The sequence below is a fragment of the Actinomadura napierensis genome (assembly GCF_039529375.1).
Lineage (GTDB): Bacteria > Actinomycetota > Actinomycetes > Streptosporangiales > Streptosporangiaceae > Spirillospora > Spirillospora napierensis.
Window position 1 is genome coordinate 1 of sequence record NZ_BAAAMR010000007.1, and the last position, 112,859, is coordinate 112,859.

The 112,859-nt window shown below is 70.3% G+C and carries 105 protein-coding genes and 3 pseudogenes; 67 read left to right on the plus strand and 41 right to left on the minus strand.

Features of this window, described 5'->3' with window-relative positions:
- Window positions 1–307: 307 nt before the first annotated feature.
- On the minus strand, window positions 308–919 hold the full coding sequence (locus ABD296_RS06070) for a TetR/AcrR family transcriptional regulator (protein ID WP_344262355.1): 612 nt from the start codon (window positions 917–919) through the stop codon (window positions 308–310).
- 118 nt (window positions 920–1,037) lie between these two features.
- On the opposite strand from ABD296_RS06070, the gene ABD296_RS06075 reads away from it, so the two are divergent.
- Window positions 1,038–2,507, plus strand: coding sequence for a flavin-containing monooxygenase (locus ABD296_RS06075; RefSeq protein WP_344262357.1), 1,470 nt, complete (start codon window positions 1,038–1,040; stop codon window positions 2,505–2,507).
- Window positions 2,508–2,823: 316 nt separating this feature from the next.
- Window positions 2,824–4,164 (plus strand): oxygenase MpaB family protein, encoded by a 1,341-nt coding sequence (locus ABD296_RS06080; protein WP_344262359.1) that lies wholly within the window; start codon window positions 2,824–2,826, stop codon window positions 4,162–4,164.
- 105 nt (window positions 4,165–4,269) lie between these two features.
- On the opposite strand, the gene ABD296_RS06085 is transcribed toward ABD296_RS06080, so the two are convergent.
- Window positions 4,270–4,890, minus strand: coding sequence for a TetR/AcrR family transcriptional regulator (locus ABD296_RS06085; protein ID WP_344262361.1), 621 nt, complete (start codon window positions 4,888–4,890; stop codon window positions 4,270–4,272).
- Between the two features lie 178 nt (window positions 4,891–5,068).
- On the opposite strand from ABD296_RS06085, the gene ABD296_RS06090 reads away from it, so the two are divergent.
- Window positions 5,069–5,443, plus strand: coding sequence for a CU044_2847 family protein (locus tag ABD296_RS06090; protein ID WP_344262363.1), 375 nt, complete (start codon window positions 5,069–5,071; stop codon window positions 5,441–5,443).
- Between the two features lie 36 nt (window positions 5,444–5,479).
- Here the strand turns inward: ABD296_RS06090 and ABD296_RS06095 are convergent, their stop codons facing one another.
- The 4 genes from ABD296_RS06095 to ABD296_RS06110 form a co-directional block, all read right to left on the minus strand.
- Window positions 5,480–9,571, minus strand: coding sequence for a trypsin-like peptidase domain-containing protein (locus ABD296_RS06095; RefSeq protein WP_344262365.1), 4,092 nt, complete (start codon window positions 9,569–9,571; stop codon window positions 5,480–5,482).
- Between the two features lie 255 nt (window positions 9,572–9,826).
- Window positions 9,827–10,669, minus strand: a complete 843-nt coding sequence (locus ABD296_RS06100) for an alpha/beta fold hydrolase (protein WP_344262367.1) — start codon at window positions 10,667–10,669, stop codon at window positions 9,827–9,829.
- A gap of 606 nt (window positions 10,670–11,275) precedes the next feature.
- Window positions 11,276–12,004, minus strand: coding sequence for a TMEM175 family protein (locus ABD296_RS06105; RefSeq protein WP_344262369.1), 729 nt, complete (start codon window positions 12,002–12,004; stop codon window positions 11,276–11,278).
- 273 nt (window positions 12,005–12,277) lie between these two features.
- On the minus strand, window positions 12,278–12,712 hold the full coding sequence (locus ABD296_RS06110) for a MarR family winged helix-turn-helix transcriptional regulator (protein ID WP_344262371.1): 435 nt from the start codon (window positions 12,710–12,712) through the stop codon (window positions 12,278–12,280).
- Between the two features lie 113 nt (window positions 12,713–12,825).
- Between ABD296_RS06110 and ABD296_RS06115 the strand changes: the two genes are divergently transcribed.
- The 5 genes from ABD296_RS06115 to ABD296_RS06135 all read left to right on the plus strand — a co-directional run bounded on the left by ABD296_RS06115 (window position 12,826) and on the right by ABD296_RS06135 (window position 17,238).
- Window positions 12,826–13,629, plus strand: coding sequence for an alpha/beta fold hydrolase (locus ABD296_RS06115; RefSeq protein ID WP_344262373.1), 804 nt, complete (start codon window positions 12,826–12,828; stop codon window positions 13,627–13,629).
- A gap of 577 nt (window positions 13,630–14,206) precedes the next feature.
- Window positions 14,207–14,848: a response regulator transcription factor gene (locus tag ABD296_RS06120; RefSeq protein WP_344262375.1), complete on the plus strand. Its 642-nt coding sequence runs from the start codon at window positions 14,207–14,209 to the stop codon at window positions 14,846–14,848.
- A gap of 99 nt (window positions 14,849–14,947) precedes the next feature.
- Complete coding sequence (locus ABD296_RS06125; RefSeq protein WP_344262377.1) at window positions 14,948–15,433, plus strand: flavin reductase family protein; 486 nt, start codon at window positions 14,948–14,950, stop codon at window positions 15,431–15,433.
- A 1-nt stretch (window position 15,434) separates the two neighbouring features.
- Complete coding sequence (locus tag ABD296_RS06130) at window positions 15,435–16,979, plus strand: acyl-CoA carboxylase subunit beta (protein WP_407061445.1); 1,545 nt, start codon at window positions 15,435–15,437, stop codon at window positions 16,977–16,979.
- Between the two features lie 46 nt (window positions 16,980–17,025).
- Window positions 17,026–17,238, plus strand: a complete 213-nt coding sequence (locus ABD296_RS06135; protein ID WP_344262379.1) for a hypothetical protein — start codon at window positions 17,026–17,028, stop codon at window positions 17,236–17,238.
- Here the strand turns inward: ABD296_RS06135 and ABD296_RS06140 are convergent.
- Window positions 17,189–18,232 (minus strand): ketoacyl-ACP synthase III family protein, encoded by a 1,044-nt coding sequence (locus ABD296_RS06140; RefSeq protein WP_344262381.1) that lies wholly within the window; start codon window positions 18,230–18,232, stop codon window positions 17,189–17,191. The genes ABD296_RS06135 and ABD296_RS06140 overlap by 50 nt on opposite strands.
- 122 nt (window positions 18,233–18,354) lie before the next feature.
- Here ABD296_RS06140 and ABD296_RS06145 point away from each other — a divergent pair, with 122 nt between their 5' ends.
- The 5 genes from ABD296_RS06145 to ABD296_RS06165 all read left to right on the plus strand — a co-directional run bounded on the left by ABD296_RS06145 (window position 18,355) and on the right by ABD296_RS06165 (window position 30,217).
- On the plus strand, window positions 18,355–19,359 hold the full coding sequence (locus tag ABD296_RS06145) for an acyltransferase domain-containing protein (RefSeq protein ID WP_344262384.1): 1,005 nt from the start codon (window positions 18,355–18,357) through the stop codon (window positions 19,357–19,359).
- Between the two features lie 67 nt (window positions 19,360–19,426).
- Entirely contained in the window at window positions 19,427–28,210 is an 8,784-nt protein-coding gene (locus tag ABD296_RS06150) for a type I polyketide synthase (RefSeq protein WP_344262386.1), read from the plus strand.
- A complete protein-coding gene (locus ABD296_RS06155) occupies window positions 28,207–28,986 on the plus strand; it encodes an SDR family NAD(P)-dependent oxidoreductase (RefSeq protein ID WP_344262388.1) in 780 nt (259 codons plus the stop codon). Before ABD296_RS06150 ends, ABD296_RS06155 begins: the two co-directional genes overlap by 4 nt.
- Before the next feature lie 8 nt (window positions 28,987–28,994).
- Window positions 28,995–29,960 (plus strand): aromatase/cyclase, encoded by a 966-nt coding sequence (locus ABD296_RS06160; protein ID WP_344262391.1) that lies wholly within the window; start codon window positions 28,995–28,997, stop codon window positions 29,958–29,960.
- Window positions 29,957–30,217, plus strand: coding sequence for an acyl carrier protein (locus ABD296_RS06165; protein ID WP_344262393.1), 261 nt, complete (start codon window positions 29,957–29,959; stop codon window positions 30,215–30,217). The genes ABD296_RS06160 and ABD296_RS06165 overlap by 4 nt, the downstream gene beginning before the upstream one ends.
- Window positions 30,218–30,318: 101 nt before the next feature.
- Here the strand turns inward: ABD296_RS06165 and ABD296_RS06170 are convergent, their stop codons facing one another.
- Window positions 30,319–30,744, minus strand: coding sequence for a nuclear transport factor 2 family protein (locus tag ABD296_RS06170; RefSeq protein ID WP_344262395.1), 426 nt, complete (start codon window positions 30,742–30,744; stop codon window positions 30,319–30,321).
- 31 nt (window positions 30,745–30,775) lie between these two features.
- Window positions 30,776–31,657, minus strand: coding sequence for an AfsR/SARP family transcriptional regulator (locus ABD296_RS06175; RefSeq protein ID WP_344262397.1), 882 nt, complete (start codon window positions 31,655–31,657; stop codon window positions 30,776–30,778).
- Between the two features lie 263 nt (window positions 31,658–31,920).
- On the opposite strand from ABD296_RS06175, the gene ABD296_RS06180 reads away from it, so the two are divergent.
- From ABD296_RS06180 to ABD296_RS06230, 11 genes are all read left to right on the plus strand, one after another.
- On the plus strand, window positions 31,921–33,369 hold the full coding sequence (locus ABD296_RS06180) for an MFS transporter (RefSeq protein WP_344262399.1): 1,449 nt from the start codon (window positions 31,921–31,923) through the stop codon (window positions 33,367–33,369).
- Window positions 33,370–33,424: 55 nt separating this feature from the next.
- A complete protein-coding gene (locus ABD296_RS06185; RefSeq protein ID WP_344262401.1) occupies window positions 33,425–33,928 on the plus strand; it encodes an SRPBCC family protein in 504 nt (167 codons plus the stop codon).
- A complete protein-coding gene (locus ABD296_RS06190) occupies window positions 33,921–35,135 on the plus strand; it encodes a cytochrome P450 (RefSeq protein ID WP_344262403.1) in 1,215 nt (404 codons plus the stop codon). Before ABD296_RS06185 ends, ABD296_RS06190 begins: the two co-directional genes overlap by 8 nt.
- 13 nt (window positions 35,136–35,148) lie before the next feature.
- Window positions 35,149–36,291 (plus strand): acyl-CoA dehydrogenase family protein, encoded by a 1,143-nt coding sequence (locus ABD296_RS06195; RefSeq protein WP_344262405.1) that lies wholly within the window; start codon window positions 35,149–35,151, stop codon window positions 36,289–36,291.
- 18 nt (window positions 36,292–36,309) lie between these two features.
- On the plus strand, window positions 36,310–37,161 hold the full coding sequence (locus ABD296_RS06200) for an LLM class flavin-dependent oxidoreductase (protein ID WP_344262407.1): 852 nt from the start codon (window positions 36,310–36,312) through the stop codon (window positions 37,159–37,161).
- On the plus strand, window positions 37,161–38,444 hold the full coding sequence (locus tag ABD296_RS06205) for a beta-ketoacyl-[acyl-carrier-protein] synthase family protein (RefSeq protein WP_344262409.1): 1,284 nt from the start codon (window positions 37,161–37,163) through the stop codon (window positions 38,442–38,444). The genes ABD296_RS06200 and ABD296_RS06205 overlap by 1 nt, the downstream gene beginning before the upstream one ends.
- Window positions 38,441–39,652, plus strand: coding sequence for a ketosynthase chain-length factor (locus tag ABD296_RS06210; protein ID WP_344262411.1), 1,212 nt, complete (start codon window positions 38,441–38,443; stop codon window positions 39,650–39,652). Before ABD296_RS06205 ends, ABD296_RS06210 begins: the two co-directional genes overlap by 4 nt.
- A 27-nt stretch (window positions 39,653–39,679) precedes the next feature.
- Window positions 39,680–40,807 carry an epoxide hydrolase family protein gene (locus ABD296_RS06215; protein ID WP_344262413.1) on the plus strand — a complete coding sequence of 376 codons (1,128 nt, stop codon included), beginning with the start codon at window positions 39,680–39,682 and terminating at the stop codon, window positions 40,805–40,807.
- The gene (locus ABD296_RS06220) at window positions 40,804–41,700 is read left to right on the plus strand and encodes an MBL fold metallo-hydrolase (protein ID WP_344262415.1); all 897 of its coding nucleotides are present in this window, start codon (window positions 40,804–40,806) and stop codon (window positions 41,698–41,700) included. The genes ABD296_RS06215 and ABD296_RS06220 overlap by 4 nt, the downstream gene beginning before the upstream one ends.
- 13 nt (window positions 41,701–41,713) lie before the next feature.
- Entirely contained in the window at window positions 41,714–43,450 is a 1,737-nt protein-coding gene (locus ABD296_RS06225; RefSeq protein ID WP_344262417.1) for an acetyl/propionyl/methylcrotonyl-CoA carboxylase subunit alpha, read from the plus strand.
- Window positions 43,451–43,837: 387 nt separating this feature from the next.
- The gene (locus tag ABD296_RS06230) at window positions 43,838–44,875 is read left to right on the plus strand and encodes a cobalamin-independent methionine synthase II family protein (RefSeq protein WP_344262419.1); all 1,038 of its coding nucleotides are present in this window, start codon (window positions 43,838–43,840) and stop codon (window positions 44,873–44,875) included.
- Window positions 44,876–45,356: 481 nt separating this feature from the next.
- Here the strand turns inward: ABD296_RS06230 and ABD296_RS06235 are convergent, their stop codons facing one another.
- Window positions 45,357–45,761 carry a spore-associated protein A gene (locus ABD296_RS06235; RefSeq protein ID WP_344262421.1) on the minus strand — a complete coding sequence of 135 codons (405 nt, stop codon included), beginning with the start codon at window positions 45,759–45,761 and terminating at the stop codon, window positions 45,357–45,359.
- A 525-nt stretch (window positions 45,762–46,286) separates the two neighbouring features.
- The gene (locus ABD296_RS06240) at window positions 46,287–46,712 is read right to left on the minus strand and encodes an ML domain-containing protein (protein WP_344262423.1); all 426 of its coding nucleotides are present in this window, start codon (window positions 46,710–46,712) and stop codon (window positions 46,287–46,289) included.
- 265 nt (window positions 46,713–46,977) lie between these two features.
- Between ABD296_RS06240 and ABD296_RS06245 the strand changes: the two genes are divergently transcribed.
- Both ABD296_RS06245 and ABD296_RS06250 read left to right on the plus strand, forming a co-directional pair.
- The gene (locus tag ABD296_RS06245; protein WP_344262425.1) at window positions 46,978–47,199 is read left to right on the plus strand and encodes a Tn3 family transposase; all 222 of its coding nucleotides are present in this window, start codon (window positions 46,978–46,980) and stop codon (window positions 47,197–47,199) included.
- Between the two features lie 94 nt (window positions 47,200–47,293).
- On the plus strand, window positions 47,294–47,578 hold the full coding sequence (locus tag ABD296_RS06250) for a Tn3 family transposase (protein WP_344262641.1): 285 nt from the start codon (window positions 47,294–47,296) through the stop codon (window positions 47,576–47,578).
- Between the two features lie 271 nt (window positions 47,579–47,849).
- Here ABD296_RS06250 and ABD296_RS06255 read toward each other — a convergent pair whose 3' ends face one another.
- From ABD296_RS06255 to ABD296_RS06265, 3 genes are all read right to left on the minus strand, one after another.
- Window positions 47,850–48,338, minus strand: a complete 489-nt coding sequence (locus ABD296_RS06255) for a pyridoxamine 5'-phosphate oxidase family protein (RefSeq protein WP_344262427.1) — start codon at window positions 48,336–48,338, stop codon at window positions 47,850–47,852.
- Between the two features lie 391 nt (window positions 48,339–48,729).
- Complete coding sequence (locus ABD296_RS06260; protein ID WP_344262429.1) at window positions 48,730–49,335, minus strand: hypothetical protein; 606 nt, start codon at window positions 49,333–49,335, stop codon at window positions 48,730–48,732.
- A gap of 5 nt (window positions 49,336–49,340) precedes the next feature.
- A complete protein-coding gene (locus ABD296_RS06265) occupies window positions 49,341–50,384 on the minus strand; it encodes an RNA polymerase subunit sigma-70 (protein WP_344262431.1) in 1,044 nt (347 codons plus the stop codon).
- 185 nt (window positions 50,385–50,569) lie between these two features.
- Here ABD296_RS06265 and ABD296_RS06270 point away from each other — a divergent pair, with 185 nt between their 5' ends.
- Genes ABD296_RS06270 through ABD296_RS06280 form a run of 3 tightly spaced genes read left to right on the plus strand, consistent with a single transcriptional unit; the run spans window position 50,570 to window position 51,676 of the window.
- On the plus strand, window positions 50,570–50,869 hold the full coding sequence (locus ABD296_RS06270; RefSeq protein WP_344262433.1) for a hypothetical protein: 300 nt from the start codon (window positions 50,570–50,572) through the stop codon (window positions 50,867–50,869).
- Window positions 50,866–51,036: a hypothetical protein gene (locus ABD296_RS06275; RefSeq protein WP_344262435.1), complete on the plus strand. Its 171-nt coding sequence runs from the start codon at window positions 50,866–50,868 to the stop codon at window positions 51,034–51,036. Before ABD296_RS06270 ends, ABD296_RS06275 begins: the two co-directional genes overlap by 4 nt.
- Window positions 51,037–51,067: 31 nt before the next feature.
- Entirely contained in the window at window positions 51,068–51,676 is a 609-nt protein-coding gene (locus ABD296_RS06280) for a dihydrofolate reductase family protein (protein ID WP_344262437.1), read from the plus strand.
- Between the two features lie 1,065 nt (window positions 51,677–52,741).
- Here ABD296_RS06280 and ABD296_RS06285 read toward each other — a convergent pair.
- The gene (locus ABD296_RS06285) at window positions 52,742–53,905 is read right to left on the minus strand and encodes an epoxide hydrolase family protein (RefSeq protein WP_344262439.1); all 1,164 of its coding nucleotides are present in this window, start codon (window positions 53,903–53,905) and stop codon (window positions 52,742–52,744) included.
- Window positions 53,906–54,029: 124 nt separating this feature from the next.
- On the opposite strand from ABD296_RS06285, the gene ABD296_RS06290 reads away from it, so the two are divergent.
- Window positions 54,030–54,629 carry a TetR/AcrR family transcriptional regulator gene (locus ABD296_RS06290; RefSeq protein ID WP_344262441.1) on the plus strand — a complete coding sequence of 200 codons (600 nt, stop codon included), beginning with the start codon at window positions 54,030–54,032 and terminating at the stop codon, window positions 54,627–54,629.
- Between the two features lie 1,242 nt (window positions 54,630–55,871).
- Here ABD296_RS06290 and ABD296_RS06295 read toward each other — a convergent pair.
- Complete coding sequence (locus tag ABD296_RS06295; RefSeq protein ID WP_344262443.1) at window positions 55,872–56,834, minus strand: GlxA family transcriptional regulator; 963 nt, start codon at window positions 56,832–56,834, stop codon at window positions 55,872–55,874.
- A 113-nt stretch (window positions 56,835–56,947) separates the two neighbouring features.
- Between ABD296_RS06295 and ABD296_RS06300 the strand changes: the two genes are divergently transcribed.
- Entirely contained in the window at window positions 56,948–57,907 is a 960-nt protein-coding gene (locus ABD296_RS06300; RefSeq protein WP_344262445.1) for an NADP-dependent oxidoreductase, read from the plus strand.
- 334 nt (window positions 57,908–58,241) lie between these two features.
- Here ABD296_RS06300 and ABD296_RS06305 read toward each other — a convergent pair whose 3' ends face one another.
- Entirely contained in the window at window positions 58,242–59,045 is an 804-nt protein-coding gene (locus tag ABD296_RS06305) for a thioesterase family protein (protein WP_344262447.1), read from the minus strand.
- A 369-nt stretch (window positions 59,046–59,414) separates the two neighbouring features.
- Here ABD296_RS06305 and ABD296_RS06310 point away from each other — a divergent pair, with 369 nt between their 5' ends.
- Window positions 59,415–59,606 carry an aldo/keto reductase gene (locus ABD296_RS06310; RefSeq protein ID WP_344262449.1) on the plus strand — a complete coding sequence of 64 codons (192 nt, stop codon included), beginning with the start codon at window positions 59,415–59,417 and terminating at the stop codon, window positions 59,604–59,606.
- Between the two features lie 149 nt (window positions 59,607–59,755).
- On the opposite strand, the gene ABD296_RS06315 is transcribed toward ABD296_RS06310, so the two are convergent.
- Window positions 59,756–60,343 (minus strand): TetR/AcrR family transcriptional regulator, encoded by a 588-nt coding sequence (locus ABD296_RS06315; protein WP_344262451.1) that lies wholly within the window; start codon window positions 60,341–60,343, stop codon window positions 59,756–59,758.
- A 79-nt stretch (window positions 60,344–60,422) separates the two neighbouring features.
- On the opposite strand from ABD296_RS06315, the gene ABD296_RS06320 reads away from it, so the two are divergent.
- Complete coding sequence (locus tag ABD296_RS06320; RefSeq protein ID WP_344262453.1) at window positions 60,423–61,199, plus strand: oxidoreductase; 777 nt, start codon at window positions 60,423–60,425, stop codon at window positions 61,197–61,199.
- A 35-nt stretch (window positions 61,200–61,234) separates the two neighbouring features.
- On the plus strand, window positions 61,235–61,603 hold the full coding sequence (locus tag ABD296_RS06325) for a VOC family protein (protein WP_344262455.1): 369 nt from the start codon (window positions 61,235–61,237) through the stop codon (window positions 61,601–61,603).
- Here the strand turns inward: ABD296_RS06325 and ABD296_RS06330 are convergent.
- Entirely contained in the window at window positions 61,590–62,192 is a 603-nt protein-coding gene (locus tag ABD296_RS06330; protein WP_344262457.1) for a TetR/AcrR family transcriptional regulator, read from the minus strand. The genes ABD296_RS06325 and ABD296_RS06330 overlap by 14 nt on opposite strands.
- A 112-nt stretch (window positions 62,193–62,304) precedes the next feature.
- On the opposite strand from ABD296_RS06330, the gene ABD296_RS06335 reads away from it, so the two are divergent.
- The 3 genes from ABD296_RS06335 (at window position 62,305) to ABD296_RS06345 (ending at window position 64,350) form a co-directional block, all read left to right on the plus strand.
- A complete protein-coding gene (locus ABD296_RS06335; protein ID WP_344262459.1) occupies window positions 62,305–62,898 on the plus strand; it encodes a hypothetical protein in 594 nt (197 codons plus the stop codon).
- Between the two features lie 180 nt (window positions 62,899–63,078).
- Window positions 63,079–63,618: a chorismate mutase gene (locus ABD296_RS06340; protein ID WP_344262643.1), complete on the plus strand. Its 540-nt coding sequence runs from the start codon at window positions 63,079–63,081 to the stop codon at window positions 63,616–63,618.
- Window positions 63,619–63,843: 225 nt separating this feature from the next.
- Window positions 63,844–64,350, plus strand: coding sequence for an FAD-binding oxidoreductase (locus ABD296_RS06345; RefSeq protein ID WP_344262461.1), 507 nt, complete (start codon window positions 63,844–63,846; stop codon window positions 64,348–64,350).
- A 260-nt stretch (window positions 64,351–64,610) separates the two neighbouring features.
- Here ABD296_RS06345 and ABD296_RS06350 read toward each other — a convergent pair whose 3' ends face one another.
- The 5 genes from ABD296_RS06350 to ABD296_RS06370 all read right to left on the minus strand — a co-directional run bounded on the left by ABD296_RS06350 (window position 64,611) and on the right by ABD296_RS06370 (window position 69,080).
- Window positions 64,611–64,847 carry a hypothetical protein gene (locus tag ABD296_RS06350; protein ID WP_344262464.1) on the minus strand — a complete coding sequence of 79 codons (237 nt, stop codon included), beginning with the start codon at window positions 64,845–64,847 and terminating at the stop codon, window positions 64,611–64,613.
- 110 nt (window positions 64,848–64,957) lie between these two features.
- Complete coding sequence (locus ABD296_RS06355) at window positions 64,958–65,362, minus strand: RidA family protein (RefSeq protein WP_344262466.1); 405 nt, start codon at window positions 65,360–65,362, stop codon at window positions 64,958–64,960.
- A 262-nt stretch (window positions 65,363–65,624) separates the two neighbouring features.
- Entirely contained in the window at window positions 65,625–66,788 is a 1,164-nt protein-coding gene (locus tag ABD296_RS06360; protein WP_344262468.1) for a pentapeptide repeat-containing protein, read from the minus strand.
- Window positions 66,789–67,589: 801 nt separating this feature from the next.
- Entirely contained in the window at window positions 67,590–68,279 is a 690-nt protein-coding gene (locus tag ABD296_RS06365; RefSeq protein ID WP_344262471.1) for an SDR family NAD(P)-dependent oxidoreductase, read from the minus strand.
- Between the two features lie 81 nt (window positions 68,280–68,360).
- Window positions 68,361–69,080: a DsbA family oxidoreductase gene (locus tag ABD296_RS06370; RefSeq protein ID WP_344262473.1), complete on the minus strand. Its 720-nt coding sequence runs from the start codon at window positions 69,078–69,080 to the stop codon at window positions 68,361–68,363.
- Window positions 69,081–69,187: 107 nt separating this feature from the next.
- Here ABD296_RS06370 and ABD296_RS06375 point away from each other — a divergent pair, with 107 nt between their 5' ends.
- The gene (locus ABD296_RS06375) at window positions 69,188–69,607 is read left to right on the plus strand and encodes a winged helix-turn-helix transcriptional regulator (RefSeq protein WP_344262475.1); all 420 of its coding nucleotides are present in this window, start codon (window positions 69,188–69,190) and stop codon (window positions 69,605–69,607) included.
- A 269-nt stretch (window positions 69,608–69,876) separates the two neighbouring features.
- On the opposite strand, the gene ABD296_RS50490 is transcribed toward ABD296_RS06375, so the two are convergent.
- Window positions 69,877–70,548 carry a maleylpyruvate isomerase N-terminal domain-containing protein gene (locus tag ABD296_RS50490; RefSeq protein ID WP_407061446.1) on the minus strand — a complete coding sequence of 224 codons (672 nt, stop codon included), beginning with the start codon at window positions 70,546–70,548 and terminating at the stop codon, window positions 69,877–69,879.
- 96 nt (window positions 70,549–70,644) lie between these two features.
- On the opposite strand from ABD296_RS50490, the gene ABD296_RS06385 reads away from it, so the two are divergent.
- Window positions 70,645–71,952 carry a hypothetical protein gene (locus ABD296_RS06385; protein ID WP_344262479.1) on the plus strand — a complete coding sequence of 436 codons (1,308 nt, stop codon included), beginning with the start codon at window positions 70,645–70,647 and terminating at the stop codon, window positions 71,950–71,952.
- A gap of 110 nt (window positions 71,953–72,062) precedes the next feature.
- Complete coding sequence (locus tag ABD296_RS06390) at window positions 72,063–72,269, plus strand: hypothetical protein (protein ID WP_344262481.1); 207 nt, start codon at window positions 72,063–72,065, stop codon at window positions 72,267–72,269.
- A 212-nt stretch (window positions 72,270–72,481) separates the two neighbouring features.
- Here ABD296_RS06390 and ABD296_RS06395 read toward each other — a convergent pair whose 3' ends face one another.
- Both ABD296_RS06395 and ABD296_RS06400 read right to left on the minus strand, forming a co-directional pair.
- On the minus strand, window positions 72,482–74,101 hold the full coding sequence (locus tag ABD296_RS06395) for a hypothetical protein (protein ID WP_344262483.1): 1,620 nt from the start codon (window positions 74,099–74,101) through the stop codon (window positions 72,482–72,484).
- Window positions 74,102–74,521: 420 nt separating this feature from the next.
- Window positions 74,522–74,784 (minus strand): annotated as a pseudogene (locus ABD296_RS06400) (aldehyde dehydrogenase family protein); the annotation flags it as partial.
- 92 nt (window positions 74,785–74,876) lie between these two features.
- On the opposite strand from ABD296_RS06400, the gene ABD296_RS06405 reads away from it, so the two are divergent.
- Window positions 74,877–75,344, plus strand: coding sequence for a PH domain-containing protein (locus ABD296_RS06405; RefSeq protein WP_344262485.1), 468 nt, complete (start codon window positions 74,877–74,879; stop codon window positions 75,342–75,344).
- Between the two features lie 373 nt (window positions 75,345–75,717).
- A pseudogene (locus ABD296_RS50495) lies at window positions 75,718–76,047 on the plus strand (DUF4158 domain-containing protein); the annotation flags it as partial.
- A 162-nt stretch (window positions 76,048–76,209) separates the two neighbouring features.
- On the opposite strand, the pseudogene ABD296_RS50500 reads toward ABD296_RS50495, so the two are convergent.
- Both ABD296_RS50500 and ABD296_RS06415 read right to left on the minus strand, forming a co-directional pair.
- Window positions 76,210–76,428, minus strand: a pseudogene (locus ABD296_RS50500) (hypothetical protein); the annotation flags it as partial.
- Between the two features lie 116 nt (window positions 76,429–76,544).
- Window positions 76,545–76,940 (minus strand): VOC family protein, encoded by a 396-nt coding sequence (locus ABD296_RS06415; protein ID WP_344262490.1) that lies wholly within the window; start codon window positions 76,938–76,940, stop codon window positions 76,545–76,547.
- Window positions 76,941–77,024: 84 nt separating this feature from the next.
- Between ABD296_RS06415 and ABD296_RS06420 the strand changes: the two genes are divergently transcribed.
- The 3 genes from ABD296_RS06420 (at window position 77,025) to ABD296_RS06430 (ending at window position 79,281) form a co-directional block, all read left to right on the plus strand.
- Window positions 77,025–77,249, plus strand: coding sequence for a hypothetical protein (locus ABD296_RS06420; RefSeq protein WP_344262492.1), 225 nt, complete (start codon window positions 77,025–77,027; stop codon window positions 77,247–77,249).
- Window positions 77,250–77,273: 24 nt separating this feature from the next.
- The gene (locus ABD296_RS06425; RefSeq protein ID WP_344262494.1) at window positions 77,274–77,540 is read left to right on the plus strand and encodes a hypothetical protein; all 267 of its coding nucleotides are present in this window, start codon (window positions 77,274–77,276) and stop codon (window positions 77,538–77,540) included.
- 595 nt (window positions 77,541–78,135) lie between these two features.
- Window positions 78,136–79,281: an epoxide hydrolase family protein gene (locus tag ABD296_RS06430; protein WP_344262496.1), complete on the plus strand. Its 1,146-nt coding sequence runs from the start codon at window positions 78,136–78,138 to the stop codon at window positions 79,279–79,281.
- 153 nt (window positions 79,282–79,434) lie between these two features.
- On the opposite strand, the gene ABD296_RS06435 is transcribed toward ABD296_RS06430, so the two are convergent.
- Both ABD296_RS06435 and ABD296_RS06440 read right to left on the minus strand, forming a co-directional pair.
- On the minus strand, window positions 79,435–79,893 hold the full coding sequence (locus ABD296_RS06435; protein WP_344262498.1) for a hypothetical protein: 459 nt from the start codon (window positions 79,891–79,893) through the stop codon (window positions 79,435–79,437).
- A 612-nt stretch (window positions 79,894–80,505) separates the two neighbouring features.
- The gene (locus ABD296_RS06440; RefSeq protein WP_344262500.1) at window positions 80,506–81,354 is read right to left on the minus strand and encodes an AraC family transcriptional regulator; all 849 of its coding nucleotides are present in this window, start codon (window positions 81,352–81,354) and stop codon (window positions 80,506–80,508) included.
- Between ABD296_RS06440 and ABD296_RS06445 the strand changes: the two genes are divergently transcribed.
- Window positions 81,353–81,955 (plus strand): rRNA adenine N-6-methyltransferase family protein, encoded by a 603-nt coding sequence (locus ABD296_RS06445; protein WP_344262502.1) that lies wholly within the window; start codon window positions 81,353–81,355, stop codon window positions 81,953–81,955. The genes ABD296_RS06440 and ABD296_RS06445 overlap by 2 nt on opposite strands.
- 121 nt (window positions 81,956–82,076) lie before the next feature.
- On the opposite strand, the gene ABD296_RS06450 is transcribed toward ABD296_RS06445, so the two are convergent.
- Window positions 82,077–82,466, minus strand: a complete 390-nt coding sequence (locus ABD296_RS06450) for a PPOX class F420-dependent oxidoreductase (RefSeq protein ID WP_344262504.1) — start codon at window positions 82,464–82,466, stop codon at window positions 82,077–82,079.
- A gap of 110 nt (window positions 82,467–82,576) precedes the next feature.
- Window positions 82,577–83,203 carry a dihydrofolate reductase family protein gene (locus ABD296_RS06455; RefSeq protein WP_344262506.1) on the minus strand — a complete coding sequence of 209 codons (627 nt, stop codon included), beginning with the start codon at window positions 83,201–83,203 and terminating at the stop codon, window positions 82,577–82,579.
- Between the two features lie 103 nt (window positions 83,204–83,306).
- On the opposite strand from ABD296_RS06455, the gene ABD296_RS06460 reads away from it, so the two are divergent.
- The gene (locus ABD296_RS06460) at window positions 83,307–83,876 is read left to right on the plus strand and encodes a TetR/AcrR family transcriptional regulator (RefSeq protein WP_344262508.1); all 570 of its coding nucleotides are present in this window, start codon (window positions 83,307–83,309) and stop codon (window positions 83,874–83,876) included.
- A gap of 85 nt (window positions 83,877–83,961) precedes the next feature.
- Window positions 83,962–84,138 carry a hypothetical protein gene (locus ABD296_RS06465; protein ID WP_344262510.1) on the plus strand — a complete coding sequence of 59 codons (177 nt, stop codon included), beginning with the start codon at window positions 83,962–83,964 and terminating at the stop codon, window positions 84,136–84,138.
- Window positions 84,139–84,221: 83 nt separating this feature from the next.
- Here the strand turns inward: ABD296_RS06465 and ABD296_RS06470 are convergent, their stop codons facing one another.
- Window positions 84,222–84,779: a TetR family transcriptional regulator gene (locus tag ABD296_RS06470; protein WP_344262512.1), complete on the minus strand. Its 558-nt coding sequence runs from the start codon at window positions 84,777–84,779 to the stop codon at window positions 84,222–84,224.
- 88 nt (window positions 84,780–84,867) lie between these two features.
- On the opposite strand from ABD296_RS06470, the gene ABD296_RS06475 reads away from it, so the two are divergent.
- Together ABD296_RS06475 and ABD296_RS06480 are read left to right on the plus strand one after the other, a co-directional pair.
- Entirely contained in the window at window positions 84,868–86,058 is a 1,191-nt protein-coding gene (locus tag ABD296_RS06475) for an MFS transporter (RefSeq protein WP_344262514.1), read from the plus strand.
- Window positions 86,055–86,441 carry a nuclear transport factor 2 family protein gene (locus ABD296_RS06480; protein ID WP_344262516.1) on the plus strand — a complete coding sequence of 129 codons (387 nt, stop codon included), beginning with the start codon at window positions 86,055–86,057 and terminating at the stop codon, window positions 86,439–86,441. Before ABD296_RS06475 ends, ABD296_RS06480 begins: the two co-directional genes overlap by 4 nt.
- A gap of 115 nt (window positions 86,442–86,556) precedes the next feature.
- On the opposite strand, the gene ABD296_RS06485 is transcribed toward ABD296_RS06480, so the two are convergent.
- A complete protein-coding gene (locus tag ABD296_RS06485) occupies window positions 86,557–86,919 on the minus strand; it encodes a transposase (protein ID WP_344262518.1) in 363 nt (120 codons plus the stop codon).
- A 337-nt stretch (window positions 86,920–87,256) separates the two neighbouring features.
- On the opposite strand from ABD296_RS06485, the gene ABD296_RS06490 reads away from it, so the two are divergent.
- From ABD296_RS06490 to ABD296_RS06500, 3 genes are all read left to right on the plus strand, one after another.
- Window positions 87,257–87,616, plus strand: a complete 360-nt coding sequence (locus ABD296_RS06490) for a hypothetical protein (protein ID WP_344262521.1) — start codon at window positions 87,257–87,259, stop codon at window positions 87,614–87,616.
- A gap of 161 nt (window positions 87,617–87,777) precedes the next feature.
- Window positions 87,778–88,614 (plus strand): alpha/beta fold hydrolase, encoded by an 837-nt coding sequence (locus tag ABD296_RS06495; RefSeq protein ID WP_344262523.1) that lies wholly within the window; start codon window positions 87,778–87,780, stop codon window positions 88,612–88,614.
- On the plus strand, window positions 88,611–89,195 hold the full coding sequence (locus ABD296_RS06500; protein WP_344262525.1) for a TetR/AcrR family transcriptional regulator: 585 nt from the start codon (window positions 88,611–88,613) through the stop codon (window positions 89,193–89,195). Before ABD296_RS06495 ends, ABD296_RS06500 begins: the two co-directional genes overlap by 4 nt.
- A 149-nt stretch (window positions 89,196–89,344) precedes the next feature.
- Here ABD296_RS06500 and ABD296_RS06505 read toward each other — a convergent pair whose 3' ends face one another.
- Genes ABD296_RS06505 through ABD296_RS06515 form a run of 3 tightly spaced genes read right to left on the minus strand, consistent with a single transcriptional unit; the run spans window position 89,345 to window position 91,591 of the window.
- The gene (locus ABD296_RS06505) at window positions 89,345–90,286 is read right to left on the minus strand and encodes a hypothetical protein (RefSeq protein WP_344262527.1); all 942 of its coding nucleotides are present in this window, start codon (window positions 90,284–90,286) and stop codon (window positions 89,345–89,347) included.
- On the minus strand, window positions 90,283–91,188 hold the full coding sequence (locus tag ABD296_RS06510) for an ABC transporter ATP-binding protein (RefSeq protein WP_344262529.1): 906 nt from the start codon (window positions 91,186–91,188) through the stop codon (window positions 90,283–90,285). The genes ABD296_RS06505 and ABD296_RS06510 overlap by 4 nt, the downstream gene beginning before the upstream one ends.
- Entirely contained in the window at window positions 91,175–91,591 is a 417-nt protein-coding gene (locus ABD296_RS06515) for a GntR family transcriptional regulator (protein ID WP_344262531.1), read from the minus strand. The genes ABD296_RS06510 and ABD296_RS06515 overlap by 14 nt, the downstream gene beginning before the upstream one ends.
- 448 nt (window positions 91,592–92,039) lie before the next feature.
- Here ABD296_RS06515 and ABD296_RS06520 point away from each other — a divergent pair, with 448 nt between their 5' ends.
- Entirely contained in the window at window positions 92,040–92,492 is a 453-nt protein-coding gene (locus tag ABD296_RS06520) for a hypothetical protein (RefSeq protein WP_344262533.1), read from the plus strand.
- 34 nt (window positions 92,493–92,526) lie between these two features.
- Window positions 92,527–93,039, plus strand: a complete 513-nt coding sequence (locus ABD296_RS06525) for an integrase core domain-containing protein (RefSeq protein WP_344262535.1) — start codon at window positions 92,527–92,529, stop codon at window positions 93,037–93,039.
- 88 nt (window positions 93,040–93,127) lie between these two features.
- On the opposite strand, the gene ABD296_RS06530 is transcribed toward ABD296_RS06525, so the two are convergent.
- Window positions 93,128–93,268, minus strand: a complete 141-nt coding sequence (locus ABD296_RS06530) for a hypothetical protein (protein ID WP_344262537.1) — start codon at window positions 93,266–93,268, stop codon at window positions 93,128–93,130.
- A gap of 57 nt (window positions 93,269–93,325) precedes the next feature.
- Between ABD296_RS06530 and ABD296_RS06535 the strand changes: the two genes are divergently transcribed.
- From ABD296_RS06535 to ABD296_RS06575, 9 genes are all read left to right on the plus strand, one after another.
- Complete coding sequence (locus ABD296_RS06535) at window positions 93,326–94,174, plus strand: oxidoreductase (protein WP_344262539.1); 849 nt, start codon at window positions 93,326–93,328, stop codon at window positions 94,172–94,174.
- Window positions 94,174–94,788, plus strand: coding sequence for a TetR/AcrR family transcriptional regulator (locus ABD296_RS06540; RefSeq protein ID WP_344262541.1), 615 nt, complete (start codon window positions 94,174–94,176; stop codon window positions 94,786–94,788). Before ABD296_RS06535 ends, ABD296_RS06540 begins: the two co-directional genes overlap by 1 nt.
- Before the next feature lie 310 nt (window positions 94,789–95,098).
- Window positions 95,099–95,266, plus strand: coding sequence for a hypothetical protein (locus ABD296_RS06545; protein ID WP_344262543.1), 168 nt, complete (start codon window positions 95,099–95,101; stop codon window positions 95,264–95,266).
- Between the two features lie 1,773 nt (window positions 95,267–97,039).
- Entirely contained in the window at window positions 97,040–100,450 is a 3,411-nt protein-coding gene (locus tag ABD296_RS06550; protein WP_344262545.1) for a DUF6603 domain-containing protein, read from the plus strand.
- On the plus strand, window positions 100,447–102,858 hold the full coding sequence (locus ABD296_RS06555) for a hypothetical protein (RefSeq protein ID WP_344262547.1): 2,412 nt from the start codon (window positions 100,447–100,449) through the stop codon (window positions 102,856–102,858). The genes ABD296_RS06550 and ABD296_RS06555 overlap by 4 nt, the downstream gene beginning before the upstream one ends.
- Window positions 102,859–102,927: 69 nt before the next feature.
- Entirely contained in the window at window positions 102,928–106,614 is a 3,687-nt protein-coding gene (locus ABD296_RS06560; protein ID WP_344262549.1) for a hypothetical protein, read from the plus strand.
- 25 nt (window positions 106,615–106,639) lie between these two features.
- Window positions 106,640–107,845 (plus strand): hypothetical protein, encoded by a 1,206-nt coding sequence (locus ABD296_RS06565; protein ID WP_344262551.1) that lies wholly within the window; start codon window positions 106,640–106,642, stop codon window positions 107,843–107,845.
- Window positions 107,846–108,102: 257 nt separating this feature from the next.
- Window positions 108,103–108,834, plus strand: a complete 732-nt coding sequence (locus ABD296_RS06570; RefSeq protein ID WP_344262553.1) for a helix-turn-helix domain-containing protein — start codon at window positions 108,103–108,105, stop codon at window positions 108,832–108,834.
- Window positions 108,795–109,199, plus strand: coding sequence for an integrase core domain-containing protein (locus ABD296_RS06575; protein ID WP_344262555.1), 405 nt, complete (start codon window positions 108,795–108,797; stop codon window positions 109,197–109,199). Before ABD296_RS06570 ends, ABD296_RS06575 begins: the two co-directional genes overlap by 40 nt.
- Here the strand turns inward: ABD296_RS06575 and ABD296_RS06580 are convergent.
- Both ABD296_RS06580 and ABD296_RS06585 read right to left on the minus strand, forming a co-directional pair.
- Window positions 109,174–109,386: a hypothetical protein gene (locus ABD296_RS06580; protein WP_344262557.1), complete on the minus strand. Its 213-nt coding sequence runs from the start codon at window positions 109,384–109,386 to the stop codon at window positions 109,174–109,176. The genes ABD296_RS06575 and ABD296_RS06580 overlap by 26 nt on opposite strands.
- Before the next feature lie 298 nt (window positions 109,387–109,684).
- Entirely contained in the window at window positions 109,685–110,290 is a 606-nt protein-coding gene (locus ABD296_RS06585; protein WP_344262559.1) for a TetR/AcrR family transcriptional regulator, read from the minus strand.
- Between the two features lie 72 nt (window positions 110,291–110,362).
- Here ABD296_RS06585 and ABD296_RS06590 point away from each other — a divergent pair, with 72 nt between their 5' ends.
- The 3 genes from ABD296_RS06590 (at window position 110,363) to ABD296_RS06600 (ending at window position 112,754) form a co-directional block, all read left to right on the plus strand.
- Window positions 110,363–110,764 (plus strand): DUF6069 family protein, encoded by a 402-nt coding sequence (locus ABD296_RS06590; protein WP_344262561.1) that lies wholly within the window; start codon window positions 110,363–110,365, stop codon window positions 110,762–110,764.
- A 40-nt stretch (window positions 110,765–110,804) separates the two neighbouring features.
- On the plus strand, window positions 110,805–112,019 hold the full coding sequence (locus ABD296_RS06595; protein WP_344262563.1) for an alpha/beta hydrolase: 1,215 nt from the start codon (window positions 110,805–110,807) through the stop codon (window positions 112,017–112,019).
- 132 nt (window positions 112,020–112,151) lie between these two features.
- Window positions 112,152–112,754 (plus strand): recombinase family protein, encoded by a 603-nt coding sequence (locus tag ABD296_RS06600; protein WP_344262566.1) that lies wholly within the window; start codon window positions 112,152–112,154, stop codon window positions 112,752–112,754.
- Window positions 112,755–112,859: the final 105 nt, after the last annotated feature.

A 112,859-nucleotide genomic window follows, 5' to 3' on the forward strand; every position in this document is an offset into this window, starting at 1 on the left:
GTTGCCGGTGACGAGGGCGCGGGCGGCGGCGATCGCACCGGCGGCGGCGAGGGCTCCGGTGACGAACTGGCGGCGGTCGAGCCCGCCGGTGCCCGGCTGCCCGCCCTGCGCCGGCCCGGTCGACGCGGTCGGGGATGACGCGTTCTGCGATGGAGTCGTGTCCTCCACGGCGCACTCCTTGGGGGGTGGGGGTGCTAACCGACACTGACGTCGGTTGCGGATGGCCCCTCACTATGAACACGCCGCGGTATGGCGTCAACCCCTTCGGGCGATCCCGGTCTAGGCGGGGCCGTGATGGCGGGCAGCCTCACTCGGCACGTCCAAGGCCGCTCCACAGCAGCCGCGTCACCCCTTCGACCAGCATGGACCTGGGCATCTCGGGATTGCGCTCCCAGCACTGCGCCACCCCGTCCAGGCCGGCGATGATGAACTCCACCATCGCCTCGGCGATCGGCTCGCGCGGATCGACGCCCAGCGCGCACATGTCCTCGGCGAGCAGGGCCGTCGCCGCGCGCGCACGGGACTCGCGGATGCCCTGCCGGACGGTCCGGATCTCCGCATCGTCCTCGTCGACGTGGTCGAACAGGAGTCTGCGGCCGGCGGATCCTGTTTCGGTAAAGCTGAAATACGCATCGATCGTGGACCGCAACCGGGCCTCGGCCGATCCTGCTCCAGCGATGCGGGCGCCGACGTGGCGCATCAGCGCCGTGTTCTGCTCCTGCATGACGGCCAGCAGCAGGCTGCGCTTGGAGGGGAAGTGGTCGTACAGCACCGTCCTCGCGACACCTGCTTGAACTGCGATTTCGCTCAATGAGGCACCGTGGTAGCCCTTCTTGGCGAAGACCTCGAGCGCCGCCGCGGTGATGACCGCCCGGCGCGCGGGCCCCCGCATCCGCGTTCTGGGCGGTTTCTCGTCCATCGCCTTGACTCCCCTCCGCCGGTGCGGTCACCCTAACCGACATGAGTGTCGGAAAACTGCGGGCGGCGGAAGCGGCCCATCGCGGGACGAGCGGCCTCGCCGGGCCGAGAAGATGCGCATGACGCGCCGCGAGGTCTCGATCGCCATCGTCGGCAGCGGATTCAGCGGGATCGGCCTGGCCATCGCCCTGAAAAGGGCCGGCTTCACCGACATCACCGTGTTCGACAAGGCCGACGGCCCCGGCGGCGTCTGGCGCGACAACACCTACCCCGGAGCCGCCTGCGACGCCCCGTCCCACCTGTACTCCTACTCCTTCGAACCCAAGCCGGACTGGACGCGCCGGTTCGCCGGGCAACCCGAGATCCTCGGCTACCTGCGGCACTGCGCCGCCAAGTACGGCCTCATGCCGCACTTCCGGTTCCGCACCACGGTCACCGACGCCCAATTCCAGACCGAGACCGGACGATGGCGCCTGCACACCGGCGACGGCGAGACCCACGACCACGACCTGCTCGTCGCCGCGTGCGGGCAGCTGTCCAACCCGGCCGTGCCGCCCCTGCCCGGCCAGGACCGGTTCGGCGGGACGATGTTCCATTCGGCACGCTGGGATCAAAGCCACGAACTGGCGGGCAGACGCATCGCCGTGGTGGGCAACGGCGCCAGCGCCATCCAGTTCGTCCCGCTGATCGCGCCCGCCGCCGAGCGGCTGACGGTCTTCCAGGTCGAGGTGCACTGGATCAGCCGCAAACCCGACCACCTCTACCCGCGCTGGCGGCACGCCCTCAACCGGCGCGTCCCCGTGGTGCAGAAGCTGTCGCGGCTGGGCATCTTCCTGTGGTTCGAGCTCGTCCTCAACCCCGCGCTGATCTCCCCGCGCGGCCGCCGCGTCCTGTCGGCCCCCATCCGCCTGCTGTGCCGGTACGCCCTGCGTTCGGTCCGCGATCCCCGGCTCCGGCGCCGCCTCACTCCGCGCTATGAGCCCGGCTGCAAGCGCATCCTCACCTCAAGCGAGTACTACCCGACGCTCAACCGCCCCAACGTCGCCGTGGTGGACGACCCCATCACCGAATTCACCCGGCACGGCGCCCGGACCGCCAACGGCGACCACCACACCTTCGACACCCTCATCTGGGCCACCGGATTCCGCTCCCAGGACTTCGTCGCCCCCATGCGCGTCATCGGCACGCACGGCACCGAACTCAACGCCGCCTGGAAGGACGGCGCCCGCGCCTATCTCGGCCTCGCCGTCACCGGCTTCCCCAACTTCTTCCTTATGTACGGCCCGAACACCAACGTCGGGTCCGGGTCGGTCGTCCACATGCTCGAAAGCCAGGCCGCCTACATCGTCCAGGCCGCCCGTCTGCTCGCCGGCGGCGTCACTTCCATGGAGGTTCGTGCCGACGTCCTGGACCGCTTCGACGCCGCCGCCCAGCAGCGCCTGTCCACCTCCGTCTGGAACCAGGGCGGCTGCGACAGCTGGTACCTGGACGCCGACCACCGCAACACCAACAACTGGCCCGGGTCCATGACCGGCTACCGCCGCCGCACCCGCCGCCTCGACCCCGCCGACTACCACCTCGAACACTGACCGAAAGGCGAACCCATGGCCGGCCTCGGCACCAGCGAACTGCTCATCATCCTCGACGGACTCCACGACGACGACCCCGCCGAGCCCCAGACCTCCAGCCCGTCCTCGGATGCACGTGAACAGGCCGCACGCCTGCGCGAAGAGGCCACCCGCCTCGAACGCCAAGCCGGACCCCAGCCGCTGACTGGACCGCAGCCGACCCTTCCACCCGCGCGACCGCGGCGAGCAACCGTCCAACCGACCGAACGCCGTGACACCGACCCGGCGCGCTCATAGCGAGGCCCGCCACCGCCGGAGCTTGGAGTATCCGATTTCTATGCGCAACAGCCCCTCGGCTGCCCAGCCGGACGCCGCCCGGCACCCTCACGACTACTACTACCGCGAGGGCATGGAACTGCGGCCGGCACCCGAGACCGCGACCGTGTCGCTCCTCTGGCTGACCAGACCGCACGTCGAACAATTCTCCCACTGGATCCCGGTGCGGCCCGTCCCCGTGCGGACACCACTGACCCGGCTCTTCGACGACCACCGCTGGCAAGGCGACGAACTCATGGACGCCCTCGTCCGCGCCTTCACCCGGCTCGGGACGTCACGCGGCCGCCGGATGCTCGACCGGGCACTCGACCATGGCATCGACGCCGTCACCGACCCACCGCCGGAACTGGTCGCCCTGTTCCACCAGCTGGACGACCCCCCGGGCTGGCTCGACGCCGACCGCTGGGAGCGGGGCCGCCGCCTGTGGATCAACGCCTCCCTGGCCGGGAAGCTCACCATGATGCTCAGCGACGCGATGGGCACCTTCGTCGGCGCCGAAGTGTCCGCGGCGACCGGGCAGACGCGCAGATTCCTCGCCGACTTCCGCCGCCGCGAACTGGAAACCGTCACCTGGTTCTGCGAGGTCACCCGGCCCGGAGGCGCCGACCGCCACTCCTCGGTGTTCAAGAGCATCATCCGGGTCAGGCTGATGCACGCCCAGGCACGGCTCGCCCTCCGCCGCATCTGGGGAGACGAGCACTTCGCCCGGCACGGCAACCCCATCTCCAACGCCATGACCATGGGCGCCGCCGTCACCTTCGGTCTTCTCCCGCCCCTGTTCGACCACGCCCACGGCCGACGGATCAGCCCGGCCGACCTCGACGCCGTCATGGAGTACTGGGCCTACATCGCCCACCTGATGGGCGTCGCCGACGAACTCATCCCGCGCAACGCCATCGACGGCCTGCACGTGGCCCACCACATGATCCTCACCGCCGGCGGCCCCACCGAATGGACCGACATCACCATCAAGGCCGCCGGCGATCACACCTTCAGCCGCAACCCGATGCTGCGCCGCCTGCAAATCCACGCCGCCGCCCCGATCATCGGCCTCGTCTCCGCTCTCACCGGCGAATCCCTCGTCCGGGCCCTGCTGCGCGCTTCCCCGCTGGCAACGGTGCGGCTCCAACCCTGGCAAAGCATCGCCGAGCGCCTCGTCCATCTCAACGTGACCATCCGCAGAGTCGGCGACCGGCTGCCCAACGCCCGCCGCAGAATGAACGCGCGCGCCCGCCACGGCGACACCTGGCAACGGACCGGCGTCGCCCTCGCCACCAAAGTCGCCGCCCGCTCGGGAGCGTCCGGCACACCGTACGACCACCACGACGCCGGCGTGAGGTGAGCGTGAGGCGCGTCCACCGAGCAGGACACGTGAAGCAGCCAGGCGCCTCGGGCCGAGCACGGCGGCCTGTTGGTCAGGGAGGCGTCGTCGCCCCGGAGCCTTCCTTCAGCCCCCGTGTCTCCCATGCCCGAGCCCGGTCCACAACATCCGCATCGCGCCCTCGACCAGCACTTCCCTGGACATGTCGGGGCTGCGTTCCCACCACTGCGCCACCCCGTCCAAACCCGAGATGATGAGCTCGACCATCGCCTCGGCGATCGGCTCACCGGGTTCCACGCCCACCGTGCGGATGTCCTCGGCCAGCAGCGCCGTCACCGCATGCGTCCGCGACTCACGAATGCCCTGGCGGACGATCTGGATCTCCGGATCGTCCTCACCGGTGCGGTCGAACAGCAGGCGCCGGGCATCCGGGCGGCTCTGAGCAAAGCTGAAGTAGGCCTCGATCGTGGAACGCATCCGCTCCGCGGCGGTACCCGAGGCCCGGATGCGGGCCCCCACGAACTCGATCAGCGAGGCGTTCTCCTCCTGCATCACCGTCAGCAGCAGCACCCGCTTGGACGGGAAGTGGTCGTACAGCACCGTCCGCGCCACCCCGGCGGCCGCCGCGATCTCCCCCAGAGACGTGCCGTGATATCCCTTCTCGGCGAAGATCTTCACCGCTGCCGCAGTGATCAGAGCCTTGCGTGCCGGCGCACGCAACCGCGGCTTCGGACCGGCGTCGCCCATCGTCGCAGCTCCTTCAACGCAGAGGTGACGACCATTATGGCCCGCTCACCCAGACCCCTTCGACATCGAGATCCGCTGGAACCGTGACGCCTCCGCACACGATGCAAACGGGCTGAACCTTCGTGGACGTGGCAGCGTCTGTGGGACGTGGTGTGCGCCGAGACGCTAGGAGGGGCGAATGGCCGAGGTGGTGCGGTACCAGCTGGACGACGGGACGCAGGTGGAGTTCGAGACCGTCCCGGAGGCCGGGTTCCGGCCGGCGGGAGTCAGTGAGGTCGCGGGACGTGTACGGGACGCGGTCGAGCCCGTGGTGGGGGCGGCTCGCGTCGTTCTGGAGCAACTGAAGGACGCCGCGCCGGACGAGGTCGAGGTGAAGTTCGGCGTCAAGGTCACCGGCAAGACGAACTGGATGGTCGCCCAGGCCGCCACGGACGCCAACTTCGAGATCAAGCTCGTCTGGCGTCCCGGGGCGCCCGCGCCGGTCGCGCCGGTCGAGGAGGCTCCCGCCGAAGAGCCTCCGGAGGGCGAGGCGCAGGACACTGGCGCGTCCTGAGCAGTACCACTGCCGGAGAGCGCACTTTGTGGTCTGTCATGCGTCCATGGACAGATTGACCACCAGGACGCCGTGGTCCATGCCGATGGCCAGGCCCGAAGGGACCGCGGTCATCGCGAGCACTTCGCGCAGCACGGGAATGGCCATCAGCTTGCGACCGCTGAGATCCCAGACCTGGACCGTGTTGTTCTTCCCACCGGTTACGAGGAAGGGGTCGCCATCCGGACCCGGGACGGTGCAGAGCGCGTTCAACAGGCCGGTGTGCCCCATGGTGACGACCGGTTCGTCCGGCCGACGCGGGTCCCTGACCCGCAGGACGTGGTCGTTGCCGGTCGTGGCCAGCAGGACGCGCCCGTCGCGCAACGGCACCGGGCACATCGTGAACACGTACGCGCGATCGGTGAACGCCCTGGTGACCGCTCGTTCCGCGGTGTCCCACAGCAGTACCGAACCGTCGGTATAGGAGACGGCGATCAAGGGAGGACCGGGTGCGGGCACTGCGCAAGCCGCGAGCACGTAGTGCGATTCACTCGCCAGTGAATGGAGCACCGTGCCCGTGTCCGGGTCCCAGATCCGCACCACGCGGTCCTCGGCGTCCGTGATCAGCATTGTCCGGCCGCCGGGCCACGGCGCGGCCCAGGCACGGCGTACGCGAGCGGGGTGGCCGAGCTGACGAATCGGGGTCGCCGCAGCGGGCTCCCAGACGGTCACCGAATGGCCGTTGTCCGCCGTGGCCAGCAGCGTGCCGGCCCCCGCTCGGGGGAGCGCACTCGCGACGGGCGTGCTGGTCCACTCGCCGGTATCGGCCAGCGTGCGCATATGGGATCCGGTGCCGAGATCCCACATGCGCACGGCGCCGTAATGGTCCGTCGTGACGAGGAGGGGCGGCGTGCCCGGCTCGTCCAGAGCGCAGACGGCGGCCACCTTCCCAGGGTCGGCGTCGGCACGAGCGGTCATGTCGGGGCTCCAGATTCGCACCGTCCGGTCGTTGCCGCCGACGGCCAGCAGGGTCTCGCCCTCGGGACCGGTGAACGCAGTGATCGTTTTCGGCCAGCTCGAGGTGGTGATGACGCGAACGATCTCGGCGGTGGCGAGGTCCCAGATCCGCACTTCCTCCTGAGCGTTGACGGTGGCGAGCAGGGTGCGGCCGTCCGGCCGCGTCCAGCCGCACATCGAGGCGGCCCCCTGCGGATCTCGCAGGGTCTGGACTTCGGTGCCCGTCTCCGGATCCCAGATCCGCACCGTGCTGTTCCGGATGGGGCCGGACGGATGCTCCGCAGTGGCCAGGCGGACGCGTCCATCGGGCAGCGTCCAGGCGCACAGAGCCGTCACCCACTCGTCGTGGTCCAGCGAGCGGACGGTCGTGCCGGTCTCGGGGCACCAGATGGAGACACGCCCCTTCGTGATCGTCGCCAGGGCCGGCCGTTCCCCCGGCCTGGAGACTCCGCACATCTCGGCGAAGCCGTGGTCGAGGGCGATGGTGCGGGCGGTGGTGGCGGTCTCCGGATCCCAGATCCGCAACGTGCCCGCTTGGGCGCCCCAGTTGGCCGCGGTGGAGATGGCCAGGAGCGATCGGCCCTCGGGTCCGGGCAGCTCACAGATCGCGGAGACGTGCTCCGTGGTGAGGGTGATGGCGTGCTGAGTCGTTGAGGTGGCGGGGTACCAGATCCGCAGTGCGGCGTCCCGGCCATGGCTGCTCCCGCTGGCGGAGACCAGAAGCGTGCGATCGCCGGGCTCCCGGAGCGTGCACACGGCATGGACCGGGCCCGTGTGCTCGGTGTAGGCGCCGAGTTCCGTCCTGACGCGGGAGACGGCCCATGCCGCGCGGTACGGCACTCGCCGAGATCGCGCGGCCCTGGAGAAGTCACGTCCGAGGCTCCTCTCCATGCACTCGGTCAGGCCGAATGCGGAAAGGCGCTCGGCAGGGCCCGCTCCGAGGGCGTCCGGTGTGAGGCGCAGCAACTGGATCCGGTCGCGCCGTTTCCGCGCCGCATCCCCGACCGCGAGTAGACGCTCCAGGTCCGCGTGGAGCAGAAAGCCGACGTCGTCGAGGAGCGTGTCCAGGACGCCGCCGGCGGCTGCGTGCACCGAAAGCGAGCGCAGCAGGTACTCGGGGGCGTTGTCCCAGCCGACGCTCGCACCATGGTCCTGGAAGGCCGCGGCCATGGCTCGGTGGTCGTCCGCGCGGCCGGTGATCCGGGCGCGGTCCTCCAGGAGGGTGTCGTTGAGCGACTGGTGAAAGAGCTGAAATGTGTCATCGGCGGACCGGACGAGGAAGTTGGCCGCGGATGAGCGCGCGAACCGCTCCAACTGCCGCTCGCTGAGCGTCGTCCCGGTGAGAACGCGTACCGCCACGCACCACAGCGGCACCGGGAGGCCCGGCGCCTGGGCGAAGGCCAGTGCGGTGAGGATGTCGGCGGCCGGGACGCCTTCGACGGGCGGGACTCGGCGCAGGAATTCGTCCAGGGCGTTGTTCACTCTGTCCGAGAACGTCACTGTCTCCGGGTCGGCCGGTACCTGGTCGTACAGTCCGTGACTGCGGGCGACGAGCCCGGCGACGAGGAAATTACGGCCCGCCAATGCGGCGATCCGCGCCGCCAGCGCGGCGCCGGCCGGCCGGTCGGCGTACGGGTTTCCGGGACGCTCCATGCCGCGCAGCTCCAGCGTCGCCAGCACATAGGCGATCAGGTCCGCCGCGTCGAAGAAGCGGGGGGCGTCGAGATCGACCTCCAGCCCGGCGAGGCCGAACAGAGGGAGCAGGTCGCCGGCATCGTCGTGCTTCCGGGTGCCGACGATCATCCGGACGCCCGCGTCCGCGCAGGTCTGAGCGAGCGGCAGCACGAGCTCTGTGACGATCGCACGAGCCTGGACCGGCGTGCTCGCCTCGTCGAGGGCGTCGATGACGACGCAGAAGGGACCGGACCGTGTGCCGAGTCCGTCCCGCAACGCCGGTGGCAGGTCGCCGATCCGCGCGGGGAGCGGGAGCGAGGCCGCGCGGGCGATCTCGGCGGCCACCTCGAGCGCGGTCTTGCCCTTGGCGTGGACGGCGCAATGCACCGAGCCGGGACGGGCCCTGACGGCGGTGTCGTCCGGCGGCAGCCGCCGGTGGAGCGAGGGGTCGGCGGTCGTCACGATCCGGCCGAGGACGGCCGATTTTCCCGCTCCGGGCGCGCCCGTGACCACGAGCACGCGGTAGTCGGGAGACGCGCTGTTCATCCAGTCCGCGATCCGCGTCAGCGCCGCGCGGCGGCCGTGGAACCGGTGGCCGGGCTCGCTGTCGATCAGCACTCCCCTTGCCCGCGGGTTCCAGTGAAGCGCCTGGTTCGGGTCCGGCGGCAGGCTCCAGGCGGACCGCGCCGATCCGTCGGCGTCCGCCGGACTCCATGAACTGATCCTTTCGATGCCCGCGTCCGGGAAGCAGGAGACCGCCCGGTGAATGGTGATCGCCTTGCCGTCCCCCTCGTGTTCGAGGACGACGACCGCCACGACGGCCTGGTAGTCGGGAGACCAGACGCCGCTTCCGCTGAACCCTTTCCTCAGCACGTTGCGAGAGCCGGGATGGGCGTCGAGCCGGACGAACCCGCGCCCGAGCACGCTGCCTCCGACGGTGCCGTGGGCGTCGTTGCCATGCGGTTCCCCGATAGGGAACCCGAAGGCCGACCAGGCGCGGTCCAGCAGACCGTCCGGTGCGGTGTGCCGCAAGGGAGCGGCGGGTACTCTCGCCGGTTCCCCCAGGGTGAGCAGCGCAAGGTCGTACCGGGGTGCGCGCTCGACGTGGGCCACCTTGATACGGCGTTCGTCATTGTGCTCGGCCAGGGGGAACTCGACCCAGAGGTCGTCGCCGGTGGCCACATGGTCGCACGTCAGCAGGTGCGTCTCACTGATCAGTATCGCCGTGCCCCGCCACATGTCGGCATCATCGGCACCAGCGCAGACCATGGCCGCCCACGGGCTGCTCGGGGGGAACACGCTCTCATTATGAGGGGCCATGCACATCCTCGGACAAGCACACCTCCGGCCAGAGGTTGGAAAGACAAGCCTAGAGCCGGTGGCACCACAAGACCGGTGCTGACAGCCGAGCAGGCCGCCCTCGACAACCGGATGATCGGCACCTGCGTTCGAGTTCACTGTCCCGTATCAGGGAGAAGACTTCACTTCCTTGTGCGGGCGCATCGCCAATGAGGGGCGCTAATTCTCGGAACGCCGACGCGCTCGGCCACCGGGCTGACGAACAGGACGCTGCCCCCGCCTCGCAGGGCCGGCAGCGCCGCGTGGCTCTGCACCTCAGAACGAGCACCGGATGTCGTCCACTTTCGACACCGTTCCACTGCCCCTGGGGAAGATCAATGTCTGCGAGTTCGGGCACCGGTGCGTCGGTCGGCCTCAGGCGGCGTCTTCTTCTAGGAAGTCGAGTAGGGCGGCGGTGAGTTCGGCGGGGCGGTCTTCGGGCAGCAGGTGGCCTGCGGTGTCGATGATGTGCAGTTCGGCGCCGGGGATGAGAGCGGCCAGTTCGCGGCCGCGGTCGGCGGGGACCCAGGTGTCGTCGGCGCCCCAGCACACCAAGACGGGCAGGTTGATGGTGGCGTAGCCGTCCTGGATGCGGTCGGTGTAGGACTGGTCGGCGCGGCGCGTGGTGAGCTGGCGGTAGAAGGCGGGCTGTCCGTCCGCGCCGAGCCACGGGGCGGTGAGGGCGTCCATCACGTCCGGGCGCAGTCCAGGGGAACTGGCCGTGGCGACGTACTCGCGGAGCAGGGCTCGGTGCAGCGGCCCCGGCAGCCGCCGGAACACTTCGGCGTGTTCTGCGACCAGGGCGAAGAACTCGCTTCCCCACGGCGGCAGCGACACCGCGTCGACGAGCGCCAGGCGCTTGTAGGGCACCCCGCGGTCGAGGTGCGCGCCGAGTGCGATGGCGCCGCCGGAGTCGTGCGCGATGACGTCCGGGCGGGTCAGTTCCCAATGCCGGAGAAGCTCGGCGAAGACCCCTGCGAGTGCGTCCAGCGACAGTTCCTGCCCCGGGGACATGGCGGAGGAGCCGTAACCGGGCATGTCGAAGACGTACACCGAACGGCTGATGGCCATGGCGCGGGCGATGTCACGCCAGATGAACGAGGAGAACGGCGTGCCGTGGAGCAGGACGAGGGGTTCGGCACCGGGATCGCCCAGCCGCTCCCACCGGACCTCTCCCAGATTGCTGTCGTAGCCCCTGCTCAGCGTCCACTCGCTCACCGATCCGGCACCTCCTGAACCTCGGTGACCGATTGGCCGCCCGCCCCGGTTTCCGCCATACAGTGCACCGTAAATCATCACCAGACGATTGGTCGCTAACCGGTCGAGCGCCTCCAAGCCCGTGTCGGCCATGCCGTTCTCGAACGCTCCGGCGCTGTGCACGAGGGCGTCGATGGTGCCGTGGGCACGTAGTGCGGCGTCGACGACTTTCGCCGCCTCGCCGTCGCGGGCGACTAGGACGACGGCCGCGCCGGCGTGCGCCATGCCCGCGGCGTCGTGGCCGATCCTTGCCGCCGCCCATGCTCAGAGCATGTCGTCATCGACACCGGCGGCGCGCGCCTGCCCGGCGGCGCCACGCAGCTCGTCTTACGCTCCGCGGTAGGCCCCCGCGGCGGTGGCCAGCCGTCGCCACGCGGCGGCCTGAGCGGAAGGGAAGCCACCCGCGCCCCGCAACGGCGGAGCAGCTCCGCGCGGCGATCGAGCGGGAACGGCTATCCCGTCCCCTCTTCCTTTCTCGTCTGTCCCACTTCTCACGTCGCCGCCCCCGACATCCAGAGGCTGGTGAGGGCCGCGTTGACGGCGTCCGGGCGGTCGACGTGCCGTTCTTCAGTGATCGCGCCGGGGTCGATCATGGGTGGTCGGTCCTTCGGCATCGGGCGGCGTCGGCGCGGGGGCCTGCTTTGGTGACGGGTGGGGTTGGGTGCTGCCGATCTCGCCGGAGATCGGCAGCCAGTAGTAGACGATGAACGCGGCGATGACGGCTACGCCCAGCGGCGGAAGGAACGCGCCGAGCAGTGTTCCGGCGCCGATCCAGGCGAGTGCGAGCAGGAAGCGTCGGCTGACCGCTTGCACGCCGGCGGGGGAGATGGTGTCTGCGAGCAAATGGCGGTTGCGGCGCCTCGCGTGCCACCAGATGACGTTGAACAGGGCGGCCGCGAGTTCGAATGAGAGTCCGTGCAGGACTACGGCGGTCCGCTGTCCGTGTCCGTCTCGGAACGCATCGGCCAGGACTCCTGCGGCGAAAGGCAGGAGCGCGATGTCCATCATCAGCAGGGTGTTGAGGAACAGCACCAGCCGGTCGGCATGGCGGATGTGGTCGAACATGACGTCGTGGTTCGCCCAGATCTGCCCGATCAGCATGAACGTGATGACGTAGGAACTGTAGGACGGCCACAGCTCGCCGAGTCCGCGGAGCAAATGCCGGGTGTCCTGTGGTGGGTGGATCTCCAGGACGAGGAGGGTGACGGCAATGGCGATCACGCCATCGCTGAAGGTGATGACCCGGCTGGGGTCGCGCTCGAGCGTGTCGGTCTCGGGCTGGGCTGTCTCGGTCACGGCGCCCTTTCCGTGCGGTGCCGGGGCTGGCGTTCATGTCGGCCCCCGGCGCTGCTTGGCAAGATTGCTTCACTAGGTATCTGGTGTGAGGGTCACGCTAGCGAGATGTAGGCGGTGACGGTGGGCCGTTGGGGGCGGCGGCTCACATGTCCAGCACCAGGTCGGTTTCGGGCGTCGAGCGGCAGATGAGCGCCTCGCCTTCGGCGGGGGTCCAGTGGTAACGCGACCGCCGCGTCGCGTCGGTCTCCGGCGCCGACTGGCGGGCGGCTTGTTTCAGGCGTGGACGTGGGCGTTGTAGAGGCGCTGGAGCAGGTCGTTGAGATGGTCGCGTTCAGCGGGGCTCAGGGAGCGGAGGAAGTGGTCCTGGCCGTGGGCCGCGGCCTGGCCGATCGTGTTGATGAGGCGGGTTCCGGACGCGGTGAGGCTGACGACCCGGCGGCGGCGGTCGGTGTCGTGGGGGCCGCGTTCGGCGAGGCCGGCGGCGGTCAGCGAGTCGAGCACGGCCACGATGTTGCGGGCGTCCATGGCGGCGAGTTCGGCGAGGCGGCGCTGGCCGACCGGCCCTTGCTCCCTGATCGCGATCATGACCGCGTGCTGGGTCTGGGTGATCCCGTAGTCGGCCAGGAAGGCAGTCCAGGCGCGGGCTGCGAGTGAGCCGAGGCGGGCCAGCAGGAAGGGGGTTCCGCGTTCGTAGCCGATGCCGCTCATGGGCACCAGAATAGTCAACATGGTTCATGTTGGTTTGGTAGACATGGAGCATGACTACTACGCGGAGTCACCGGCACGTCGCCGTCGGGGGTGTCGTCCTGCACGTCGTAGAGGTGGGCGACCCGGCCGGGCGGCCGTACCTGTTCCTGCACGGCTGGCCGGAGTCGTGGCGTACGTGGGCGGGCGTCATGTGTGCCGCCTCCACCGAAGACCGGCTGATCGCCATCGACCTTCCCGGCATCGGCGAATCGGCCGGGCGTGTGCCCGGGGGGTCCAAGGCACTCATCGCGGGGGTCGTCAACGAACTGGTCGAAGAGTTGGGTCTCGCCGATCTGACGCTGGTCGGCCACGACGCGGGCGGGATGGCGGCCTATGCCTATCTGCGGCGGTACCGCGCCGGCCACGTCGTCATCATGAACACCGCGATCCCCGGTGTGCCGCCCTGGCCGGAGGTGGTGGGCGATCCCCGTGTCTGGCACTTCGGCCTGCACGCCGTGGCGTCGCTTCCGGAGGCTCTGGTCCGGGGACGACAGGCCGAGTACTTCGACTACTTCTACGACGCGCTGTCGGCGGATCCGGCGAGGATCACCCGGGAGTCCAGGGGTGCCCACGTCGCGGCCTATCGGGACGACGCCTCGCTGACCGCCGGATTCGATCTCTACCGTAGTTTCGACCAGGACGCGCGGGACAATGCCGCCTTCGCCGAGGGGCCTTCGGTGGACACGCCGCTGCTCTACCTGCGGGGAGCCGAGGAGGGCGGTGAGATCGGCGCGTACGGGCGAGGGCTGCGGGACGCGGGCGTCCGGAATGTCACGGCCGCGCTATTGCCTGATGCCGGTCACTTCGCGCAGGAGGAAACACCCGCGCGGGTGTGGCGCGCCATCCGCGATTTCAGTGACCGCAGTGCGGTCGAGTGACAATCGGCGGCTCCGGGCAAGGACCTTGGGGGATCGGTCGACGCTCGCATTCTGCGGTGCGCATCGCCGGTCATCCCGTCACCGCGTGCGCGGAATCCGGCCGGACAATTCGGCGGTGAGTGATCGGGTGGTCGCACGGGATCGTCCCGGCGTGCGGGGCCGGGACGGCCCCGGCGTGCAGGGGCGGCCGGGCGCTGCCTCCCCTCCGTGCGGCGGGATGCCGGCCGAGAGGCCCGGGGCCGTGAAGTCGGCCGTTCGGGAAGGACGCGATACCGGTCGCGTTGGCACGTATGTAGCGCCGTCTTTAAAGGCGGTCGGCGGGTGGCGGGCCAGATCGGTGCATGTTACCGTTGGGTCGCTGACGGATAACGGGGTGGGTTTCTCAAGTCGATTGATCTCTCGATAGCGCAATACTGCGGAATGGGTGGCGATACGGGCGCCGTCCGGACTCGAACGGTAACCAGAGCGCGCCGATCGGAGCCTTCATGAGTGAATATCCCAAAGAGCACGCCCTCGCATTACCAGTGAAGAGTCTCCATCGGCCGAAACGGACGGACGCCGGATCGCGGGGGCGGTCTTGACGCCGCGGACCATTCTGATCGTCGATAGTCACACCCTCGTCCGGCAGGGTGTGCGGGAAATCCTCGAAGAGCACAGCGGGCTGAGGGTGGTGGGGGAGGTCGGCAACGGGGACGAGGCCGTCACCGTGGTCGCCGACCACCGTCCCGATGTCGTCCTGCTCGAGGTCGGCGGAGCCGGTACCGACGCCGTCACGACGGTGCGGCGCATCCGGCGGCAGTCGCCGGGCACCAAGGTCATCGTCCTCAGCATGCAGGAGAGGCCCGAACTGCTGCGCGCGCTGCTGGAGGCGGGCATACGCGGCTACCTGCTGAAGACGGTGACGCGGCACGAGCTGGTCGCGGCGATCCAGGCGGTGGACGATCCCGAGCGCATCGTGCTCAGCGTCTCCCGGCGCAGCCTGCCCGAGGACGACGGGGCGCAGCCCGCCCAGCTCACCGAGCGGGAACGGGAGGTGCTGGAGCTCACCGCGCGGGCGCTCACCAACCGGCAGATCGCGAACCGGCTCGCGCTCACCGAGGCGACGGTCAAGCGCCACCTGCGCAACATCTTCGCCAAGCTCGGCGCGGGCTCGCGGCTCGACGCGGTGAACCGCGCGGTTCTCGCGGGTCTCATCGAACCTCCGCAGAACAGGCTCTAGGAGCCCGGCACGGCCGGCCGCGCTCTGACGGGACGCGAACCAGGCTCGACGCGGGCGGCCTACGTTGTCGGCGACCGTTCGCCCAGCGGAGGGACCGCCGTGCTTCGCCAGACCCGACCCGTGGAGGCCAGCCAGTTCCGTTCGGTGATGCGGGGCTTCGCCACCGGAGTGACGGTGGCCGCCGCCGACTCCGGCGACGGACCGGCCGGGACGACGATGAACTCGTTCACCTCCGTCTCGCTGGAGCCGCCGCTCGTCCTGTTCTGCATCGGATCCGGGTCGCGGACATGGCCGGTGGTGGAACGGGCGGGCTGTTTCGCGGTGAGCTTCCTGTGCGCCGACCAGGAACCCCTGGCGCGGCGTTTCGCGGCGCCCGGGGTGGACCGGTTCGCCGGGCAGGACGTCGTCACCGCGGCGACGGGAGCGCCGGTGCTCGCCGAGGCGGCGGGCTTCGTCGACTGCAGGCTCGTGGACGCCATCGGGCTCGGTGACCACCGCGTGGTCGTGGGCCTGGTGATGGCCGCCGGCTGCCTCCGCGACGCCAAACCGCTGGTCTTCGCCGACGGAGGGTATGGGAGTGTCTGAGATGGGGGCCCGCGTGGCCCGGTTGGAGGCCGAGCGCCGCGCCGCCGCCGAGGCCGGCGGCGACCGGGGCATGAAGGCCCAGAAGTCCAAGGGAAAGCTGACGGTGCGGGAACGGCTCGACCTGCTGTTCGACAAGGGCACCTTCACCGAGATCGAGACGTTCCGGCGGCACCGGGCGCAGGGCTTCGGCATGGAGCGCAGGCGTCCGCCGACGGACGGCGTCGTGGTCGGCTGGGGCCTCGTCGAGGGCCGGCGGGTGTTCGCCTACGCCCACGACTTCCGGGTCTTCGGCGGCAGCCTCGGCGAGGCGCACGCCGCGAAGATCCACAAGATCATGGATCTGGCGGCGAAGGCGGGCGCGCCGCTGGTCGGGCTGTGCGACGGGGCGGGTGCGCGCATCCAGGAGGGCGTGACCGCGCTCGCCGGGTACGGCGGCATCTTCCAGCGCAACGTCCGCAACTCCGGGGTGATCCCGCAGATCAGCGTGATGCTCGGCCCGTGCGCGGGCGGGGCGGCGTACTCGCCGGCGCTCACCGACTTCGTCTTCATGGTGCGCGACACCGCGCAGATGTTCATCACCGGCCCGGACGTGGTGGGCGCGGTCACCGGCGAGACGATCACCCATGAGGAGCTGGGCGGAGCCGAGGTGCACGCGGCCCGGACCGGCGTGGCCGAGGCGATGTACGACGACGAGGAGGAGTGCCTCGCCGACGTGCGCCACCTGCTGTCGCTGCTGCCGTCCGACAACACCCGCTTCGCGCCGGAGCAGCCCACGGCCGACCCGCCGGACCGCTCCTGCCCGGCGCTGCGCGACATGGTGCCGGTCGATGCCAAGGCCGCCTACGACGTGCGCGCGGTCGTCGAGGAGATCGTGGACGACGGCGAGATGTTCGAGGTCCACGAGATGTGGGGCACGACCGTGGTGTGCGCGTTCGTCCGGTTCGCGGGCAGGGTCACCGGCCTGGTGGCCAACCAGCCCGCGGAGACGGCCGGGGTCCTGGACATCACGGCCGCGGAGAAGGCGTCCCGGTTCGTCCAGTTCTGCGACGCGTTCAACATCCCGATCGTGACGCTGGTGGACGTGCCGGGCTTCCTGCCCGGCGTGGACCAGGAGCACGGGGGGATCATCCGGCACGGCGCCAAGCTGCTCTACGCCTACTGCGACGCCACCGTGCCGCGGGTGCAGCTCGTCCTGCGCAAGGCGTACGGCGGGGCGTACATCGTGATGGACTCGCGGTCGATCGGCGCGGACGTGTCCCTCGCCTGGCCGACGAACGAGATCGCCGTGATGGGCGCCGAGGCCGCCGTGAACGTGGTGTACCGGCGGGAGATCGCCGCCGCCGACGATCCCGAGGCCGAGCGCCGGGCCCGCGTCGAGGACTACCGGCGCGAGCTGATGGACCCGTTCCACGCGGCCGAGCGCGGCCTGGTGGACGAGGTGATCGACCCGGCCGAGACGCGCGTCCGGATCGTCGACGCGCTGGACATGCTGGCCGACAAGTACCTGCCCCGGCCGAGCCGCAAGCACGGGAACCAGCCGCAATGAGCGCCGGCCCGGGTACGGGTCCCGGCCGGTACGGAAGCGAGCCGCGATGAGCGCCGACCTGGAGATCGTGAAGGGCCGTCTGGACGAGCGGGAGCTGGCGGCGCTCGTCGCCGTGCTCGTGTACGGAGACGGCGGCCGCGGAGGCGGGGAGGCCGCCGCTCCGCGCGGTGCGGAGCGGCGGCCCGGGCCGCGCTGGGATCCGGAGGGGCTCAGCCCGCCCCGGCCCGCGTCCGCTCCACGACGGCCGCGGACCAGGTGAAGCCCGCCCCGACCCCGGCGAGCAGGCAGCGCCCGCCGGGCGCGAGGCGGCCGGAGGCGACCAGCTCGCCGAGCCCGGCGATCTGGTCCCCGGCGCCGAGGTGACCGATCCGGCTGCCCCAGTCCCACGTCGTCCGTTCCCGGTCGATGCCGAGCGGCTCGAGGAACTGCACGTTCATCTTCGGCAGGCCCAGGTGGGGCAGGACGAACCAGTCCACGTCCGATAGCTCGACGCCGGCTTCGGACAGCGCCCCCTCGACGGCGCGCACCTGCCCGTCCCGCAGCCGCCGCAGGACCTCGGTGAAGCCGAGTTCGGAGACCGCCTCCTCGCGCGGCGTCTCGGCGTCGATGGGTCGTGCCGCCTCGAGCGGGGCGTCCGCGAACGGCCGCGTGCCCCGCCCGAGCTTCTCCAGGCCGGGGTCGGAGACGGAGACCGCGCTGCACAGGCGGACCGCGTCCGGCCCGTCCTCCGGGGCTTCTCCGCGGCGCGCCAGGACCATCGCGGTGCCGCCGTCGCCGCAGATCGTGCCCGGGTCCGTACGCCAGCGGTCGAAGCCCGGCAGGGCGAACCGGTCGCCGGTGGACACGAGCGCCTTGCGCCCCGCGGGCCGGGCCGCCAGGAACCCGGCGGCCAGCTCGATCGCCGCCATGCCGCCGTTGGACTGCTGCCCCACCTCCACGGCGGGGCAGGCGTTGCCGACCGCCTCTCGCTGCACGTACGAGGCGGCGGCCCACAGGTCGTGCCCCTGGTAGTGGACGCTGGCGTGCAGGATCAGCTCGATGTCGGACGGGTCCGCCGCGGCGTCCGCGATGGCCTGCCGCGCGGCGTCCGCGGCCATCACCGGCGGTGCCTCCTTGGCGACGCACACGGCTTCGATGCCGGTGCGCCACACGTCCTTGCGGGCGCAGAGGCCCTGTCTTTCGGCGTCGGCCGTCTCGATCGCGTCGGGCAGGTGGCGGCCGATCCCTGCCACGTAGATGTCCTCGTACCTCATGCCGCGAGGGTCGCAGCCGTCTGTCAGGACGCTGTCGAGGACAGGTCGTCGCGGCCCGCCCGCGGTGCCGAACGCGAATGACCCTAGGCCGAGCCTCGACGCGGTCGGCCTAGACAGGTGGCATGACTGAGGACCACCGAGCTGGCGGGGGACGTCCGCTGCCGATCGCGCTGCTGATCCCCGGGCAGGGCGCGCAGCATCCGCGGATGGCCGCGTCCCTGTACGGCACCATCGAGGTTTTCACCCGCACGATGGACGAGGCGTTCGCACTCATGGGCCCGAGCGGCCCGCACGTGCGCGACCAGTGGCTCGCCGAGCGGCCGTCGCCGGAGTTCGACGACGTCACGGTGGCGCAGCCGCTGCTGTACGCGGTCGGGTACGCGCTCGGGCGGACGCTGGTGGACCGGTGCGGGCAGCCGGACGCGCTGCTCGGGCACTCCGCCGGAGAGATGGTGGCCGGCGCGCTCGCCGGGGTCTTCGACTTCGCCGACGGCATGCGGCTGATGATGGAGCGGCTGCCGGCGCTGGCCGCGACGGAACCGGGCGGGATGGTCGCGGTCGCGGCCTCGGTGCGGGACGTGGAACCCCTGCTCGGCGGGGACGTCCACCTGGCGGCCGTCAACGCGCCCCGGCAGCTGCTGCTCGCCGGGGCGGAGGAGCCGCTCCGGCGCGCCACGGCCCGGTTGAAGGCGGACGGGAGGACGGTCCGGCGCGTCCCCGCGCGGCAGGCGTTCCACAGCCCGCTCGTGGCGGACGCGTCGGCCCGGGCCGAGGACCGCTGGACCGGCGTCGCCCTGCGGCCGCCGTCCGTGCGGCTGTACTCGGCCTACGAGGCCGCCCCTCTCACCGCGGAGCGGGCGTGCGACCCGTCCTTCTGGATCGGGCAGCCGGCCCGGACCGTCCACTTCGCCGGGGCGCTGGACCGGCTCCTGGACGACGGCGACCACCTGCTGGTGGAGACCGGGCCCGGCCAGAGCCTCACGATGCTCGCCCGCCGCCATCCGCGCGTCGTCGCCGGACGCAGCCAGGTGATCGGGATGTCGCCCGACCGCCGCGGGAGCGGCGAAGTGGCGGGGGCGCCAACGCCGAGCGCGACGCCGTGCGCTCGGCGGCCGAACGGGTGCTGACGCGCCGTTGACCCCGTGGCCCGCGACGGGCCCGACCTCGTCAGACGACGGAGGAGCTGGAACCGCAATGAGCACCCCCATCGCCGTCATCGGCATGTCCGCCCGCGTCCCCGGAGGACCGGGCCTGGAGGAGTTCTGGTCGCTGCTGTGGCGCGGCGCCGAGGCGATCCGCCCGGCGCCCGAGGGCCGCGCGGGCGCGCCCGGCCGCGGCGGCTTCCTCGACAACGTGGACGGCTTCGACGCGGCCTTCTTCGGCATCCCGCCGCGCGAGGCCGCCGAACTCGATCCGCAGCAGCGCCTGATGCTCGAACTCGCCTGGGAGGCGCTGGAGGACGCCCGCGTCCTGCCCGCATCGCTGCACGGGGGACGCACGGGCGTCTTCGTCGGCGCGATGGCCGAGGACTACGGCCTTCTCCAGGCCCGCGACACCGGCGCGGAGACGTCGCCCTTCACGCTGACCGGAACGCGCCGCGGCTTCATCTCCGGACGGGTCTCGCACGTGTTCGGCCTGCGCGGTCCCAGCGTCACCGTCGACACCGCCCAGTCGTCGTCCCTGGTGGCGGTGTACCAGGCGGTGCAGAGCCTGCGGGACGGTGACTGCGAGCTGGCCGTCGCGGGCGGCGTGCAGGTGAACCTTGCGGCGGAGAGCCACGAGGCGCTGCGGGAGCTGGGCGCACTGTCACCGGACGGGCGGTGCCGTCCGCTCGACGCGGCCTCCAACGGGTTCGTCCGCGGCGAGGGCGGGGGCGCGGTGCTGCTCAAGCCGCTCGACGAGGCGCTGCGGGACGGCGACCGCGTGCACTGCGTGATCCTGGGCGGCGCGGTCAACAACGACGGCGCCACGCCCGGTCTGACCGCCCCCAGCCGCGATGCCCAGGAGGAGGTCCTGCGGCTCGCCTGCGAGCGGTCCGGCGTCGATCCGGGGGCCGTCCAGTACGTGGAGCTGCACGGCACCGGGACGCGGCGCGGCGACCCGGCGGAGGCGGCCGCGCTGGGCAGCGTGCTCGGCGCCGCCCGTCCGCCGGACGCACCGCTGCTGGTCGGCTCGGTGAAACCGAACATCGGCCACCTGGAGGGCGCGGCCGGGATCGCGGGCCTCATCAAGACGGCCGCCGCAATGGCGCGCGGGCGGCTGCCCGCGACGCTGAACTTCGCCGACCCCAACCCGGAGATCGACCTCGCGGGCCTGCACCTGCGGGTCCACGACCGTCCCGGCGACTGGCCGGACGGGGAGCGGGTCGCGGGCGTCTCGGCGTTCGGCCTCGGCGGCTCCAACTGCCATCTCGTCCTTGCCGAGGCGCCCCGCGCCGGCGCCGGGGACGCCTCCGCCCCGGCGCCGGCGACCGGGCCCGTCCCGTGGGTCGTGAGCGCACGGTCGGAGCGGGCGCTGCGCGCCCAGGCCGGACGGCTCGCCGACCTGGCCGCGACACGGCCGGACGCGTGGGACGTCGGCTGGTCGCTCGCGGTGTCGCGGACGGCGTTCGAGCACGGCGCCGTCGTGACCGGCGACCATCTGACGGGCCTGCGCGAGCTGGCGGCGGGCCGGGACGCGGCCGGGGTCGTCCGGGTCAGGAGGCGCGACGGCCGCACCGCCATGGTGTTCCCCGGGCAGGGGGTGCAGCGCGCGGGCATGGGACGCCGCCTGTACGAGACGTATCCGGCGTTCGCGCGGGCGCTCGACGAGGTCGGCGCCGCGCTGGAGCCGGCGATCGGCGTGCCGATCACCGAGGCGATGTGGAGCGACCGGCTGGACCGCCAGGAGCTGGTGCAGCCGGCCGTGTTCGCCGTCGAGGTCGCGCTCTTCCGCCTGCTGGAGTCGTGGGGCGTCCGGCCCGACCTGGTCGCGGGCCACTCCCTCGGGGAGATCACCGCCGCGCACGTCGGCGGGATGCTGCCCCTCGCCAGCGCGGCGGAGTTCGTGGCGGCGCGGGGGCGGCTGTTCGAGGGGTTGCCGTCCGGTGTCGCGATCGCGGTCGAGGCGAGCGAGGAGGAGGCCCGCGCGGCGCTCGCGGACCGGCTCGACCGCGCCGACGTCGCCGCCGTCAACGGCCCCCGCTCGGTGGTGATCGCGGGGGAGGAGGCGGTGGTCACGGCGGCCGCCGAGCACTTCGCCGGGGCCGGGCGGCGCACCAGGCGGCTGCGCATCGGCCGCGCCGTCCATTCACCGCTCGTCGAGCCGCTGCTGGAGGAGCTGCGCGCCGTCGCCGCCGGGCTGGACTGGCGGCGGCCGGACGGCGGACCCGCCGTCGTCTCCTCGGTGACCGGCGAGCGGGTGGACGCCGGCCGCCTCGCGGACCCCGGCCACTGGGCCGGCAACGCGCGGCGGACCGTCCGGTTCGGCGAGGCCCTCCGGGCGCTGCACGCGCTGGGCGCGCGGCGGTTCGTCGAGGCCGGCCCCGGCACCGCGCTCACCGACCTGCTCCCGGCGAACGTCTCCGATCCCGCCGTGACCGGGCTGCCCTGCCTGCCCGGCGGGCAGGACGAGGTCCGGGGCGCGGTGACGGCCGCGGCCGGGGTCCACCTCGCCGGGGGGCGGGTGGACTGGCGCGCCTTCTTCGGGACCGGCGCCCGCCTGGTCGATCTGCCGACGTACGCGTTCCAGCGGGACCGGCACTGGCTCGACACCGCGGCGGACCAGACCGCGCCGGCCGCCCCGGAGACCGACACCCGGCGGCTGGTGGCCGAGACGCTCGACCAGGCCCTCGGGACCGGTGCGGCGGCCGACCCGCACGTGCCGTTCCGGGAGCTGGGGGTGGACTCGCGGATGGCCGTCGTGATCCGCGACCGGCTGTCGGCCGCCCTCGGCCGGGACCTGCCCGGCTCCCTCCTCTTCGACCACCCCACCGCCGCGGAGCTCGCCGGCGCCCTGCGGCCGGAACCGCAGGCCCGGACGGCCCCCGCCCCTTCCGCACCGCCGCCCCGCGAACCCGCCGAGGAGGACGACGACATCGCGATCGTCGCGATGAGCTGCCGCTATCCGGGCGGCGTCCGCTCGCCGGAGGACCTCTGGCGGCTGGTGGACGCCGGCACCGACGCGATCGGGCCCTTCCCGGACGACCGCGACTGGGACCTCGGAGAGCCGGCCGACGTGCCCGCCGTGGGCGGGTTCCTCGACGGCGCCGCCGAGTTCGACGCGGCGTTCTTCGGGATCTCCCCGCGCGAGGCCGCGGGCATCGACCCGCAGCAGCGGGTGCTGCTGGAGACCGCGTGGGAGGCGTTCGAACGGGCCGGGCTCGACCGCGACACGCTCCGCGGCAGCCGCACGGGCGTCTTCGTCGGCGCCACCGCGCAGGACTACGGCCCGCGCCTCGCCGAACCCGAGGACGGCACGCGCGGCCACCGCCTCACCGGCACCACGCCCAGCGTCGCCTCCGGGCGCATCGCCTACGTCCTCGGGCTGCGCGGTCCCGCCGTCACCGTGGACACCGCGTGCTCGGCCTCGCTGGTCAGCGTGCACATGGCGGCGCAGGCGATCAGGCAGGGCGAGTGCGACACCGCGCTCGCGGGCGGCGTGGCCGTGCTGGCGACCCCCGGCATGTTCCTGGACTTCGGCCGCCAGCAGGGGCTCGCCTCCGACGGCCGCTGCAAGGCGTTCTCCGCTGACGCCGACGGCACCGCCTGGGCCGAGGGCGCCGGGCTGGCCGTCCTGCAGCGGCTGGGCGACGCCCGGCGGGCGGGGCGTCCCGTCCTGGCCGTCCTGCGCGGCAGCGCCATCAACCAGGACGGAGCCAGCAACGGGCTCACCGCGCCGAACGGCGCGGCCCAGGAGCAGGTCATCCGGGACGCGCTGGACCGCGCCGGCATCGGCCCCGCCGACGTGGACGCGATCGAGGCGCACGGCACCGGGACCGCGTTGGGCGACCCCATCGAGGCGGGCGCGCTGGCCCGCACCTACGGTGCGGCCCGCGCCGGGGGCGCCCCGGTCCGGCTGGGCTCGCTCAAGTCCAACATCGGGCACGCCCAGGCGGCGGCCGGCATCGGCGGCCTGATCAAGATGGTGGAGGCGCTGCGCGCGGGACGGCTGCCCCGCACGCTGCACGTCCGCGAGCCGTCCGAGCACGTCGACTGGGACGCCGGTGGCCTGGCCCTGCTGACCGACCCGGTGCCCTGGCCGCGCGCGGACCGCCCGCGCCGGGCGGCCGTGTCCTCGTTCGGGATCAGCGGCACGAACGCGCACGTCATCGTGGAGGAGGCTGCGGCACCGACCGCCGGGGAGCCGGACCGTCCCGGGCCCGTTCCGCTGCCGCTGTCGGCCCGCACCGGCGCCGCGCTGCGCGCGCAGGCCGAACGTGTGCGCGACTTCATGGCCGCGCATCCGGAGGAGCGGCCCGCCGACATCGCCCGGACGCTGGCGGCCCGTACACCCATGCGCCGGCGAGCCGTCGTCATCGGCGACACCCGCGACGACCTCATGGACGGTTTGCAGACGCTGGCGGGCGGGGGCCGGGTGCCGGCGGCCGTGCGCGGCTACCGGTCGCCCGCCGTCGTCCGGGCCGAGGCGCGCGACGCGTCCGAACCGGTGTTCGTGTTCCCGGGGCAGGGCGCGCAGTGGCGGGGGATGGCCCTCGACCTGCTGCGCGAGTCCCCGGTGTTCCGTGAGCGGATGGCCGAGTGCGAGCGGGCGCTGGCGGCCCACTGCGACTGGTCGCTGCGGGACGTGCTGGAGAACGATCCGCTGGACCGGGTGGACGTCGTCCAGCCGGCGCTGTTCGCCGTCATGGTGTCGCTCGCCCGGCTGTGGGAGTCGGCCGGCGTCCGCCCGGCGGCGGTGGTCGGGCACTCGCAGGGCGAGATCGCGGCCGCCTGCGTGTCCGGTGCCCTGTCGCTGGACGACGCCGCCAAGGTGGTGAGCCTGCGCAGCCGGGCGCTGCGGAAGGTCGCGGGCAGCGGCGGCATGGCGTCGGTGCCCCTCCCCGCGGATGAGATCGACCTGCCCGCCCGCGTGTGGACGGCGGCGGTGAACGGGCCGTCCGCCACCGTCGTCGCCGGGGACGCCGACGCCCTCGACGATCTCGTCGCCCGGCTCCAGGGCGAGGGCGTCGACGCCCGGCGCGTGGACGTGGACTACGCCTCCCACACCGAGGCCATGGAACCGATGCGCGACCCGCTTCTCGCCGACCTCGCCGGGCTCGGCCCGGCCGACCCGGCCGTCCCGCTGTGGTCAACACTGACCGGCGGGCCGCTCGACCGGGCGATGGACGAGCGCTACTGGTTCGACAACATCCGCGGCATCGTGCGGTTCCAGGACGCGGTCCACGCGCTGATCGAGGCGGGGCACACGCGGTTCGTCGAGGTCAGCCCGCATCCCGTGCTGACCCGCGCGATCGCCGACACGGCGGGCGACCACGACGTGACCGTGCTCGGCACGCTGCGGCGGGACGGCGGCGGGCTCGCGCAGTTCCTCACCAGCGCCGCGGGCGCCCACATCGACGGTGTGCCGGTGGACTGGGACGTGTTCGTCCCCGAGGGCCGGATCGTGCCGATGCCGACCTACCCGTTCGAGTCCCGGCGCTACTGGCGGTCTTCCAGGGCCGTGGGCGGGGCGGGCGTCGCGGGCGCGGCGAAAGCGCAGCATCCGCTGCTGGACACCGAGGTCGAGCTGCCCGGAGCCGGTCTCCTGCGCACCGGACGGCTGTCCGTCGAGCGGCATCCGTGGCTCGCCGACCACGAGATCGCCGGGGAGGTCCTGGTGCCCGGGACAGCCCAGGTCGAGATGGCCTGCTCGGCGGGCGCCCGGATCGGCCGCGCGCGCCTGCGCGAGCTGGTGCTGGAACGCCCGCTGGCCGTCCCCGACTCCGGTGAGATCGAGGTCCGCCTCATGGCCGGGGCGGACCGGTCGGTCGTCATCGAGTCCCGGCCCGGCGGCGCCGCCGACTGGACGCGGCACGCCACCGGAACCCTGGACGACGACGCCGAGCCCGAACCGAGGCGCGCCGAGGAATGGCCGCCGCCTGGCGCGGAACCGCTGCCCCTGGACGACGCCTACGACCGGCTCGCCGGACGCGGCTATCACTACGGCCCGGCGTTCCGCGGCCTGCGGCGCGCGTGGCGGGACGGCGGCGACCTCTACGCCGAGGTCGGCTCCGACCAGGACCGGGACGCCTACCGCGTCCATCCCGCGCTGTTGGACGCCGCCCTGCACCCGCTGCTCCTGCCGGGCGAAGGACACCCGGAGGTCCCGTTCGTCTGGAAGGGCGTCTCCTGCCGGCCCACCGACACCTCGACCCTTCGCGTGCGGCTGACCCGGGACGGCGACGGCACGGCCCGGCTGGAGGCCGCCGACGCCGAAGGCCGCACGGTCGCCGTCGTCGAGTCGCTCGACCTGCGCCCGCTCGCCGGGAACGCGCCCGGCGGCCTCTACGAGACCCGATGGCGTGAGCTGACGGACGAACCGGACGGCGATCCGTCCGCGGCGCACATCGTGACCGTCCCCGACCTGGACGGCGCCATGCCGGACGACGCCCACCGCGCGGCACGGGCCGTCCTGGAGAGCCTCCAGGACATCCCCGATTCCGACACCGTCGCCGTCCTCACCAGGAACGCGCACCGCGTCCTCCCGGGCGACGGGTCCGCAGGGCCGGCCCAGGCGGCGGTGACCGGACTCGTTCGCTCGGCCCGCAGCGAGCGGCCGGGCCGACTCGTGCTGATCGACGGCGACGGCGACCGGAGCTCCGAGGAGGCGCTGCCCAAGGCGCTCGCGACCGGAGAGGCCGAACTGGCCGTCAGGCGGGGCCGGTTGTACGCCCCACGGCTGGCGGACTATCCCGGCGACGACGACCTCACCCCGCCGGACGGGGGCGAATGGCGGCTGGACGTGACCCGCCGGGGCTCGCTGGACGACCTGGCGCTCGTCCCCGCGCCCGAGGCCGCACGGCCGCTCGGCGAGGGCGAGGTCCGCATCGCCGTCCGGGCCTCCGGACTGAACTTCCGGGACGTGGCCGTCGCGCTGCGCCTGGTCTCCACCGAGCGGACCATGGGCAGCGAAGGGGCCGGGATCGTCACCGAGACCGGGCCCGGCGTCACGGCGCTGAGCCCGGGGGACCGGGTGGCGGGCGTGTTCGAGCGCTCCCACGGGCCCGTCGCCGTCGCAGACGCCCGGCAGATCGTCCCGATGCCGCCGGGCTGGACGTTCGCCCACGCCGCGTCGGTGCCCATCGTCTTCGCCACCGCCTACCAGTGCCTCGTCGAGATCGCCGAGCTGGGACGCGGGGAGAGCGTGCTGATCCACGCGGCCACCGGCGGCGTGGGCCTGGCCGCTGTGCAACTCGCCCGGCACCTGGGCGCCGAGGTGTACGCCACCGCGAGCCCGCCCAAGCACGACGTCCTGCGCGGGCTCGGCCTCGACGACGACCACATCGCCTCGTCCCGCGACCTGGAGTTCGAGAAGCGGTTCCGGGGCCGGATCGACGTCGTCCTCAACTCGCTGGCCCGCGAGACCGTGGACGCATCGCTGCGCGTGCTGCGTCCCGGCGGCCGCTTCGTGGAGATCGGCAAGACCGACATCCGCGACCCCGGCGCCGTGCGGGCCGAGCACCCCGACGTCCGGTACGCCGCGTACGACCTGCTCAGTGTCGAGCCCGGACGGGTCGGCGAGGTCCTGCGGACCGTGCTCGACCTGCACGAGGACGGCGCGTTGCGGCCCCTCCCGCTCCAGACGTACGACGTGCGGCGGGCCCCCGAGGCGCTGCGGACCCTGCGGCACGCCGAGCACATCGGCAAGCTCGTCCTCACCGTCCCGCCGCCCGCGCCCTTCGGCCCCGCCGGGACGGTGCTCATCACCGGCGGCACGGGCAGGCTGGGCGCCCTGCTGGCGCGGCACCTCGTCCGCGACCACGGCGTGCGCAGGCTCGTCCTGGCGGGCCGCCGCGGCCGCGCCGCCGAGGGCGTCCCCGAACTGGAGGCGGAACTGACCGGCCTCGGCGCCGAGACCGCCTTCCCGGTCTGCGACACCGCCGACCGGGACGCCCTGGCCCGCCTGCTGGACGAGCACGCGCCGACCGCCGTGGTGCACGCCGCCGGCGTCCTGGACGACGGGCTCGCCGCGACCCTGACCGGCGAACGCATGGACGCCGTCCTGCGCCCCAAGGTGGACGCCGCCTGGCACCTGCACGAGCTGACCCGGGACCGGGACCTGACGGCGTTCGTCCTGTTCTCCTCGGCGGTCGGCGTGCTCGGCGCACCCGGGCAGTCCAACTACGCCGCCGCCAACACCTGGCTGGACGCCCTCGCCGGCCACCGGCGCGCCCGCGGCCTGCCCGCCGTCTCGCTCTCCTGGGGCCTCTGGGACGAGGAGGGCGGCATGACCGGGCACCTGTCCGGCGAGCAGGTCGACCGGCTGCGCCGCACCGGGATCGCGCCGCTGCCCGCCGAACGCGGGCTGGCCCTGTTCGACGCGGCCCTGCGGTCGTCCCGCGAGCACCTCGTGCCCATGCACCTGGACGTCCGCGACGTGCGGCCGGGCACGGTCCCGATGCTCGCCGACCTCGTCCGTGACGTCCCGGAGCCCGCCGAGGAGTGCGAGGCGTCCGGCACCGGCCTCGCGGACCACCTGCGCGGCGCCTCCGGCGAGGACCTCGAACGCGTCCTGACCGCGGCCGTGTGCGACACCGCCGGAGAGATCCTCGGCTACCCCGAGCCCGGCGCCGTCGGACCGGACGACGCGTTCAAGGAACTCGGCTTCGACTCCCTGCTCAGCGTGGACCTGCGCAACCGGGTCAACCGCGAGCTCGGGATCGAGCTGCCGACCACCGCGGTCATGGACAACCCGACCCCCGCCGAGCTGGCCGGGGCCATCCGGGCGGCGCTGCCGTCCGGCTACGGCACCACCGATGAGAAGGAGAAGGGACGATGAGTGAACGGCACGACCGCCACGCCTTCGTGAGCGGGGCGACCAGCGGCATCGGCCGCGCGGCCGCCGAGCGGCTGGCCGGTGAGGGCGCGCGGGTGTTCATCTGCGCGCGCGACTCCGAGGCCGTCGCCCGAACGGTGAAGGAGCTGCGGGACGAGGGCGGCGACGTGGACGGCACCGCCTGCGACGTCCGCGACGCGGGCCAGGTCCGGGACGTGGTCGAGGAGGCGAACGCGGCCGGCCGGATCAACGTCCTGGTCAACAACGTCGGCCGGGGCGGCGGCGGGCAGACCGCCGACATCCCCGACGAGCTGTGGGACGACGTCATCGCCACCAACCTGACGAGCGTCTTCCGCGTGACGCGCGCGTTCCTCGCGGCCGGGCTCAAGGACGCCGGCTGGGGACGCGTCATCAACATCGCGTCCACGGCGGGCAAGCAGGGGGTCGTCCTGGGGGCGCCGTACTCGGCGTCCAAGCACGGCGTCGTGGGCTTCACCAAGGCGCTCGGCCTGGAGCTGGCCAAGAGCGGCGTCACCGTGAACGCCGTCTGCCCCGGCTACGTCGAGACGCCCATGGCGGAGAACATCCGGCGCGGCTACGCCGACTACTGGGACGTCACCGAGGGCGAGGTGCTGGCCCGCTTCGAGGCCAAGATCCCGCTGGGCCGCTACACGACGCCCGAGGAGGTCGCGGCGATGGTCGCCTACCTGGCCGGCCCGGATACCGGTGCGGTCACCGCTCAGGCGATCAACGTGTGCGGCGGCCTCGGCAACTTCTGAGGAGCGCCATGACCATCCGAGACGACACCACCGCGACCACCCGGCACACCGAGCACGCGACGCGGATCGCGGCGCCGCCCGACACGGTCTACCGGATCGTCGGGGACGTGACGACCTGGCCGGTGCACTTCCCGCCGACCGTGCACGCCGTCCGGCTCTCCGGCGGCGACCGCGCGGAGCGCATCCGGATCTGGGCGCTCGCCAACGGCGCGCTCCGCACCTGGGTGTCGGAGCGCACCCTCGACCCCGGCGCGCGGACCGTCGCGTTCACGCAGGCCGAGCCGAGCGCCCCGGTGGCCGAGATGCACGGCACCTGGCGGATCGAACCGGACGGGGACGGCGGCTCCGACGTCGTCCTGGTCCACGACTACGCCGCCGTGGACGACGATCCGGACGCCCTCGCGCTCATCGACCGGGCAGTCGACGCCAACAGCGGCGCGGAACTGGACGCGCTGCGGTGCGCGGCCGAGACCGACGCCGCCGCCGGCCTGACGCTGGAGTTCAGCGACGGCGAACTCGTCCACGGACCGCTGGAGGCGGCCTACGACTTCGTCAACGAGTGCGACCGGTGGCCCGAGCGGCTCCCGCACGTACTGCGCGTGGCCCTGACCGAGGACGAGCCCGGCCTCCAGTTCATGGAGATGGACACACGGTCGCCGGACGGCTCCGCGCACACCACCGCGTCCGGCCGGGTGTGCGTGCCGGGCGAGCGCATCGTCTACAAGCAGACCACGACGCCGCCCGTCATGCGCACGCACAACGGCGAGTGGCTGTTCGAGCCCGCCGGGGAGGGCGCGGTGCGCGTCACGTCCCGGCACACGGTCGTCATCGACCCCGAGGCTCTGCCCGAGGCCGCCGGCGGGATGGACCTGCCGGCGGTGCGCAGGAAGATCCGCGAGACGCTCGGCGCCAACAGCACGGCGACCTTGCGCGCAGCCAAGCGGTACGCGGAGAACGAAAGGAGCGGAAAGTGAAGGAACTGACCCTGGACGATCTGAAGGGCGCCCTGCGCGCGGCGGCGGGCGAGGCGGAGACCCTGGAGGACGGTTCGGCCGATCTCCTGGAGGTGCCCTTCTCCGAGCTGGGCTACGACTCGCTGGCCGTCATGGAGACCACCGCGCAGGTGGAGCGCATGCTCGGCATCGAACTGCCCGAGGAGGAGACCGCCGAACTGAAGACGCCCCGCGAATACCTGGAGTTCGTCAACGCCAGGATCGGGGAGACCGTCTAGAGCCGGAACGGCGAAAGAGCCGGTGGCCCGCATGGGGGCCACCGGCTCTTTCCTGTGCGTTTTCCGGGTGTTCAGGAAATCCCTGTCGAGGGCATTCCGATTCAGGCCGTCCCGTCGACGCGGACGACCCGTTCCCTGATCAGCCAGGAACCGCCGTCCGGGACGAGCACGTCCTCACAGGTGGTGCTCGCGTGCAAGACGGTCCCCTTCTCCTTGCCCGACTGGAACACCAGCGCGTAGCTGCGGACCCGGACGGTCGCGCCCTCCGGGACGATGTGGCTCATGCTCAGCCAGTGGCGCCGGACGATCCCCGCCTCGGCGAGCTTGTCGGCGACGGTCCGGGACGCCGACCGGATCTCGTCCCGCCCGCGGACGGGCTCGGGGTGGCCCTGGGCGTCGAACACGCCGTCGGGGGTGAACGCGTCCGCCCACTCCTCGACCCTTCCGGCGTCGAGGAGCTGCATGTGCCAGGCGTAGAAGTTGTCGATGTCGGCCCGCAGTTCGGCAGGTGCGATGGTGGTCGGCACGGATGTGTCCCTTCGGTGAGTCGGGTGCCGGTCAGTGGACGGGCTGCGCGGACGGCAGCCCGGCGTTGCGCGGGGCCCGGGGCCCCGGCACGGCCCTCGCGGCCGTGCCGGAACCGGCGGCCGCCGTGGGCGCGGTGCAGGTCAGCGGCGTCCGGGGCTGCTCGCCCTGGAGGACCGCGGTGTGCACCTCGCTGAGTTCGGGGGACGGGCTGAGCCCGAGGTCCTCGGCGAGGATGTGGCGGGCCGTGTGAAAGGCCTCCAGAGCGTCGTAGCGGCGGCCGGAACGTGCCAGCGCGCACACCAGGAGCGTGTGGTACCACTCGTCGTACGGCTTCAGCGCGACCAGCGACCGCAGCTCGCCGATGAGCTCGCGGTGCCGGCCGAGCCGCAGGTCGGCCTCGATGCGCAGGTTCAGCGCGTGGGCGCGGTGCTCGTCCAGCGCCGCCGCGTGGCTCTCCAGCACCGGGCCCAGCTCGACGTTGGCCATCGGGGGGCCCGTCCAGAGGTCGAGCGCGCGGCACAGCGGTTCCACGGCCTCGGCGGAGTGCCCGTCCTGGAGCAGTGCGCGGCCCTCGGCGAGCAGCCGGTCGAACCGGCTGAGGTCCAGTTGCTCGGGGGCGACCCGCAGCATGTACCCGGGTGGGCGGGTGAGGAGGATGTCCTTGTCCCGCGCCGGGGCCGCCTCGTCGGTCAGCCAGCGCCGGATCTGGTACACGTACGTCTGGGCGGTGCGGGCCGCGCTGCGCGGCGGGTCGCCGCCCCACAGCTCCTCGATGATCGTGTCGAGCGGCACGACGCGGCCCGTGCGTATCAGCAGCAGCGCGAGCGTGTTCAGCACGCGCGGCGCGGTCGGCGCGAAGGCCGACCCGCCGCCCGCGACCTCAAGTGGGCCGAGCAGCTTGAAGCGGAGCATCCGAGTTCCGACCTCCGTGGATCTGTTCGCGGCTATTCATGACATTCGCCGCCTTTAGCCAGGAAGGCGCTCTCTAAGCACCGCATCGTCGTTCGATGAAGGGCGGGGTCCGGAACGTCCACGACCGCGTGCGCCCTTCGGCGCCCTCCCGGTGTCGAAAGGAGTACTCCGCGGTCCGCGCGAACGCGTTTCCCCCCGTCCGCTCCCGGTTATCAAGCGCGGCGTCAGAGAACGCCCCGTCGACCGAAGAGGAGTGATCCTCGGTGACGACCGATACGACGGTTGCCGAGAGGGGCACGACGGAACGGCTCGGGCTCGTCCTCGCCATCTGCTGCGCCGGGCAGTTCCTGGTGGTGCTGGACGCCTCGGTGATGAACGTCGCGCTGCCCTCCATCAGGTCCGCCCTGCACTTCCAGACCGACTCGCTGCAATGGATCATCAACGCGTACACCATCGTGTTCGCGGGCTTCCTGCTGCTCGGCGGGCGGCTCGCCGACATCTACGGGCGGCGCCGCGTGTTCCTCGGCGGCATCGCCGTCTTCACGCTCGCGAGCCTGGCCGGCGGCCTCGCCTGGAACCCGGCCTCGCTGCTGGCCGCCCGGGGCGTCCAGGGCCTCGGGGCGGCCGTCATGGCCCCGGCGACGCTGACCGTCCTCGGCACCACCTTCACCGACAGGGACCAGCGCGCCCGGGCGTTCGGGCTCTGGGGCGCGGTCGCCGCGGGCGGCGGCGCGATCGGCGCGCTTGTCGGCGGCGCCATCACCGAGTGGCTCTCCTGGCGCTGGATCCTGCTCGTCAACGTCCCCGTCGGAGTCCTTCTGACGGCGGGCGCGGCGTACGCGGTCACCGAGTCCCGCAAGGAGGACGACGACCGCCAGATGGACCTGCCCGGCGCCCTCGCCATCACGGCCGGGCTGATCCTGCTCGTGTACGGGATCGTCCGGTCCGAGAAGGAGGGCTGGGACTCGCCGCAGATCATCGTGAGCCTCGGCCTGGCGGTCGTCCTGCTGGCCCTGTTCGCGGTGAACGAGGTCCGCCGCAAGCGGCACCCGCTGGTGCCGCTCGGCATCTTCCGCAACCGCTCCGTCACCGCGGCGAACCTGGTCGCCTTCAGCAGCACCGCCGCCCTGTGGGGCACGTTCTTCCTGTTCACGCTGCTGCTCCAGCTCGTCCTCGGCTACAGCCCCCTGGAGACCGGCTTCGCGTACCTGCCGCTGTCCCTCGGCATCGTCGTGGCCGCGCGCGGCATCGCCCCGCTGGTGCCCAAGGTCGGCCCGCGGCCGCTGCTGGTCGTCGGCCTGCTGCTGTCGGCGGCCGGACTGGCCTGGCTGTCGCGCGCGGGAGCGGGCGCCGGCTTCCTGTCCGACCTGTTCGGCCCGACGCTGGTGCTCGGCATCGGCCAGGGCCTGGTGTCGGCGTCCATGACCGTCGCGGGCACCTCCGAGGTCGGCTACCGCGAGCAGGGCCTGGTCTCCGGGCTGCTCAACACCAGCCGCCAGGTCGGCGGCGCGCTCGGGCTCGGCATCCTCGCGGTCGTCGCCGCCGCGCACACCTCCGACGTGGCGCACGGGGCGCACGCCACCGCGCGGGCCCTCGCCGCGGGCTTCGACCGCGCCCTGCTGGTCTCGGCGCTGTTCCCGCTGCTCGGGGCGGCCGCGGCCCTCGCCGTCCCGAAGGTCCGCCGCGACCAGGAGCAGGCCGCGCGCGGCTGAGCCCTCTCGACAGCATCCCGACAGGACGTCGACGGACATGGGCGAGATTGGGTCCATGGATGCGAGCAAACCGGCGACCCCCACCACGGTCCCTCCCGTCCGCAAGTCCGTCGACGTCCCCGTCCCGGCGGACCGCGCCTTCGCGCATTTCACGGGGCGGCCCACCGAGTGGTGGCCGGAGAGCCACGTGCTGGTCGCCGCGCGGGAGCAGGTGATCTTCGAGCCTCGCGCGGGCGGCCGCTGGTACGAGCGCTCCACCGACGGCTCCGAGCTCGACTGGGGCCGCGTGCTGGTCTGGGAGCCGCCACACCGGATCGTGCTGACGTGGCGCGTCGACGGCGACTTCCGCCCCATCGACGACGACGAGCGGGCCAGCCGCGTCGAGGTGACCTTCACCCGGCGCGGGCCCGGCGCGACCCGCGTGGAACTGGCCCATGTCGAGCTGGCCCGGCACGGCCGGGCCGCAGGGCGCGTCCGCGCGGCCATCGACGGCCCGAGTCCGGGCGAGACGCTCGCGAGATTCGCCGCCACCCTCACTCCAGGAGGCGACCATGCCTGACCACGAACTCCCCAACGACGACGAGGCGCGCGGCGCGCCCTTCCCCTGGCACCGCCCCGGCCCGTTCGCCCCGCCCGACCCCCATCGCGAGTACCGCGAGCGGCCGGGCCTCGCCCGGGTCCCGCGGTCCGCGGGCGAGCCGACCTGGGTGGTCACCCGGTACGCGGAGGTCCGGGAGGCCCTGAACGACGAGCGGCTCGGCAACGACCGCGGCCGCCCGGGGTTCCCCGCCCCGTTCCCGATCCCGAAGGACTTCACGCTCAACTCGTCCCTGCTCGGCATGGACCCGCCGCAGCACACCGACTACCGCAAGCGGGTCGCCAAGGACTTCACCGTCCGGCGCGTCAAGCTGCTGCGCCCCCGCGTCGAGGAGATCGTGGACGGGCAGGTGGACGCGCTGCTGGACGCGGGCCCGCCCCGCGACCTGCTCGCCGGCTTCGCGCTCCCGATCACCATCTCGGTGATCATGGAGCTGCTCGGGATCCCGGCGAAGGACAAGGACTTCCTGCACGTCCGCACCCGGACCATGTTCGGCGGGACCGCCTCGGCCGCCGAGCGCAAGGAGGCGGTCAACCAGCTGGACGCCTACTTCCGCGACCTGGTCGCCGCCAAGTACGACGAGCCCGGGGACGACCTCGTCGCCAAGCTCACCGGCGCCTTCCCGCGCGAGGACGACTTCGACGAGCTGGTCCACCTCACCCGGCTGCTGTTCAACGGCGGGCACGAGAGCACCGCCAGCATGATCGCGCTCGGCACGCTGGCGCTGCTGTGCCACCCCGAGCAGCTCGACCTGCTGCGCGACGACCCCGACCTCGCGCCGGCCGCCGTCGAGGAGCTGCTGCGCTACCTCAGCGTCACCGACCTCACCACGGCGCGGGTCGCGCGCACCGACCTGACGATCTCCGGCACCGAGGTGCGGGAGGGCGAGGGCGTCTTCCCGCTCACCGCCGCCGCCAACCGGGACCCCGAGGCGTTCGAACGCCCCGACGAGCTCGACATCACCCGCGGGTCCCGCAAGCACCTGGCCTTCGGCCACGGCCGCCACCTCTGCCTCGGGTCCGAGCTGGCCCGGCTGGAGCTGGAGGTCGTCTTCCGCACGCTCTACCGCCGGCTGCCCGATCTGCGGCTCGCCGTCCCGTTCGAGGAGCTGTCCTTCAAGGACGGCGGGCTCGTGTACGGCGTCGAGGCGCTGCCCGTGACCTGGTGACCCCTCTGGAGTGATGACCGTGACCCTGACCACGACCGACGAGCGCACCGCCCTCGACGCGGCGGTGCGGGCCGCGGCCGGCCACGCCGACAAGGCCGACCGCACCGGACGGCTGGACGACGAGGCGGTCGCCGCCGTGGCCGCGACCGCCCTGCCCCGGCACTTCGTGCCCGCCCGCTGGGGCGGTGCCGAGTCCACCTTCCGCGAGCTGACCGATGCGATCGCCGAACTCGGCGAGGCGTGCGCGTCCACCGCCTGGTGCGCCGCGATGTTCGCCTACACCGGCCGGTTCGCCGCCCATCTGCCGATCGACGGCCAGCGCGACCTGTGGGACGGCACGCCGGGCGCGCTGCTCGTCCCCGGCCTGGTGCCCGCCGGGTCCGCCGAGGAGACCGAGGGCGGCTTCCTGCTGCGCGGGCGCTGGCGCTACGTCAGCGGCGTCGAATTCGCCGACTGGGCGCTCATCGCCGGGCCCGCGTCCGGCGGCGTCGAACCGCGCTTCTTCGCGGTGCCGCGAGCCGACTTCACCTTCGAACCGACCTGGGACGCCGTCGGCATGCGCGCCACCGGCAGCCACACCCTCGCGGTGGAGGAGGCGTTCGTGCCCGCGCACCGGACGGTACTGTTCAAGGAGGTGATGGGCGGGCTGAACCACACCTCGCAAGTGCCGCAGCACAACGTCCCGCTTCCCGCCGTCGGCGGCCTGACCTGCATCTCCGCGCTGATCGGCGCGGCGCGCGGCGCCCTCGCCTCCGCGACCCGCACGGCCGCGGCCAAGCGTGCCGCGGCACCGCCCTCCGGCGCGCCGCGCACCGGCAGCGCGCCGCCCGCCGGGGACGCGGCGGGGATGGCCATCGCGACCTCCGCCGCGCGGATCGAAGCGGCCGAACTGCTGATCGACCAGGTGGTGTCGGCACTGGACGCCGGAGAGGGCCGTCCGCGCGCGTTCGAGAACGCCAACCGCGCCTCCTATGCGGCGTCCCTGCTGGTGGAGGCGGTCAACACGCTCATGAAGTCGGCGGGCACCGCCGCCCAGGACCGGGGCGATCCGCTGCAGCGGTGCTGGCGGGACGTCACCGTCGGCTGCTCGCACGCCGCGCTGCGACCCGAACGTGCCGCGCCCGGCTTCGTCGAGGCGCTGGCCGCGCGGACCTGACCGGGAAAGGAGACGACGATGGAGTACGGAGTGGCACTGCCCACCATGGTCCAGGGAGTCCAGGGCCGTGACCTGCTGGACTGGGCGCACCGGGCCGAAGCGGCCGGGTTCGCCGACCTCGCGGTGCTCGACCGGCTAGTGTACGGCAACGACGAGCCGCTGGTCACCCTGGCCGCCGCCGCGGCCGTGACCGAACGGATCAGGTTGACGACGGGGATCCTCATCGCCCCGTACCGGAGCAACACCGCGCTGGTCGCCAAGCAGGCCGCGTCCGTCCACCACCTGTCGGACGGCCGGCTCACGCTCGGCGTCGCGGTGGGCGCGCGACCGGACGACTACGCCGCGTCCGGCGCCGAGTTCGGTGACCGGGGCCGCCGCCTCGACACGATGCTCGCCGAGATGCGCAAGATCTGGGCGGGCGGCGACATCGGCCCCGAGCCTCCCGGCGGCGATCCCGAGATCCTCGTCGGCGGCCGGGCCCCGGCCGCGCTGCGCCGGGTCGTCGCGCACGGTGACGGCTACTTCGCCGCCGCGGGCCCGCCGCAGACGTTCGCCGAACGGGCGGCCGACGTCCGCCGGCGCTGGCAGGAGGCCGGACGTCCCGGAAGCCCCCGCGTGGTCGCGCAGGCGTACTACGCCCTCGGCCCGGACGCGGACGCCGCCGTCCGCGGGCACCTCGGCGACTACTACTCCTTCGCCGGGAGGCTCGCCGAAATGATGATCAAGGGCGCGCCGACCACTCCGGACCGGCTGCGCGAGACCGCCCGCGCCTTCGCCGAGGCCGGATGCGACGAGCTCGTGCTGGTGCCCTGCTCGTCCGGGCCCGAGCAGCTGGACCTGCTGGCCGAGACGCTCGAGGAGGCCGCCTGATGTCCCGCAGAAGGACCGTCATCACCGGCATCGGCGTGGTCGCCCCCGGCGGGATCGGCACCGGCCCCTTCTGGGAGCTGGTCACCTCCGGGCGGACGGCGACGCGCCGGATCACCCAGTTCGACCCGTCCGAGCACCGCTGCCAGGTCGCCGCCGAGTGCGACTTCGATCCCGCCGCCGCGGGGCTCGCCCCGCAGGAGATCCGGCGCAACGACCGGTTCGTCCAGCTCGCCAAGGTGGCCGCGCGGGAGGCCGTGGACGACAGCGGCCTCCGCGTGGACGGGCGGCTCGCAGAGCGCACCGGCGTCGCCATGGGCAGCGCGGTCGCCGGGACGAAGAGCATGGAGGCCGAATACGTCGTGCTCAGCGACGGCGGCGCGCACTGGAAGGTCGATCCGGCCTACGTCAGCCCGCACATGTACGACTACTTCCTGCCCAGCTCGGTGGCCGCCGAAGTCGCGCTCACCACGGGGGCGCGCGGACCGGCCACGGTCGTCTCGACGGGCTGCACCTCCGGCATCGACTCGGTGGCGCACGCCGCCGACGTGATCCGGGACGGGGCGGCCGACGTGGTGGTCACCGGCGGCAGCGACGCCCCGATCTCGCCGATCACCGTGACCTGCTTCGACGTGATCAAGGCGCAGTCGGTCTACAACGACGATCCCGAACACGCCTGCCGGCCGTTCGACCGCACCCGCCGCGGCCTGATCCTCGGCGAGGGCTCCGCCGTGCTCGTGCTGGAGGAGTACGAGCACGCCCGGCGCCGCGGCGCGCGGATCTACGCCGAGCTCGCGGGCGCCGCGTCCCGGTGCAACGCCTTCCACATGACCGGGCTCAAACCGGACGGCCGGGAGATGGCCGAGGCGATCACCACCGCGCTCGGTGAGGCCCGGATGAACCCGGAGGACGTGGACTACGTGAACGCGCACGGCTCGGGCACCAAGCAGAACGACCGGCACGAGACCGCGGCCTTCAAGCGCGCCCTCGGCGATCGCGCCCGCGGCGTGCCGGTCAGCGGGATCAAGGCGGCGGTCGGCCACTCGCTCGGCGCGATCGGTTCCATCGAGATCGCCGCGTGCGCGCTGGCGATGGCGCACGGCGTGGTGCCGCCCACCGCCAACCTGCGCGAGTCCGACCCCGAGTGCGACCTGGACTACGTCCCGCTCGAAGCACGCGAGCACCGCGTGCGCGGGGCGCTGACCGTCGGCAGCGGATTCGGCGGGTTCCAGAGCGCGATGGTGTTCCGCGAACCGGAGCTCGCCTCGGAAGGGAGGACCGCATGAGCGGCCAGGCGGTGGTGACCGGCCTCGGCGTGACCGCCCCGAACGGGATCGGCGCCCACGAGTACTGGGAGGCCGTCCGGGACGGCCGGAGCGGCATCGGCCCGATCACCAGGTTCGACGCGTCCGGCTACCCGGTGGCGGTCGCGGGGGAGATCCCCGAGTGCCCGGCCGAACGGGAGCTGCCGGAGCGGCTCCTGCCGCAGAGCGACCGGGTGACCAGGCTCGCCCTCGTCGCCGCCGAGCAGGCGCTGCGGGACGCCGCGATCAAGGCCGGCGACCTGCCCGAATACCAGATGGGCGTCGTCACGGCGAGCACGTCGGGCGGCCTGGAGTTCGGGCAGCGGGAACTGCAGAAGCTGTGGGGGAGCGGCTGGCGCGACGTGAGCGCGTACATGTCCTTCGCCTGGTACTACGCGGTGCACACCGGCCAGATCTCCATCCACAACGGCATGCGGGGCCCCGGCGGCGTCCTGGCCTCCGAGCAGTCCGGCGGGCTGGACACCCTGGCGTTCGCCCGCCGGAAGATCCGCGCCGGCACGACGATGATGGTGGCCGGAGGCGTGGACGGCACGCTCTGCCCGTACGGGGTCGCGATCCAGAGCGCGAGCCGGGAGCTGAGCCCGCGCACCGATCCCGCGTCGGCCTACCTGCCGTTCGACGCCGACGCCGACGGCTGCGTCCCGGGCGAGGGCGGGGCCATTCTCATCGTCGAGGACCGCGCCGACGCCGAGGGCCGCGGCGTCCCGCAGATCTACGGCGCGGTCGCCGGGCACGGCGCGGCGTTCGACCCGGAACCCGGCTGCGCCGACGGCCTGCACCGCGCGGCGCGGACCGCGCTCGACGACGCCGGGCTGCCCCCCGCGGCGGTCGACGTGGTGTTCGCCGACGCGGCGGGCCGCCGCGACCTGGACGACGGCGAGGCGACCGCGCTGACCCGGCTGTTCGGGACGCGCGCCGTTCCGGTCACCGCACCCAAGTCGATGACGGGACGGCTGCTGTCCGGCGGCGCGGCGCTGGACCTGGCGACCGCGCTGCTGGCCCTGCGCGACGGGGTCATCCCGCCCACCGTCGGCACCCGCCCCGGCCGCGCCGACGACCGCCTCGACCTGGTCGTGGACGAGCCGCGGCCCGCCGAGATCCGCACGGCGCTCGTCCTGGCCCGCGGACGCGGCGGGTTCGCCTCGGCGGCCGTGCTCACCGCGCCGTAGCCGCCGCCTTCCAGCCGAGGAGTCCGCATGTCCGAGATCAGGCCGTACCGGGTCGCGATCCCCGAATCCGAGGTCGACGACCTGCGGCGCCGGCTGCGCGCCACCCGGTGGGCGCCCGACCCGCCCGGCACCGGCTGGTCGCGCGGCGTCCCCACCGCGTACCTGCGGCGGCTCGCCGACTACTGGGCCGGCGGGTACGACTGGCGGCGGCACGAGGCGGAACTGAACGCCCACCCGCAGTTCGTCACCGAGATCGACGGGACCCGCGTGCACTTCCTGCACGAACGCTCCGCGGACCCGGACGCCGTCCCGCTCGGCCTGCTGCACGGCTGGCCGGGTTCGGTCGTCGACTTCCACGCCGTGATCGGCTCCCTCAGGGACGCCTTCCACCTGGTGGTGCCCTCCCTGCCCGGCTTCGGGTTCTCCGGGCCGCCACCGGGGCCGGGCTGGACCGACGACCGGACCGCCCGGGCGCTGAACGAACTGATGCGCCGCCTCGGATACGCCGAGTACGGGGTGCACGGGGGCGACGTCGGGGCCTTCGTGGCCCCGCTGATGGGCCGGGACGCCCCGGACCGCGTCCGCGGCGTCCACGTCAACGCCCTGGTCACGGTGCCCGGCGACGACGAGGACATCGACGCGCTGGACGACGCCGACCGCAAGAGGCTCGAGGCGCTGCAACGGTGGCAGCAGAACGAGGGCGCCTACCTCCGCGTCCAGGGCACCAGCCCGCAGACGCTCGCCCACGCCCACCACGACTCGCCCGCCGGGCTGCTCGCCTGGTTCGCCGAGCGGTACCGCGACCTGACCGGGACCGCCGACCTGCCCGACGACGCCGTCGGCAGGGACACCGTCCTGACCGACGTCAGCGTCTACTGGTTCACCGGCACGGCGGGCTCGGCGGCGCACAGCTACTACGAGCGCTTCCACGACCCGGCGCAGCGGGAGCGGAACGGCCGCTCCCCGGTGCCCACGGCGGTGGCCGTCTTCCCCACCGACCACGCCATCCGGCCGTTCGCCGAGCGCGCGAACACGATCGTCCGGTGGACGGAGTTCGAGCGGGGCGGCCACTTCCCCGCGCTGGAGGCCCCGGACCTGCTGGCCGCCGACCTCCGCGCGTTCTTCCTCGAGCAGATCTTCAGGAGACCACGATGACCGAGCCGCACCTGCAACGGCTGGCCGACGGCGTGCACGCCTACGTGCAACCGGACGGCGGATGGTGCCTGAACAACGCCGGCGTCATCGCGTCCGGCGGCACCACGATCGTGGTGGACACCGCCGCGACCATGAAGCGCGCGCTGGCGCTGCGGGACGCGGTGCGCGAGGTGGCGCCCGCGCCGCCGCGCCTCGTTGTGAACACGCACTTCCACGGCGACCACACGTTCGGCAACTGCGTCTTCACGCCCGAGGCCGTGGTGGTGGCGCACGAGGGGACGCGCGAGGAGGCGATCCTCGCGGACCTGCACCTGACCGGCCTCTGGCCGGACGTCGAGTGGGGCGACATCCGGCTCGCGCCGCCGGCGCTCACCTACGAGCGGCGGATGACGCTGCACGCCGGGGACCTGAACGCCGACCTGTTCCGGCTCGGCCCCGCGCACACCCGCGACGACACCGTCGTGTGGCTGCCGGACCAGCGGATCCTGTTCGCCGGAGACCTCGTCATGTCCGGGGTCACGCCGTTCTGCATGATGGGCTCGGTCGAGGGATCGCTCCGCGCCATCGAGCGGCTGCGCGACCTGGACCCGGCCGTCATCGTCCCCGGCCACGGGCCGGTCGGCGGACCCGAGCTGCTGGACGAGGCGGAGCGCTACCTGCACTGGGTGCGCGACGAGGCCAGGCAGGGGCTCGCCGAAGGGCTGGACCCCCTGGAGATCGCCCACCGCGCCGAGCCGGACGGGCGGCTCCTCGACCCCGAACGCCTCGTCCCGAACCTGCGGCGCGCCTGCGCCGAGCAGCGCGGCGCCCCGCCCGGCGAACGCATGGACGTCGCCGCGATGTTCGGCGAAATGATCACCTACCACGGCGGCCCGCTGCCCTGCCGCGCCTGATCCGGAGGAGACCGTGCGCAAGATCCTTATCGCGAACCGGGGCGAGATCGCGGTCCGCGTCGTGCGGGCCTGCCGCGACGCCGGGCTGGCCAGCGTGGCGGTGTACGCCGATCCGGACGTGGCCGCGCCGCACGCGCGGATGGCCGACGAGGCGTACGCGCTCGGCGGCACCACCCCGGCGGACACCTACCTGGACATCGGCAAGCTGCTCAAGGCCGCGGCGGACGCCGGCGCCGACGCGGTGCACCCCGGATACGGGTTCCTGTCCGAGAGCGCCGAGTTCGCCCAGGCGGTCGTCGACGAGGGCCTGGTGTGGATCGGCCCGCCCCCGTCCGCCATCGAACTGCTCGGCGACAAGGTGCGGGCCCGCCACGTCGCCCGCGACCAGGGCGCCCCGCTGGCCCCCGGCACCGCCGGGCCCGTGTCCGGGGCCGATGAGGCCGTGGCGTTCGGACGCGAGCACGGCCTCCCCGTGGCGATCAAGGCCGCGTTCGGCGGCGGCGGCCGGGGCCTCAAGGTGGCCCGGTCGCTGGAGGAGATCCCCGAGCGGTTCGAGTCCGCCGTCCGGGAGGCCGAGGCGGCGTTCGGGCGCGGCGAATGCTTCGTCGAGCGCTACCTCGACCGCCCCAGGCACGTCGAGACGCAATGCCTGGCGGACCGGCATGGCGACGTCGTCGTGGTGTCCACCCGCGACTGCACCCTGCAGCGCCGCCACCAGAAACTCGTCGAGGAGGCCCCCGCGCCGTTCCTCACCGAAGACCAGCGGCGGACCCTGTACGAATCGTCCAAGAAGATCCTCCGGGCCGCCGGGTACGTGGGCGCGGGCACCTGCGAGTTCCTGATCGCCGCCGACGGCACGGTGTCGTTCCTGGAGGTCAACACCCGGCTGCAGGTCGAGCACCCGGTCACCGAGGAGGTGACCGGCATCGACCTGGTCAGGGAGATGTTCCGCATCGCCGACGGAGAACCCCTCGGCTATGGCGACCCCGACCCGCGCGGCCACGCGATCGAGTTCCGGATCAACGCCGAGGACCCGGGCCGCACCTTCCTGCCCTCCACCGGGACGCTCACGACCTGGCGTCCCCCCTCCGGCCCGGGCGTGCGCCTGGACGGCGGCTACACCGAGGGCCAGGAGGTCCCGGGCCAGTTCGACTCCCTGCTCGCCAAGCTCGTGATCACCGGTGCGACCCGCGGGATCGCCCTGCAGCGGGCCCGCCGCGCCCTGGAGGAGTTCGAGGTCGAAGGGGTCCCGACCGTCCTGCCCTTCCACCGCGCGGTCGTCAGGGAGCGGGCCTTCACCCACGAGCCCTTCGACGTCCACACCGCCTGGATCGAGTCCGACCTCGCGCCCTCGGTCCCGCCCCACCCGGACGCCGCGGCCGACACCGTCCCGGCCGACCGCAGGACCGTCACCGTCGAGGTGGACGGCAAGCGCGTCGAGGTCGTCCTGCATTCGTCCACCGAATCCGCCCAGGCGCCTCCTCAACATTCCAGGCCGCGCAGGGCCAAGGCCAAAGCCAAAGCCGCGGAGAACGACGGCGCCGCCCTCGTCTGCCCCCTGCAATCCACCATTGTGAAAGTCCTCGCCGAAGAGGGCGACACGGTCGCGGCCGGCGACGTCATCGTCGTGGTGGAGGCGATGAAGATGGAACAACCTCTCGTCGCCCACAAACCCGGCACCATCTCCGCCCTCGACGCCCGGCCCGGCCGGCCGGTGACCACCGGCACCCAGATCTGCCTGATCCGATGACGGAACCCGCCGGATCATCCAGTTACCGCACGTTAGATTGCGACCTTTCGGCTGTGGATAGCCGCTCCGAGCATGGGGCCGGAACCACCATCCTCGCGTCTTGACGTGCTGAGCTGCGAGGACACCGAATGGAGCCGCAGTTCGACTTCAAGGGCGAGGCCTGCTCACCTGGGAAGAGATCAACAGCACTGCACCGGCGAAGGAGGTGGACGCGATGGAGAGCAAGGCCAAGCAGATCCTCGCCCGGCTCGGTGGGTCTACACCACCGCTTACAACTGGCCGCTCCGCCAGGGAACAGGCTTGTAGCTCGCGCGGACGGGCGCCGGTGAGAGCTTTGATTACCGAAAGTCATTGTATGTGCGCTGTAAGTGCTCATAACTTGGCGGCATGCCCATCCCCACTGAACCCATCGGCAGCATCCCCCGCCCCGCCGAGCTGTCGGCCGTCTCCCCGTCGGAGATGTCTGCCGCTACCGACCGTGCCGTCCGCGACACCGTCCAGCGCCTGGAGGAACTGGGGTCGCCGGTGGTGTCCGACGGCGAGCAGTCCAAGCCGAGCTTCGTCACCTACGCAGTCGCGGGACTGCCGGCCTTGGAACCCGACGGTGCGGTGATCCCGTTCGCCGACGGGCACCAGCGGCAGCTGCCGCGGCTGACCGAAGGGCCGTTCCGCTACACCCACCGCGCCGGGGAGTACCTGCGGGCAGCTCAGCGCCACGCGAGCGTGCCCGTCAAGCAGGCAGTGATCGCCCCGTCGATGCTGAGCCTGCTGTATCCGTCCGGCGGCATCGACGGATACCCGCGCCAGGCGTTCCTCGACGACCTGGTCAACGAGGCCGAAACCGACATCCGCTCCTGCCTGGACGCCGGCGCGCACGTCGTGCAACTGGACTTCACCGAAGCGCGGCTGGCGCTCAAGCTGGACCCCTCGGGCGGCCTGCTGGGGGATCTCATCGCGCTCAACAACCAGGTACTGGACCGCTTCTCCAGCCAGGAGCGCGCCCGGATCGGCGTGCACACCTGCCCGGGCGCGGACCAGGACTCCACGCACAGCCTCGACGTCGACTACGCCGCGCTGCTGCCCCGGCTGTTCCAGCTCAACGCCGGCGTCTTCTACCTCCAGATGGCAAGTGAGAGCGACCCTGCCCGGGCCCTGCGCATCGTCGCCGAGCACCTCCCTGCCGATGCCCGTGCCTTCATCGGCGTCATCGACCCCATCGACCCCGCCATCGAGACACCCGAGCAGGTCCGCGACCGGGTCCTGACCGCCGCGCGGTACATTCCCGCAGACCGTCTCGGCACCTGCGACGACTGCGGCTTCGCGCCCTTCGCCGACGACACCTCCACATCGCGGGAGACCGCCTTCGCCAAGATCGCCGCCCGCGTCCAAGGCACGGCACTGGCCGCCGAGCAACTGGGACTGTAAGCCGCCCCGCCGTGGCCGGCAGGCCCGCCGTGGAGCATCCAAGCCGGGCGAGCGGGAAGCGCGGCTCTATCCGGTCTCCCCGGCGTTGTCCTCGCAGCTCAGCAGGTCAAGACGCGAGGATGGTGGTTCCGGCCCCATGCACGGAGCAGCCATCCACAGCCGAAAGCCCACAACCTGCCCGGGTGCGATGCTCCCATCCCGGCGTATTCCGGCAGAACCCCAAGTAGGCAGCCAGCAGAGGCGTCTAGTCCTCATCTCCCAGGCGCCGCCGCGACCGCCGCGAAGGATCGTGCCGACGGTGCCGGTTCGACCGTCGTGACGTCTTGCCTGCGCTCCGATCGTCCCGGTGGCCGAGCAGCGACACCCCGACAACGGGTCAAGGATGGCTTGGAGCCCGCGGCCACCCGGTGAGGCGCAGCCGCCGGGAAGACACGAAGGCCCGGACCGATCGCTCGGGCCGGGCCCTCATGGTGCCGGGAGGTCAGCTGCAGTGCGTCCAGCCGCTGTACCACCACTGGTTGTTGGTGCCGCCGCCCCACTGGACGCACTTGCCGGCGGCGGGCGCGGAGACGGGACCGGCGTAGTAGGCGTAGTCGTCGACGTCGCTGATGGGGTTGCTTCCCTGGACGTACAGGTAGGCGCCCGTGCGTGTCTTGGTGCCCACCGAGGTGGTCTTCACCGTCACCACGCAGTTGCGGCCGGATGAGCTGTTCCAGAGCAGGTAGGCGGTCGAGCCGGTCAGCGCCTTGTGGTCGATGACCGAGTAGCCCGAGCCGCAGACGGCGGCCGGTGAGGTCGCGGCCGATGCGGGGGCGGCCAGGGCGACGCCGGTGGCGCCGGCCGCGGCGACGGAGGCGGCGAGGGCGAGTGTTGCCTTGCGCTTCACGCTGATCTCCTTCCGCTCCGGCCAATACCGGAGCAGTGAAGATCGTCTTTTGTGGACGCCGACGCCGGGGCGAACTCCGGGTGATCACTAGATGATCATTTGAGGACGCGCCGACCCGTCATAGACCCCAGTTCAGGGCCGCGGCGGCTCCCAGATGCACACGGTCGATCAGGTGGCTCCACGAGTGTCGAAAAACGATCCACGTCTGGATCCGTGCCGTCGATTTTCGGAGGGGGCGCGAGGACGCCGGGCCAGTCGATGCCCGAGTCCCAGCCGACCGCGTTACGGCCTCGCGCATGGAGGCGGAGGCGGTAGGTGCCGGCCGGGGCCAAACGCGGTGAGATCAGCGTCGGCCGGCTCGGGCCACGTGCACGGCAAACGCCCACGTTCAGCGCGGCGACCAGCAAAGGCACGATGACCTGGCCGAGGAGTGCCGTCAGGGGGACAGTTCACCGGGCTAGGGTCCGGGGCGAGTCCGCTAGCGCCGCGGTGCTGGTCCGCTCTGCTGACGCTTCAGTGTGGTCACTACTTCTTCGTCAAGTCGCAGGTGAAGTAGAGCGCGAACAGGTCGTCCTCGTCGGCGGTGCGGGCGTCGGCCATCACGGTGAACTTCGCCCGGGGGATCTCGCGGGGCAGCGGGTCGAAGGAGACCACCAGTTCGACCCAGCCGGCCGGGATGGCGCCGGTGTCGTCCAGGCCGGTGGTCAGCGACACCTGCGAGCCGTTCCGGATCTCCTGGAGCAGGTCGAAGGTCTTGCTGAGCAGCTTGATGAGCCCGAGCTTGGCCTCGAGGAGCACGGTGGCGCCTTCGGCGATCGCCTGGCCGGTGGTCCCGGTGATGGTGATGGTCAGCGCGCTGCCGGGGTTGGGCTCGGACGGCGCGAACACCACGTCGTCGATGGCGAGCACGTCGTCGGGCGTGCCCCGGTTCTCCCACGTCAATGAAGTCATACAGTGACCGTAGAAACACCGTCCGCTTTCAGGTAGAGGGCTGGAAGAGACGGAACAGTGGCCGTGACCTCACGCCCAGGAGGCGTTCCAGAGCGCCTTGCCTGGCCGCGCCGTGGTCAGCACGCTGCCCCCGCCTGCGCAGGAGGATCGGCCCGGATCTTGGCGGTAGCCCGGCTGGGTTGACGACGGTCCGGTGACGGCGGGTCTGGCGTGGTCGGTGGGGCTACACATTCCCGAGAGTTCCGCGCCCTGCTACCCCGACATCGTGTTCGGGGTGTTGTTCGCGATCTGCGGCTACCAGTTCTCCCCGCGCTCCGCCGACCTGGGTGAGACCCGGCTGTGGTGCACCAACACCCGCGGCACCTACGGACCCCTGGGTCACATGTCCTGGCACAACGTCCGGCTGGACCGCATCCGCGCGCACTGGGACGACATGCTGCGCGTCGCCGGGTCGCTGACCACCGGCGCCGTCCTGGCGACGACCTGATCCGGATGCTGTCACGCGAGGGCCGCCCCACCGGGCTGGGCGACGCGTTCGCCCACTACGGCCGCATCTTAAAACCCTGCACCTGCTGCAGTTCATCTCCGACGACGGCTACCGCAGCCAGCGCTACCGCGAGGGCATGGAGCACCAGATCGGCTCCCTCGGCCTGACGCTCAACGCCGTGGTGTGGTGGAACAGCCTGTATCTGGACGCCGCGGTCAAACAGCTCCGCGCCGACAGATTCCCCGCCACCGATGAGATGTGCGCCCGGCTCTCACCGATCTGCTGTGACCACAGCAACTTCCTGGGCCGCTACGCCTTCACCCGCGCCGAACTCGACGTCGGTCTTCGCCCCTTCCACGACCCGGCTCAGGAGTCGTAGCGGGGAGCCAAGATAACCGAAAGGGGCAACGCTCCGTTTATGGTGCGTGGAGGGTGTGTGACATCGATCGAGCGCACTGCCCATCAGTTCATGCGGTGGCTTGGGCGAGGAGTTGACGGAGGTCGTTGTGCATGCGCATTGTGCATCCCTTCGTACAACGCGCGCAGGCGCGCGCCAGAGCATGCACATCCCCTGTGAAAGAGCTATACGTGACGGTCGATCTTGACTCACCCGCCGAGGGGCCACGGAGGCCGGGCAGCCTCAGATAACCTCAGCCGACTGGGCCATCTAGCCATCGGCCGTCCCGCATGACCGTGCGCCCAACGAATTCGTGAAGGCCGTTCCAGACCTGGATGCGCCTGGGTTGCAGGCGTAGGTAGACGAACGTGCCCTCTGGAGAGGTGCGGGGGTCTGTGGAGACTTTGGCGTAGCGCTCGGCGATGTCAGCGTCGATGTCGGGGACGTCCACAAGCGACGCACTGGTGTCGATCATGATGACGTTGGCGGTGTCGCCGAGAGCGACCCGCGCTTGTGGGTGGGCTTTGATGTTGGCGACAGTGCGGCTCTTAACAAAGGTCGCGGTATACAGGGCCGAGCCGTCCCAGGCATAGGCCACGGGGATCAGATGCGCACCATGGCCGTCGCTGCCGGTGGCCAGCCACATCTGGAAGCCGGTTTCGAGCCGGTCTCGAGCATAGGCCCGCCGCTTGGCCAGGCTACGCGGGACCGGGATTGAGGCGAGTTCTTCGTCGGCGTACACGACGATCCTCCTTCACGTGGGCGCATTCTCCGCCCCCTGGTGGGGGGCTGCACCTTCTAGACGAACGGCGCTGCGCGCGCTTCGACACATCGCCGGACCAGTCGTCAGCGGGGGCTGCGAACGGCTCGTTTTGCCCGACGTCAGAACCATGCACGTCCGGCTCCTGACCGGCAGAGACGACGGCCTGTCGCCGTCCCCCTCCAGCATTTCGGCCGCCGCCGCAGTGGGTCACCCGGTTCAGGCCCGGGGTCTTGTCCTACTTCCCGGCGGACCTGTTCGCAGTGGTCAAGCGGACGTTCGAAGTCCGGCCGCCTCCAGCCGCGTCGGAGGCGCTGAGAACCTGACGGGCCGCCTCGGCGTCGCTTGCCTTCCCGCGTGCCAGGGGGAGAACCTATGCGCCGAGGCCGGACGACGAATAGCGCCCGGCGGTCGCTGCCGCCGAAGGGAGGGCGTTCACCAGCTTGCGGCGGCCCCGCCGCCGGTAGACGCCCTGCAGACCGGCCTGGCGCATCAGCTGTTCCATCAGCTTGCGGTTCACCCGATCGCCCAGCCCCAGGGCAACTCGGCGTTCACCCGCGGCGAGCCCATAACTACCGCGCGATTCGCCGCGTATTTGGCGGACCGTTTTCGTCAGCTCCTTGTTGCGCAGCGCACGCGGCAATTCGGGCCGCCCGAACCAGGCGTAGTATCCCGCGGTGGAGACGTTCAATACTCGGCAGTCCGCCGCGACCAGGATCGAGTCGGCGGCGAGTTCACGGACCAGCGAGTAGATTACTCGGGGGAGGTCGTTCTCTCTGACGAAGCAGGCGGCGGCCCGCTTGAGGATCCCGGTCTCGGTCTTCAACTGCCGGTTACGACGCCGAAGTTCGGCCAGTTCCTTCTTCTCCAGACTCGTCAGTCGATCGGACTCGCCGCCCTTAACGTCATCAGCGTCGGCCAGGTTATCCAGTTCCGCAGACAGGAGCGGGGCAAAAGGGTGGCTCCAGAATCTTGTCAATCTGTTTAGGGGAAGGTTCGGGGTAGTCCGAAGCGCGTCATGACGTTGGTGTTGAAGCAGGTGATGGCGGTGATGTGGTCGCCGGCGGTGCTGATGACCAGGAGGGCGTAGGCGCGGTAGACACTGGCGTGGGGGGCTGCCAAGTACAAGCCGACGGCGGGCTGGCCGTTGGCGCGGGTGGGTACCACGCGGTAGGTGCGGCCGGGGCGGAAGCTGACGGCGGCGAAGATGCGCTGGGCTGATTCGATACCGCGGTATTCCAGCATGGCCGGGGGCATGGAGAGTCTCACATCGGTGACGAGCAGTCCGATCAGGGCGTCCAGGTCGGCGCGTTCCAGGGCGTCGGTGAGCCGGGCGACGAGCCGGTGTTCGGCGGCGGTGTCGGGTTGGCGTACAGGCCTGCGGCTGCCGGTGCCGCCGCTGCCGCTGCCGCCGGAGTCGACGAGGTGGTTGTCGACGGTGGCGCGGGCGCGCTTGAGGGCGCTTTGAACCGATTCCTGGGTGGTGCCGAGCATCTGGGCGACTTCGGCGGCGCGGTAGCCCAGGACGTCGCGGAGGACGAGCGCGGCGCGTTGCCGTGGGGGCAGCAGTTGCAGGGCGGTGATGAAGGCCAGGGAGATGGCCTCGGTGGTCTCGTAGCGGGCCTGCGGTCCGGGGCGCTGGTCGACGAGGTGGTCGAGCAGGACGTCGGGGTAGGGTTCCAGCCAGGGCGGGGTGTCGCCGGCGCCGGTGGGTTCGGGCAGGGCGGCCTCGGGCAGCGGGGGAGCGGCGCGGGGGCGGCGGCTGCCGGCGCGCAGCATGCTCAGGCACCGATTGGTCGCGATCTGGTAGAGCCAGGTCCGGAGCGAGGACCGCTGGCCGAACTCGCCGAGGTTACGCCAGGCGGACACGAGGGTCTCCTGGAGCGCGTCCTCGGCGTCCTGCAGGGATCCCAGGATGCGGTAGCAGTGCACCTGCAACTCGTGGAAGTGGCTCTGGACCAGGTCGCGGAACGCGTCGTGGTCGCCGGCCCGAGCCCGGGCGATCAGATCCGTAGTGTCCATCTCCATCGGCATGCATCCTCGCTCTTCTTCTTTCCGCAGGGCGCGTTCGGCTCGTCTGAAAGTACTGACGCCGCCGGCACCGCGAATTGGGCGGTATCTGCACGCCCAATTCGCGGACGTGCTGGCGTCTACCCGGTTGGAGGCGGTCCCAGTTCGGGGCGCGCCCCGGCTACAGAACGGGACCACAGATCATGGCCAGGTACGTCTTCTCCTTCCGTGTGCCCTCCGACTACGCGCCCCACGCCGGGACGGCGGCCGAGTGGCAAGCCTGGTTCGGCGGCCTGGGCTCGGCCCTGGTGGACGTCGGCGACGCGGTGACCGGTTACGCCTCGCTTGGCGAGGTCGGCGGCAGCGGCTCCCGGATGGTCGCCTACTCGGTGGTGTCCGCCGAGGACATGGACTCCGCGCTGGCGCTGGCCAAGGACTGCCCGGTGATGCGGGTCGGCGGTGGGGTCGAGGTCGGCCCCGTGATGGAGGCCGCCGGGTCGTGAGCGACGCCATGACCGCATCGACGGCGCCGCCGCAGGGGTCGTTCCTGGCGACCGGGCGCGGCAAGGTCACGCTGGCGCTGCTGTGCGCGGTGACCTTCCTGGACGTCATGGATGGCGCGGTTGTGAACGTCGCGCTGCCGACCATCCGTACGCATCTAGACCAGTGACAGCCGATAACATTGTCAAAGGAGCAAGAAAATGGGAAAGATCGTCATTAGTTCGAATGTCACACTCGATGGAGTGGTCCAGGACCCGGACGGCGAGGAAGGCTTCGAGCGGGGCGGCTGGTTCCACCAGTTCGTGGGGAGCAAGGACCTCGAAGACTGGCAGGCCCGCGAGACGGAGGAAGCGCTGGGTGCCGAGGTGCTACTGCTGGGCAGGCGGAGCAGTGAGTGGTTCGCGTCCCGGATGCTATCGCGCGATGGCGCGGAAGTCCGCGTAAGCCGCAAGTGGGCGGACAGAATGAACAGCATCCCCAAGTACGTCGTGTCGTCGACTCTCAAAGATCCTCAGTGGAGCAACGTCACGGTCCTCAACGGTGATGCGGTAAAGGAGATTTCGGAGCTGAAGCGGAAAGTGGACGGGGAAATCCTGGTCTACGGCAGCTATCAGCTCGTGCGCATACTGATAGAACAGAACCTGGCCGATGAACTGCGGCTGGTAGTTTTCCCGGTCGTGCTTGGAGCTGGCCCGCGTATCTTCAACGAGGCCAGCGACAAGAAGCCGCTGCACCTGGTCAACACACAAAAGATGGGCGACGGCCTGGCGTTCTACACCTACGAATTCGTGCAAGGTCAACGGCTGTAGACGGTGACGAAGTCGCGTTCGTCGGTGTTGAAGCAGCGTCCCCCTGACCTGCGGTTCGAGGTCACCGACATCTGACCGGCCGCCGGGCCGCCGAGGTACTGACCTTCCGCGACGGCTTGGTCGTCTCCAGTATGGGCACCTACGCAGCCTAGGACGATGCGATGATCCCCTCCCTCGCCTTCCTAGGCGTCTCCGCCCTGGTCATCGCGGCGCCCGGGCCGGACACCGCCGTGACCGTCAGCGCCCCTATGCCCAGGCACAGAAGATCAGTCGATCATGGTCGATGGGAGTTGATCGGGGAGCGTCTCACCTGCGAAAGCACCCCCGGGGAGCCGCTGGGGGAGTCCACCTACGGTGGCTCCCCCAGCGGCTCCCCCAGCGGCTCCCCGCAAGGTTGTAGGTGCCCAACGACGAACAAGATCATATTCGGCGCCGGAGGCCGCTGCAGCGTCAGTCGCCCTCGGTTCGCGTCGATGGAGTGGACTGCCGGACAAGGCCGCCTCTCACCTGGATGAACGCGGATGCCGACGGGCGGATCCCAGCAGCTCGACACCCTGCGGGTTAAAAGTCCGGAGCCCTCGTGTCAGGGCCGCACTATCAGGGGCACTCTGTGTCGACCTGTCCATATGAAGCCCGATCCTCGTGCCGTCCCCTGCCGCCGCGTGCCGATACGTTTCGGAACCGCCGAGCCGACAACGAGCCGACACGGGCTGCTGGCGATCTTGTGGCTTCTTCCCCTGCCGCAGAGATGCCGCCGCGCTGTCGGTGCTGTCGTTCGTGCCCGACCTCGTCGTCCCGGCGGCGCCCTCGACCAGGACCCTCCTCGTGCTTTCCTGCCTCTCGGCCGGCGCGGAGACCGACTTGTCTGTTCCGGGCCGGCTCGGCGGTGCGGAGCCGGAATTGCGGGGGCGGCATGGTGGTACGACACACACCGGCGTGAAGTCCAGCGACTCGACTCCATGGAACAAAGGGCACATCACTCCGTGATCACCATCACCCCAGACAGATGAAAAAGGGTCAGAGGCCCGAGTGATACGCGTGCGCTCCTGAGCTGGCGCGTTGGCGTCAGGAACGAAGGGTGCGCAGGCCGGTGCGGATTTCGCTGACCAGGATATCGGGCTGTTCCAAGGCCGCGAAATGCCCGCCCTTGTCGGCCTCGCCGTAGTGGATCAGATTGCTGTAGGTGTCTTCGATCCAGCTTCGTGGCAGGCGTGGGATGTCCCTCGGGAAGACGGTCACCGCGACCGGAAGCGTCAGCTTCGGGCCGGCGAGAGTGGCCGATTTGTTCTCCCAGTAGATGCGGCCGGACGACGCTGCGCTGTTGGTGAACCAGTAGAGGGATATCGCGTCGAGCATGTCGTCGGTGCTGAGGGCGTCCTCGGCGAGCCCGTGGTTGTCGGTCTTGGACTGGAACTTCTCGTAGATCCAGGCTGCCTGACCAGCGGGAGAGTCCGCCAGGGCGAATCCGACGGTCTCCGGCTTCGTGCCCTGAAGGTGATTCGATCCACCGAGATCGCCGGTGTAGAGGGCGAGGGTCTCCATGGCGTAGCGCTGTTCGGGCGACAAGGTGTCGGGTATCTGTGCGGGAAAGGCGTACTGGGTGTTCAGATGAATTCCGAGAAGCCCCTCAGGTTGCATGGCCCCGAGGACGGTGGTGACGACGGCACCCCAATCGCCGCCTTGCGCGGCCCATCTCGTGTAGCCGAGGCGCTTCATCAGCTCCACCCACGCGCTTGCGATGCGCGATACGGTCCACCCGGTCTCCGTGGGCTTCTGGGAGAACCCGAACCCGGGGAGCGACGGGACGACGACGTCGAATGAATCGGCGGCGTCTCCTCCGAACGAAACCGGATCGGTCAGCGGGCCGATCAGCTTCAGGAACTCGACGATCGAGCCCGGCCATCCGTGCGTGAGTATCAGCGGCATCGCGTTGGGATTCTTGGACCTGACGTGGATGAAGTGGATGTCCAGCCCGTCAATCTCGGTCAGGAATTGGGGGAAGCGGTTGAGTTCGGACTCGAAGCGCCGCCAGTCGTAGCCGCGCTCCCAGTAGTCGATCAGAGACCTGGCGTTCTCTACGCGAACCCCTTGCGACCAGTCGCCCACCGTTTCCGGATCCGGCCATCGAGTTCTGGCCAGTCGCTGCTTCACGTCGTCGATCTCCGAATCCGAGATCGAGACGGTGAACGGGCGGACGAGAGCCGAGGTCGGTGGCGTCGATGCGGTCATCGCCTTGTTCTCCTGAGCTTCGAAGTACAGCGCAACTCTCTGTTGCACACTGGTGTGCAGTCTAGTTCACTGCACACCAGTGTGCAGTGTGATTCGTTGCACACTGGTGTGCAAAAATGATGTCGTGCCCATCGAGTCTTCCCGCGTGCGCTCGATGAACGAGACACGCGATCGCATCCTCGACGTCGCCCTCGACGTGCTGGGACAGAACCCCGACGCCGGAATGGGCGACATCGCCTCCGCTGCCGGCGTCGTCCGTCGCACCGTCTATGGCCATTTCCCCTCGCGCCTTGACCTGGTTCGGACACTCACCGAACGGGCCGTCACCGAGATGACAGCCGTGCTCACCGAAGTCAACGCCTCCGGCGCAGAAGCGGACGCGACGTGGGCCGAATTCATCGCACGCCTCTGGCCGGTGGCGCACCGGTACCGAGTGCTGTTGGCGCTGCGCCGTGGCGAGTACGGCGAGGCGATCCACGGCCTGCTCGGGCCAGTCGATGAGCTCCTCGCCGACCTCGTGAAACGGGGTCAGGACAGCGACGTGTTCGCACAGCACCTGCCGGCGGGCATTCTGAGCCAGGTCGCCTACGGCGCCGTGTTCGCCATCGCGGACAGCGACCTGTCGAACGGGACCCTCGGCGCCCGAGCAGCGACGATCACGAGCCTGCTGATGCTGGGAGTTCCCGAGACGCGCGCAATCGCTCTCGCAGGCGACCAGCCCTGACCCGCAGCACTCGAGCGGAGCCGCGGATCGTCCTGCTCCGGACACGACATCGTCACCGCACCCCGCCAAGAATCCAGTGAGAACAGTGTGATCGCGACGATCGGTGTCGAACCAGGTTCGGCTGTTGTTCTTGGACGGTCGAAGAACGCTTCGTGGCAACCGCACGTTGTGACATGCCTTGAGACGGCGCCAGGCTCCGATGAGCTGCGCGTTGTACATCTCGATCAGCATGCGACGGCGGAGCAGATCAGACGCGCGGCCGCCGCTAGAGAGATGAACCACTCCATACGCATCGATCGCGGCCTCGACGCTCGTCGGATCGAGTGCCTGGTCGGTCTCGGCGGCGTCGCTGCTGGTACGTCAACTGGACGGGACGAGGGTGCAGGTCACCGGTCCGGGCGGGCACTGCTCGCGGCGCTGCTGCACCGGTTGCCTCGCGGTGTACCGCGGCGGATGCGGCTCCCGGTGCGGCCGGACACGGCGCTGCGCTGGCACCGTGACCTCATTGCGGGCCGGCACGCCGCCCGCTCCAGACCCATGAGGCCGGGCCGCCTGCCGACCGTCCGGCTGCTGGTACTTCGCTTGGTGTGGGAGAACCCGGGCTGGGCTATCGGCGGGTGCACGGTGAGTTGCCGGTGCTCGGCGTCAAAGTAGCCGCCTCTACCGTCTGGAAGATCCTTAACGACGCCGGCATCGACCCGACGTCCGAGCGTTCCGCCACCACCCGGGTGGGTTCCTGCGGTCGCAGGCAGAGGCGCTGCTGGCGTGTGTGACTTCCTGGAGACCGTGACCCTCGTCGGCGCCCGCATGTAGGTGCTGGTGGTCATCGGGTCCCACACCCGCCGCATCCGGATTCTGGGAGCTACCGCCCATCCCGCCGCAGCGTGGGTGACCCAGGCGGCGCGGAACCCGGTCATGGATCTGGAGGACGTGGGCTGCCGGGCGCGGTTTGTGATCCGTGACAGGGACGGCACGTTCCCTGAGGCGTTCGACGCGGTCTTGGCCGATGCCGGCATCCGGGTGGTGCTGACCGGGGTGCGGGTGCAGACCTGCCGCCGTGAGCTGCTCGACCGGACGCTGATCTGGAAAGAACCAGCGGCACCTGTTCGACGCCCTCCGCGAGTTCGAGACCTTCTACAACGCACACCACCCGCACCAGGGCATCGCCAACGCGCACCCCTTGAAGCCGCTGCCTTCAGCGATCACCGAACCGAACAAGATCGCCCACCTGATGCCTCACCGTCAGGTCCTGGTTCGGAAGGTGCGGCGGTACACGGCGGGTGAGACGCCGACGATCGCTCGGAAGTGCTCGCGCAAGGAGGACGGGGCGCCGAATCCGCTGCTGTCGGCGATCTGATCGATCGGGAGATCGCTGCTCTCGAGCAGGTGCCGCGCTCTTTCCACCCGCTGCCTGATCAGCCATTGGCCCGGCGTCATGCCGACCTCCTCGCGGAACCGGCGGGTGAAGGTGCGCACGCTCGTCCGCGCATGATCGGCGAGTTCGGCCAGTGTCACCGGCCGGTCGATGTGCTCCAGCATCCAGGCCCGGGTGTCGGCGGTGGTCGCCTGCGACGGCTCGGGGGTGGGGCGATTGATGTACTGCGCTTGGCCGCCGTCGCGCCACGGAGGCACGACGCACCCGCGGGACACGCGATTGGCGACCTCGCTGCCGTGATCCCGCCGGACCAAATGCAGGCAGAGGTCGACTCCGGCGGCAGCGCCCGCAGAAGTGAGCACGTCGCCGTCGTCGACGAAGAGGACACCGGGATCGGTCCTCACGCGAGGGAACGTGCGCTGGAAGTGCTCCGCCTCCCGCCAGTGCGTGGTCGCCGGGCGGTCGTCCAGCAGGCCCGCGGCGGCCAGCACGTACGACGCCGTGCAGATCGACACGACGCGGGTACCCGGGCGGATACGGGACAACGCCTCGGCCACGGGCTCGGGTAGGCGGCCATGCTCGCGCACCGGCCCGAGGGCGGCGGACGGTGGGATCACCACGGTTTCGGCTTCGGCGAGGGCCCAGGCGTCGTGCTGGACGCCGACGGTGAATCCAGCGCTGCTGGTCACCGGCAGCCCATCGATGGTGCAGGTGGTCACCGCGTAGAGCCGCTCGCCATCGGCTCCGATGGCTTCGTCGAAGATTCTGGACGGAATGCCCAGCTCGAACGGAATGACACCGTCGAGCGCGAGGACGACGACCCTATGCATGGCCAGATCCTGGCACAGAGTGGCCTTCAGGCCAATGGTGACCGCTCGCCCTCGGTTGCAAGCTGGGCAACGGCCGCGCAAGCGGCCTGGCATAAGGGAGGAGCGTGGACGGCATGAGTGAGACCGCACAGCGGATGCGGGCGATCACCGTGGGGGCATGGGGTGGGCCGGAGCTGTTGCGGGAGACCGACCTCCCGCGGCCTGTTCCCGGCCCGTGCGAGATTCTGGTACGGGTCCACGCGGCGGGGGTCAACGCGACCGACTGGAAACAGCGGGCGACCGGCGGCCTCGGTCTGTGGGCGGATCCGCCTGCCGTCGGCTGGGACGTCTCGGGGACGGTCGAGTCCGTCGGCGTGGGGACAACGCTGTTCCTAGAGGGCGACGAAGTCTTCGGCATGCCGCGTTTCCCGCATCAGGCCGGGGCCTACGCCGAGTACGTGAGTGCTCCTGCGCGGCACTTCGTCCGCAAACCGGCCAACATCGATCACATCGAGGCGGCGGCCCTGCCACTGGTCTCACTGACGGCCTGGCAGGCGCTCATCGACACCGCGCACCTCGAGCCCGGGCAGCGGGTCCTGATCCACGCCGCCGCCGGTGGCTTCGGTCACATCGCCCTGCAGATCGCCAAGAGCCACCGTGCCCACGTGATCGGGACCGCACGCGGCGAGAAGCACGCCTTCCTCCGCGACCTGGGCGCCGACCAGCTCATCGACTACACCGCCATGGACTTCGCCGCCGCAGTCGGGGAAGTCGACGTCGTGCTCGACGCCGTCGGCGGCGACTACGGGCCCCGGTCCCTGAAAGTGCTGCGCGCCGGGGGAACATTGGTCTCCCTTGCCTCACCGGCCGATGACGCCCTCAGACCGCAGGCCGCTGACCGTGGAATCCGCGCCGGCTTCATGCTCGTCGAACCCGACCACGCCGCGCTGAGGGCCATCGCCGACCTGGCGGCCAGAGGGCGGCTCCGCCCCGCGATCGAGACCGTGCTGCCCCTCTCGGAGGCCGCCCAGGCGCACCGCCTGGGCGAAACCGGACGCACCAAGGGCAAGATCGTCCTCAGCGTTCTCGAATGAGCGCCGGCGGCGGCCCACCGGCACATTTCCCACCGCGGGCTTAATCTGTGGTCTCAAGTGCCCCCAGGTGACAGTGGCCTCGCCGGTGAGGCGGCGGCTCATGGCGACGTGGATCATGGCTTCGAATCGGGCCGGCAAGGTTGCGTAGTCGCAGGGCCAGGCGGCGGTGCATCGATGCAACTGGGGCCGGTGGACGGTGTCGCCGGCCAGCAGCGCGTACCCGATGGCACCCTCGAAAAGGTCTCGGTCATCTCACCGGTCCGGCCAAGCGAAGAGGGCGGGATCGCGACGGCCCGAGCGGGAGCGAGCTGAGGTTGGTCCTGGTGAGGTCCGGCTATTGGAGGAGGGCGAGTTGCCGGGACTGGGCGATCAGAGTGCCCTGGGAGTCCCAGATGTCGCAGTCTTCTTCGTGGAAGCCGCCGGTGAGGTGCCGGGTGCTGATCTGGCAGGCGAGCCAACCGGGGGCGGGCCGGTTGCGCAGGTGGATGGTCAGTTCAATGGTGGCGGAGGGGAGTTCCCCCAGTTCCATGACGGCCGGGTAGGCGGCGTCGGCGAGGAACGGCAGGCTCACCAGGTCGGGTTCACGGCCGTCGGCGAACCTCATCCAGAAGGTCATGCTGGGGTCGCCGCTGGGCTCGCCGCGCAGCCAGCCGGGCGGCTGGGTCACGCGGTATTCGACCCGGTCGGCGACGGTGATGCCGGGCAGGGCGACGTCGGCCAGCGGGTCAACGAGCTCGTCCGGCGCGGGCAGGTCGGGCATGGGCGCCAGCGACAGGGTGCGGCCGTTGGACTGGTCCAGGTCGGCGAATGTGGCGACGACGCGCAAGATCTCCTTGCCATCCTGGTGCATCCGGGCCTCGCTGGTGGACGTCCGGCGCCCCTGCCGGGCCGTCTCCACCTCGATCCGGGCTGTCCCAGGGGCCCCGGGCCGGAGAAAGAACGCCGAGGCCACCAGCGGATCGCCGAACTCGGAGTGCTGCTGCAGAGCCCGGACACCAACCGCCATCAGGTAGCCGCCGTTGGGGTTGCCACTGGCGGTGTTCCAGCGGTCGGTGAGCTGGGCGGCATAGACGCCGACGCCGGCCGAGACAAGCCGGGTGTCCCGATCGAAGAGGTGCTCCTCGGTGATCTGCTGCATGAGGCAAAAGCTACTGAACAGCCGAAAGCTTCCCCGACCGGGGGACAGGCAACGGGCCGTGCAGCCGCGCGGTGATCAGGGCGGTCATCCGGTCGTGACAGCGGCCCGGGCAGAACCTAACCGCCCGCGGGGCCACCAGGCCCCCAGGGGGGTGACCCTGGGCAACAGCGGCTGCCCTGGCGGCGTCGACGGCTTCGTCCTGGCTGAGCGGAGCGTCATCGACCGATCCGGTACGCCGCGACCATCTGGCGCGCACTGCGCTGATGCTGGAAGAGCTCGGCATCGGCCTGGTCGCCTACTCGCCACTGGCCCGCGGGTTCTTCAACGGCGCCGTCCAGCCCCGCGAGGCCCTGGTCGCTGAGTCCAAGGGTGCCACCCTCTCCCAGCTCGCGCTGGCCTGGCTGCTGGCCAAAGCCCTACATCGTCCCGATCCCGGGCTCCCGCAACACCGACCGCGTCGCCGACAACATCGCCGCCGCCCAGGTGAAGCTGACCGCCGAGGACCTGGCCGCCATCGCCGAGATCGACCCCGACGGAGGCCAGGGCGGGCGCCTGGACTGACCCACCCCGCACACTCGGACGAAGGGCCGCGCCGAGCACCAACGCTCCGCCCCTGGTGTGCCGATCTTGACGGGCACCCGTCGAGGAAGACGGCGGCTACCGGTTCGGGCTCGTGCTGGAAGCATGACCGCCCCCAGCAACGGATGGCCTCACTCGGGTGCGTTGTGGCCGCGGTCCGCCGCGCCGTAGCGCAACCCGTCGTACAGCACCGTCACGACCTGTAGTGCATCGTCCTTCCAGCCCTTGGCGCGCATTCCGCAGATGCCGCCGAGGGCGCGAAGGACGACGCGTCCCTTGACGTCATCGCGGACGAGGCCGGCCGCAACGCCTGCGGCGAGAAGTTCGTCGAGGGCGCGGGCCATCTCGTCGCGCGCGTCGTCGAAGACCGGCGAATCGGTCGCCATGATGCTCTCCAGCGCCTCGCCCATCCCTCTGCCCACTGCCGCGTGCTCCACGAGCAGCAGCAGGAAGGTGCGCAGTGCTTCGTCCGGGGCGTGTTGGGCGAGCAGCAGGGCGGGGGCCGCGCAGAGCTCGGCGACCTCCTGGCGGTACACCTCCGCGACGAGCGCTTCGCGTGTCTCGAAGTGGCGGTAGAGGGTGCCGACGGCCACGCCGGCCCGGCGGGCGATCTCCTCCACATGGGCGGCGTCACCGGCGAGGAACGCCTCCCGCGCTGCGACCACGAGTGCGTCGCGGTTGCGGCGGGCATCGGCGCGCAGCGGACGTGATGACGGCAACGGTCCTCCATAAGGTGAATCGGACTCCGGTTGTTGTACAGTTTCCGGAGCCAGGTTCACCTTACTGAGGGAGTACGCCATGACGCAGGATCACGACGGGCTCGCCGGCCTGCGGGTGCTGGTGACCGGCGGCAGCCGGGGACTCGGGGCGGCGACGGCCCGTCGTTTCGCCGCAGCCGGCGCCACCGTGCTGACGGCCTCGCGAACCGCTCCGCCGGAAGACCTGCCCGCCGCCTTCATTCCCGCCGACCTGGGATCGGAGGAGGGGGTGGCGGAACTCGGCCGCCGGGTGGTGGACGAGGTCGGAGGCGTCGACGTCCTGGTCAACAACGCAGCGGCCCCCGCGACCGGACCTATGCCGACCCTGGAGAGGTCGGACGCGATCTGGCTCGCCGACCTGGAGATGAACCTGCTCGGCGCGGTCCGCCTCGACCGGGCCCTGGTCCCCGGGATGGTCGAGCGCGGCTCCGGCGTCGTGGTGCACGTTTCCTCCATCTCCAGCCGCCTCCCGCAGCCTGCGGAGGCGTCGTACGACGCGTCGAAGGCGGCGCTCAACGCCTACAGCCGCGAGTTGGCGACGGAGGTGGGACGGCACGGCGTACGCGTGGTGTGCGTCCTGCCGGGCTTCATCTTCACCGAGGGGGCGGCCGCCCACCTTCAGCACATGGCCGACGGCCAGGGCATCGGAATCGACGCCGTCAAGCAGCAGATCGTGGACCAACTGAAGGTGCCGATGGGGCGCCCGGGCGAACCCGAGGACGTCGCCGAGATGATCGCGTTCCTCGCGTCCGACCGGGCCAAGTGGCTCACCGGCGCCCAGTTCCGGGTCGACGGCGGCATCATCCCCGTGGTCTGAGCCCCGCCCCGACACGCGATCCGAGGAGAGACATCATGACCTTCAGCCTGACGTCACTGATCGTGGACGCCGAGGACCTGGAGAGCGAGAGCGCATTCTGGCACCGGCTGCTCGGCGGCTCGATCACGAGGACGGCGACGCACCACTTCCTGCGGATCGACGGCTTTCCCGTGATCGTGATCCAGCACGCCCCGGGGCATGCACCGCCGCAATGGCCCGACGGCGCCTCCCAGCAGATGCACTTCGACCTCGCCACGGACGACGCGGTGACCGCAGACGAGCGCGTGCTCGACGCCGGCGGTAGACGGCTGCGACCGACCGGCGATGTCGTCGCCTCCGCTCGGCAGGGCGCCCGGGTGTACGCCAGCCCGGCCGGACATCCCTTCTGTCTCAGATGGGCTTGACCCTGCCAGGTGCGGCATGCGCCTGCAGCAGGCCGTCGACCCCGCGCAGGAAGGTTTCGCAGATCAGGTCCGGGTCGAAGAGGCAGCCGGCGGCCATGGCGCCGTCGCGCAGCATCACGAAGTGCCGGGCGGCGGGTTCGGCGGGCGTCTCCCCGACGCCTGCCAGCAGCTCGGTCACGGTGTCCAGGAACCATTGCCTGTGGACGATGACGGCCTGGTGCACCGGGTGATCGGGATCGGAGTATTCGGCGGCGGCGTTCAGGAACGCGCATCCTCGGAAGCCGGGGGATCGGATGCCCTGCGCGATGGACTCGCTGAGGGCCTGGACGGTGTCGGCCGCTGGTAGCCCGTGGGAGACGGCATCGTCCACCTGGGCGCGCGTGGCTTGATCGACCTCGGCCAGATAGGCCAGGACGAGGTCCTCCTTGCTGGAGAAGTGCCGGTAGAGAGTGGCCCGCGTGACCTGGGCTTCCGCGACGATCCGGTCGATCCCGACCGAGTGGATCCCCTCCGTGTAGAAGATCCGGGTCGCCGTGCCGAGCAGGCGGGAGCGCGCCTCGGAGGGCCGGCCTGCGGATTCTTGCCTCATGGGGGACATTCTAACGGGAGGTAGAACGTTCGGTCTTGACAATGCGCGGCGACATTGCGACTCTACTTAAGACAGAACGTTCGTTCTCCCTCGCTGATCGAAAGGGACCACTGTGAGCACCATCGCTTCACGCGACATCGCCGGGACCGCTTCCACCCTGCGGCGGCTGTACTTCGTCCGCTTCGGGTTCGCCATCGTCTGGGCCCTGGTGATGTTCACGACCGCCTCGAACCTGGGGCCGCTCGCGGTCACTCTCCTCGTGCTCTACCCGCTGTTCGACGTGGCCGCCGCCATCATCGACGCCCGCGCCTCGCGCACCACTGGATCGCTCACGCTGCTGTACGTGAACATCGCGGTCAGCCTGCTCACCGCCGCCGGCGTGGCGATCGCCTGCGCGTCGGGCATTCCGGCGGTCCTGCGGGTGTGGGGCGCTTGGGCGGTCGTGGCCGGGCTGGTCCAGTTGATCGTGGGTGTCACCCGGCGCAGCATGGGCGGCCAGTGGCCGATGATCGTCAGCGGTGCCATCTCCGTGCTCGCCGGCGGCTCGTTCATCATCGGCGCCTCCGCGGACGACCCGACACTGACCAACGCGGCCGGCTACGCCATCCCCGGCGGCATCTTCTTCCTGATCTCGGCCATCCGCCTCGACCGCGCCGCGAACGGTGCCGTCGCAGCGTCGGCAACCCCTGAACGGCCGATGATCTAGAACCGCTCCCGGGCGGCCGGCCATGACACCTGGAGACGGCCGGCGCCTCACGACCGACATCGAGAGGAAGGCCGACAGTTGATTTCGAGCAGCACCGTGGCACGCAGTCTCGCAGTCACTGCGCTGGTGGTCGCGGCGGCGCGAGTGCCCCTTCCCCAGGCCGACGCCGCAAGTGCACCGATGGACACCAACCCTTCGAACGACGCCCTCGAACCGGACAGATCGCTCGGTAGGCTCGGCCAATTGACCGACCTCATCATCCAGCGGCTCCACGTGAGCGACGACGTGGCCGCGTCCAAGTTCGGTACCGGCTCACCGATCGACGACCCCGCACGCGAGCAGCAAGTTCTGGAACAGGTGCGCAGCCAGGCCGGCGAGATCGGGCTCGATCCGGTGTCGGCGACGGCCTTCTTCCAGGACCAGATCACCGCGAGCAAGCTCGTGCAGGAAGGGCTGTTCGCGCGCTGGTCCGTGCACCCCGGAGAAGCCCCGTCGACCCGTCCTGATCTCGGGCAGATCCGCACGCGCCTCGACCAGTTGACCGCGGACCTGCTCCGCGAGCTCAAGGCCACGGTCCGAGTGCGCGACGAGCCGACGGCATGCGCCGTGCACCTCGCCGTGGCCGCCGGTTCGGGCACGGTACTGGAACGCCTGGACGCCCTTCACCGCCAGGCACTCAGGCGGGCGGTGCACTCGGTGTGCGCCGCCCGCAAGAACTGAGTACCGGCCGCGCATGGGAATCATAGGAGGCCACCATGCACGACGCCTCGACGTCGATCGCAGCGACGAAGTGAGCGCCGCGCTGTTGGCAGACCTGCGGTCCACGATCACCTCCGACCGCGTGCTCGCCGACGGCCCGGAGTATGTAAGGTCCATGACGCTGTTCAACGCGGCGGTCGACATCCGTCCCGCTGTGGTCGTGCGGCTCGCGAGCACGGCGTGCCGGTGTCGGTACGCGGTGGCGGACACGACTTCTGGGGACGGGCGCTTCGCCCTGGGGGACTGGTCATCGACCTGGCCGACATGCGCGGAGTCGATGTCGACGCCGACCGACGCGTTGCGACGGTGAAGGGCGGCGCACTCTCGTCCGACGTCGTGGCCGCCGCCGAGCGGACGGGACTGACCGCCGTCACTGGGACGGCCGGCGCCGTGGGCATGGTCGGAATCACACTGGGCGGCGGATACGGCCCGCTGACCGGGCGGTTCGGGCTCGCGGCCGTCAATCCGCTCGGCGCCGAGGTCGTCCTCGCCGACGGCTCCCGAGTGGACACCGACGCCGAGCACGAACCCGACCTGTTCTGGGCGTTGCGCGGCGGGGGCGGCAACTTCGGCGTCGTGACGTCGGCGCGGATCCGTCTCCACCCCCCGCCGGCCGTCGCGACCGGAACCATTCCCCTTGCGCCGGGCCGTCGCCGGCTGGCACGCCACCCGCAACGGCGGCAACGCCTATGACGCGGACCGGATGACGAAGGCTCTCACCGCGCACGGACTGCGGCACGGACGGGAATTCGCCACGGTGCCGGGCGGACCGTGCTCGTCGCGGCCCGGCGCGATTAAAGGCGATCCCGCAGAAGACGGCGTGTGGGGCACCCAGCCGGCCCTGGCCGTGCGCCAAGCCGGTCCGGACACCCCTAGACGCCACGGCGCGACACCAACCGGTGCAGCGTGGTGCGGGCGACGGCCTTGGTGGTGTCGACGTTCTCGCGGCGGCGCTAGCAGTCTGCCGGCACCGACGGCGCCGCCCACCGCTTGCGGGTCTGGCACCAGGTGAGCCAGGAGGCGACGGCGGCGCGGTTACAGTTCCACGTCGCCGGCTTCGCCTCCCCCCACAGCTCGGCGAGGGCGGCGCCGATCTCGGCGTCGGCGACCTCGGCCAGCGGACGGCCGCCGCCGAGCACGCCGGTCCCGGACCGGGAGGTAGCATCCGCCGCTGCCCATGTCGCCGCCATCGCCGACGCGCTTGGCCATTGCGCGGCTCGCGGGAGACTCTCTGCCGAAGTCCCAGGAGGGTCACCCGTCGCCGCCGAACCCGACCACCAATGCCTGCCGCTTCCCGTGCTTAAAGGGCTGCGGTGAGGTCGACTTCGATGAGCTGATCGGAAAACCCCAGCTGCGCGACTCCCAGCAGGGTGCTCGCGGTGGTGAACGCCTCTCCCAGGGCCGAATCGACCAACCTGGCCCAGGCGTGGCCCAACACCTTCTGGTCGTTGGACGCCACATAGATCACCGACCGTATGACATCCTCCGGCCCAGCCGCCACGGCCCGCAGGGCCGCCATCGCGTTGACCACTACCTGGTCGATCTGCGCGTCGAGGTCCCCAACACCCACCACGTCGCCACCCAGGTCGACCGGACACTGTCCTGCCAGATGCGCAGTACGCCCCGCCTCCACGACAGTGATGTGGTGATAACCGGGAGTCTCGTGGAGCCCCTCGGGATTGATACGAGTGATCTTCTCCGCCATACGGTGAGTCTGGCAGGCCCATCCCAGCAGAGGGCAACTCGTTTTTCCGTGACCAGCGACCTGCCGAATTCGGTCAGGCCGCCAGGGCGTCCATTGTGACTGGGTGCGTTAGTTGGCCGGCCGATCTTTGGCGTTCATGAGAGTTGGGCAGGCTATCTGGTCGTTGGTGAGCGGCCTATCTGGCCGGTGGGCCAAGTTAGGGTTGCCGCGGTGGTAATGGCCCGGCCGGTATCGGCGTTCTTGATATCGGTCCGGGACGGGGTCAAGGGAGTGATTGCAGGGAGGGAACGACTCTCAGCAACGCGGAGGGGTGAGCGAGAGGTTCGGATTCGGGGCCAGGGTCCTCGGTGGTGACGACGTTGGTGGGCTCGAAGCCGTGTGGCCACCGGGTTTGGTCGCTGACCAGCGCGCCCTCCAGCTTCGCCCCATCCAGGTGGGCGGCGCTCAGGTCGGTTCCCCGCAAATCGGCCAGCCGCAGGTCCGCCCTGTTCAGTACCGCTCCGCGAGCACGTGCCTTGCGCAGATTCGCCTCGCGCAGGTCGCTGCCGACGAGATCGGCGTCGGTAAGGGCGGCCTCGACCAGAAGGGCGCCTCGCAGATCGGAGGCCACGCAGCGGAACCGGCGCAGCATCGATCTTGTGAGCTCCGCGTGTCGCAGATTCACCGACACCAGCGACGCTCCGCTCAGGTTGGCTTCGTAGAAGCTCGCTGCCTCCAGACATGCGTGGTCGAAGTTGATCTCGTGGAGCCACAAGCCGTCGCAGTCGGCCCGACGCAGGTCGGTGAGACTCAGGTTGAGCCAGTCCGGGCGGTGTCCATGCTGGTTGAGGACGCCGAGCGCGGTCAGGGCCACCTGGGCGTCGGGGCATCTTGTCTCAAGCGGGCGCACGGAGTTGATCGGCATGCTGGCGTCGGATGCCTCGCCGTCCGGGGGAGGCCAGGGCAGATGCGTCCGCACGAACGCCGTCGTGATCGAGATGATGGCTTCCACGTCATGCGGAGAATGGCCGGCGACCCGCGACAGCGCGTGCAGGCCGCCGATGCGCACGTCGAGGTTGTCGCTGCCGAGTTGGTCGACCGCGCGGCTGAAGCGGTCAGTGACCTGTCCCTCACGGGTCGCGGCCAGGCCGTCCCGGCCGACTTGGATCTGCCGCCAAGTGGAGTACGCGCCAAAGAGCACGACGAGCCCGGCGAGTGCCTGGAGCAGCGTGGTGCGCACGTTGTTCACCGCCGTCAGGCGTTCCTTGGCCTCGACGCGCGCCCCAGCGAGGTCGTGCTCGACCAGCAGCCCGGGCAGGATCACCAGCACCACGGTCAGGACCGCGAGGCTTGCTGCGGCGAGCAGCAAAACTCGCAGGAAACGGCTGCGGAGAACTCCGGCAATCCGGTCCCCGCGTCGCCGGTCCACCGAGTTCCGTCCGCTCATGATTACGAGACCCTAGGCACCATGGGCGATACCGACAAGCGCCATCCAACAGGGTTTGGCAGCGGTGGGGACGGGGCCGTCCCCACCACTCGGAGCGGATCGATCGGTCAGATCGGACGCTTTGATGTCGCCACGCGGGACGACCTGCCGTTATGACCACATGAACGTGGACGATCACTAACTGCCTGTTCCTGAACTCGTAGCGGTTCCGCGCGCGACCCGGCTGAGTTCACCATCGAACGCGTCCTGCGCCCGCGTGGCATCCCGTTCCTAGTCGTGCTCAACCGGTGGGACCCCGCGACGGCGAGCCGCAAGGTAGCTGGGGTGTTGGTGGCGGCGTCTTCTTTTCGTAGACGAGTCCCCGAGATGAAGGCCGATCAGAACCCCGAAAAGACGACGGCGTCAGTTCGGCGTGGCGGCTCGCCGCGAGCTTGCCGAGACGCTTCGCAGGCGGCGGCCCTCTACCTCGGTAGGCCCCTGGTAGAGGGGTCCGGTAGGGGGTCTGACCTGCACGGTAGGCGTCTCGCGGGGAGAGTTGAATGCGGTTCCGACCCCGCTGGCGGGTGGCCTCGGGTACGGCAGGCCCGGGAAGCGGGCGCGGCCTGCCGTACCCGAGGCCACCGCCTGCAGCAGGTGGCCGATCAGCATGGACCCGGCAGCGCGAACCAGCTTCGGCTCGGTGGCGCCGAGCCCGAGATCAGTGGCAACCCATCTCCCCCTGGGGGCCGGTGATCCGGCGTGACTCCACGGCTGGAGTGTCGGGGCGGGCGCCGGAGCACAAGTACGGGGTGAGTCGGCCGATCAGGCGTTGAAGACGGCCTCGGAGCGGTCGCGGTTTTCGTGCAGGTCCCAGTACAAGGGGGCGATCTGCTCGGGCGTGGCGGTCGGACTGCCTTCCGGGGCGCCCACGACGCCCTCGCCGATCCAGACGTTGATCGCCACATGCGCGGCGTGCACGCCGGTGCCGGCCAGTTCCTTGTCCAGGTTGATCACCCAGTTGCGCAGGGCTGCTTGGGCCGGGTTGGTGTTGCCGAACATCGGCAGCGGGTCCACCGAACCGCCGCCGGTGGTGAACAGCAGAGTCCCGGCGCCCGCCTCGCGCATCGCGGGCAGCACCGTCCGGGCCGCCGTGATGGCGCCGTAGAAGGCGTACTCGATCACCGGCTGCAGATTGTCCACTGTGACCTCCGAGGGAGCGGCCAGGGTGAGGCCGGGCACTGGGGAATGCGGGGCCGGCGAGTACTCCAGTACGTCGATGCCGCCGAAGCGGGCCCTGGCCGCGTCCAGGGCATCGGTCAGTGAGGCGCGGTCGAGGACGTCGGCGGGGAACGCGGCGGCCGTGATGCCTTCCTGGCCGAGCTGGGCGACCAGCGTTTCCAGCTTCTCCTTGGTACGGGCGATCAGGGCGACGTCGAAGCCGCGGCCTCCGAAGGTGCGGGCGATGGCCAGGCCCATGCCGGGGCCGGCGCCGACGATGGCGAGAGTGGGCACAGTGAGATCTCTTCCGTGTCGTGACCGCCGGGACATGCGGAGATCGGATGCCCCGGCAGGCGTGTGGATCAGGCGGGTAGATCAGGCGTGGGCGGCGTGGGCGGAGGGAACCGCGCAGCCGTCTGGGCCGCAGATCGCCGCGTCGTTGTTGGCAACGAGAACGGTCGGGTGGGTCTCGTCCCAGACCCGGCGCAGGATGCCGAACACGGTGTCGGTGTCCTGCGCTCCTGCAAGGGCGTACCGGCCGTCGATGACGGTGAAGGGGGCACCGGTTGCCCCGAACTGCTGTGCCTGGCGTGCGTCTTGCTGTACCTGACGGCGGTAGCGCCGGTCGGCGAGCACCTGGCGAGTCTGTTCGCGGTCCAGGCCGATCTCGTCGGCCAGGCCGAGCAGGTCGTCGAGCGTGAAGATCGACTCGGCTCTGCCGAAGTAGGCGCGGAAGATCATGTTCCAGGCTTCGCCGTTCTTGCCTTCGGCGGAGGCGTGGGCCAGGAACTCGTGGGCCAGGTCGGTGTTCCCGACTCGGTTGTCCAGGACCCGGTAGGGGGCCAGGCCCTCGGCGGCGGCCATGCCTTCGATATCCGGTACGCCGGCCTGCCCGGGGATGACGCCGTACTTGGCCAGCAAAAATTCGCGGACGCTGAGCGTGCGGTCCTCGGGGAGGCCACTGCCCAGAGGGAACGAGCGGTGGACCACCTCTACGTGGCCGCCGTGCTCGAACCGCTCCACGGCCCGATCCAGCCGATGGCCGCCCAGACCGCACCAGGGGCAGGTGATCTCAGCCCAGATCTCTACCTTCATTGCCCTGACCTCCGATTCCTACTGTTTGTTCGTAACGCCATTATGGGCCAGTATGGAAGGCGCTACAAAAGGCACATCGGTGTGCGCGACGGAGAGGAACGGGCGCCATGCAGGACAGCGCAGGTATCGGGATGGCGGCTTCGGTCGGGCCGTGCGCGAGCATCCCCGCCGAGCACATGGACTTCATCCGCCAGGTGCTCGACCGGGTGGGCGACAAGTGGAGCATGTTGATCATCGCCGTCCTGGAGGGCGGCCCGATGCGCTACACCGGCCTGCAGCGCCAGATCCCGGGCATCTCCCAGCGCATGCTGACCCACACCCTTCGCCAACTCACACAGGACGGGTTGATCACCCGTACCGCCTACGCCGAGGTGCCACCGCGCGTCGAGTACGCGCTCGCCCCGCTCGGCGGCGGCCTGAACGAGATCGTCAGGCAGCTGATCGGCTGGGCGGCCGACCACCACGACGAGATCCGCGCCAACCGTTCCCGGGCCGGCACCAGCGCATCCTCCGCATCCCGGTCCTGAGTTGCGGCGGCCACCGACGCCGCCGCCTCCAGCGACCGGACCACCGCGGTGACCCGCTCCAGGGCCCTTCCCGATCGGCGAGCTCATCTGCGATAGAGGGAGGTGGAGGCGGGACCATGGGCGAAATGCGGCGTCTGGACTGCGACGGGTCGCCGCCCTCGCCCACCGCGGCCACCGCCTATCTGGCCACCTTGTCCGGGCCCGAGCAGCGCAGTCCTGGGCCGCGACATCTGGACTGAGGGACGTAGAGTGAGCGCCGAGTTAGCGGATCAGCGGGAATCGGGTCGAGCGCGGGCCGAGCGCCTCCCGTTCGGCCGGGGTGAGGGCCCGGCGTCCGGAATCCACTCTGAGCAGGTCCATCGGAGCCCAGGTGAACCCGGCGGGAACGGGCCCGCCGAGCAGCCCGGTGAGTCGAGGCCGTGGACTCCGACCTCTACGACCCGGGTGCGCACATAGTCCTCCAGTGCCAGCACCGGACCCAGTGGACCCGGACCGCGTGTCGCGGTGGCTGCTGCATGAGCTGCCGGGCGGCGGCTTCGGCGAGGCTCGCGAGATCGTCCGCCAGTTCGCGGGGATCGGGGGACCGTTGAAGCCTCTTGGTGACGGCCCGCCGCCTGGCCTGTACACGCTCGGGGCGTACGCGCCGGTGGCGCGGTTGTAGGCGAGCGGGTCCGGGTTGGTGGGGCCGGGCGCCTTACCCGGAAGGTCGAGGATGCGGCTCGCCCCGACGTGGACATGCGCCACGACCAGACGGACCAGCCGTCGCATCGCGTCGGACGGCTGAAGGCGGACGGCGCGAGCGCCCGCAGCGCGGCGGTGAGGGCGCGGCACTCGGTGGCGAACGCGTGGTCGGTGAGGGTGGGCACGAGGCGGTCCCGGCTCCGGGCGGAGGTTGTGACGGCGACGGGGTGAGTGGTCCGGATGGAAATGCCAGTGTTCACTGCAAGCTTCTGTGGCTGAACTCTGGAACGGACGCCATGGTCGCTCCCGTCCTATCCGGAACAGGGTCCACCGGAGATCGCGTCACGAGGATGAACATGGGGATGCAGACCATCTGGGTCGGCGAGAAGCGGCTGTGCCAGGTGACCGTGTCGGGCTTCCAGGACGTACCGGGGTTCGGTCTTCTTCCGGAAGGCCGGGTGAACGGAGGCGGGAAGATCGTGCGGGGCGCACGGGCGAGGTTGCTCCGGCACGGCGTGGTGATCGCCGAGGATCTCCGTATCGGGGCCCTGATGACAAGGACCTACCTCAGGTCCCGGCTGGAGGCCAAGGAGCGGGTCGACATCCTGGGCCGATGCGTCATGGCCATCGGTCACCGGCACGTCCTCGATGGCGATCAGATCCAGGCCTATGTCCGCACGGACCCCGCGGGGATCCGATCCGATCTCGCCCCGGGGTACCAGGATCCATTCCCGGAGCAACGGCGCCTGCTCGGACGAGCCGAGGTCCGCGAGGTCGCCGCCGATCCCCTGGCAGGGCCCGTCGCGCGGGCCGTCGTCGCAGAAGGCAGGCTGGCGGTCGGTGCCCGAGTGCGGGTCGTGCGCGATGGACGGCCGGTTGTCGAGGCGCTGCGCGTGCTGGCCCTCGCGGACGGAGGCGGCGGACCGCTGGACGAGCTTTCGCATGGATGCGCCGGGACCCTGTTTCTGGGCCATCCCGATATACGTCCCGGAGACATCGTCCACGCGTATGACGTGCCGCCTCCGCAGCAGACCGAGGGACGCAAGCGACTCCTCACCGTCATGTCCGCAGGGTCGAATGCCGTGGTGGCCGTGGCGCGTGTCCAGCCGGCGCAGTTCTCGCCCCATGGAGGAGAGCAACTGGCCGTCGGGCACCGCGCACGGGTCCTGCGCGATGAGGTCGTCGTGGCCGACGGCCTGACCATCGGCTTCGTCCAAGAGCCGGGCCTGCTCCGGGAGGTGGCCGTCGACTACGGCACCAAGGCGCGGGTCGGCTGGCTCGATGTCGGTCTGGACTTCCCCAGCCTCCAACATGGAGACGAGATCGAGCCGTATGAGGTCCTTCCCGCCGACCACGAGCCGGAACCGGAGATCAACCGGCCCGTGAGCAGACGGTTCCTGGTCGGCTACACCGTGGGATGCGGCGCCGTCATCGCCTTGTTCGGTTCTTTGGACATCTGGGCGGGCGTAACGGCATGGCGGTCGTTCCGGAAGCCGCCCACAGACGACACCACCATGGACTGGGGCTCGGCGCTGGGCCTCGCTCTGTTCTTCACCGTGATCACCGCCATGTGCACCTGGATGCTCGTCATGGGCCACATTCGCCAGCGCCAATGGCGCGAGCGGGCACGCCGGCGAACCGCCCCCGCCGACAAAGCCGCCTAACGCGTGGTTCGACGTGCGGTGAGCGTCGGCTGCGGGCCGGCTCCAGGCGGTCGATGGTGTCGGCCGGGGCGCGGCCGCGGGCGCCCGTTGACGAGGACGCCGGGAAGTAGGTGGATGAGTACTACCGCGTCCTGGAGTCGGAGGAGTGCGTCCCGGCGGGGTTCGCGAGGAACCCGAACGTGTCGGTGATCCCGCCAATGATGCTGCACGAGGACGAGGCCACCGCGATCCACCGGGGGATCGACGGCATATCCGATGGGGGAGTCACCTCGGTGACCGTCCCGCCCGACGTGGCCGACACCGACCGTCGCGTGTAACCACCTGGGGCCACGTGCTGTTCCGTTCGGCGCTTCGGCATCGGGCCGCACCCAACTGCGGAAATCGTGGTCAGCTGTTGGCGTAGATCGCGACCACGTCCACGTCAGCCTGCGGGCCGTCTCGGACGACGCGGTAGAACACCCGGATCACGACTCGTTCGAGGGTGTAGGTGTCGGGAGGATTTGACCACCAGAGTCGCGCAGGGGTGGTGCTATGTCGGGATGACCCTCTCATCTCCGTGTCGGCTGAACCCGGACGGGCTGTAGTACCGCGTGACGTGTCCGGTCTTGTCCACCTCGTGACGGTAGTGGCGCATGAATTCCCAGAGCATCGGTGTCTCCTCGGGGATGTTGTTGTGGGACCGGTACAGGTTCTTGGTCACCTTGACGACCGGTGCTGGAAATCCCGGCTTGCGCCACGTCCAGGTCCGGAAGCGGTTGTACCAGCCGCTGGGCCGCCCCTCGCGGCGGTCGACGTCCTCCAGCGCGAGCCCGTTGACCCCGAGGTGGTAGGCGGCCCAGGCGTCGAGGTCGTTCTGGATGTCGTCCCAGAGATCGCCCTTGAGGAATGCCAGGTCGCCGTAGCCGTATGCCAGGTAAGTGGGTATCGGCCGCCTGGCCGCCGGGTATGCGATCCCCTCGAAGGTGATGGTCCCCGACTTGTCGGGGGCGGGGGCGAACGAGGTCGAGGCGACGGCCGCGAAATATTCCGGTTTGGCGGCCGCGAAGAACTGGGTGACCCCGCTGCCGGCGGACTGCCCGGTGCAGTAGAACCGCGTGGGGTCGACGTCGTACTTCCTCGTCACGAGTTCACGCAGCTGACGGAAGAACACGTCGGAGTCCTTGTGGCTCACCGATATCGCGGAGCTGCTGTACTGCTCGCAGGCCACCACGAGAACGCAGCCTTCCCTCTGGGCGACCTGCCACCACTGGGCGGAGTCGAAGAACACCTTGTCGGTCTGGGTGTTCCCCGGCCAGATGAACACCACGGGTGCCCGACGGCTCCAGAGCCGGCGTGCGGATTCAGGCACGTAGACGAGGAATTCGCGGAGTCGGCCCTCGACGGTCATGGTCTGGACCTCGACGCCGAGACGGTCGTGGTCGGCGCGCCGCACGAGTTGGTTGCCGTAGGCGAAGAAGTTCTCGTACCGCGAGTAGGGCGTGAGGAAAGCCAGGAGTTCCCGGGTGGTGCGCTGGTTTCCGTAGTCGGTCGGCCGTTCCCGTACCGCCACCTTGGAGATCGGTCCCGAAAAGGATGTCATCCAGCGCCGCGAGTTTCTGCGTTGGTGGTATACCGTTCCCAGGAGCCCGTCATGGGCAGCGGAATCGTCGGCGTCGTTGGCGCGAAGCCAGTAGGCGAGACTGGAGGAGGCGCTCCGTTCGGGATTGAGGTACCAGGTCGGGACCACCACCTCGTCGTGCCGGATCAGGTCGAAGCCGTCAGGGAAGACCACGTCGGTGTAGCCGTCCTGGGTGGTGCCGTCGAACTCCTGAGATCCGATGTCGCGAAGATAGGCGGCGGGAAGGCCGGGGGAGTCCAGGTACACCTGGCCGATGACCTGCAGCGGGAACGCCGCTGCCCGCGCTTCGAGAGCCGGAGCGCCGGCCCCGTACCCCACCAGGTAGTCCAGGCCGAAGATCGAGAAGTAGGGGTTGGCCTGGTAGAAGGCCATCGCGACGTCCACGTAGGCGCGCTCGGCGGCTGCGGCACCCCAGCCGGACTCGCCCGGTTCGAGGACGAACAGGCCCTCGCCGCGTTCGTCGGCGATGTCACGCCATCCCGTCCGGCGCAGGAAATCGCCGGTCTCGACGCCGTCTGGGACGGCCAGCACCGTGTAATAGGAGCGGATCGCGTTTCGGGTGAGATATAGACCTTGGCGGTGCGCGGCACGCCGTTCAGATCGAAGCGCTTCTCCCAGTATCCGGTCATCTCGCGGGGCAGTTTGTTCGCGCGGCTGTAGTCGTAGCCGGGAGCCGGGTGCCCGTCGAGGGGCTTGGCGGTGCCGAGACCCGACGGATTCGGGGCGGAGATCGCCCCAGCCGGAAGCTCGGTCACGGCCTGGCCAATGACGGCTCCGAGCGCGGTGGCGGCGGCGCCGCGCAGGACGGTGCGACGATGAAAGGTGGTCATGGAACCTCTCCCTGCATTCTCGCACCCAGGTCCACCTAGCGGACCTTTTGGTCCGCTATGGGCGCGCATTTGACCTTCCCACGCCAAGTGGAGATCGACAGGACCGACTCCTCCCGTTGACTCAGAAGGGATGGTCGGGGAGGCTGTCGCGGAGTGTGACCCATTGGGTCTCGGTGAACGCTTCGACGTTGGCCTGAGGTCCGCCGTGACGGGAGCCGGTGCCCGAGGCGCCGACGCCGCCGAAGGGCGCGACGGCCTCGTCGTTGACGGTCTGGTCATTGATGTGCGCCAGGCCTGACGGGATGCGCTCGGCGAGGTCCATCACCCGATGGACGCCCCGGTCAGGATCCCCAGCGAAAGTCCGTACTCGATGCCGGCGGCGAGTCCGGCTCTACGGCATTCGTGCCTGCTCGTGACGCTCCGGCCCGGGGCTCGGGTCCGTGTGACCGGCCCCGAATCTGCTAGACATCTGCCGCATGGAACGACGAACCGTGCGCTGTCACCGCTATCTGTTGATCATGACGGTGCTGGTGGTGTTCCTGGCCGTCAGCGCCGGCCTACTGGTGCAAGCACTGCTCCAAGGCATGCCGTACCTGAAGACGCTCGGCGCGATCACCCTTCTGGCCGTTCTCGCCGCGGCCCTCGTGACGGCCGTCGCCGCGCTGCGCAGCCGCGCCATCGTCGACGACCAAGGCGTCACGATCGTGGGTGCCCTGCGCCGCTGGCGCTACGCCTGGGACGACGTCACCGAAATCTCCCTGCACGCGTCGCTCCGTTATTGGGAGGTGTATCTGCGGACGGCCGATGCCGAACGCCGGATCTTCTTTTATCCGGTGGGGGTGTTCGCGCCTCCCGCCACCGGGGAGCGCCACTCCACACCACCGCCCTACACCCCGCCCGGCTTGGCGATGCTCTATGCGCGCCTGACCGAGCCCCATGGCTGAGCCCCGGCGCCGCCCAGCGGAGGACCCGCCGTTCCGCGAACGTGGACGGGCGCGCAACGAACGCTTCTGAGCAGCGCGGAGGTCGTTCCTCTCATATTGCCGCCTCGGTATCGGGACGCGGCCAGCCGATGAGCACCCGACATTCCTGCTTGGCCCGGTCGGAACCCGCCCAGCGGCCGGACGACGCGTACCGGCTGTGACGTGCGTGATCGGTCTACTTTGGGGGAGTGGCACCGAACCGAGTCCCAGGCCGTCCTCGGTGTTGCCCGATCTCATCGACACGGAACAGGTGCGGGTGCGGGCGTTGGCGGAACTCATCGAAATACGTTGCCGATAGACGCGTACAAAAATCAAGGAGTGGGATCCGGATGAGTTGATCAGTGCGTGGGCGCTGGTCGACAGCGATTGGGACCTGATCGGGAACAAGACGGGGGCGACGCGGCTGGGCTTCGGCGTGATGCTGAAGTTCTACGAGATGGAGGGCCGGTTTCCGGCGTATGCCGAGGAGGTCCCTCAGGTGGCGCGTGGAGTACGTCGTCGCGTGCTGGTGAAGGTCGATCCGGCGTTGTTCGCCAAGTATTCGTGGCGGGGCCGGACGATCGAATATCACCGGGCGCAGATCCGCAAGGCGTATGGGACGCGCCCGGCGAGTGAGGCCGACGAGGATCGGTGGGCGCAGTGGCTGGCCGATGAGGTGTGCCCGGTGGAGCCCCGGCGGGAGCAGCCGACCGAGGCGGTCCCGCAGCGATGCAAGAGCGAGCGGTGGCCGTTCGCGGTGGTGCTCACCCTGGTGGGGGTCAAGGGCCAGCACCGGACCCCAGCGGGCCCGGACCGCGTGTCGCGGCGGCTGCTCCGTGAGTTGCCGGACGGCGGCTTCGGCGAGGCTCGCGAGATCGTCCGCCAGTTCGCGGGGATCGGGGAACCGTTGAAGCCTTTTGGTGACGGCCCGCCGCCTGACCTGTTCACGCTCGGGGGCGTACGCGCTGGCGGCGCGGTAGTAGGCGAGCGGGCCCGGGGCGTCGGGGCCGGGGGCCTCACCCGGAAGATCGAGGATGCGGCTCACCCCGACGTGGACATGCGCCACGACCGCGTGAACGGACCAGCCGTCGCACCGCCTCGTCCATCTTCAGGCGGTGCATCTCGTTCTCCAGCGGGGTGGGGTCGGCCCACACCGCTAGCCGTGGGTTCGGTTAACACCCGTTACCGTGCCGGGCGGTAGTCGCCGAAACCCCACAGCTGGCCTTCGGGGTCGAGCGCGGTGTAGCGCAGGCCGAAGCCGTTGTCGGTGAGTTCCTGGATGATCTCGGCGTTCTCGGACCTGGCGTGCTCGTAGTGCGCCCGCGCGTCGTCGACCGCGACGTAGACGCCGCCCGTCATCGCGCCGATCTCTCGTGGGACGCGCAGGCCGAACGTGTCGTTCTGGATCGAGCCGAGCATGACGATGGCGTCGGAACCGAGGGTGAGCTCGGCGTGCGCGATCAGGCCGTTGTCCCCTTCGATCACGGTGTGCCGCCGGAAGCCGAAGACACGGGTGAGCCACTCGATCATGGCGGGAGCGTCCTGGTAGCCGATGATCGGATAGATGCCGCTGGCCATGGTGGTCTCCTTATTGATCGCCAGATGGAGGCATTCTCCTGGGCGTAGGACTCAAGGGGACCAGCAGGGTGGGGGCCGTGTCACGTGCACTGCCTGGAGTGCGGGGAGCCCATGACGGCGGTGGAGTCGGCCGCCGCGCAGGTCCACCAGGCGCCCGAGGCGATCCAGGAGCAGGCCGGGGTTGGCCCGCGTGGCGAGCGCGTCGGGATGGTCCTCGCCGAGAGTGCGGACGCGCGCGTCCAGCAGGCCCTGTGGTGGTGTTCGGCCTCCTGCAACTGCCCGGCGTCCAAGAAGCGCCTGCACCAGTAACCGCCGCTCCAGGATCGTCTGCGGATGCTCGTTCCCCGAAACCCGGGCTTGGGTCTGCACCACGGCCCGCAATTGGTCCGCGGCCTCTTCCAGGCGACCGCAGCGGTGCAGTTGCGAGGCGAGCGCGATCCGGCTTTTCGACGTTTCTTGATGCTCGTCCCCGTATCGCTCGGCGGCTTCCTCAGCGGCACGCCGGTGATCGTTGGCACGCCCATCGTCTTCGTGTGGCATCAAATGTCCCATCAGGTAGGCGGGGGTTGCTACCCGGACTCCCACTATGAATCGCGGTAGCGAACCAGCGTGGCCGGCGGTCCCTATCCAGACGCGCCGAGGAACGGAACCGCCGACACAAAGCCGGGGACGTTCAGCCGCAGGGCCCCACTGTCGGCCCTTTCGGGGGCTGACGAAACTCGCTGGCCAGCGGCGTCTCGAGGTCTCTTCCGGCTCGGATTCCACGACAATCAAGATCATATTCCACTCTCTGTGAGCAGGGGGTGAAGTTCCCCGCATCACGAGCGGCGCCGGGGGACCGGAGCGGGATGACTCGCGGCATGCGGCTGTGGCACGCGGCTCGCCGCAACTCTGGATGGTGGGCGGGCGACCATGCGTCCCGGCAACACCTGGGTTGGTGCCGGTGTCGTGCCCCTTAACATGCCGGGGTGACCATGGAATCCGCAGTGTTCGGCGCGGAGCACTGTCGAGCGCGAAGGAGAGACCGGAGCGGCGTAGCTCGTCGAATTGGCGGCCCCCCGCGGGGCCGATCCGGCGGTCGCGACGTGGACGAGGCGCTGCGCGTCACGCGATCGCGGCCCCGAAGGGCCCCTGGGGTCCCGCACTGACCCGACCACGATGCCGGCCGGACCTCAGCGGCCGGAAGGAGTCCGCCATGCCCGCCGTCCCCGAACGGTTCACCGTTCACGTCCCCGACGAGCTCCTGGCCGACCTATCGGCGCGGCTAGACCGCGTCCGGTGGCCGGACACCGACGTCGGCGCGCCTTGGGACGGAGGCACGGACCTGCAGTTCCTCCAACAGTTGGTCTTCTACTGGCGCGACGGATTCGACTGGCGGGCCCGCGAGATCGAACTCAATCGCTGGAGTCACTTCCGCGTCCCGGTCGGCGGCCTCCAGACGCACTTCGTCCACGAGCCCGGACGCGGCCCGGCGCCCGTCCCATTGCTGGTCCTTCACGGCTGGCCGAGCACGTTCACGCAGATGGCGCGCGTCCTGCCACTGCTGAGCGACCCGGCGGCGCACGGCGGCGCGGCGGCCGACGCGTTCAGCGTGGTGGTGCCGTCGCTTCCCGGATTCGGTTTCTCGGACGCCCCTACCACCCCCGGTATGAACCCGGCGGCCATGGGCGAGGTGTTCCACACGCTGATGACCGAGGTCCTCGGCTACGACCGGTACGCGGTGCGGGGCACCGACTACGGGCTCGCGGTCGCGCTGCAGATGGGACTGGCCCACCCCGAGCACGTCATCGGCGTGCACATCGGTGGCACGTTTCTGGCGGTGAACGAGGTCCCCGACGACCTGTCGGCGGCCGAGCGCCGGTTCGTCGCAGAGTCCCAACGCTGGTACGCCGAGGAGGCCGCTTACAACACCATCCAGGCCACCAAGCCGCAGACCATCGGCTACGCGCTGAACGACTCCCCGGCGGGGCTCGCCGCCTGGATTGTCGAGAAGTACCGCACCTGGTGCGCGTGCCCCGGCGACCTGGTGTCGGTGTTCGGCATGGACGATCTGCTCACCACGATCACGCTGTACTGGGCGACGGGGACCATCACGTCGTCCATGCGGCTCTACCGCCAGGACCGGCTCTTTCCTCCCGCAGCGGGACGGCTGGGCGTCCCGCTGGCGGTGAACCAGCCCGAGCTGGAGGCGTTCTACCCGCCGCGCGAGTGGTGGGAGCGGCTGCACCCGGTCCACCGCTGGACCCTGCTGCCCGGAGCCGGCCACTTCCCCGAGTGGGAGGCACCGCGGGCGCTCGCGGACGACGTCCGCGACTTCCTGCGTCCGCTGCGCAGAGCATGATGTGCGAGCGCAACCTCTCCGCCGTGCACACCAGTACGGAACCGAGCGGACGGTAGCACACGAGTACGGACACTGAGCTGCTTCACCGACCTCTCCGACCACGGTGAACAGGGGAAGCTCATGATGCGGCTCGCGAGCTGCCGGCTGTGGTGCTCACACCGCAGACCCCCGGTGGCCAGAGTCGTGCTGGAGGCGTGTCCGGCGGTCGAGTGTGCCGGATATGGCGGCTCCGAGTATGGCGGCGCCTGCGAGGAGGGCGCCGATCCAGGTGGGCGCGGTGTAGCCGAGGCCGGCGTCTATCGCGCTGCCGCTGATCCAGGCGGCGATGGCGTTGCCGAGGTTGAAGGCGGCGATGTTGGCGGCGGAGGCGAGCGCGGGGGCGTCGGCTGCCTTGTCCATCACCCGGGCCTGGACGGCGGGCACGAGCATGAGGACACCGTCAACTACCAGTACTTCGTCAACGGCGTCCAGAAAGAACTCGAAGGCGGTAAAAGCGAACCACCATTCGACACCGGCCCCCTGCACACCACGACGGTCTACAAGATCATCGCTAATCACCAGGTCGGCAGCGAGTGGCTTCCCTGCTCCGACTCGACCGTCGTCCATGTCCACGGCGGCGAGCTCAACGCCTCCAAGGTCTGCAGCGATCAGATCACCGCCTCCAACGCGCTCATTGCCGGGTTGCGACCCGCTCTCGTCGAGCCCTTGCCCTTATGGGAAACAAATGGGAGTCGTATCGGGGCGGCAAAAGCTGGAGTTGCCCCCTGAGTAAGCGGACCTGCGATGGTCTCATTGTGGGCGAGTTCAGGATCATCTTCCTGGGACCAGCCTATGTTAAAAGAGGAAGATCATAGTGCAGATGGTCCTTAAGGACGCCTCGGTGGGAACGGACGATCTCGGCGGGATCGAGGGCACATCGGAGCAATCGTCCTTGTCGACACCCGCCCGGCTGAGTAGGAGCTTCGCCTCCATCGATTTCTTCGAGGCGCGTCAGATCCCTTTCGTTGTGGCCCGCCAGTGTCTTCGATGGCGCACGTCCCTACGTTGCCGAAGATATTCGCGAGGCTCTCTGCGTGACGCGGAACGTCCCGGTCAGGCTCTGCGACGTCCGCCGCCCCGAGGTCGCCAAGAACACCTTCTTCGCGCTGGTCGAACATGCGGTATGGCTCTCAAGAGCCGTCACACCACCTGCTCGATGAAGGCCGGACGGAACGCCACGCCGGATCAAGCGTTCCCCAAGGCGTCTCTCTTCTGCCGGAACGCGGTCGGTGTACCCCCCGTGTAGCCCTGGAATGCCCGGCTGAATGCACTGGCGCTGTCGAATCCGACGGCGGTGGCGACGCTCGTGATCGTGGCGTCTTGTTCGACCAGCATTGTCATGGCATGCAGGATTCTGCTGTGCAGGGTGTACTGGCGCCAGGTCATTCCGGTCGAGGCGTGGAATCGGCGGCGCAGGGTCCGCTCCGAGATGCGGACCGCTTCGCAGACCTGTTGGAGATCAACGTTGTCCAGGTGGTCATCGGTATGGCGCATCACCGCGGCGACGAGCGGGTCGGTGCTGGTGGGCAGGAAGAAGGGCAACTCGTACCGCATCCCATCGGAGACCAGATGGGCCAGGGTTTCGAAGTAGCTGTCGGCCACCGGATCGCTGAACGTCCTGTCGATACGCCAGCGCAGCGCATAGATCATCATTTCGCGGAGGACCGGTTCCACCGGCAGGACGCGGGCGCGACCCGATCGGTCGTGGACCAGGGACGGCTCGAAGAACACCGACACGGTCCTGGCCTGCGCGAAGGTGCTCTTGTGCGCCAGGCCGGCCGGAATCCACACCGCCTGGCGCGGTGGGAGGCGGTAGCGCGCCGCGGCGGTCTCCACCATCACCACGCCCTCGAAGGCGTATTCCAGTTGGTGCAGATCATGCGAGTGCCACGGCATGCGCGCCGGAGGATCACGCAGGTCGCCTTCGAAAGCGTACGACCCGGCGGCCATTCCTCCGTACGGTCCGGGCATCACTCGCCTGACATTGGCCGCCGAGGGCGAGAGAACGGCCGTTCCAGCAGAGCCGGCAGTCATGCCCGAACGGTACCAATGTCGCATGAACGAAACCCACCTCTCCTACCTGGCCAGCCCGGCCTGGGCCGAGAAGCTGCGCACCGATCTGCTTCCGTGGCTGCGGCAGGTCACCGACCTCGGCGATGACCTCCTGGAGATCGGTCCAGGCCCCGGTCTCACCACCGACCTGCTCCTCGAAGTGGCCGGCAAGGTGACCGCGGTAGAGGTGGATCACGACCTCGCGGCCGGACTTCGCGAACGACTTCGCGGACAGAACGTGGAGATCATTCATGGAGATGCCCGAACCGCCGAACTCGATGAGGGACGGTTCTCCGCCGGGACGTGCTTCTCGATGCTTCACCACATGGATTCGCCGCAGGCCCAGGACGAGTTGTTCGTCCGGCTCAACGCTCTCCTGAGGCCCGGTGCCGCACTGCTCGGAGTCGACTCCATCGACAGCGAAATGATCCGGCAAGGGCACCGCGACGACACCTACGTGCCCGTCGACCCCGGAACCCTCGAAGAGCGCTTGCACGCCGCCGGATTCGCAGATGTCACCGTGCACCGGCCCGACCAACACCAGTTCCGCTTCACCGCAAGAAGGCCCGGCCCCTTCTCGTAGTGACGGTCGCGGGAGCGTCGGGGTGGTGATGTCGATGAGGTTCAGCGACGGTGTGGTGGAGTCATGAGAGTGAAGGGCGGCTGCGGTGCGGTTCGGACGGCAGCTCCGCCGTCGCGCGGGTTCACACCGTACGGCTCGCTCGGGGTCCGTCCAGTCCCCACGTGACGATCTTGGTCGGGTTGATCTTGATGCTCTCCCGAGAGAGGCCGGTCCGGGGCGGTTCCTGGTCGGTCAGTGCCACCGCGGTGCCTCGGATCTCGATGCCCCGGGGCGCCCACGGGTCGACCGTCGCCAGGTCGTCCACGACGAAGGCGACCGTGCTGCCCTGCTGGACGTTCCGGAACTTCTTCGACCTGCCCAGTGCGCCGCCGCCGATGACGATCGTGCCGGTGTCGGCGTCGACGAAGAAGTTGGTCGGGTTGTTCTGCACCTGTCCGTCGGGTGCCACGGTGGCCAGCCGTCCGATGGGCTGGGTGGCCAGGTAGTCGAGCTCCGCCTGGGTGAAGATCATGAAGTTTGGTCCTTCGGTTCGTTGCGCGGCGGCGGTTGCATCAGGGACAGACGAGTCGAACGGCGGTCCTGCCAGAGCAGGCGTCGAGTCGCCCCCCTCGGAGGGTGGCCTCACTGGCCGGTGTCGCAGTCGGTTTCGCTGAGGTCGGCGGGCCGGTCGTAGGTGAGGAACGCGGCGCCGCTGGCGAGCACGGTGTGGTCGGTCAGCTTCCAGGTGCGCGGGTCGAAGGCGGCCGTGCGGGAGAACAGCGGGATGCCGGTGCCGATGGTCAGCGGGCCCATCTTGAGGATGAGCCGGTCGATCTCGCCGTACAGGGCGCCGGCGAGTTCGCCGCCGCCGACCAGCCAGATGTCCTTGCCGTCCTGCCGCTTGAGTTCCCTGACCTTCTCGGCGGGATCGGTGGAGACGACCTCGACGGCGGGGTCTGGGCTCTCGGTGAGGGTCCGGGAGAAGACCAGGTGCCGCAGGTGCGGGTATGCGTTGGTGAGCCCGGCCTTCAGCCCGATCTCGTAGCAGCGGCGTCCTTCCACGGCGGTGTCGAAGTGGGTGCCGTCGGCGGTGACCGACAGCGCCGTGCGGGCCGGTCCGGGGAGGGTCTCGGGGTAGTGGGCGACGAGGTGCTCGATGTAGTCGGCGGGGATGGGCCAGAAGCCGTTCGGGCCGCTGGGGTCGGCGCCGTCCGGGCCGGCGATGAAGCCGTCGAGGGTGGTGGCGATGTAGTACACGAGCTTTCGCAAGAAGATGCCCTTCGGAAGACTGCAACCGTAGTACTGTACCTGGAGTGGTTTGAAGTTAGTACTTCACTTGCAGTGGTGTCAAGTCTTCTTCGTGGAGGTTTCCATGCGGCAGAACCCGGCTCGGCGCACCGCGCTCCTCGACGCCGCCATCGACGTCCTGGCCGGGGAGGGCTCGCGCGGCCTGACGCTGCGCGCGATCGACAAGCAGGCGGGCGTGCCCACCGGCACCGCCTCCAACTACTTCGCCAACCGGGACGATCTGCTGGCCCAGGTGATGCGCCGCACCCGCGAGCGCCTCACCCCCGACCCCGAGGCGCTCGCCGAGACCATGAAGCAGGCGCCGTCGCACGAGCTGGTCGCCGAACTCATGCGCCAGCTGCTGACCCGGATGCGCAACGACCGCGCCGGCAACCTCGCCATGCTGGAACTGCGCCTGGAGGCCACCCGCCGCGCCGACCTGAACGCCGAGCTCAGCGGCTTCCTCACCGAGGAGAACCGGGAGATCGTCGACTACCACGTCAACGCCGGACTGCCCGGCGACCGCACCGGCGTCGCCCTGCTCTACTTCGCCATGTCCGGACTGCTCGTGGACGACCTCACCGCCCCCGCTCTCCTGGAGCCCTACCCGATCGACGACCTCATCGAGCAGATGGTGAACCGCCTCCTCCGCTGAGGCCAAGGCCACCTCAACGGCGGCTCGCGGGCCCCTGGTCACCAACTGGGACGACCTGCTCAAAACCGTCGGCGCAGGCCAGGCCGTGGCCGCGGCAGTCGCCGAGGCCTCCGCCTTCTATCCCTGGCCCAACCTCGTCTACCTGCCCGTACTGGACGCCCCACCGGTCTCCTGGGTGCTCGCCTGGCGTACGGCGGCAGAGAACGACCTCATCCGCCGCTTCGCCCAGACGGCCCGGGACGCTGATCACGGAACTGCGTGACGCCGAGATCTTCCTGACGTCGGCCGAGGAACCGCACTTCGGCCGGCCTGGGATACAAGATCAAAGCAGCTTTGAAGGGGCCTTTACGGCTGGTCACGGGCGGCAAGGGCGCGGACGGCGTCGGCAATGGCGGGGCGGAGCGCGTCCAGCGAGTGGTCGGGCCCAAGGAGCATGCGCCTGATCTGGGGCATCGCCAGGGGCCAGGCGACCAAGCCCAGGGTGAAGAGCATCAGGGGAGCCGGGTCGCCGGAGGTACTCGCCGCGGCGTCGGCCTTGTCCCGGTAGTGGGCCGTCCGCGCCGCCTCGTCGGGGACGGGGCCGTCGCCGAGTTCGAGCGCCTCCCATAGCAGCAGGCGCAGGGCCTCGGGGTGGTCGCGGTGGTAGTCGAACAGCCGTTCGGCGTAGGCGCCGAGGTCGCCGCCGTCCACCGGGACGGCCGCGGCGAGGTCGGTCATGAGGCGTTCGAGGACCGCGGCGAAGAGCCGGTTCTTGTCGCCGAAGTAGTCATAGATGGCCCGCTTGTTGGCCTCGGCGCTCGCGGCGATCCGGTCGACGCGGGCGCCGGCGACGCCGTGCTCGGCGAATTCGGCGGACGCCGCCGCAAGGATGCGTTCCCGGGTCGCGGCTGAGTCGTAGGCCATGACCGCATTCTAACGAACCGGTTCGTTTGACGCGGGCCACGGTCATGCCGCAAGATCGAACCAACTGGTTCGTTCGTTTGGAGGCCGGATGGTCGCAGTACGAGCGCCGGCGGCACGGCCGGCGCTGTTCACGGCGATGGCGGTGTGCAGCGGCGCCACCGTCGCCAACGTCTACCTCGCCCAGCCGCTGCTGGACCTGTTCGCCCGCGGGCTCGGCGTCTCGTCCGCGGCGGCGGGGACCGTCGTCACCTGCGCGCAGTTCGGCTACGCGGGCGGCATTCTGTTCCTGGTGCCGCTCGGCGACGCGCGGCGCCGCCGGCCGCTGCTGGCCGTGCTGCTGGCCGTCACCGTGGTGATGCTCCTGGCGGCAGCGGCGGCGCCGGGCCTCGGCATGCTCGCCGCGGCGACGGCCTTGGCCTGCGGCGCGACGGTGGTGCCGCAGGTCCTGATCCCGCTGGCCGCCGAACTGGCGCCGCCCGAGCGGCGGGCCGGCGTCGTCGCCAACGTCCAGATCGGCCTGATGACCGGCATCATCGGGTCGCGGGTCGTGGGCGGCGTCGTCGGCGAAACGCTGGGATGGCGGTCCGTCTACCTGCTCGCGGCCGTCCTCACCGCGCTGGCGGGCTCGGTCACCGTGTGGTTGCTGCCCGCGGAGACCGTGCACCGCGGCGCGGCCTACGGACGGCTTCTGGCGTCACTGCCGGGACTGGTGCGGCGGGAGCCCGCGCTGCGGCACGCCTGCCTGCTGCACGGCGCCCTGTTCGGCGCCTACACCGCCACCTGGACGACGCTGGTCCTCGTCCTGACGCACGACCCGTACGGCTACAGCACCGCGGAGGCCGGGCTGTTCGGCCTGCTCGGGCTGTCCGGGACGGTCACGGCGCCGTGGGCCGGACGGTTCATCGACCGGCGCGGCCCGGCCCCGATCCTGGCGGCGTCGGCGGTCCTGACCCTCGTCACCGCCGGAGCCTACGCGGCCGGACGCGCCGTCCTGGCGTGCATGGTGGCGGCCGTCCTGCTGGGCAACCTCGCCGTGCAGTGGAGCCAGATCGCCAACCAGGCGCGCATCTTCGCGCACATCCCGGACGCCCGGAGCCGCGCCAACACCGTCTACATGGTCGCGGCGTTCCTCAGCGGCGCCGTGGCCGCGGCGCTGGCGAGCGCCGTCTACGGCACGTACGGATGGGGCGGCGTCTGCACCGTGCAGGCCCTGCTCGCCCTCGCCGGGCTGGCGGTCGTCCCCGCCGTCCGGCGCCACGACTCGAAAGGAACCCCATGACCTTCCCCGCCATGCCCGCCGCCGTCCTGCGCTTCTTCGCGGCCTCGCAGGAGCGCGACGCCACGGCCTGGGCGTCCGCCTTCGCCGCGGACGGCGCCTTCCACGACCCGGTCGGGCAGCCGCCGATCGTCGGCCGGGACGCGATCCGCGACTTCATCGCCTCGGTACTGCCGCGGTTCCAGCCCTTCCTCGGGCTGACGCCGGTGGAGGCCCACACGGTGGGCGCGTCCGTCGCCGTCTCCTGGCGCGGCGCGGCCGTCTCGCTGTCGGGGGCGCCCGTCAACTGGTCGGGCATCAACGTCTACGAGCTGGACGGAGACGGCCTCATCCGCGAGGCACGCGCCTATTTCGACCAGCGGATCTTCCAAGCACAACTCGGCTGACGCGAAGGACGGCAACGCCGTCCCGGCAGGGGCGGCGTTGCCGTAGCTCCGGAACTTCCAGCCAGCACCGTCGCCAAATCTCATCGAGATATCAGCACCCACGTCACCGCAGCCGTTACACGAACCAGCACACAAACGTTTCTGTTTCCCACGGCCACAGCCAGACGATCTTCTTGGCGGCGTCGATGCCTAGGTCGGTGGCCGGAACGTTGCCCGAGGTCTTGATGCTTTGGGCGTCGATGATGCCGGCGGAGGACTCGGCGGCACGGCCCTCCCGGGCGCGCACCAAGCGGTGCAGCAGTCCTGTGAGCAGATTGAAGGCATCGTCGTCGCGCCAGGCGCGAAAGTAGCCGCAGACGGTCTGCCAGGGCGGGTGCTCGTGCGGCAGGTAGCGCCAGGGGATGCCGGTGCCGTCGATGTAGCAGATGGCGTCCATGATGGTGCGCAGGTCGTTTTCGGGTGGACGGCCGATGTCCACGGCTGCCCCTGCCGAGAACTACATCCGTGCAGGTGAGAGCTGTGATGGCCGATGGTGAGACCTCACAGCGCGACGGCTCGGCTGATCGCGTCCGGTGTGGTGCAAGGACGCTGCCGCCCCGGCATGATGGTCGGCCGTGTTGTTGCGCTTGGCGTACTTGACGGTGCTCGGGGTGAAGGTGGCCGCGTCGACCGTGTGGGAGATCCTTCAGGATGCCGGAGTCGACCCGGCGCCCGAACGAACGGGCCGCCGGCACGTGGGCCGCCCTTCTACGCTCCCAGGCCGACGCGCTACTGGCATGCGACTTCCTGGAGACGTCACCCTGACCGGGGCGCGCATGTACGTGCTGGCCGTGATCGAAAACCGCACCCGCCGGAGCCGTATCCTGGATGCAATCGCCCACCCGACCGCTTCCTGGGTAACGCAGGCGGCCAGAAACCTGGTGATGGACTGGAGGACGGTGGGCTGCCAGGCGCGATGGTTGATCCGTGACCGGGACGGCAAGTACCCCGAACTGTTCGACGCCGTCCTCGCCGACGCGGGCATCAACCATCGTCCTCACCAGGGCATCGCGAACGCTCGACCATGCACCCCGCTGCCCCCGCCGATCACCGACCCCGACCAGATCGCCCGGCCGGACGTGCGAAGACGCCAACGCCTCGGCGGAATCCTCAACGAGTACGAGCATGTGGCGTGACCTGCACAGATGTAGTTCTCGGCATGTGCAGCGCCGCATAACCCCAGCTCAGTCCACGTCACTCAATAATCAAGCGGCACACACGCTGCGGGTGGTGCCGCGGCGCTGACGGGCACCGCCCTCGCTCTTACATTCATTCGGCATGTATGTAAGTATGGGGTATGCGAACCGTGAACCTCTCCGCAGGACCCATCGCCTACCGCGACCTCGGCGACGGGCCACCGGTCGTCTTCGTGCACGGCCTGCTCGTCAACGGCGAGATCTGGCGGCACGAGACGGGGCCGCTGGTGGACGCCGGCCACCGGTGCCTGGTGCCGACCTGGCCCCTCGGCGCCCACCCCCAGCCCATGCGCCCCGACGCCGACCTCACCCCGTCCGGCCTCGCCGGGCTCGTCGAAGAGTTCCTCGAGGCCCTCGATCTGAAGGACGTCACGCTCGTCGGCAACGACACCGGGGGAGCGCTCGTCCAGATCCTCATGGCCCGGCGCCCCGAGCGCGTCGCCCGCATCGTGCTGGCCTCCTGCGACGTGCTGGACCGCTTCCCGCCGCCCCCTTTCGGGTTCCTGGCGCCCATGTCCCGGCTGCCCGGCTCGCTGTGGGTCACCGCCCAGCTGTTCCGGATCCGTCCGCTGCTCCGCCTGCCGATCGCCCTCGGCTGGGTGGCCAAGCGCCCGATCCCGCGCGAGGTCGCCGACTCCTACCTGGCCCCGATCCAGACCAGCCGCGGCGTCCGGCGCGACCTCGGCAAGCTCCTGCGCGGCTTCGACAAGCGCCACACCCTGGACGCCTTCGAGGCCAACGGCGGCTACGACCGGCCCGTCCTCCTGCTCTGGGCGAAGGAGGAGCGGCTGTTCCCGCTGCCGCTCGCCGAACGCCTCGCCCGCAAGCTCCCCGACGCACGCCTCGACCTGGTCGAGGACTCCTACACCTTCATCTCCGAGGATCGCCCCGGCCTGCTCGCCGGCAAGGTCAAGGAGTTCGCCATAATGACGCGGTGAGACGCACCCAGGAGGACCGCACGCGCGCCACCCGCGCGGCCCTCATCGCCGCCGCCAGGAAGCTGTTCGCCGAGCACGGCTACACCGCCGTCTCCGCCGAGCAGATCGTGGCGGCCGCAGGGGTGACCAGGGGCGCCCTCCAGCACCATTTCGGTGACAAGAAGGCGCTGTTCGCCGAGGTCCTCGACCAGATGGAGGTCGAGCTCTCCCAGCACATCTTCGTCGCCACCGACGACCCCTGGGAGCTGCTCACCGGCGGCCTCACCCGGTTCCTCGACGCCTGCGAGGAGCCCGAACTGGTCCAGATCGCGCTCCGTGACGCCCCGGCGGTCCTCGGCTGGCAGGCGTGGCGCGAGATCGAGGCCCGCCACAACCTCTCCCTCATCGAGGCCGGACTCACCCTGGCCATGGACGCCGGCGTGATCCGCCGCCAGCCCGTCCGCACCCTGGCCCACCTGCTCCTCAGCTCGTGCATCGAGGCGGCCCTCCTGATCGCCGCGGGCCACCCCCGAGCCGAGACCGAGCAGACCCTCCTGACCCTCCTCGACGGCCTGCGGGCGCCGGACCGGCCCGCCCGCTGACGCGCGCACCGCGCCGCGACCGTCCCGGTCTACCCGGGGGGTCGGGGGGCGCGCCACACACGGTGTTCCGCACGCAGGTGCTCAGGGTCAATCGAGGACGCTGCTGTGATCGAGCCGCATTTCGACCAGTCTTTGGTCTGCCGCTGGGGTCAGCCGATGCGGCGGATGCGGTGGACGGCGTACCAGACCAGGAGCGCGGCCAGGGCCAGGCAGATGCCGGTCTCGATCCACTGGAACGCCCAGAACCGGTCCGCTGGGTGGAACACCTGGTGGTTGTAGGCGCCGGGGCGCAGGCCGAGTTCGGGGGCGCAGGCGTTGTTCGGCGGGCATTTGATTGCACCGGACATGACGAATGTGCCGTCCGCCCGGTGGACGCTGCTGGACAGCACCCAGCCCTGGGCGGGGCCGACCGAGCCGCCCTGCACCGGGTAGTCGGCGGAGGCGGGAGTCATGTACCGGGGCCGTGCGAAGAAGGCCAGGGTGAACCTGACCGCGATGAAGCCGGCCAGTGTGACGGCCATCGCGGGCAGCGCTTTGGGCAGCATGGTGCTGATGAGGATGCCTAGTGCGACCGCGAGGAGGGTGTAGCCGATCGGGACTACGCCCTGCATGTCGAAGAAGACCTCGGTGAACCTGTTCTGGCGCGTGTCGATGTGGGCGAGCGGGACGTACCACCAGGCCATGCCCAGCCCGTAGAGGGTCGCCAGCACCGTGACGGTGCCGCCGAGCAGGCCGATCTTGACCAGTGCCCAGCGCCGTCGGCTGATGCCCTGGGTCCAGATCATCCGGTGGGTGCCCTGCTCGACCTCGCGCGCTATGACCGGGGCGCCCCAGAACACGCCCACCAGCAGGGGGACGACCAACATCAGAACGCTGACGAAGACCAGCGATCCGTAGGTACTGGAGAACTCCTGCATGTTCGGGCCGCAGGCGCCTCCAGGGCCACCGGAGCCGCAGCCGGCGAGACCCAGGCGGGTGTAGTCGTGCCGCATCGCAAGGCCGGTCGGCACGATGAAGGCGGCGAGCACCGCCAGCCCGGCGAGCGTGAACAGCGCCTGCCTGCGGTGCTGGCGCCAGGTCAGCCAGATCATGCCGGCACCCCCCAGGCCTGGTGGTCGGCCTTGGCGTCGGTGTCGGCGAGGTAGGCCAGGATGAGGTCTTCCAGGGACAGCTCCTGCACCGTCCACGACGGGTCGCCGATCGGCCCGTCGGTGCGGACCAGCAGGGTCGACTGCCGGTCGGTGTGGCGTGCGCAGACCACGGTGGCAACGCCGTCGATGGGTTCCCCGGAGTGGCGGGGGCCGACCAGTTGCCGGTGTTCGGCCACGATGTCGTCGACCTGGCCTGTCAGGCGTGCTTGCCCGGCCTGCAGCACGACGAGGAAGTCGCACGAGCGTTCGAGGTCGGCGAGGATGTGCGAGGACAGCAGCACGGTGGTGCCGGACTCGGCAACGCCGCCCATGAGGGTTTGCAGGAACTCGCGGCGGGCCAACGGGTCCAGGCTGGCGACGGGCTCGTCCAGGAGCAGCAAGCGGGGCTGCTTGGCGAGCGCGAGCGCGAGCGCGACCTGAGCGCGCTGGCCGCCCGACAGCTTCCCGACCGGCTTGCGCGGCGGGATACCGAGCCGGGCCAGCCGTTCCCGGGCCAGCGCACCGTCCCATCGCCGGTTGACCTTGCCGCCCAGCTTCACCAGTTCGTCGGCGCTGAAGTCGCGGTAGAGCGGGGTGTCCTGCGCGACGAACCCGATGTCGGCGAGGGCGGCGGTGTTCTCGTACGGTGCGGCGCCGAAGACCCGTACCGTGCCGGCGTCGGGGCGCAGCAGGCCGACCGCCAGGTGCAGCAGCGTGCTCTTGCCCGCGCCGTTGGGTCCGACAAGGGCGGCGACCCGGCCGGCGGGCAACCGCAGCGTGCAGTCCCGCAGCGCCCACCGCCTCCCGTACCGCTTGCCGAGCCCGTCGGCTTCCAGCACATGATCCATCTCATGTCCTCTCATGGGCGTTCCTTCGCAGGGCGTCCGCGTTCCGTGCGGCGCGACGCGTCGTCTCGATCAGCGCGGTGACGTCCTCGTCGGTGAGCCCGGCCGCCTCGGCCTGGCGCAACCACTCCACCAGTGCGTCGCGCAACCCCGCCTGGCTGGCGAGCGAGTCCCCGGCCAGGGTGCGCCGGACGAACGTGCCGACCCCCGGCCGTCCCTCGGCGAGTCCTTCGATCTCCAGCTCCCGGTAGGCCTTCAGCACCGTGTTCGGGTTGATCGCCAAGGACTCGGCGACGTCGCGGACCTTCGGCAGTCGGTCGCCGGGCACCAGCAGGCCCACCCGCAGCGCCTGTTTGACCTGCTGCACGAGTTGCATGTACGTGCTGACCTTCGACCGGCCGTCCAACACAAAGTCGATCACCAGCGGCGAACCTCTCTGCTGTCCTATGACTTTAGGACTATAGGACAGCCTCTCGCCCGGCTCAAGGGTCCCCCGCTCGGGTCCGTGTCGCCCAGGGCAAGGTAGCTCTGCGTTACGGGTGTTCGTGTAGTTGGTGAGGGGGTTGTCCAGGGCAAGGACTGGGGCAATGTGACGGATAGTTGCGTTGCGGCTTCGCTACGCCCCACAATCCGCTGTTGCCCGTCGAGGCGATATGGAGGCTGACGCGCGAGCCGGAATTGCGGGTGCGGCTGGCGGCATCGTCGTCCGTCTGGAGGGCTTCGGCACCAGGCTTGATCAGCTGCGACAGAGGCGGTGTCCGCGAGATGATGGGCGGTTGTGTTGGTGCGGCTGGCCTACTTGACCGTGGCGATCACGTTCGCGGTGCTGCGTCTGCTTCCGATGACCGATCGGGAGAAGGACGCCGATCTTGGTGTTGCGGCATCAGATCACGGTGCTGGCGCGCCGGCTGGACGGCGCGAGGGTGTGGTTCGCTGGTCCGGATCGAGTACTGCTCGCGGCGCTGCTGCACCGGCTGCCTTGTGGTGTACTGCGGCGGATGCGGCTGCTCGTGCGGCGGGACACAGTGCTGTGCTGGCAGCGGGACCTGATCGCGGGTCGGCACGCCGCTCGCTCCAGAACCAAGCGTCCGGGGCGAGCACCGACCGTCCGCTCTATCCGGGCTCTCGTCCTTCGCGTGGTGCGGGAGAACCCGAGCCGGGGCTACCGGCGGGTGCATGGTGAGTTGCTGGTGCTCGGCGTCAAGGTGGCCGCCTCTACCGTCTGGGAGATCCTCAACGACGCCGGTATCGACCCGGCACCCGAGCGTTCCGCCACCACCTGGGCCGTTTTCCTGCGCTCGCAGGACGAGGCGATGCCGTGACTTCCTGGAGACCGTAACCCTTATCGACGCCTGCATGTACGTGCTGGCGGTCATCGAACGTCGGACCCGCCGCGTCCGAGTCTTGGGCGTCACGGCTCATCCGACCGCCTCATGGGTGACGCAGGCGGCGCGGAACCTGGTCATGGACTTGGAGGACGCCGGCTGCCGGACGCGGTTCCTGATCCGCGACCGCGATGGCAAGTTCCCCGAGGTGTTCGACGCCGTCCTGGCCGATGCGGGTATCCAGGTGGTGCTCACCGGGGTGCGGAAGCCCAGGATGAACGCGGTCATGGAGCGGTGGGTGCAGACCTGCCGCCGCGAGCCTCTCGACCGCATGTTGATCTGGAACCAGCGGCACCTGCTTCACGCGCTCCGTGAGTTCGAGACCTTCTACAACGAGCATCGGCCTCATCAGGGCATCGCCAACGCCCACCCGTTGAAGCCACTGCCTCCACCGATCACCGAACCCGACAAGATCGCCCACCTGAACCTCCGAAGAAGACAACGGCTGGGCGGAATCCCCAACGAGTACGAGCATGCCGCTTGACCTGTGCGGACGTAGCTTTCGGCAACTGCACCGCCGTTTGACGACAGGCGAGTGGCGGCTTGCCGGCGGTCAGGCCCCGCATCTTCTCTCAGGCCTCGCTGGGTGTCCTTGTGGTGATCGGGGTGCGGTTCTGGTCGACGGCCTGGCTGCTGGCAAGGGGATGGCCTTGAGTACACCATCCCGTGAGCGCGATCAGAATCGGCGTGGTGACGATAAAAATCGACACCATGTAGACTTTTCGTGGAGGGAGCGGTCCGGCTCCTCGCAATACCTCTCTGGAGGAACAGTGCAAGAGAAGAACTGGCTCATCACGGGCGTCAGCACGGGCCTCGGACGTGCCTTCGCCGAGGCCGCCCTGGCCGCAGGTCACACCGTCGTCGGCACAGTCCGCTCCGAGGAGGACCTGCGGGCCTTCGAAGAGCTCAGGCCCGGTAACGCTCACGGTCGTCTGCTGGACGTGACGGACGATGACGCCGTCTCCGGTGTGGTCGCGGAGGTCGAGCAGAGCGTCGGCCCTTTGGATGTCGTCGTCGCCAACGCCGGCTACGGCCTGGAGGGCACCTTCGAGGAAACCTCCCTGGCCGAGGTGCGGCGGCAGTTCGAGGTCAACGTATTCGGGGCGGTGGCCACCCTGCAGGCGGCGCTGCCTCACATGCGCCGGCGTCGCCGCGGACACCTGATGGCCGTTACCTCCATGGGCGGGCTCATGGCCGTGCCCGGCATGTCCGCCTACTGCGGCAGCAAGTTCGCCCTAGAGGGAATCCTGGAGGCGCTGGGCAAGGAAGTCGCGCAGTTCGGAATCCATGTGACGGCGATCGAGCCCGGCTCCTTCCGCACCGACTGGGCCGGACGGTCCATGACACGTGCCGCGCGGACCGTCGACGACTACGACGAGTTGTTCACCCCCATCCGAGAAGCGCGGCAGAAGGCCAGCGGGAACCAGTTGGGCCACCCGGCCAAGGCCGGCGACGCCGTCGTGCACATCACGACGGTCGAGCAGCCGCCGGCCCACCTCGTCCTGGGCTCAGACGCGCTACGGCTGGTCACCGCCGCGCGCACGGCCGTGGACGAGGACATCCGCGCATGGGAGACACTCTCGCGTACGACCGACTTCGCCGAGGGCGCTCAGCTCTGATGCCCGGCCACCACCCCGTGCGAAGCCGTCGCACCACCGAACGCAAGGGGGATGTCCGGGAGCGGGCGATCCTCGACACCTGCGAAGCCCTGCTGGCGCACAAGGGCTACGACGCCATGACCGTCGGCGACATCGCCCAGGGCGTCGGCATCACACGCGGTGCCCTGTACTTCTACTACGGCTCCAAGCAAGAAGTGGTCACGGCACTCGTGACCCGGACCGTCGAGCACCTGTGGGAACGGTCCCGGGCCACGGCGCAGGCCGACGAGCCACGCCAGGCCATCACGGCAGCTATGCAGCGCACGGTCGAGCTGTGGAACGAACACGGCCTGGTCATGCGCACGGCGATCGACCTGTCGTTGACCGTGCCGGAGATCGGCGAGCTGTGGAGCCACACGGCCGACTTGTTCATCGCGGCCATCACCGCAGTCCTGGAACGCGCCGGCATCCAGGCCGGCGCGGCACCGGACCAGGCCTCGGCGATGGCACGCGCCCTGTGCTGGATGATCGAGCGGACCTTCTACCACGCCTCACAGGAGTCCCGCGAGAAACTCCAAGAGGCGTCGGCGACATGCGAACACATCTGGCTGACCAGCGCCGGCCTGATCACCTGAGGCATCTGCCATGGACGCGCGGAGGCGCGGAACCATGAAATTCCGGTCGGGCCTTGCCCAGTGAGGTGGACACCTGTTCGTGTCGTTATGCGGCGAGAGTGCTGGTGGCCAGATGCTGTTGGTAGGCGATACGAGCCCCGGTTCCTCACTCCGGGGCCGCCGCTGGCAACGCGGTCGGAGATCTCGGCCGCCTCCCGCGCGGCCCGCTCGGCAGCGGTGCGCGCTCGCCATGCCGCCTGGCAGCAGGACGTCCTGGGGATCCCTCAGGACGTCCTAGCCGGCGAGGAAGACGTCCCCGGGAACGTCCTACGTGGACGCCCTGCAGGACCTGGCCGCCGAGCACGCCGCCGCGTCCGGCGATGGCCCGCACGGCGAGCTGGTGGCCGCGGCTGCCGCCGTGGTGCGGGCCCTGCCGCCCTACCTGCCCGCCCGCGTCGAGACGGCCATGGACCGCATCGCCGCCGTCGTGAGGTCATGACGGCACACCGTCACCACGCGCGAAAGGAGGCCCTCACCAGCCCGCTGGCACAGCTGAGTCCACCCTCTCGCAAGGGGCTCCGACTGGTGACCTGCTGCTCTTCGTCACCGACCTGTCTGACCCGCTGACCATCCATCGCGGCCGTGCTGGATGTCTTTGAAGCTCGCGGAGGGGCGACTGTCGGCTGGCCTGGACGCGGCTGGATGCGCCGCTGACGCTGGTGGTGGACGAACCTGCTACTCGCGGCGGGGCGTTGGCTCGTCGCTCGTGGCTGACGGTGCTGCGGCCCGGCCACCAGCATTGTGGTCGACGGTGCTCCGGATCGGATGAGGATCACGGGGGAGCGGGTGGGGACCGGGCGTGTGAACATCCGGTGGGCTGGAGCGGGCCGGTGCCGGTTCTTCTGGTCCTGCGTGAACCGGGCCAGTGCCGCGAGGGGCGGCTGAGTTCACTAACAAACGATCAAGAGGCCGGTCCTCCCTGTGGAGGAAACGGCCTCTGAGCTGTTACTTCTCTGTCGGGACGGCGGGATTTGAACCCGCGGCCCCTTGACCCCCAGGCACAGAAGACCAGTCGATCAAGGTCGATGGAAGTCGATCGGGGAGCCCCTCACCTGCAGAAACATCCTGAGGGAGTCGGGGTGGGCCTGAGGGAGTCCACCAACGATGGCTCCCCAATTGGCTCCCCGGATCCGTGAGGTTTTCTACGGCGAACAAGATCATAGTCGGTGGCGAAGGCCGCTGCAGGGCCAGTCGCCGTGGTCCGTGTCGATGGACTGGACTGCCAGACGTTAGCGGCTGCCACCTGTGTGGATGCGGATGCTGGCGGGCGGATCCCAGCAGCTCGACACCCTGCGGATTAAGAGTCCGAAACTGTCGTATCGGAGCGGCCTGCTCAGTGTCGGCCTGTGTTGATCCGTCCGCATGGAGCCGATTTTCGTGCCGCACGGCGCCGCAGCATGCCGATCCGGTTCGGAACCGCCGAGCCGACAACGAGCCGACATGGACCGGTGGCGGGTCGTTGTGGCAGGTGTGCTGGACGATCACGGATTCCTACGACCGGACGTCCCGGTCGAGGGCATCAGCGCTCTCGGTGTATCCGCAGGCTGCGGCGGTCATCAGCATGGACCGCATGCGCGGCACTCCGTGTCGCCGAGCCTCCCTTAACTCTGGCCTGCCGGCGCGGGCGGCTGGTCTAGGCATCACCATCTTTGCGGCTACATAGAGTTATTGACCGCATGCGATGTGTGTTGACGGGCATGGCGGTCGCTGGCTGAGACGTGACGATGCGGAAGGTTGCGGGTTGATGCCAGCAGCGGAGCTACCTAGGGGTTCCACGGATGCCGTGGGTCTGTATGGCGGACGGCGCGAGGAACAGTGCCGAAAGTTCCGAAAGCAACGGGATCGCGTGCATCCGGGGCAGCGAATCTCCCTGGCATTGCAGGCCGACAAAGCCCCTTTTTTAAGGGGGCTGACAAGGCGCTCTTCATGATCGGCGTGCTCGAGGCGAAGATCGCCGGGCATTCCACGCCCCTTCCGGAAGCACATTTATCTGGCCTCGTCTTCATGGACGGCCAATTCGCCGATGCGTGACGGCAGCATCCCCTATCTGATCTGCGCGCTCGTGCCGAACGAATTCGATCCCGAGTGGCAGGGCGCCGCGACCTGAAACCTGAGAGTGCCTTGCGCGCAGGTGGACCTGCCCGAACTATCCAGGTGAACGACAATAGGATTTGCCGTGACGCAGACAATGACCCGGCCATCGACAATGACCATGGGAAGTCTACAGGAGTGGCTGAAGAAGCTTAGCGCGCCAGACGGGCTGGAGATTCCCCGGGGGCTTTCCAGCGATCTGGGGGACCTCCGGGCCGACATCGATCTGAGCCCCCTCAAGGAGTGGTTCACCGAGCTTGCCAAGACGACAAAGCTCGTCGAGATATCGACGAACACCACGAAATTGGCGGATCTGTCGCTGAGTGGCAAGGTCACCGGCACGGAACTGAAGCTGACCGTCCGGTTCGTCGCCGCGAGTGACAAACCCAAGGCCGGCGACCCGGTCGCCGGTGTCGTGGTGAGCCTGTCGCTGGCCAAGACGGAGAAGTTCGCGTTCCTGGTGGACGTCCTGAAGACGGTGACCCTCGACCTCGAGACACGGATGATGGACGGCGCGAAGCGGCGCCGCTTGTCCGTCTCCGCGAAGTTCCAGGTCTCCAGCGACAGGACGCTGACGGCCACCGCCGAACTGGATTCCAAGGTCACCGCCAAGTCGGATTCCAAGGCGACTGCCAAGGGGGAGTCCAAGGCCACCGCCAAGGGGGAGTCCAAGGCCACCGCCAAGGGGGAGGCCAAGGCCACTGCCAAGGAAGAGTCCAAGACCGCCAAGCTGGACTCCAAGGCCACCGCCAAGAGCTTCCAGTTCACCGTGGCGTCGTCCGAGCCGCTCTCGGTGGCCGACGCGTTGTATGCGCTCGGGTTCACTGAAGCGCGGTCGCTGACGTTCCTTCCGTCGTTCACCGGCATCGCACTGCATTACGACGTCCTGGAGGCGGGAAAGTACCGCGTCGTCGTCCATCCGCCCGAGGAGAAGGACGGGACGCTCGCGTGGGCCGCCGCAGTGCTGCCCACGGAGGGCAAGGAGAAGAGCCGGCCCGTCGTGGCCTCGGCGATGGTGCCGCTCGGCTCCAAGACGCGGCTGTCTGATCTGGATCTGCTGCGCGGGCAGATCCCTGTCGACAGCGATCTCCAGATCGGTCTCCAGGCCGTCTACGTATCCCAGGACCTGAAGGTGGACCGGATCAAGGCGCTCAATGGTGCCTTGGGCAAAGCGGCGGCGCCGCTGCCGGAAGCCGCGGACCTGGTGGCCGGGACCACTCTGGCCGCGTGGGTGACGATCGGCGACAAGACCCACAAGATGCTGGTGCGCGAACCCGGTTCCAAGGAGTCGCAGCAGACCGGCGACGGGAAGCGGGCGGGCGACGGGAAGAAGGCCGGTGACGGGAAGAAGGCCGGTGACGGGAAGCGGGACGAGCCCGGCGGCGACGCGCAGGCGGTGCAGAAGGTCGAGCGGGCGCTGGGGGCGCTGTATCTGCGGCAGGTCCGGGTCCGGCTGGTCCCCGCGGGCGAGGGGCGGGCGGAGAGGCTCGTGGTGGGCCTGGAGGCGGGGTTCGTCGCGGCCGGCTTCGAGCTGCAGGCGACCGGCCTCGGCATGGAGATCGAACTGACCAAGGACCCCACCGTCCGGATGATGCTCCACGGCCTTGGCGTGGCGTACGAGCGGGATCCGCTGCATGTGCTGGGCATGCTCGCGGCTCGTCCCCCCGACAGCAAGTACGAGTTCGCCTACGACGGGCTGATCATGGTCAAGGCCGCCAAATGGGGGCTTATGGCCGTGGGATCCTACGCCCGCATCAAGAAGACGGACCGGCACCCCTCCTACACCTCACTGTTCGTCTTCGGCGCGTCGGAAGGAAAGATCGGCGGGCCGCCACCCGTGGTGTTCACCGGGCTGGCGTTGGGTTTCGGCTACAACAGCCGGCTCACCCTGCCCGAGGCCGACAAGGTGGCCCAGTTCCCGTTCGTGCGGGCCCTGGGCAACATGGGGGAACTGGCCGGGGCCGACCCCGACCAGCCGATCAGCCCCACCAAGGTCCTGGAGAAGGTCACCGGCGGCGCCGACGCCGTGGTGTCACCGGCCAACGGTGTGCTGTGGCTGGCCGCGGGTGTGAGCGCCTCGATCGCCGAGACGGTGGACGTGGCGGGGCTGCTGATCGTCCAGTTCAGTGACCGGGACTTCCAGGTGGCGCTGCTCGGGACGATGTCGGCGGACTTCCCGGCGCGTTCGACCGGATCCAAGGACGCGCCCAGTGTCGCCCACATCGAGCTGGGGTTCCGGGCGCTGTACGAGCACGCCAAGCGGCAGTTCTCCCTGACGGCGGCGCTCGGCGAAAACTCCTGGATCTTCCATAAGGACTGCAAGCTGACCGGCGGCGCCGCCCTGTGCGTGTGGTTCCCCGGCAGCGTCCACGAGGGCGACTTCGTGGCGACGGTCGGCGGCTACCATCCCGCCTTCACCAAACCCGACCACTATCCGGCGGTGCCGCGGCTGGGGCTGAGCTGGTCGGCGGGTTCCGCGGTCGCCGTCAAGGGCGAGCTGTACGTCGCCGTCACTCCCGAGGCGGGCATGGTCGGCGGGCGGCTGGAGATCAGCTACGACGCCGGGGGCCTGCGCGCCTGGCTGGTGGCCTACTTCAACGTCATCGTGTGGTGGGCGCCCCTGTACTTCCACGCCGACATCGGCATCACCATCGGTGCGTCCTACACCCTGGACTGCTGGTTGTTCAGCGTGACGGTCCGGGTGGAGATCGGGGCCACGTTGCAGGTGTGGGGACCGCCCGTCGGAGGGCGCGCCCACCTGAAGGCGGGCCCGTTCTCGGTGACCATCGGCTTCGGCGCCGACGAGGACCGGCGCTCGCAGCAACTGGAGTGGGACGAGTTCAAGAGCAGGCAGCTGCCCGAGGCGCCGGTGACCTTGTCGGTGTTCGACGGCCTGCTCACCGATCCGGTCATGATGAAGAAGGCGGCGCCGGGGAGCTGGATCGTTTCCACCGACGGGTTCGCGTTCACGACCCGCACGGCGATCCCCGCCACGGAGGTCGGCTACAACTCCGCGTGGCAGACGCTCGAGGACGAGCCTGAGGTCGGCGGCGTCAAGCGCCGCCGCAAGAAGCAGCTCGACGTGCGGCCCATGCGCTACAAGGGGACGCTGTCGAGGAGCTCCGCCCACACCGTGTCGATCACGAAGGGCCCGGGCGGCAGTGACCAGGACGCCGGACCGTTCGCCGCCGACGACTGGACCGTCGTCCCCCAGTACTCGGCCGTCCCCAACGCGCTGTGGGGCACGGTGCCGGACGCGCCGCCGCGCCCCCAGGACGTCGCGGCGTGCCCCACCGAGGTGTACGCGACCGGCCTCGAAGTGCGGATGCCGCCCCCGCGGCTGGCCGGCTGCAAGGTCGGCACCTCCATCGAGGTGATCCAGGCGCGGCCCTGGGCGGGACAAGTCAACCCGCTCCGACACGCCGCGTCCCAGCGCACCGCCCCGCCCGATCCGGGCGTTCCCCGCGAGACCGCGTTCAAGGAGATGGGCAAGGTGCTCACCGGACTGGGACTGCTGGAGGTCCTCTCATGACCACGCGTCCTCTGACGTTCGCCGACAACCAGACGCCCTCCGTCGGCCGGGGCACCTACACCATCACCGTCGCGCAGACGCTGCCGGACGACCTGCCGCTCGGCGGCGAGGCGCCTCCGGCGCCCGTCACCCAGCAGATCGAGGTGACGGGCCTGCGCCTGCACATAGGAGAGCAGGAGGTCCACGGCGCCTACCCGCCGGCCGGCTCCGGCGGCCGGCTGGACACCGTGCTGCCGCACATCGCCTTCGAACGGCGCGTCCTGCCCTGGGAGAACCAGCTGGACTGGAAGGCCGACGAGGAGGAGGACCGGAAACGCCCCTGGCTGGCGCTCCTGCTGTTCACCCGTGGCGAGATCGTCGACGACCCGGAGGCGGCCGGCCTGACCACCGCGGGCACAGCGGGGGAGCTGCTGGTCGACGCGGCGGACGTGACGGTGCCGGTGTTCTCCCCGGAACTCACCGGCGACGAGAAAGCCCAATCCGTCCGCACCATTCGCGTCACCAGGGAAACCTTCGGCCAGATCGCCCCGCGCGCAACCGAGATCGCGCACCTGGCGCACGTCCGCGGCTCCCTACCGGGCGAGACGAGCGGCGACGCGGCCAGGCGGGCCGCCGAGTACTCGTTCATCACGGCCAACCGCCTCCCGTCCAGGACGGGCGGCCCCTACGTGGCGCACCTGGTCTCTCTCGAAGGGCACACCGAACGATTCGCCGACCCGAGCACGCTCACCCGTGACATCCGGCTCCTGTCCCTGTACTCGTGGACGTTCACCTCCGGGCCGGGCGGGCAGGCGGGCTTCTCGGGGCTACGCGAGCAGTTGCTCCGGTCGGCGATGCCGGCCGACGCCACCGACAATTCGCGGAGCCTGCTGCTGCGCCTGCCGCAGCCGGAGACCACCGACACGGGCAACTACACCGAGCACACCCGATACAGGCTGGCCGACGGCTTCGTCCCGGTCGCCCATGACAGTGGGAAGCCGGAGGATTTCGCCTGGTACCGGGGGCCGCTGGTGCCCTACAAGGTGACCGGACCGTCCCCCGCCGACGCCGAGTACGGCGTCGACGACCTCGGCTACCAGGCCGCGCGCGCCCTGGGCCGCGGACTCGTCCTGGCCGACCAGGACGTCGCCGCCGCGCTGGCCGCCTACCTCGACCGTGCGCACGCCCGACTCGCGGAGGCCTGCGGCATCATCGCGCCCCAGATCCCGGCGGCGACGTCGGCAGAGGTGGCCGATGGGGACGGTGAGAACCTGCGGGAGGCGGTCATCTCGCTGCTCGGGCAGGCCGGCGACACCTGGCGCGCGGCGTTCCGGAGCGTGGTCGTGGACGGTGAGCCCGCCCACTACCACGCCGCCGTCCTGGCCGCGGACGCCTCGGCCGGCGGCGGCCCGGCCGGTGCCGGCGCAGCCCGCGACGAGCCCGGCCCCCGAGCCGCAACCGAAGCCGACCTGGTCGCGGCGCTCCGCGAGGGCGACCTCGGCTCGGCTTCCGCGCCGGCCATGACCGAGTTGATGAGCGCGTTCCTGGCCGCTGACGATTCGGTCCTGGGGGACCTCGCCGCGCAGGCCACGGCCGTGGCCCCGGCGCCCGCGGCGGCCGGTGAGCCGGACGGCACCGGCGCCCGGGCCCCCAAGAGCACCGACCCGGACGAACCGACGATCGTCCAGTGGCTGGACCGGCTGCGCCGCCTGGAACAGGTGCCGTTCGACCACCTCGTGCCGCACGCGGGGATGCTGCCGGAGGAGAGCGTCCGGGTCTTCCAGGTCGACGCCGTATGGCTGGGACACCTACTGGACGGCGCCTTCTCCGCGGCCGAGCGTTCGACCATCGACCGCGAGGCGCTGGAGAAACTGCGCGTCAACTACCTGAAAAGGACCTATGCCCTTCCCCGGTCCGGGATTCTGATCCGCTCGCAGCTGGTATCGGCGTACCCGGAGACGCGGGTGAGCGTTTCCGCCGAGCAGGCCGACGGCTCCGCTCCGACGGCGGGGAAGGTGCTGCGCTGCGACCGGATCGCACCCGACGTCCTGCTGTGCCTGTTCGACGGCCTGCCCAGGGAGATCGTCCTGCATGAGCCGATGCAGGGTCTGCACATCGGCATCCAGAGGCCCGGGGGCGCGGACGCCAAGGACGACTGGGTCAGCCTGCGCACTCTGGTGGAAGACGGCGCGCTCAAGGCGGGCCAGGCGCTGTCGTCCCCGGTCAAGGTCCCCTACCGCTCGGCCGAGGGCGCGGGCGCCACCGTCCTCAACGTCAACGACGGCGCCTCAGGCCTGGCGACGGTCATCGCCTCGGCGCTCGACGCCGGGTACAAGCCGGGCGGCACCACAAGGCTCAGCCCGAGCCAGCTCGTCCTGCAGATGGTCCAGTCACCGGAAACGGCGACCATGACCGTCTCTCCCATCTGACCGCGTCCCGTTTCCCATCGACCCGCCGGCCCGGAGACCGTCCGGGACGTGCCTGTCAAGGAGCGCCCTGTGAGCAGCCCAGAAGCCGTCATCGTGCCCGTCCGCGTCACGGCACTGATGGTCAACGACGCCGTCCGAAACCAGGACTGGCGCCGCTGGTGCCCCGACTTCACCCGACGGAGCCACCTCAGCCCGGAACCGGATCCGCTGAACCAGCCGGTGAGCCGTCCCGACAAGGGCGTGCTGGTGCACTGGGAACTGCCGGCCGCCTTGCGCAGCGGTGCTCTGCATCCCGACGGGACGACGACCTATGCGGGGGTCCCCACCCGATGGCTCGTGGTGCGCTACGGCGGCAGGACCAACACTGATGAGCGTTCCGCCGCCGGATGGCTGGTCCACAGCGATTGCGTGACCGACACCAAAGCCGCCGACAACTCCCCCTATGCCATCCCGACGTCCGACACCGACCCGACACCGGTTCCCACGCGCATCGGACGCGTCCGGCCGCTGGACGGCGATCTGTCCGAGCCCGCCGGCGTCCTGCCCGGCCCGCTCACCGCGGTCGGCCCCGGCCTGCCGACCTTCGCGACCTACCAGCCCTACAACATGGGCGTCTTCTCGATGCACGACCCCCTCACCGGACTCACCGGCGACCCGCTGGACCTCAGCTACCTGGTCATGGGCTGGTACGGCACCGACGCAGGCGACCCGTTCGCCGACATCACCGCCAACTACCAGGAGAAGATCGCCGAACGGCTCAAGCGCCTCGGCTGGGACTGCCCGGCCCCGGAGACGCCGGTCCGCACCGTCTGCGCCGGCGCCGCCGTCGGCGTCCGCTGGGAGAAGAGCGACGCGCCGGCGCCGGACCGCGACGAGGCGCCCGTCACCGAGAGCGACCCGAAGAAGCGTCCCGTCACCTACGGCGTCGCCGAATCGTCGGTGGACGGGATCAGCGCGCTCGCCCTCGCCCACAACACCGACTTCTGGAAGGACCCCGGCCGGCTCCGACGGCTACAGGCCCTCCAGTACGGGCTGCTGCACCAGCTCGACACCCGGGACGGCATGGCGGCCGCCCAACAGCGCACCCGCGAGGCACGATTTGAGCCGGTGACGGGCGGCTTCACCTGGGACTTCACCACCCCGCGCTCGGCCCAGGGCAAGGAGTCGCAGCCGGTCCGGCAGCTGCCCGAGCCGGAGCGGGAATGGCTGGCGAAGGCCAACGAGGCCCAGCGGGTCCACGACGCCGCCGCCCGGCGGCTCGCCCGCCGCCAGGAACGGCTCTACGAACTCTGGTGGTACGCCGAGGGACTCAACGCGATGAGGCCCACGAACGTGCATCTCAAGGCACGGCTGAAAAATCTGAAGGAGAAGGTCGATGCGAACCTGACCGCCCTCACCGGCAAGGTCAAGGCCGAGGGTACCGCGCTGACGCGGGCTCCGGCGCTGCTGAGGGCCGTGACGCCCGAAGACCTGGACACCGCGATCGACGCCGAGGTGAAGCGGCTCACCGACCTGTGGGATCGCGCCCCGGCGGGGCGGCCGACCCGGACCCCCCGGCCGGTATTCCACAACGCCCGCGAACCGGTCGTCCTCATCAAGGGCGCCAGGGCGTCCCGGCTGCTCGACGACCCCGCGGACATCCCGTGCCGGTTGTCCGGGCAGACGGTGACCAAGGCCGGTCAGAACGCCGCCGTCACCGCCGTGAAGCCTTCGGGCTGGGCGGCGTTGAAGAAGAAGATCCCCGCCAAGGTCCCCACGGGCCTGCCCGAGACCCTGCTGACCGAATTCGCCACGCTGGACCGGTACCGGGCCCCGGCCACCGTCATCTTCGCCGACCAGGCGACACCCGTCGCCTGGTCGGCCCCCGACCGGAGGGTCCTCTCCGTCCGCCGTGCGACCACGCTGTGGAAACAGCCGTGGACTCCGCTGCTGCTGGCGTGGGAAGCGGAGTACTTCGCCGTCCCCTACCACCACTATCAGGCCGAAAAGTCCGACCCCCGCAGGAACTGGGAGTTCGGAGACGACTTCTACCAGTGGCGCGGCGAAGGCGACGCGGCGGAGAGCGAGGCCGTCCCGCGCAGCGTCTCGGGTTCCATCCTGTTGTCGGCGCACGCTGTGCACAACATCACCGAACGTTTCGACCGCGTCGGTACCGAGGCTCCCGGACAGAGCAAGGAGTTCCTCGACGCGGTCGACGACCTCGCCAGGCACCTCGACGACGGCAGCGGCGGAACCGACCTGATCTCGCAGGCCCTGGACGGCTTCACCGCACAGCTCACCGGCCGCGTATCCGGCGTCCGCCCCCGCCCGAAGGCGAGCGTCGCCGACATCCTCGACGGGCACCACACTTTCGCGCCGCGGTCCCTGTCCGCCGTCACCCGGGCACCGGCGGACCCCGCTCCGGATGAGAACTGGGTCAACGCCCCCTACTACGAGCCCTACCGCGCCGGCCAGTTCCGATTCAGCCGCCTGTTCCTGGTCGACCGCTTCGGCCGCGGATACGAGGTCGTCGACACGGCCGACCGGCCCGACCAGCGTCCGGCGCCCGCCAGAGCAGCGACGGTCATCCCCGATGCCAAGGATCCCCGCAAGCCGGGCGACGCCGACGCGCTCGTCCACGTCGGGCAGCAGAGATCCTGGGCGCGGCACCTGTTCCAGCTCCGGCCGCGGCTCCCGCAGCCCGCCCGGCTCGGTTTCGACTTCATCTCCCGGCGGGACGACACGCGGGTCGCGTTCAGCGCCGACGCCGGAGACCAGATCAGCGCCTGGATCGTTCCCAACCACTTCGACGAGGCACTGCTGTGCATGGCGCCCGAGGGTCACCTGCTGGGGGAACTGCGCTCCGTGCAGGGCACACTGGTCTTCGAGCGGTATCACCCGGACGCCCCCACCCTCGGCCAGGACAGCGCCGAGCACCCCAACCTCGCTCATTTCCTCAACGGTCTCACCCCCAAGGACGACCGGCTCACGCCCCTGGCGGACCTGATCGCCACGGTGGAGAACGCACGGCGGGCCATCGCCCCGGATCGCCCGTCGTCGTCACATCCCACGCTGCGGATGCTCGGCCACCCGCTCGCGCTGATGCGCGCCCGGCTCGAACTGGAGGGCGATGCCGAACCGATCGTCCCGGTCCTGCCCAGCCGGCTGGCGGCCGACCCGCCCACCGCCGACTACCAGAAGTACGCCTGGCCGATCCTGCTCGGCTCGAACTCCTCGTTCGAGGACGGCCTCATCGGCTACTTCGACCAGAACGACTACACCCAGTTCTACGCCGTGGCCCCTCCGCACAATCCGCCGGAGGGCTACGTGGCCGGACGAGGCAAGGGGGCCGGCCTGGCCCTGAGGCTGGGCGAGTCACGCCTGGTCACACTGCTCGCCGATCCATGGGCCGGCGTCCAGGCCAACACCCATATTCTGCCGACCAGCTTCCTGCGTCCCGATGTCGACTACATCGCCCATGCGCTCGCGCACATGGACGCCGTCTTCCACGTCGGCCCGGCCCTGGGCCGCCTCCAGGGCGTCACCGTCAGGCGCGGCGACGGCACCGAGACGGTCACGCAGGCCTTCGGCCTTCCGCTGCCGGTCGTGGAGAGCGGCGACTGGACCTGGAAGCGGCCCGACGGGACCACGATCGCCGTGACCGCCACCGACACCACCGCCCGCATCACGCCCGAATTCCGCGCGCACCTGCGCACCGGGCTGCTGCATCTCGCCAACGGTATGACCCGACGCCACGACCTGACCACTCGGCCGTAACCCGAACACGCACCAGGAGCCCGGCATGACCAGCACCATCGCACCGCCCGACACCGACACCGGGGAGCAGGACTTCCCGTTCCGCTCCAGCATCAGCACCCACCCCGCGCCGATGACGGTCTCCAAGAGCCCCAGCACGCCGACAAAGGCATCCTTGGACGTCCTGATCTCCAGCTACGCCTTCTCCAACATCGAGTTCGAATCCCTGACGATCACGTTCACCGTCGCCGGCAACAACTGGGGCGAGGACGCTCCCGACATCCTCACCCCCGTATGGAACAAGGTCAGCCCGAAGATCGAACTTCCCCCCGGCTGGTCCCAAGACACCAGCAACCCGGAACCGGGCCAGTTCACCTTCAAGCCCAAGAACGAGAAGGCCGAGCCGGACGATGCGCTGCGTCTGCACCTGGACGACATCCACGTCAGCGCCATCGAGGGCATCACCGACGTCGTCATCTCCGTCGAGGCTCCCGGCGACAAACCAAAATTCAAGGACGCCACTCATCCGATCGGAAAGTTCCCCATCGGCTTCGAGTTGAAGAACTTCCGCGCCGATGACCCGATCGTGGAAAACGGTCAGTCGACTAAAGTCAACTGGCGGGTCGACGGCGACGACAATGCCATTTATCAATTCTTCGTCAACGGTGTCGAGAAGAAACTCGAAGGCGGCAGGATCGAACCACCTTTCGACACCGGTCCTCTGCACACCACAACGGTCTACAAGATCACCGCCAAGCAAGAGGTCAGTAACGGCTGGATTCCCTACTCCGACTCGACCGTCGTCTACGTCCACGACGGCGATGTCACCGCCGCCAACGCACTCATCGCCGGGCTGCGGCCCGCGCTCCTCAAGACCTTGATCTCCTATGACGTCCCAAAGATCATCGGTGAGGGTAGAGCCGGCACGAAGTACCAATACACGGGGCCCGGCGACGGTCTCATCGTGGGCGAGTTGACGATCTCCGGGGGAGAGGGAGCGAAAGCGGAGCTCGAAGTGCGGTTGATCTGCGAGGGATTCCCCACTACCGAGGCAAAGGTATCGGTCGGCAGTAGCGACGGCTATTCCAGGAAGCACATCGTCACGCCGGTTCCCAGCGGAGAAGCCTGGACGGCATTGATCAACGTAGAAAACAGCAGCGGCACCACTACTGGTCGGGTCAAGATCTACTGGGTCAGCCTGTCCGGAGACAATCGGTCCCCGTCTCGCCTATGGCCGCCACCGGGTCGCTGACCCCGATCACGCCACCAACCTCTGCTCCGCTGGGACCGCGCGGACCTGCTGAAATGCCTGCTGGAGCGCCCTCCGTCCCCAACCGCCGAAGTCCCGGGCCGCGACCTGCTCGCCGGGGCCGCAACCGCTTAGCCTTGTGCCTGCCGAAAACTACGTCCGTGCAGGCGAGAGGCGCAGGGGGTGGGCTCCGACGCGGGGCTTGATCAGTAGCAAGGACAGGCCGCGGCGAGGTGGTTGCCGCGGGACGATGGGCGGCTGTGCTGTTGCGACTGGCCTACATGACCGTGACCAACACGTTCGCGGTGCTGCGTCTGCTCCCAATGACCGATCGGGACAAGGACACCGAGATCCTGGTGTTGCGGCACCAGATCGCCGTGCTGGAGCGCCGGCTTGCCGGAAAGCGGGTGCGATTCACTACAGCGGACCGGGCGTTTGTGGCTGCGCTGCTGCACCGGTTGCCTTCCGGGGTGCTGCGGCGGATGCGGCTGCTGGTGCGGCCGGAGACGATGCTGCGTTGGCACCGCGACCTGATTGCCGGTCGGCACGCCGCCCGGTCCAGACCCAAGCGGCCGGGCCGTCCACCAACCGTCCGCTCTGTCCGAGCCCTCGTCCTTCGTCTGGTGCGGGAGAACCCGGGCTGGGGCTACCGGCCGGAGCACGATGAGTTGCTGGTGCTCGGTGTCAAGGTCGCGGCCTCCACCGTCTGGGAGATCCTCAACGACGCCGGTATCGACCCGGCACCTGAGCGTTCGGCCACCACCTGGACCGGCCTTCTGCGCTCGCAGGCCGAGGCGCTGCTGGCGTCTGACTTCCTGGAGACCGTCACACTTACCGGTGCGCGGATGTACGTGCTGGCGGTCATCGAGCATCACACCCGCCGCATCCGGGTTCTGGGCGCCACCGCCCACCCCACCGCAGCGTGGGTGACCCAGGCGGCCGGAACCTGGCCATGGACCTTCAGGACGCCGGCTGCCGGGCACGATTCCTGATCCGCGACCGCGACACCAAGTTCCCTGGCCTGTTCGACGCGATCCTGGCCGATGCCGGCATCCAGGCGGTGCTGACCGGGGTGCGGATGCCGAGGATGAACGCAGTGATAGAGCGATGGGAGCAGAACTGCCGCCGCGAGCTCCTGGACCGCATGTCGATCTGGAACCAGCGGCACCTGCTCCACGCCCTCCGCGAGTTCGAGACCTTCTACAACCAACATCGGCCCCATCAGGGCATCGCCAACGCACGCCCGTCGAAGCCACTGCCTCCGCCGATCAACAAAACAGACCAGATCGCCCACCTGAACATCCGAAGAAGGCAACGTCTGGGCGGAATCCTCAACGAATACGAACATGCCGCTTGACCTGCACGGACGAGGCTTTCGGCAGGGACAAGGTCCCAGGGCGGATCGTCGCCGCGGCGGCGACATCCAGCTCAACATGGACCGCCGCCTCAACCTCGCCGACGCCGGCCCGGCCGACAGCGGTCCGGCCGACGCTGACCCGGCTGCCGCGCCCGGCGGTGGCCCGCAACCCGAACAGGGCGAACACTCATGACACGCGTTAAGGAGCTTGGCGGGCCCGTCTTTGCGCCATTGGCTACTCCGATGCCGACATTGTGATTCATGCCCACGGCCTGGCCTGGGCCTGGATGTCTGCAGGTCTCGCGCTGTTCGGGGCGAAGCACCGGGCCGGATGGACACCCTGGTGGCTGATTCTCGGGTGAGATGGCGGTCGTCGACCACCGACATTCCAGGGGCCGAAGTGGTGACTACTCCGCAGGTCAACGTGCCGTGACAACGCAGCCGAGTGACGTCGTTCGGGTTGGGTGGCGCGTCGTAGGGAGTTCTCAGGCCAGGAAGACCCGCCGGTAGAGCGCCGACAGGTGGTCGCCGAGTTGCTGGCGGGTCCACTGCCGCTCGTTGAGGAGCAGGTCGATCACGTCGAACGAGCTGAGTGCGAGGAGCATGTCCGCTCCCGTGCGGATCGTCCACTGCGGGGCCAGCCGGCCCTCGTCGGCCAGCAGCTCGATGGCTCGCAGGCAACCGTCGTAGCGGGACGCGGTGGCCAGCTCCCAGTGCTGGGCGGCGTCCGGGTCGTAGCGGGTCGCCTGCTGGATGGCGCGGGCGGTCGGCATGATGCGCGGAAGGAAGTCGGCCGCCACCTGGGCGCGGGCGTCCAGTGCCGCGATCCCGTCTGCCGCCTGCCAGAGGGGCCGGAAGGCGGCGTCGCGGTCCTCGACCTCGTTGAGGTAATCGAACAGCGCTGCCAGGAGCTCGCTGCGCGAGGAGAAATGCAGGTAGATGGCCCGGCGGGAGACTCCGGCGCGCTCGGCCACCGCCGCCATCGTGGCCGCCGCCGGACCCTGCTGCTCGATCAGCTCCCGGGCGGCCTTGAGCAGTGCTTGGGAGGTGTGCCGACTCCGTGCGTTCTGCGGGGTTTCGATGGCGGCCATGTCGACAGTCTAGCCAGAACTTCACATGGTGTGTACTTTACCAAGTGCACACCATGTGAAGTTAGGAGCATCGTGAAGTCGAAGCCCACCTCCCGCCGGCTGATCACGACAGGCGCCGCGGTCGCCGCAGCCGTCGCGGTCTGGGCGGCCGCCAAGGGCGTGGGCACCAGCCTGAAGCAGCCCGCCGGCGGCTCCGGGACCCCCGCCGACCTGCCGGTCGGCGCGGTCGTCTTCGTCAGCGCGGCGACCGCGCTGCTCGGCTGGAGCGTGCTGGCCCTGCTGGAACGATTCACCCCACGGCCCGGCCGGATATGGACGGCCGTCGCGACCGCCTGCCTGCTGCTCTCGCTGAGCGGCCTGTTCACCGGACACGGGGTGAGCACAGTCAACCGGCTCGGACTGGTCCTGCTGCACCTGACGGCAGGGGCTGTGGTCATCCCTGCCCTAGCCCTCACGGCCCGTCGCGCCAGCTGAACCACTCGCCGCCCTCTGTACCGCGAACTTGGAGGTTTTCATGCCCATCGGCTATCTCATCCCTGTGGCGCTCGCCGCTCTCGGCACGCTGTTCGCGCTGCGGCCGGTGCCGTTCGAGCGGCCGCTCGGCCGCCTGAGCTACTACTTCGGCCTGGCCGCCAACGAACTGCCGTTCGCGGCCTTCTTCTGGCTGCTGCTGCTTCCAACGGCACTGGCGTTCGCCCAAGGCGACATCGACTCGGCGGGCGGCTGGGCGATCGTCACCCTGGCCGCCGTCACCGTGCCCGGGCTCGCGGCCATCGCCCACCGCGCGCTCGGTGACCGCGCGCGGATCGCCCGCGCCTTGGACCAAGGGCTGGGCGCCGGATGGCGTGCCACCCTCGACGCCGGCCTCGCCGCAGGATTGCGGCGCCGGCCCCCGCTGGCCCGCATTCTGTTCCTACCCATCCTCAAGCGCCGCCCGGACGTCCGGCGCGTGGCCGGTCTCTCCTACGGCGACGCGGGCCGCCGCAACCTGCTCGACCTCTACCATCACCGCTCACGCCCGCAGGGCGCGCCCGTCATGATTCACCTGCACGGCGGCCACTACGACAGCGGCCACAAGAACAGCCAATCACTACCCCTGCTCTACCACCTCGCGAGCCAGGGCTGGGTATGCGTCAGCGCCAACTACCGGCTACGGCCCCAAGCCCAGCACCCCGACCACCTGATCGACCTCAAGAAGATCATCGCCTGGGTCCGCGAGCACGCCCACGACTACGGAGCCGACCCGTCGACCCTGTTCGTCGCAGGCAGTTCGGCGGGCGGCCACATGGCCGCGCTGGCCGCGCTCACCCCCAACGACCCCGCCCTCCAACCGGACTTCGAAGACGCCGACACCGCCGTGACCGGCGCCGTCTACCTGAACGGCTGGTACGGCCCCTACTTCGACGGCGAACCCGGGTCCTCGCCCCTCGATCACATCGGACCGGACGCCCCGCCGTTCTTCGTGGCCCACGGCGACCTCGACCCGCTGGTACCCGTGACCGACGCGCGGAACTTCGTCGACCGGCTACGCCAGACCTCGAACGCCCCCGTCGTCTACGCCGAACTGCGCGGCGGCAACCACGCCTTCGATCTGTACCACTCCTTCCGCTTCGAGGCCCTCATCGACGCCATCGAGGCATTCACCGTTCAGGTGAGATCGCAGGGACAAGACCCCCCGAGCCTTAAGCCTTCGAGGAAGCTGGGTGCGGAAATCAGCGGTAGGCCATGATGGTTTGATCGTTGTGGTGTTCCGTAAGGGGATCCCCCACCGGCCGGGACGGCGCCCCAGGTCGGGGTGTTCCGTAAAGGTGTTCCGCGAACTGTCCCGGCGAAAGGGGCCCTATCCGGAACACTTGAGGGCGTGAACGCTACGGCTCCCGGTGCCGTCCGGGTCGGGTACGCCCGCTGTTCCACCGACGAGCAGGACGTCGTGGTCCAGACCGAGCAACTGCTCGCGCTCGGCGTCTCGGCCGATCGGATCTACATCGACCGGGGCTTCTCCGGAACCACCCGCCGCAACCGCGGGGGCCTGGACCAGGCCCTGGCTGCGGTGTGGCCGGCCAGCGTGTTCGCCGTCACCAAGTTCGACCGGTTCGCCCGCAACATGGCCGAGGCCAACCAGATCCTCACCGACCTGTCCGACCGCGGTGTGCTGTTCGGGCTGGGCGGATCGGTCTACGACTGGAACGACCCGTTCGGCCGGCTGTTCCTGCAGACCCTGGCGATGGTCGCCGAATTCGAGGCGAACCTGGGCCACCTGCGCACCCGCGAGGGCATGGCGCTGGCCCGCAGGAACGGCAAGCTCAAAGGCAAGCAGCCCAAACTCCCCGAGTCCGCGCGCCGCTCCATCCGCCACCGCTACGCCGAAGGCGAAGTGTCGCTGGCCGACCTGGCCACCGAGTACAGCGTCGGCCGTTCCACCATCCACCGCATCGTCCATGGGCCGCCCACCGGGCAGAGTTGAGGCTCGACGCGCGGCTCGACCGTTGCGAGCGGGAGGGCGTCGACCCGGTGGGAACGACACGAGAGCACATCGCCGGTCACGTGCGGGAGCCCTCCCACAAGGCCG

Excerpts from the sequence above, each read along its gene's own strand:
- ABD296_RS06320 (WP_344262453.1), top strand. The coding sequence starts at position 60,423 with ATGACGCAGGATCACGACGGGCTCGCCGGCCTGCGGGTGCTGGTGACC.
- ABD296_RS06215 (WP_344262413.1), top strand. The coding sequence starts at position 39,680 with ATGTCCGAGATCAGGCCGTACCGGGTCGCGATCCCCGAATCCGAGGTC.
- ABD296_RS06340 (WP_344262643.1), top strand. The coding sequence starts at position 63,079 with ATGGACACCAACCCTTCGAACGACGCCCTCGAACCGGACAGATCGCTC.
- ABD296_RS06510 (WP_344262529.1), bottom strand. The coding sequence starts at position 91,188 with ATGAGAGGACATGAGATGGATCATGTGCTGGAAGCCGACGGGCTCGGC.
- ABD296_RS06530 (WP_344262537.1), bottom strand. The coding sequence starts at position 93,268 with ATGGTGTCGATTTTTATCGTCACCACGCCGATTCTGATCGCGCTCACG.
- ABD296_RS06525 (WP_344262535.1), top strand. The coding sequence starts at position 92,527 with ATGTACGTGCTGGCGGTCATCGAACGTCGGACCCGCCGCGTCCGAGTC.
- ABD296_RS06415 (WP_344262490.1), bottom strand. The coding sequence starts at position 76,940 with ATGGCCAGCGGCATCTATCCGATCATCGGCTACCAGGACGCTCCCGCC.
- ABD296_RS06155 (WP_344262388.1), top strand. The coding sequence starts at position 28,207 with ATGAGTGAACGGCACGACCGCCACGCCTTCGTGAGCGGGGCGACCAGC.
- ABD296_RS06145 (WP_344262384.1), top strand. The coding sequence starts at position 18,355 with ATGACTGAGGACCACCGAGCTGGCGGGGGACGTCCGCTGCCGATCGCG.
- ABD296_RS06300 (WP_344262445.1), top strand. The coding sequence starts at position 56,948 with ATGAGTGAGACCGCACAGCGGATGCGGGCGATCACCGTGGGGGCATGG.
- ABD296_RS06220 (WP_344262415.1), top strand. The coding sequence starts at position 40,804 with ATGACCGAGCCGCACCTGCAACGGCTGGCCGACGGCGTGCACGCCTAC.
- ABD296_RS06135 (WP_344262379.1), top strand. The coding sequence starts at position 17,026 with ATGAGCGCCGACCTGGAGATCGTGAAGGGCCGTCTGGACGAGCGGGAG.
- ABD296_RS06210 (WP_344262411.1), top strand. The coding sequence starts at position 38,441 with ATGAGCGGCCAGGCGGTGGTGACCGGCCTCGGCGTGACCGCCCCGAAC.
- ABD296_RS06460 (WP_344262508.1), top strand. The coding sequence starts at position 83,307 with ATGCGGCAGAACCCGGCTCGGCGCACCGCGCTCCTCGACGCCGCCATC.
- ABD296_RS06090 (WP_344262363.1), top strand. The coding sequence starts at position 5,069 with ATGGCCGAGGTGGTGCGGTACCAGCTGGACGACGGGACGCAGGTGGAG.
- ABD296_RS06490 (WP_344262521.1), top strand. The coding sequence starts at position 87,257 with ATGTACGTGCTGGCCGTGATCGAAAACCGCACCCGCCGGAGCCGTATC.
- ABD296_RS06430 (WP_344262496.1), top strand. The coding sequence starts at position 78,136 with ATGCCCGCCGTCCCCGAACGGTTCACCGTTCACGTCCCCGACGAGCTC.
- ABD296_RS06495 (WP_344262523.1), top strand. The coding sequence starts at position 87,778 with ATGCGAACCGTGAACCTCTCCGCAGGACCCATCGCCTACCGCGACCTC.
- ABD296_RS06445 (WP_344262502.1), top strand. The coding sequence starts at position 81,353 with ATGCCCGAACGGTACCAATGTCGCATGAACGAAACCCACCTCTCCTAC.
- ABD296_RS06360 (WP_344262468.1), bottom strand. The coding sequence starts at position 66,788 with ATGAGCGGACGGAACTCGGTGGACCGGCGACGCGGGGACCGGATTGCC.
- ABD296_RS06205 (WP_344262409.1), top strand. The coding sequence starts at position 37,161 with ATGTCCCGCAGAAGGACCGTCATCACCGGCATCGGCGTGGTCGCCCCC.
- ABD296_RS06385 (WP_344262479.1), top strand. The coding sequence starts at position 70,645 with ATGGGGATGCAGACCATCTGGGTCGGCGAGAAGCGGCTGTGCCAGGTG.
- ABD296_RS06140 (WP_344262381.1), bottom strand. The coding sequence starts at position 18,232 with ATGAGGTACGAGGACATCTACGTGGCAGGGATCGGCCGCCACCTGCCC.
- ABD296_RS06190 (WP_344262403.1), top strand. The coding sequence starts at position 33,921 with ATGCCTGACCACGAACTCCCCAACGACGACGAGGCGCGCGGCGCGCCC.
- ABD296_RS06450 (WP_344262504.1), bottom strand. The coding sequence starts at position 82,466 with ATGATCTTCACCCAGGCGGAGCTCGACTACCTGGCCACCCAGCCCATC.
- ABD296_RS06540 (WP_344262541.1), top strand. The coding sequence starts at position 94,174 with ATGCCCGGCCACCACCCCGTGCGAAGCCGTCGCACCACCGAACGCAAG.
- ABD296_RS06070 (WP_344262355.1), bottom strand. The coding sequence starts at position 919 with ATGGACGAGAAACCGCCCAGAACGCGGATGCGGGGGCCCGCGCGCCGG.
- ABD296_RS06595 (WP_344262563.1), top strand. The coding sequence starts at position 110,805 with ATGCCCATCGGCTATCTCATCCCTGTGGCGCTCGCCGCTCTCGGCACG.
- ABD296_RS06185 (WP_344262401.1), top strand. The coding sequence starts at position 33,425 with ATGGATGCGAGCAAACCGGCGACCCCCACCACGGTCCCTCCCGTCCGC.
- ABD296_RS06175 (WP_344262397.1), bottom strand. The coding sequence starts at position 31,657 with ATGCTCCGCTTCAAGCTGCTCGGCCCACTTGAGGTCGCGGGCGGCGGG.
- ABD296_RS06480 (WP_344262516.1), top strand. The coding sequence starts at position 86,055 with ATGACCTTCCCCGCCATGCCCGCCGCCGTCCTGCGCTTCTTCGCGGCC.
- ABD296_RS06280 (WP_344262437.1), top strand. The coding sequence starts at position 51,068 with ATGGGAAAGATCGTCATTAGTTCGAATGTCACACTCGATGGAGTGGTC.
- ABD296_RS06330 (WP_344262457.1), bottom strand. The coding sequence starts at position 62,192 with ATGAGGCAAGAATCCGCAGGCCGGCCCTCCGAGGCGCGCTCCCGCCTG.
- ABD296_RS06370 (WP_344262473.1), bottom strand. The coding sequence starts at position 69,080 with ATGAAGGTAGAGATCTGGGCTGAGATCACCTGCCCCTGGTGCGGTCTG.
- ABD296_RS06160 (WP_344262391.1), top strand. The coding sequence starts at position 28,995 with ATGACCATCCGAGACGACACCACCGCGACCACCCGGCACACCGAGCAC.
- ABD296_RS06350 (WP_344262464.1), bottom strand. The coding sequence starts at position 64,847 with ATGGCGGCGACATGGGCAGCGGCGGATGCTACCTCCCGGTCCGGGACC.
- ABD296_RS06475 (WP_344262514.1), top strand. The coding sequence starts at position 84,868 with ATGGTCGCAGTACGAGCGCCGGCGGCACGGCCGGCGCTGTTCACGGCG.
- ABD296_RS06240 (WP_344262423.1), bottom strand. The coding sequence starts at position 46,712 with ATGACTTCATTGACGTGGGAGAACCGGGGCACGCCCGACGACGTGCTC.
- ABD296_RS06195 (WP_344262405.1), top strand. The coding sequence starts at position 35,149 with ATGACCGTGACCCTGACCACGACCGACGAGCGCACCGCCCTCGACGCG.
- ABD296_RS06565 (WP_344262551.1), top strand. The coding sequence starts at position 106,640 with ATGACCAGCACCATCGCACCGCCCGACACCGACACCGGGGAGCAGGAC.
- ABD296_RS06375 (WP_344262475.1), top strand. The coding sequence starts at position 69,188 with ATGCAGGACAGCGCAGGTATCGGGATGGCGGCTTCGGTCGGGCCGTGC.
- ABD296_RS06425 (WP_344262494.1), top strand. The coding sequence starts at position 77,274 with ATGCTCGTTCCCCGAAACCCGGGCTTGGGTCTGCACCACGGCCCGCAA.
- ABD296_RS06075 (WP_344262357.1), top strand. The coding sequence starts at position 1,038 with ATGACGCGCCGCGAGGTCTCGATCGCCATCGTCGGCAGCGGATTCAGC.
- ABD296_RS06270 (WP_344262433.1), top strand. The coding sequence starts at position 50,570 with ATGGCCAGGTACGTCTTCTCCTTCCGTGTGCCCTCCGACTACGCGCCC.
- ABD296_RS06575 (WP_344262555.1), top strand. The coding sequence starts at position 108,795 with ATGGACCTTCAGGACGCCGGCTGCCGGGCACGATTCCTGATCCGCGAC.
- ABD296_RS06285 (WP_344262439.1), bottom strand. The coding sequence starts at position 53,905 with ATGACCGCATCGACGCCACCGACCTCGGCTCTCGTCCGCCCGTTCACC.
- ABD296_RS06555 (WP_344262547.1), top strand. The coding sequence starts at position 100,447 with ATGACCACGCGTCCTCTGACGTTCGCCGACAACCAGACGCCCTCCGTC.
- ABD296_RS06585 (WP_344262559.1), bottom strand. The coding sequence starts at position 110,290 with ATGGCCGCCATCGAAACCCCGCAGAACGCACGGAGTCGGCACACCTCC.
- ABD296_RS06265 (WP_344262431.1), bottom strand. The coding sequence starts at position 50,384 with ATGGAGATGGACACTACGGATCTGATCGCCCGGGCTCGGGCCGGCGAC.
- ABD296_RS06295 (WP_344262443.1), bottom strand. The coding sequence starts at position 56,834 with ATGCATAGGGTCGTCGTCCTCGCGCTCGACGGTGTCATTCCGTTCGAG.
- ABD296_RS06200 (WP_344262407.1), top strand. The coding sequence starts at position 36,310 with ATGGAGTACGGAGTGGCACTGCCCACCATGGTCCAGGGAGTCCAGGGC.
- ABD296_RS06230 (WP_344262419.1), top strand. The coding sequence starts at position 43,838 with ATGCCCATCCCCACTGAACCCATCGGCAGCATCCCCCGCCCCGCCGAG.
- ABD296_RS06505 (WP_344262527.1), bottom strand. The coding sequence starts at position 90,286 with ATGATCTGGCTGACCTGGCGCCAGCACCGCAGGCAGGCGCTGTTCACG.
- ABD296_RS06405 (WP_344262485.1), top strand. The coding sequence starts at position 74,877 with ATGGAACGACGAACCGTGCGCTGTCACCGCTATCTGTTGATCATGACG.
- ABD296_RS06325 (WP_344262455.1), top strand. The coding sequence starts at position 61,235 with ATGACCTTCAGCCTGACGTCACTGATCGTGGACGCCGAGGACCTGGAG.
- ABD296_RS06305 (WP_344262447.1), bottom strand. The coding sequence starts at position 59,045 with ATGCAGCAGATCACCGAGGAGCACCTCTTCGATCGGGACACCCGGCTT.
- ABD296_RS06440 (WP_344262500.1), bottom strand. The coding sequence starts at position 81,354 with ATGACTGCCGGCTCTGCTGGAACGGCCGTTCTCTCGCCCTCGGCGGCC.
- ABD296_RS06150 (WP_344262386.1), top strand. The coding sequence starts at position 19,427 with ATGAGCACCCCCATCGCCGTCATCGGCATGTCCGCCCGCGTCCCCGGA.
- ABD296_RS06550 (WP_344262545.1), top strand. The coding sequence starts at position 97,040 with ATGGGAAGTCTACAGGAGTGGCTGAAGAAGCTTAGCGCGCCAGACGGG.
- ABD296_RS06080 (WP_344262359.1), top strand. The coding sequence starts at position 2,824 with ATGCGCAACAGCCCCTCGGCTGCCCAGCCGGACGCCGCCCGGCACCCT.
- ABD296_RS06110 (WP_344262371.1), bottom strand. The coding sequence starts at position 12,712 with ATGAGCGGCATCGGCTACGAACGCGGAACCCCCTTCCTGCTGGCCCGC.
- ABD296_RS06470 (WP_344262512.1), bottom strand. The coding sequence starts at position 84,779 with ATGGCCTACGACTCAGCCGCGACCCGGGAACGCATCCTTGCGGCGGCG.
- ABD296_RS06130 (WP_407061445.1), top strand. The coding sequence starts at position 15,435 with ATGGGGGCCCGCGTGGCCCGGTTGGAGGCCGAGCGCCGCGCCGCCGCC.
- ABD296_RS06085 (WP_344262361.1), bottom strand. The coding sequence starts at position 4,890 with ATGGGCGACGCCGGTCCGAAGCCGCGGTTGCGTGCGCCGGCACGCAAG.
- ABD296_RS06355 (WP_344262466.1), bottom strand. The coding sequence starts at position 65,362 with ATGGCGGAGAAGATCACTCGTATCAATCCCGAGGGGCTCCACGAGACT.